Origin of the sequence: Piscinibacter sp. (assembly GCF_047600445.1) — a bacterium.
In the GTDB taxonomy this organism is placed as follows: Bacteria; Pseudomonadota; Gammaproteobacteria; order Burkholderiales; family Burkholderiaceae_C; genus Piscinibacter.
The window spans coordinates 724,694-834,615 of record NZ_JASGKT010000002.1; the positions used below are offsets into that span (position 1 = coordinate 724,694).

Here is a 109,922-nt window from a genome sequence, read left to right on the forward strand (position 1 = left end):
GCCCTCCTCGTAGTTCAGCACGAACTGCAGCGCGATGCGCGCGTTGCCGGGCCAGCGCGCGTGCGGCGGCGTGCGGCCGTAGCCGACCAGGTCTCGGGGGTAGGAGGAAGTCATGGTGCGTAGGGTCTCAGGGCGTCGGAGAGGTCGGGCGTGCGCGGAGCCAGGCGCAGGTTGTGCTCGACGTTGTGCAGGTGCGCGTCCATCAGCTCGACGGCGCGGCGCGCGTCGCGCGCGGCCAGCGCCTCGACGATGGCCACGTGCTCGGCGAACGAATGCTCCGCCGAATGCGAGGACTGGTACATCAGCGCGATCAGCGACGAGCGCGTGACCAGGTCGGCCAGCAGCTCGGCCAGCACCTCGTTGCCCAGCATGCGCGCGATGACGACGTGGAAGTCGGCCAGCAGCCGCGTGCGGCCCGGAACGTCGGTGCGCTGCACCGCGGCCTGCTCGTCGCGCAGGTGCCGGCGCAGTTCGGCGAGCTGCGCGGCGGACAGGGCGCCGGCGGCCTGCCGGATCATCGCCGTCTCGAGCAGCCGGCGCACCTCGAACACCTGGCGCGCCTCGGCGATGCCCGGCTCGGCGACGCGCGCGCCGCGCGCCGGCTCCAGCGTGACGAGCTTGTCGCGGCTGAGCTGGTTGAGCGCCTGGCGCACCAGCGTGCGCGAGACCTGGAAGATGTCGGCGATCTTCTGCTCGGCCAGCTTGGTGCCCGGCATCAGGCGGCGCTCGACGATGGCCGCGGTGATCGACTCGACGATGCGCTGCGTGCTGGTGCCGGCATCGGCGCCGGCACGCGGCCTGCTTGCCTTCGCACGCGGGCGGACGATGGGCAGGGTGGGGCGAGTGCGCGGCATCGCGTGGGGCGTCGGGTTGCTGCTGTGATTTGCCGGTCAAAGTGTATACACTTTTGACGACGCCGCAACCGAACCCTGCCAAGGAAAGGACTTTCATGGGCCAACTCACCACCCACGTGCTCGACACGGCCAACGGCTGCCCCGCGGCCGGCATGGCGGTGCGGCTGTACCGCCTCGGCGCCGACGGCGCGGCCACCGAGCTGAAGCGCGTCACGCTCAACCACGACGGCCGCGCCGACGCGCCGCTGCTGCAGGGCGAGGCCTTCCAGCCCGGGCGCTACCGGCTCGTGTTCGGCGTGGCGGCCTACTTCCGCGCGCGCGGCGCGGCGCTGGCCGAGCCGCCGTTCCTCGACGAGGTGCCGCTCGACTTCGGCCTCGCCACGGCCGGCGCGCACTACCACGTGCCGCTGCTGGCCAGCCCGTGGTCGTATTCCACCTACCGCGGGAGCTGAGCCGGCTCGGGGAAAGCGCGGAGCGCATCGCGTACCGGGCTGTATACAATCGGACCGCGTCGCCGCGGAGCCCGGCCCCTGCCGCCGGTTGCGACACTTCCGCCTCACAGAGCCCGCTGTGGTGAGGCCGCGCACAGGCGCGCTTCTTGCGCGGCCGGTGCCGAAAGGAAGTGGCCGCGCATGGAAGCGTATGTTCTCGACTGGGTCAACCTGCTGCTGCGCTGGGCCCACGTCATCGTCGCGATCGCCTGGATCGGCTCGTCGTTCTACTTCGTCTTCCTCGACAACAGCCTGACCAAACCGACGGCGCCCGACCTGGTCGCCAAGGGTGTCGACGGCGAACTGTGGGCGGTGCACGGCGGCGGCTTCTACCACCCGCAGAAATACATGGTGGCGCCCAAGGCGCTGCCGCCCAACCTGCACTGGTTCTACTGGGAGAGCTACTCCACCTGGCTGACCGGCTTCGCGCTGTTCACGGTGCTGTACCTCTACCAGGCCGGCACCTTCCTGATCGACAGGAACCTGTTCGCGTGGTCGCCGGCCGGCGCGATCGCCGCGGCGCTGGCTTTCCTCGCGGTGTTCTGGCTGGTCTACGACGGCATCTGCCGCGTCTTCGGCCAGCGCGAGGGTGGCGACCGCATCGTCGGCATCGGCGTCACGGTCGCCGTGGTGGTCGCCTCGTGGCTCGCCTGCCAGTTGTTCGCCGGGCGCGCCGCCTTCCTGCTGGTGGGCGCGATGATGGCCACGGCGATGAGCGCCAACGTGTTCTTCTGGATCATTCCGGGGCAGCGCACCGTGATGGCGCAGATGAAGGCCGGCCAGCCGGTCGATCCGGTGCACGGCCAGCGCGCCAAGCAGCGCAGCGTGCACAACACCTACTTCACGCTGCCGGTGCTGATCGCGATGCTCAGCAACCACTACGGCTTCCTCTACGGCGCGAAACACAACTGGCTGGTGCTGGTGGCGATCATGCTGGCCGGCGCGCTGATCCGCCATTCCTTCGTGGCGCGCCACAAGGCGCTGGTGGCGGGCAAGCGCGTGCCCTGGGAGTTCGCCGCGGCCGGCACCGCGCTGATCGTCGCGCTGGCCGCCTGGCTGGCGCCGGCACCCGCCGCGAAGAGCGCCGGCGCGCCGCCGCCGAGCTTCGCGCAGGTGCGCGCGGTGATCGCCGAGCGCTGCGCGATGTGCCACAACGAGCAGGTCAACAGCAAGGGCATCCTGCTCCACACGCCCGAGCTGATCGCGAAGAACGCCCAGGCGCTGTACCAGCAGGCGGTGGTGCTCAAGACCATGCCGCTGAACAACGCCACGCAGATCAGCGACGCGGAACGATCCTTGCTCGGGAGGTGGTTCGAGGCCGGCGCGCCCTCGAACTGAGTCGGCGCCCGGCCCCGGCCCGCACCCCAACCCGAGGAGGAAGATCCCGATGAACCGCTACACGACCCTTCGCCGCGCGCTGCTCGCCGTCGGCGCCGCCGCGGCGCTGCCGCTGGCCGCGCAGGCGCAGTCCAGCGTCACGCTGGCCGGCCTGATCGACATGAGCGCCGGCCAGTCCAAGCCCGTCGGCGCCGCCGACAAGATCTGGGGCGTCGACAACGGCAACATGACGACGAGCTGGTTCGGCTTCGAGGGCAGCGAAGACCTGGGCGGCGGCCTGTCGGCGGTCTTCATGGTGCAGTCGTTCCTGCGCGCCGACACCGGCGCGTCGGGCCGCTTCGGCGGCGACGCCTTCTGGGCGCGCAACGCCTTCGTCGGCCTGGCCAGCAAGAGCCTGGGCAAGGTCACCGTCGGCCGCAACACCACGCCCTTGTTCGTGACCACGCTGCTGTTCAACGCCTTCGGCGATTCGTTCGGCTACTCGCCCAGCATCCGCCACTACTTCACCAGCGGCACGACCACCGGCGACACGGGCTGGAACGACTCGGTGCTCTACACCAGCCCCAGGTTCGGCGGCGCGACGCTGCAGCTCATCGTCGCCGCGGCCGAGACCGGCAGCAACGGCCGCAACCACGGCGCCAACCTGGGCTGGGGCGCCGGCGCGTTCAACGCCGCGCTGTCGTGGCAGGACGTGAAGAAGAACGGCGCCGGCCCGGTGGACGACACCAAGACCTGGCAGGCGGCGGCCTCCTACGACTTCGGCGCCGCCAAGCTGTTCGGCCAGTTCGGCAAGGTCGACAACAAGACCAGCGGCAACGAGTACGACATCGCCGGCCTCGGCGCCAGCGTGCCGGTGGGGCAGGGCAAGATCCTCGCGCAGTGGGGCCGGATCAAGCCCGACAGCGGCCCCAAGCGCAAGACCTTCTCGGCCGGCTACGACTACTTCCTGTCCAAGCGCACCGACCTGTACCTGGTCGGCATGAGCGACAAGGTCGACGGGCTGTCCAGCGGCAGCGCCTTCTCGGTCGGCGTGCGGCACCGCTTCTGAGCGGCCGGGCGCGGGGCGGGTCAAGCTCGCGCCTGGGTACGCTGATCGGCGGCCTGTTCAACACCTTTCCGTACGCCAGCTTCTCGCAGAACGAGGGCCTGGTCGGTGGAAGACCGCGCGGGGCTCAGCGCGGATGCGAACCGCGTGACGCGAAGGCGACCGGCTGCGCGCCGCGCTGTGCCGGCGCCGGCATCGGCTCGATGAGATCCGCCAGCGTGTAGCGGTCCAGGTTCTCCATGAATGCCATCAGGCTGCCGTGCAGCACGCCGGTCAGGCGGCATTGGCCGCTGAGCGTGCAGGCGTTGCCGGTGGCGAAGCACTCCACCATCGCGAAGTCGGGCTCCATCGCGCGCACCACGTCGCCGATGCCGATCTCGGCGGGCGGCCGCGCCAGCCGCATGCCGCCGCCGCGGCCGCGCAGGGTCTCGAGAAAACCCGCCAGCGCGAGCTGGTGCGTGATCTTCATCAAGTGCGCTTCCGAGATGCCGTACACCTGCGCGATCTCGGCGATCGTGCACAGCCGGCCGCCGTGCTGGCCGACGTGCATCAGCAGGCGCAGCGAGTAGTCGGTCATCGCGGTCAGGCGCATCGGGGCTTCGTGCGGAAGGTGGCGGGCTTGCGCATTCTCAAGCCGCGCGGCGGCGCGGCGCGGTTCGCAAAAGATATACTTGATCTGAATCTTAAACGCAGGATCGAGCTCAGGAAAAAGTCGAGAGGCGATGGCCAAGCGCTTCCCCATCCACCCGGCGCACCCCGAGCGCAACTGCTGGGGCTGCGAGCGCTACTGCGCCGCCGACGCGATGCTGTGCGGCAACGGCTCGGAGCGCACGCAGCACCCGGTGGAACTGTTCGGCGACGACTGGACGCTCGAACCCGGCGAGGATCAGCCCTTGGACGGCACCGGCGTGCCGGCCGGCTGAGCGCCGGGCGCGGCCGACGGCGCCACGGCGGGTGCGCGCATCACGCGCGTCCTGCCGCCGGTGGTGACGAGGATCACCGCGTCGCCCGGGTTGAAGGGCTCGCTGCCCTTGGCCTGCACGATGGCGCGGCGTTCGCCGTTGCGCAGTTGCACGAGGATCTCCAGCGCCTCCTCGCGCGTGCCGGCGCGCTCTATCGTGTTGCCGATCACGGCGCCGGCCACCGCGCCGAGCACGCCGATGGCGACCGCCTCGCGGCTGCCGCCCACCGACGAGCCGGCCACGCCGCCGATCACCGCGCCCGAGGTGCCGCCGATGCCGCTCTGGCTGCCGTCGACCACCACCGGGCGCACCGTCAGCACGGTGGCGTCCTGCACCTGCGACAGGCGCTGCGCGTCGGCGCGCTGGATCACGTCGGGGTTGGAGGTGGCGCAGGCCGTCAGCGCGGCCAGGGCGACGAGGGAAAGCAGCTTCTTCATGGTGGGGAACTCCACGGGGAACAGGCGGCGCAACGCCCGCCCGGGGCTGCGCGTTGACCGATGGAGGCGCACTGTACGCGGGTGGTTCCGCGCCGGCGTGTAAAGAAGGGCGTCGGCCCCGGTCAACCGTGAAGGCGGCTCGAACGCGGCACGCTGGCGAGCAGGAACTCCATCTGGTCGGCCAGGATGCGCCGGCCGCGCAGGATCATGTCTTCGTGCAGGCTGGGCACGTAGGGCAGGTACAGCAGGCCCATGCGCGCCTCTTCGGGCAGGCGGTTGCCCTTGCGGCCGTTGCAGGGCCGGCAGGCGGTGATGCAGTTCATCCAGCTATCGTGCCCGCCGCGCGAGGTGGGCACGATGTGCTCGCGCGTCAGTTCGTCGAAGGGCAGGCGGTGGCCGCAGTAGGCGCAGACCTGGCGGTCGCGCGCGAACAGCTTGGGGTTGGACAGCGCCGGCGTCTGCCGCCAGGCCTTGCTCGGCACCGCGCCGCGCACCGCGATGATGGGGTGCACCTCGATGCGGCTTTGCAGCCCGGTGCGGCGCTGCACGCCGCCGCGCAGCACGTAGAAGGTGTCGCCCAGCGTCCAGGCCACGCCGTCGCTGGCGTACAGCACCGCGGCCTCCTTGGCCGAGATCCACGCCTGCGGGCGCCCGGAAACGTCGAGCTGCAACACATCCATGATTCGATGAGCGTATCGCATCCGCCGCATTCCGCTCAAGTCGCGGGCGTGACGCCGTCGTCTAGGGGCCAAAGCCTAGAAATACCGTGGGGCCGTTGGGCGCGCGCGGGTGCTTTTCTGCAAAATAGAACGATCGTTCGTTTCAAATTCCTTCCACCGTCGATGGCCGAACCCCCGACCCCCGTCCGAACGCTGCACAAAGGCCAGCAGACCCGCGCCGCCATCCTGGACGCGGCGCTGGCGCTGGCCTCGCACATGGGTCTGGAAGGGCTGTCGATCGGCGCGCTGGCCGAGATCACGGGCATGAGCAAGTCGGGCGTGTTCGCCCACTTCGGCTCGCGCGACGAGTTGCAGATCGCCGTGGTGCGCGAGTACCACCACAAGTTCGAGGAAGAGGTCTTCTACCCGGCGCTGCGCGAGCCGCGCGGGCTGCCGCGCCTGCGCGCGCTGTTCGACAACTGGGTGCGCCGCGTCGCGGTGGAGATCGATTCGGGCTGCATCTACATCAGCGGCGCGGTCGAGTTCGACGACCGGCCCGGCCCGGTGCGCGACGCGCTGGTCACGATGGTGCAGGCCTGGCAGGACGCGCTGGAGCGCGCCATCCGCATCGCCATCGAGGAGGGCCATCTCGAACCCGACACCGACCCGCGCCAGATGCTGTTCGAGGTGCACGGCCTGATCCTCGCGCTGCACCACGACGCGCGCTTCCTGCGCCGCCCGGGCGCGGTGGAGCGCGCCACGCAGGTCTTCCGCCGCGTGCTCGAGAACCATGCCGTGCCCGGCGCACTCGAAGCCACGTCCCCCCCGGCCCGCAGGCGCGGCGCAAGCGCGCGCGCGGCCCGTTCCTGAATCACCGTTCCCGGAGAGCCGAGCCATGCCCAGCTACACCCCGCCCCTGCGCGACATGCAGTTCGTGATGCACGAGGTGCTCAAGGTCGTCGACGAGCTGAAGATGCTGCCGGCGCACGCCGACATCGACGCCGACACCATCAACGCCGTGCTGGAAGAAGGCGGCAAGTTCGCCGCCGAGGTGATCGCGCCGCTGAACCAGAGCGGCGACGCCGAGGGCTGCACGCTCGACAAGGCCACGCACGCCGTCAGCGCGCCCAAGGGCTTCAGGGAAGCCTATGCGAAGTACGTCGAGGGCGGCTGGCCGGCGCTCTCCTGCGACCCGGCCTACGGCGGCCAGGGCCTGCCGCACGTGGTGAACCAGAGCTTCTACGAGATGCTCAACTCGGCCAACCAGGCCTGGACCATGTACCCCGGCCTGTCGCACGGCGCCTACGAGGCGCTGCACGCGCACGGCTCCGAGGCGCAGAAGGCGCTGTACCTGCCCAAGCTGACCAGCGGCCAGTGGACCGGCACGATGTGCCTGACCGAGCCGCACTGCGGCACCGACCTGGGCCTGCTGCGCACCAAGGCCGAGCCGCAGCCCGACGGCACCTACAAGATCACCGGCCAGAAGATCTTCATCTCGGCCGGCGAGCACGACCTGGCCGAGAACATCGTGCACCTGGTGCTGGCCCGCCTGCCCGACGCGCCGGCCGGCTCCAAGGGCATCTCGCTGTTCGTGGTGCCCAAGTTCCTGCCCCAGGCCGACGGCACGCCGGGCGAGCGCAACGCCATCTTCTGCGCCGCGCTGGAGCACAAGATGGGCATCCACGGCAACGCCACCGCGCAGATCGTGCTCGAGGGCGCCACCGGCACGCTGGTCGGCGAGCCGAACAAGGGCCTGGCCGCGATGTTCGTGATGATGAACGCGGCGCGCCTGGGCGTGGGCATGCAGTCGCTCGGCCTGACCGAAGTGGCCTACCAGAACGCCGTGGCCTACGCCAAGGAGCGCATCCAGATGCGCGCGCTGTCGGGCGCGAAGAACCCCGACAAGCCGGCCGACACCATCATCGTGCACCCCGACGTGCGCAAGATGCTGCTGACCGCGCGCGCCTACGCCGAGGGCGGCCGCGCGCTGGCGATGTGGACCACGCTGATGCTCGACAAGGAACTCGCCAGCGACGACGAGGACGAGCGCAAGGAGTGCGCCGACTTCGTCGCGCTGGTCACGCCCATCGTCAAGGCCTTCTTCACCGACAACGCCTGGATCGCGACCTCGCACTGCCTGCAGGTGTTCGGCGGCCACGGCTACATCCGCGAATGGGGCATGGAGCAGTTCGTGCGCGACGCGCGCATCAACATGATCTACGAGGGCACCAACACCATCCAGTCGCTCGACCTGCTGGGCCGCAAGGTGCTGGGCGACAGCGGCAAGAAGCTGAAGAAGTTCGGCAAGCTGGTGCAGGAGTTCGTCGAGGAGGAAGGCACCAGCGAGGCGATGCAGGAGTTCGTCAACCCGCTGGCCGACCTGGGCGACAAGCTCACCAAGCTGACCACCGAGATCGGCATGAAGGCGATGGGCAACGCCGACGAGGTGGGCGCCGCCGCGGTGGACTACCTGCGCGTGTGCGGCCACCTGGTGTTCGCCTACTTCTGGGCGCGCATGGCCAAGGTGGCGCTGGCGAAGAAGGATTCGGGCGACCCGTTCTACACCGCCAAGCTGGCGACGGCGCGCTTCTACTATGCGAAGCTGCTGCCCGAGACCGCCGGGCTGATCCGAAGCTGCCGCGCCGGCCTGGCCCCGCTGATGGAGATGGACGAGGCGCTGTTCTGAACCTGCCACCCGAGGAGACAACGACGATGAACAAGAAGATCGCCACCGCCCTGGCCGCGCTCGCCGCGGCGCTCGCGCCCGTGGCCGCGCTGGCCCAGGCCGCCACGCCGGTGGGCCTGTGGAAGACCATCGACGACGAGAGCAAGGCCGAGAAGTCGCTGGTGCGCATCAGCGAGGCGGGCGGCGTGCTGACCGGCCGCATCGAGAAGATCCTCGATCCGGCCAGGCAGAACGAGGTGTGCGACAAGTGCACCGACGAGCGCAAGGGCAAGCCGATGCTCGGCCTGGCCATCATCCGCAACGCCCGCCACGACAGCGCCGACGCCAGCGTCTGGACCGGCGGCGACATCACCGACCCCAACAACGGCAAGACCTACCGCCTGCGGCTCAAGCCGCTGGCCGAAGGCAAGCAACTGGAGGTGCGCGGCTACATCGGCCCGTTCTTCCGCAACCAGACCTGGATCCGCGTGGAGTGAACAACATGAATCGTTTCAACGTTCGCAAGGTGGCCGTGCTCGGCGCCGGCGTGATGGGCGCGCAGATCGCCGCCCATCTGGTCAACGTCAAGGTGCCGGTGGTGCTGTTCGACCTGCCGGCCAAGGAAGGGCCGAAGAACGGCATCGTCAGCAAGGCCGTCGAGGGGCTGAAGAAGCTCAAGCCCGCGCCGCTGGGCGTGCCCGAGGACGCCGCCTTCATCGAGCAGGCCAACTACGAAGAGCACCTCGACAAGCTCAAGGAGTGCGACCTGATCATCGAGGCCATCGCCGAGCGCATGGACTGGAAGCTCGACCTGTACAAGCGCATCGCCCCGGCGGTGGCGCCGCACGCGATCGTCGCCTCCAACACCTCGGGGCTGTCGATCACCAAGCTCAGCGAAGCGCTGCCCGAGGAGATCAAGCCGCGCTTCTGCGGCATCCACTTCTTCAACCCGCCGCGCTACATGTACCTGGTGGAGCTGATCCCGACGCCGACGACGCGGCCGGAGATCCTCGACCAGCTCGAGAGCTTCGTCACCAGCAGCGTCGGCAAGGGCGTGGTGCGCGCCAAGGACACGCCGAACTTCATCGCCAACCGCGTCGGCATCGCCGGCATGCTGGCCACGATCAAGGAGGCCGAGGCCTTCGGCCTGAGCTACGACGTCGTCGACGACCTCACCGGCAAGAAGCTCGGCCGCGCCAGCAGCGGCACCTTCCGCACCGCCGACGTGGTGGGCCTGGACACGATGGCGCACGTCATCAAGACGTTGCAGGACAACCTGAAGGACGACCCGTTCTACGACACCTACGGCACGCCGCCGGTGCTGGCCAAGCTGATCGAGCAGGGCGCGCTCGGCCAGAAGAGCGGCGCGGGTTTCTACAAGAAGGTCGGCAAGGACATCCTGCGCCTCGATCCGGCCAAGGGCGACTACGTGCCCGTGGGCGGCAAGGCCGAGCCCATCGTCGAGCGCATGCTGAAGAAGGCGCCGGCCGAGCGGCTCAAGCTGCTGCGCGAATCGACGAATCCGCAGGCGCAGTTCCTGTGGGCCATCCTGCGCGACGGCTTCCACTACGCCGCGGTGCACCTGGCCGACATCGCCGAGAGCGCGCGCGACGTCGACTTCGCGATGCGCTGGGGCTTCGGCGTGCAGCAAGGCCCGTTCGAGCTGTGGCAGCAGGCCGGCTGGAAGCAGGTGGCCGGGTGGATCCAGGCCGACATCGAGGCCGGCAAGGCCTTGAGCAAGGCGCCGCTGCCGGCCTGGGTGTTCGACGGTCGCGACGGCGTGCACACCGCCGAAGGCTCGTGGAGCCCGAGCCAGGGCAGGTACGTGCCGCGCAGCGGCCTGGCCGTCTACCAGCGCCAGCACTTCCCCGAGAACGTGGCGGGCTCCGGCGCGGTGGCGCCGCTGCAGGCCGGCACCGAGGTCTTCAAGAACGAGGAGCTGCGCGCCTGGACGCTGGACGGCGAGGTGCTGATCGCCAGCATCACCGCCAAGCTGCACCTGATCAGCCCGACCGTCACCGAGGGCCTGCACAAGGCGCTCGACCTGGCCGAGGCCGGCTACAAGGGCCTGGTGATCTGGTCGCCCGACGACGTGTTCTCCGCCGGCGCCAACCTCGAGGCGCTGATGCCGGTGTTCATGAAGAGCGGCAGCAAGGGCATCGCCCCCGAGGAGAAGAAGCTGCAGGACCTGATGCTGCGCATCCGCTACGCGCAGGTGCCGGTGGTGTCGGCGATCCGCGGCATCGCGCTGGGCGGCGGCTGCGAGCTGGCGGTGTACTCGGCGCGCCGCGTCGCGGCGATGGAGTCGTACATGGGGCTGGTGGAAGTCGGCGTCGGCCTGGTGCCGGGCGGCGGCGGCCTGACCTACATCGCGCGCCGTGCCGCCGAGATGGCGGCGGCCGGCAACGCCAACGCCGACATCTTCAAGTTCCTCACCGACGGCTTCACCAACGCCGCGATGGCCAAGGTGGGCACCAGCGCGATCGAGTCGCGCAAGCTCGGCTACCTGCTGTGGAGCGACGTGATCGTGCCCAACAAGGACGAGCTGCTCTTCGTGGCGATCCAGCAGGCGCGCGCGATGGCCGACAGCGGCTGGCGCGCGCCGGCCAGGTCGCTGTTCCCGGTGGCAGGCCGCTCGGGCATCGCCACGATCAAGGGCCAGCTCGCCAACATGCGCGACGGCGGCTTCATCAGCGAGCACGACTTCCACATCAGCGCGCTGATCGCCGATGTGGTCTGCGGCGGCGAGGTGGAAGCCGGCTCGCTGGTCAGCGAGGAGTACCTGATGGCGCTCGAGCGCAAGCACTTCTGCGCGCTGCTCGACAACGCCAAGACCCAGGAACGCATCATGGGCATGCTGCAAACCGGCAAGCCGGTGAGGAATTGACCCACCCCCGTAGCGCCTTCGGCGCTCCCCCTCGAGGGGGCGCCGCCGGCGGCCCGGCAAAGCCGGTTCCGCGGCGGCCGCTTGACAAGACACCAGGAGATTCGTGATGAGCAAGCAAGTGCAAGACGCCTACATCGTCGCCGCCACCCGCACGCCGATCGGCAAGTCGGGCCGGGGCTACTTCAAGAACACGCGGCCGGACGACCTGCTGGTCGCCGCGGTGCAAAGCGCCTTGAAGCAGGTGCCGACGCTGGACCCGAAGGCGATCGAGGACGCGGTGATCGGCTGCTCCTTCCCCGAAGCCGAGCAGGGCATCAACATGGCGCGCGTCGCGATGGTGCTGGCCGGGCTGCCCAATACCGTGGGCGGCGTGACCGTCAACCGCTTTTGCGCCTCGGGCCTGACCGCGCTGCAGATGGCGGCCGACCGCATCCGCGTCGGCGAGGCCGACGTGATGATCGCCGGCGGCGCGGAGTCGATGAGCATGGTGCCGATGGGCGGCAACAAGCCCTCGTTCAACCCGGCGATCTTCGCCAAGGACGAGAACGTCGGCATCGCCTACGGCATGGGCCTGACGGCGGAGAAGGTGGCCGAGCAGTGGAAGGTGTCGCGCGAGGCGCAGGACCAGTTCGCGCTGGCCTCGCACCAGAAGGCGCTCAAGGCGATGGCGGCGGGCGAGTTCACGGCCGAGATGACGCCGGTTGAGATCGTCGAGCGCTTCCCCAACCTCGCCACCGGCGAGGTCGGCGTGAAGACGCGCACGGTGAACCTCGACGAAGGCGCGCGCCCCGACACCTCGCTGGAAGGCCTGGCCAAGCTGCGGCCGGTGTTCGCCGCCAAGGGCAGCGTCACCGCCGGCAACAGCTCGCAAACCAGCGACGGCGCGGGCGCACTGATCCTCGCTTCCGAGAAGGCCGTCAAGCAGTTCGGCCTGAAGCCGCTGGCGCGCTTCGTCAGCTTCGCGGCGCGCGGCGTGCCGCCGGAGATCATGGGCATCGGCCCGATCGAGGCGATCCCGGCGGCGCTGCGCGCGGCCGGGCTGAAGCTCGACGACCTCGGCTGGATCGAGCTGAACGAAGCCTTCGCGGCGCAGGCGCTGGCGGTGATCAACACGGTCGGGCTCGACCCCGCCAAGGTCAACCCGATGGGCGGCGCGATCGCGCTCGGCCACCCGCTGGGCGCCACCGGCGCGATCCGCGCGGCGACCGTCGTGCACGCGCTGCACCGCCACAACCTGAAGTACGGCATGGTCACGATGTGCGTCGGCATGGGGCAGGGCGCCGCCGGCATCATCGAACGGGTCTGAACCCCGTATGCATCCCGTTCGGGCTGAGCCCTTCGACAAGCTCAGGGCGAACGGATACCGCCCGCATGAGGAGACACGCATGAGCATCAAGACCGCCACGCTGAACGGCGTGGCCACCATCGAGATCGCGCGGCCCGAGAAGAAGAACGCGCTGACGATCGCGATGTACCAGGCGATGGCCGACGCGCTGAACGCCGCACAGGCCGACGCGGCGGTGCGCGCCGTGCTGATCACCGGTCAGCCGGGCATCTTCACCAGCGGCAACGACATCGAGGACTTCATGAGCCGCCCGCCGGGCAGCGGCAGCGGCCACGCCGACTCGCCGGTGTTCCAGTTCATGCGCGCGCTGCTGGGCGTCGACAAGCCGGTGGTGGCCGCCGTCACCGGCGCGGCGATCGGCATCGGCACGACGCTGCTGCTGCACTGCGACCTGGTCTACGTGTCCGACGAGGCGCGCCTGGCGATGCCTTTCGTCAGCCTCGGCCTGGTGCCGGAGTTCGCTTCCAGCCTGGTCGTGCCGCGCCTGCTCGGCAACGTCAAGGCGGCCGAGAAGCTGCTGCTGGGCGACCCGTTCTCGCCCGCGGAGGCGGTGGAGGCGGGCATCGCCAACGCGGTGCTGCCGGCCGGCGAGGTGGTGAACCACGCGCGCCGCGTGGCCGAGCGCTTCAACGCGCTGCCGCCCGGCGCGGTGCGCGAGACCAAGAAGCTGCTGCGCCGCGCCGGCGCCGACGAGGTGCTGAAGACCATCGCCGTCGAAGGCGAACTGTTCGGCGCGCGGCTGCGCAGCCCCGAGGCGATGGAAGCCTTCCAGGCCTTCTTCCAGAAGCGCAAGCCGGATTTCTCGAAGTTCTCCTGAAGCCCCGACGAAGAGCGCTTCGGGCATGTCGCTGACGCTCAAGCTGGCCCTCGCGCCGCTGCTGGTGGCGCAGGCGGTGGCGACGCGCCGGCGCGCGCCGCGCTTGCCCGAGGCCGAGGGCGCGCGGCAAGGCCAGGTGGGCGAGGGCGAGCGGCTCGCGCTGCTGATCGTCGGCGACTCGTCGGCCGCCGGCGTCGGCGTGGCGACGCAGGACGCGGCGCTGGCCGGCCACCTGACGCGCGCGCTCGCCGCCGAGGCGCGCCGCCGCGTGCACTGGCGGCTCGTCGCGCAAAGCGGCATCACCAGCGCGCGGGCGCTCGAACTGCTGCGCCGCGAACGAGCCGGGCCGGCGCAGATCGCGGTGGCGGTGCTGGGCGTCAACGACGTGATCGACCAGGTGAGCCCGGCGCGCGCCGTGCGCCAGCGCGCCGCGCTGGCCGACTGGCTGCGCCAGTCCGCCGGCGTGCGCCACGTGGTGTTCGCGCCGCTGCCGCCGCTGCACCGCTTTCCGCTGCTGCCGCAGCCGCTGCGGCGCGTGCTGGGCGACGACGCGCGCCGCCACGACGAGGCGCTGGCGCGCTGGGCGGCGACGCGCGAGGATGTCTCGCACGTGCCCATCGAACTCGCGCTCGGCCCCGAGCACATGGCCGACGACGGCTTCCACCCCGGCGAGCCGGTCTATCGCGCCACCGGCGAGGCGCTCGCACACTTCATCGCACGACGATTGATCACGGAGACAGCACCATGAGCCTGAAGGACAAGACCCTCTTCATCACCGGCGCCTCGCGCGGCATCGGCCTGGCGATCGCGCTGCGCGCGGCGCGCGACGGCGCCAACGTCGTCATCGCCGCCAAGACGGCCGAGACCAACCCCAAGCTGCCCGGCACCATCCACAGCGCGGCCGCCGAGATCGAGGCCGCCGGCGGACGCGCGCTGGCTTTGCAGACCGACATCCGCGACGAGGCCAACGTGCTCGCCTCCGTCGAGCAGGCGGTGGCGCGCTTCGGCGGCATCGATATCCTGGTGAACAACGCCAGCGCGATCAGCCTGACGCCGACCGACGCGACGCCCATGAAACGCTTCGACCTGATGTTCGGCGTCAACGTGCGCGGCACCTACCTGTGCACGCAGGCCTGCCTGCCGCAGTTGATCCGCTCGGCGCAGGCCGGGCGCAACCCGCACGTGCTGAACATGTCGCCGCCGCTGTCCATGCGCGAGCACTGGTTCGCGCCGCACGTGGCGTACACGATGGCCAAGTACGGCATGAGCGAATGCACGCTGGGCCACGCCGGCGAATTCCGCAAGCACGGCATCGCCGTCAACAGCCTGTGGCCGCGCACCGCGATCGCCACCGCGGCCTTGCAGATGATCCCGGGCGTCGAGGTCGGCAGATGCCGCAAGCCGGAGATCCTGGCCGACGCGGCCTGGCACGTCCTGACCAGCGACGCCAGGACCACCACCGGCAACTTCTTCATCGACGACATGCTGCTGGCGCAGCACGGCGTGACGGATTTCGAGCGCTACAGCGTGGCGCCGGGCAACCGCGACTTCATCCCGGACTTCTTCGTGGATTGACCCACCGGCGCATACTCGCGCCATGGCGCTCCCGCACGCACGTTCCGGCGAGGTGGTCGATGTCCAGCCGCTGGGCGCTCGTCTGGCCAGCGGGAAGACGGCCGCGCTGTTCAAGTCCGAGGATCTGGAACTGATGCGCCTCGTGCTGCCGGCGGGCAAGGCGCTGCCGCCGCACCGCGTGCCCGGCGAGATCACGATCCAGTGCATCGAGGGTGCGCTGGAGGTCGGCGTGGAAGACGGCTCGCACGTCCTGCGCGCCGGGCAACTGCTGTACCTTCGCGGCGGCGTCACGCACGGCGTGCGCGCGCTGCAGGATTGCTCGGCCCTCGTCACCATCGCGCTGCGCAAGCAGCCGTCGTGAACACGAACGGCCCGATTGCGTGGCAGTATCGGCGGCTGCCAACCCGGAGAGCCTTCGCGTGTTCCGATTTTTCGAGCGTCTCGTCGACCCCCATCCCGATGCCGAGCCCGGCGAGCCGCCCAGCAGCCTGATCGCGTTCATCTGGCACTGCACCGCGGGCATGCGCCCGCACATCGCGCTGATGACGGCCGCCACCGCGGTGATCGGCGTGTTCGAGGCGGCGCTGTTCGGCTTTCTCGGCAAGGTGGTCGACTGGCTGTCGCAGGCCACGCCCGCCACGCTGTTCAGCCAGCACGGCGCTTCGCTCGTGCTGCTGGCCGCGGTGCTGGCGGCCAGCGTGGCGCTGGTGGCCTTGCAGACGCTGATCAAGCACCAGTCGCTGGCGGGCAACTTCCCGATGCGGCTGCGCTGGAACTTCCACCGCCGCATGCTCGGCCAGAGCATGGCCTTCTACCAGGACGAGTTCGCCGGCCGCGTCTCGGCCAAGGTGATGCAGACCGCGCTGGCGGCGCGCGACGTGGTGCTTCTGGTCGCCGACATCCTGGTCTTCGTGGTGATCTATTTCGTCACCATGGTGATCATGGCGGGCAGCTTCGACGCCTGGCTGCTGCTGCCCTTCCTCGGCTGGATGCTGCTGTACGGCATCGCCACCGCCTATTTCGTGCCGCGCCTGGCCAAGGTGGCGCAGGCGCAGGCCGATGCGCGCTCGCTGATGACCGGGCGCATCACCGACGCCTACACCAACATCGCCACCGTCAAGCTGTTCTCGCACGCGCGGCGCGAGGCCGGCTACGCGCGCTCGGCGATGGAGGAGTTCCTCGTCACGGTGCACGGCCAGATGCGCCTGGTCAGCGGCTTCGAGATCGTCAACCATGCGCTGTCGATGGCGCTGGTGGCCGGCACCACCGCGATGGCGCTGTGGCTGTGGACACGCGGCCAGGTCGGCGCCGGCGCGGTGGCGGCGGCCACCGCGATGGCGCTGCGCCTGAACGGCATCTCGCACTGGATCATGTGGGAACTGGCGTCCCTCTTCGAGCACGTCGGCACGGTGCAGGACGGCATCAACACGCTGGCGCGGCCACACCGCGTGGTCGACCGGCTTGGCGCGCAGCCGCTCGCGGTGACGCGCGGCGAGATCCGCTTCGAGGCGGTCGACTTCGACTACGGCCGCGCACGCGACGCGCAGAGCGCCGCACCGCGCGTGATCGAGACGCTCTCGCTCGTGATCCGTCCGGGCGAGAAGATCGGCCTGGTGGGCCGCTCCGGCGCGGGCAAGTCGACCATCGTCAACCTGCTGCTGCGCTTTCACGACATCGAGGCCGGCCGCATCCTGATCGACGGCCAGGACATCGCCGGCGTGACGCAGGATTCGCTGCGCGCGCAGGTCGGCATGGTGACGCAGGACACCTCGCTGCTGCACCGCTCGGTGCGCGACAACATCCTCTACGGCCGGCCCGACGCCGACGACGCGCAGATGATCGCGGCGGCGCGGCGCGCCGAGGCGCACGAGTTCGTGCAGGGCCTGACCGACCCCAAGGGCCGCCAGGGCTACGACGCGCACGTCGGCGAGCGCGGCGTGAAGCTCTCCGGCGGGCAGCGCCAGCGCATCGCGATCGCGCGCGTGATGCTCAAGGACGCGCCCATCCTGCTGCTCGACGAGGCCACCAGCGCGCTCGACAGCGAGGTGGAATCCGCCATCCAGGCGAGCCTGTACCGGCTGATGGAGGGCAAGACGGTGGTGGCGATCGCGCACCGCCTGTCGACCATCGCCGCGATGGACCGGCTGATCGTGCTCGACAAGGGCCGCATCGTCGAGGAGGGCGACCACCGTAGCCTGCTGGCGCGCGGCGGCATCTACGCGCGGCTGTGGGCGCACCAGAGCGGCGGTTTTCTCGGCGAGGACGTGGGCGACGAGGACGAACTGGTGCCGGCTTGAGCCTTCGGGCCAGGGGCTTTCGCGAGGTAGGGATTCGCGCCGGGCGCTTGTTTCGGCACAGTGCGCGCCTCGTCCACAGCCCAGACCGCTTCCCGATGGCCACGATGACCTACCGCTTCGCCCACCGCCTCGCGCCTGGCACGCCCAGCGCGCCCCGGGACGAGCGGCCGCGCATCGCGGTGGCCGGCGCGGCCGGAGCGACCGGCCAGCATGCGGTGCGCCAGGCGCTCGCGCTGGGGCACCGCGTCACCGCGCTGGTGGCCGAGCCGGCGCGCTGGGCGCTGGCGCACGAGGCGCTGGACGTGGTGCGGGCCGATCCGCTCGAACCCGACAGCCTGCACGGCGTGCTGGCCGGCCACGACGCGGTGCTGTGCACCGTCGGCCACCAGCCCGAATCGCCCGGGGCGCGCGGCGCGCGGCGTGCGCCGCCGCAGGCGGCACGGGCCACGCGCCACCTCGTCGCGGCGATGGGCGAGGCCGGCGTGTCGCGCCTCGTGCTGATGGGCGCGGCCGGCGTCGGCAGCTCGGTGGCCGCCGGCAGGCTCGGCCTGGGCCGCTGGCTGCACTGGCTGCTGCCCGAGGTGATGGCCGACAAGGAGCGCCAGGAGGCACTGGTGCGCGGCAGCGCGCTGCGCTGGACGGTGCTGCGTCCCGCGCGGCTGTCGCACGCGCCCTCGGGCACCGACGTGTGCATCGGCGAGAACCTGCGCTGGGGCTGGCGCGCGATCCCGCGCGAAGACCTGGCCGCGCTGATGGTGCGGCTGGCCACCGACGGCGCGTCGGTGGGCAAGGTGCTGACGGTGGCCTGAGCGTCGCGTGACGCGCTTCACGCCCGTCTGGGGGGATGGGTCCCCCTCGTCATCGGGTCGCGCTGTCGGCGCGTTTCCTACACAGTGCATCGAAGCAGGCAGACAGAGGATCGCGGCGGACATCCCTGGCGAGCGCTTCGCGCACTGTCTACCTTGTCGTCGTGTGAACCGCTGTTGCAGGAGACCGCAACGTGAACACTGCCAAGATGCCCCTGACGGCGCTGTGCGGCTACGAGCTGCGCTTCCAGTCGCTGTTCAACGAGGGCCGCGCGCTGGCCTTCCCCTGCGATGCCGAGGGCCATGTCGACCTGGATGCGCTCAGCGAGCGCGCCCGCGGCAACTACCTCTACGCGCGCGCCGTCGTCGGGCGCGAGTACGCGACGCCGGCCGTGCAGCGCTGCCACTGACGCTGCCGCACGCGGCGCTCAGCGCCCGGGTGCCTTGCGCAACTGGGCGAGCAACTGCGCCGTGGCGCGCGACAGCCGCGTGTCTTCCTTCGCGGCGGCCTGCTCGGCGCTCAGCGCCTCCAGCACGGCCAGCGCCTCTTCCTGCCGGCCGGCGCGTGCGCCCAGCAGCGCCAGCGCGAAGCGCAGCAAGGGCCGGCGCTCGGCCACCAACTGCTCCTGCGGATACAGCCATTCCAGCGTCGCCAGCGCATCGGCGGGGCTCAGGAAACTCAGCAACTGCTCGCGCTCGGGCTCGGGCGCCAGCAGCCCCCAGTCGATCAGGCGGCGCCACACCAGGTCGCGCTGCGTGGGGTCGGGCTGTTCGCCGGCGGCGCGCATCTGGTTGAGCACTTCCAGCGCATAACCGTTCAGCTCGGCGCGCAGCGAGGCGATCGCGAACTGCATGCGGCGCAGCCAGGGCCGTTCGCGCGCGCCCTTGGCGGCCGTCTCCAGGTGTTGGCGCGCCGCGGCGTCGAGCGCGCCCGTCTGCCAGACCAGCCAGTGGGCCCACATCGTGTGGGCGTAGACGTTGCCGGCGTCGTCGGCCAGCGCGCGGCGGTACAGCGCCGCGGGGTCGACCGTGGCGCCGCCGTCGCGGCCGCGCAGGAAGTCGGCCCAGCCCAGGTGCGCCTGCAGGTCGGCGCGGCGTTCGCCGCTGGCAAACGCCAGGCCCTGCGTCAGCACGGGCTGGATGGGCGCCACCAGCGCGCCGAAGCTGGCCGTGTCGCCGGCCACGCGCGCCTCGCGCAGCCAGCGCATGCCGCAGTCCTCGCGGGCGACGCGCAGCGCGTCGTCGGCGGGGCGCCTGTCGGCCATCGCCTCGAACTGCTTCCAGGCCACGGCGTGGTTGCCCGCTTCGCACAACTGCACCGCCGCGCCGAGTTCGGCGGCTTCGTGTTCGAGCCGCGCGCGTTCGGCGGCGCGCTGCTGCTCGACGCGCTGCTGCACGATGAAAAGCGCGCCCGCCAGCAGCGCCAGCGTCACCGCGCCGATCAGCCAGCCCCACAGCGGCATGCGGCTGCGCAGGCGCGCCACCGCGGCCACCGTCTCGGCCACCAGGTCGCCCTTGGGGCTCAGCAGCGTTACCGCGCGCAGGTAGGGTGGGATGTCCTCGATCGGCGTGGGCTGCGCCAGCACCGGCAGCACGTGGCCGCCGGGGCGGCGCCAGCGGCGCTGCGCGATGTCCAGCTCGGACAGCGCGTAGCTGCCCGGGCGGATGGCGCGCGGCGTGATCAGGAACACCATCGCGTCGGCCGCCGCGATGGCCTCGCGAAGCATCTCGTGGTAGGGCTCGCCTTCCTTCAGTTCGGCGCGGTCGGTGAAGACGTCGTGGCCTTCGGCTTCGAGCGCCAGGCGCAGGCGCTCGGCCAGGTCTTTCTGGTCGGACGAATAAGAGACGAACAGCTTCACGGGACGCAGCGAAACGGAGGCTCGAAGGGGCGTGCGATTGTGGTGCGCATCGGCGGGTGGCGCAACGCGGCTACGATGCACGCTCGCGGCGCCGCCGCCCATCCCTATCCACGCTGCTCGATCCCCCATGGCCACCAGCCTGCTCGCCCTGCTCGACGACATCGCCAGCGTGCTCGACGACGTGGCCGTGCTGTCCAAGCTGGCGGCCAAGAAGACCGCCGGCGTGCTCGGCGACGATCTCGCGCTGAACGCGCAGCAGGTCAGCGGCGTCAGCGCCGAGCGCGAGCTGCCGGTGGTGTGGGCCGTGGCCAAGGGCTCGCTGGTGAACAAGGCGATCCTGGTGCCGGCGGCGCTGGCCATCAGCGCCTTGCTGCCGGCGCTGATCACGCCGCTGCTGATGGTGGGCGGCGCCTTCCTGTGCTTCGAGGGCTTCGAGAAGATCGCCCACAAGCTGCTGCACGACGCGCACGAGGACGAGGCGCGCAAGACCGAGCTGTCGCGGGCGCTGCTCGACCCCTCGGTCGACCTGATGGCGCTGGAGAAGGACAAGGTCAAGGGCGCGGTGCGCACCGACTTCATCCTCTCGGCCGAGATCATCGCGATCACGCTCGGCACCGTGGCCGGCGAGCCGCTGGCGACGCAGGCCGTGGTGGTGGCCGGCATCGCGCTGCTGATGACGGCGGGCGTCTACGGCGTCGTCGCCGGCATCGTCAAGCTCGACGACCTCGGCCTGTGGCTGACGCGCAGCGCGGCCGGCGCGGCGCGTGCGCTGGGCCGCGCCATCCTGAACGCCGCGCCCTGGCTGATGAAGCTGCTGTCGATCGCCGGCACGGCGGCGATGTTCCTCGTCGGCGGCGGCATCCTGGTGCACGGCATCGCGCCGCTGCACCACGCCATCGAGGCCTGGGCGAATGGTTTCGGCGCGGTGGCCGGGCTGCTGTCGGCGCTCGCCAACGGGCTGCTCGGCGTCGTCGCCGGCGCGCTGGTGCTCGCGGGCGTGAGCTTGTTCCGGCGTTTGACGGGTGCGCGCGGCGTCCGCCCGGAATAATGCGGGACAACGACAACGATTGGAGGAGACACCGTGCAGCGCATTCCGACGAGACAAGGCCTGGCCGCCGTGCTGATCGGCGCCACGATCGCCGTCGCCGCGCAGGCCGCGCCCACCAGCACCAAGTTCGAGCCGAAGCTCGAGGTGCAGGGCAGCACGCTGCAGCTCAACGGCGCGGGCACGCGCTTCAGGGCGATCTTCAAGGTGTACGACATGGGCCTGTACACGACGAAGAAGGTGTCCAGCGCCGCCGAGCTGCTGGCGCTGCCAGGGCCGAAGCGGCTGCAGTTCACCGCGCTGCGCGAGTTGCCCGGCACCGACCTGGGCCGGTTGTTCATCAAGGGCATGAACGACAACTCGCCCAAGGACCGCGTGCAGCGCCACGCGCTGGCGAGCATGCGGCTGATCGAGGTGTTCTCGGGCCGCTCGAAGATGCTGCCGGGCGAATCCTTCGCGATGGAGTTCGCGCCGGGCAAGGGCACGACCTTCTACATCCTCGGCAAGCCGCAGGGCGAACCCGTCGGGGACGACGAGTTCTTCCAGATGGTGCTGAAGATCTGGGTCGGCGAGTCGCCGGCCGACACGCACTTGCGCGACGCGCTGCTCGGCCTGGACAAGGAGTAGGGTGCCGCCGCGCTCAGCGCGCGCCGGCCAGCCACAGCGCCAGCGCCGCCCAGTGCAGCGCCACCGTGACCCAGTAGGCCTTGCGGAACGACGGCTTGGCCGACTTGTGGCGCAGCAGGCGCTGCGCCAGCCAGGCGCCGGGCCAGCCGCCGACCAGGCCGGCGGCGTGCAGCACCACTTCGGGCGTGCGCCGGGCGCCGCGCTGCGCCGCGAACTTGTCGCGCCAGTAGAGGTAGAAGGCCAGCACGCTCAGCAGCGGCACCGACAACGCCAGCGGCACCGGCAGGCGCTGCGTCCAGGCGGCCCAGGCCAGCACGCCCAGGTACAGCGGCACCAGCAGCGCCATCACGCGCATCTCGACGCGCACGTGGGGCGGCGGCGGCGCGCGCCGGCTGCCGTCGCGCCGGCGCGGCAGCTCGGGCGGCAGGCCGCGGCGCGGGTCGACGTAGTCGAGCGGCGCCAGCGCCATCGCGCGCGGCCCCTTGCCGCCGACGTGGATCTCCTCGTAGCGCACCTGCAAGCCTTCGCTCGGCGCGGTGCTGCCGCCGCGGAAGTCGCGGATGTGGAAGAACACGTCCGCTTCGACCGTGGCAGCGGCGGCGGCGCGCACGAAGCCGTAGCCGCGCTCGGCGTCCCAGCGAACGATGGTGCCCTGCTTGTTCATGCGGCGTGGATGCTGCCAGCGTGCGGAGCGATGCCGTGTAGCCCGGCGTAGCCGGTGTAGCCGCGTGTAGCGTTCAGCCGCGCGGCGCCGCGCCGCGCGGCGCGAGCGCGTCGAGGTCGTCGAAGTAGTCCGACGACACCGGTTCGAGCTGCGGCATCGCCGCCGCGAAGGCGTCGCCCTCGCTGATCACCTCCACCATCTCGGGCACCGGCAGCATGCGCTTGCCGTGCGGGCCGAGCGTGTCCTCCTCGGCTTCCGCGCCCTGCTCGCGGAAGAGGGCGCGCACTTCGGCCGGGCTCGGAAGCGCCTCGGCATTCCATTGCAGCACGCGCACGCCGGCGGCCTGCAGCACCTGCGTCATGCGCTCGTGGCGGCGGATGCTGCGCTCGGACTGGCCACCGGTGCGGATGTCGACCACCGCCACCACCCGTGAGCTCTTGTCACACACCAGCAGGTCGACCGTCAGCCGGCCGACGCGCGTCAGCCAGTCGCTGTACGAGTGGCGCGTCGGCACGCTGATGAAACGCGCCAGCGGCACCTGCGCCAGCACCAGCCGGTTCGGCATGGCCCGGCGCATCAGGTCGTAGGCCTGGCGCTCGGGCAGCGTCAGCACACGCACCGCCTGCGGCGTCCATGCCTGCACGGTGTCGAGCGGCGCATCGGCCTGCGCCGCCTTGCCGCTCTTGCCGTTCTTGCGCTTGCCCGACGGCCGGCTGCCGCGGCGGCGCGCCCAGACCCAGGCCAGCAGCAGTGCGGAGACGGTCAGCGCGCCGATGAAATTGATGTCCAGCATGGCCACGGCCGCGTGCGGCGAACGAAGGGTTGGAAACGCGCCCAGCGTAGCCTTGCGCGCCGGCGCCGGGTCGATCGAGAAGCGGCACGATTTCACGCTTGAAAGAGGGATAGGCGCGCACCGGGCGCTGTCGCGGTCCGGCCCCTTCCATGCGCAGTATTTCGTGGAAGCGCACGATCGTGGGCCGCGCCGTCCGCACGGCGGGGCGATCCGTGGCACGCTCGACGCCGTCGCTTCGTTCATCCGATCATGGCCGCCTCCCGCAACACCGCTTCCTCCGCTGCGTCGCGCCCCGCCCATCGGCTGCGCGAATTGCTGCAACGCCCGCTCAAGCTCGAACTGCGCGGCGCGCAACTGCACGTCGTGCTGGCCGACAAGGCCGAACGCCGCCCCGAGGCGCCCGCCGGCGCGTCGGCCGGCGAGATGCTGCGCCGCGGCCACGCCGAACTGGGCGAGCTGCTGCGCCGCCACCCCGAGACGCGCCAGCTGATGCGGCACCTGGCCTTCACCGAGGCGCAGATCGGCCGCTTCGGCAGCCGCGCGCTCAAGCTCGAGATCCCGGTGCCGGTGCTGCGCAAGGCGCTGGAGCAGTTCGACCTGCTCTTGCAGGGCGCGCCCAGCGAGGCCCTGGCCTGCCTGCGCGCGCGCATCGCCGAGACGGTGGAAGTGCGCGGCCGCGCCCTCGAGATCGACGAGGACACCGAGACGCGCCCCGGCAGCCTGGAAGTGATCGAAGCCTCGCACTCGCTGTTCGACGAGATGGAGCGGAGCTGGACCGGCCACGTTCCGCTGGACAACAGCGCGGAATCCCCCGCACGCTGAGACGGCTCCGAACGGAGTAAGGTGAGCGCCTGGCGCGGCCCCGCCGCGCGGGAGACGCTCATGACGCGCTCGCTGCATCGCATCCTCGCCCTCGCCGCCACGTTCTGGCTGGCCGCCTGCGCCGCCCCCGCGCCGCCCGCCGAGGGCCTGTTCGACGACACGCTGTTCGCCCCGCCCGCGCAGCCCGTGGATGCGGGCGCGGTGTTCGCGCTGTCCGATGCGATGCGGCGCTACCTCGACGAAGACCTGGCGCGCGAGGTGCGCCGCAAGGGCGCGCGCGCCGCGCTGATCGACGCGCTGTATGCGCCGGACCGGCTGCGCCTGGACTACGACGCGCAGCGCACCCGCAGCGCCGCCGAGGCCTTCGAGGCGCGCAGCGGCAACTGCCTGTCGCTGGTGATCATGAGCGCCGCGCTGGCGCGCCACCTCGGCCTGCCGGTGCAGTTCCACAGCGTGCACACCGACGCCGGCTGGGGCCGCAGCGGCGACCTGCTGGTCAGCAGCGGCCACGTCAACCTGACGCTGCGCCACCCGGGCGGCGACGAACGCATGCGCTTCGACATCGCCGAGGCGATGCTGATCGACTTCGAGCCGCCGCAGCCCGGCCAGAAGCAGTATTCGCGCGGCATCACCGAGGCCACGCTGCTGGCGATGTACATGAACAACCGCGCCGCCGAGTCGCTGGCCGCCGGCGCGGTGGACGACGCCTACTGGTTCGCGCGCGCGGCCATCGCGGCCGACGCGACCTTCCTGCGCGCGCGCAACACGCTGGCGGTGGTCTACCAGCGGCGCGGCGCGTTCGCGCAGGCCGCCCGCGTGCTGGAGCAACTGCTGGCGCTGGAGCCGGCCAACGTGGCGGTGCTGTCCAACCTCGCCAACGCCTACACGAAGCAGGGCCGCGCGGACGATGCCGCCGCCGTGCAGCGGCGCCTGGCGCGCATCGAGCCCGAACCGCCCTACCACTTCTTCCAGCTCGGCCTCGACGCGATGCAGCGGCGCGACTACGCGCGGGCCAAGGCGATGTTCGAGAAGGAGATCGAACGCGCCGCCTACCACCACGAGTTCCACTTCGGCCTGGCGCTGGCGAGCTACGGGCTGGGCGACGTGAAGGAGGCGCGGCGCCAGCTCGGCCTGGCGATGCAGGCCAGCACGCGCGCGGCCGAGCGCGAGCTCTATGCCGGCAAGCTCGAACGCCTCAAGGCGCTGCGGCTCCAGTAGCCGGGCCGGCGAGCCCCCAGATCGCGAGCATGAAGGTCACGACTTCGGCGCGCTCGGCCAGCGCGTCGTAGCGGCCCGAGGCGCCGCCGTGGCCGGCGTCGAGGTTGACGGACAGCAGCACCGGCTCGTCGTCGGTCTTCAGCGAGCGCAGCTTCGCCGCGTACTTGGCGGCCTCCCAGCACGGCACCTGGCTGTCGTTCAGCCCGGCGCGCAGGTACATCGCCGGGTAGGCTGCCGCGCGCAGGTTGTCGTAGGGCGAGTAGCGGCGCATCACCGCGTAGTCGGCCGGCAGCTTGGGGTTGCCCCATTCGAGGAACTCGCCCACCGTCAGCGGCAGCGTCTCGTCGAGCATGGTGTTGATCACGTCGACGAAGGGCACCTCGGCCACCACGGCGCGGAACAGATCCGGCCGCAGGTTCGCCGCCGCCACCAGCAGCCCGCCGGCGCTGCCGCCTTCGACGATGAGCTGCGCCGGCGTGGTCCAGCCCTGCGCCACCAGCGCCTCGGCGCAGGCGACGAAGTCGCTGAAGCTGTTCGGCTTGGCGGCCAGCTTGCCGTCGTCGTACCAGCGCCGGCCGCGGTCGCCGCCGCCGCGCACGTGGGCGATCGCGAACACGACGCCGCGGTCGAGCAGGCTCAGGCGTGACGACGAGAAGTACGGATCGACGGCAATGCCGTAGGCGCCGTAGCCGTACATCAGCAGCGGCTGGGCTTGGCCCCGGCGCAGATCCCGCAGATCGCGCCGCCACACCAGCGACACCGGCACCTCGGTGCCGTCGGCCGCGTGCGCCAGGATCTGCGTGCTGTCGTACCGCGCCGGGTCGTAGCCGCCGAGCACCGGCTGGCGCTTCTTCAGCGTGCGCCGGCCGCTGCGCAGGTCGACGTCGATGATGGAGTAGGGCGTCACCATCGAGGTGTAGGCGACGCGGTAGACCTCGCTGTCGAACTCCTCGTTGACCTGGCCGCCGGCGCTGTAGACCGTCTCGTCGAAGGGGATGTGCCAGTCGCGCCCGATCCGGTCATCCGCCAGCTCGAAGACGCGCAGCTTGAGCGTGCCCAGCTCGCGTTCCTGCACCACCATCCAGCGCTCGAACAGGTCCACGTCTTCCAGCATCACGTCGTCGCGCTGCGCGATCAGTTCGCGCGCGGTCTGCAGCGATGGCGCGTCGGCATCGGTCTCGACGAGGCGGAAGTTGCGCCCGCTGTCGTTGACGAGAAGGTAGAAGCGCCCGTGCCGGTGGTCGAGCGACATCTCGATGCCGCGCCGGCGCGGCAGCACGATGCGCGGCGCCGCGGCCGGATCGTCGGCGGCGACGACGCGCAGCTCGGTGGTGTCCTTGCTGGCCGACGAGATCACGATGAAGCGCTCGTCGCGCGTCTTGCCCAGGCCGAGCCAGAACAGCTCGTCGGATTCTTCGTACAACAGCTCGTCGGGCGTGCCGGCGCCGAGGCGATGCCGCCAGACGCGGTGCGTGCGCCGGGCCTCGTCCTTGCTGAGGTAGTAGAGCGTGCGGCTGTCGTTGCCCCAGGCGGCGTCTTCGGTCTTCTCGATCGCCACCGGCAGGTCGGCGCCCGTGGCGAGCTCGCGCACGCGCAGCGTGTGGTCGAGCGCGCCGGTCTCGTCGAGCGAGTAGGCGAGCAGCGTGTTGTCGGGGCTGAGCTCCAGCGCGCCGAGTTGCAGAAAGGGCTTGCCCTCGGCGAGCGCGTTCAGGTCGAGCATCACCTCCTCGGCCGCGCCGGCCACATCGCGCCGGCGCAGCCAGGTCTCGTACTGGCGGCCCTTCGCGGTGCGGCTCCAGTGCCACCAGCCGTTCTTGCGCCAGGGCAGCTCGTCGTCGTCTTCCTGGATGCGCGCCAGCATCTCGTCGTAGAGCCGCTGCTTCAAGGCCGCGTGCGGCGCGAACCAGGCCTCGGTGTGGGCGTTCTCGGCCTTCAGGTGGGCGATGACCTCGGGGTCGTCGCGCTCGCGCAGCCAGTGCCAGTCGTCGATGCGCGTCTCGCCGTGGATGGAAACGTCCTTGGGGCGGCGCGCGGGGATCGGTGCGGTGCTCGTCATCGGGCGAGCATACGGTGCGCGGCGGGGCGCATCAGCGCAGGTAGGAGCGCAGCGCGCGCACCACCTGCTCGACATCGTCGGCGCGCTCGCGCGCCGAGGCGTCCGCGCGGCCCAGGTGCTCGCGCACGTGGCCTTCCAGCACCTCGGCCATCAGCCCGTCGACGGCGCCGCGGATCGCGGCGATCTGCTGCAGCACGGCGGCGCAGTCGACCTGCGCATCGAGCGCGCGCTCCAGCGCCTCGGCCTGCCCCTTGATGCGGCGCACGCGCGCCAGCAGCGGCTTGCGGTGGTGAATCGTGTGGGCCATGGCATCTCCTTCGTGTCGCAATATACTGGGGTGCAGTATATGAACACGACACCGATCCACACCGTCGCCGAACCACGGCACAGCCACGACTTCGCCGACGCGGACCCGCTCGCCGAGCGCAACACGCGCCGCGCGGTGCTGCTGGCGGCCGCGATGATGGTGGTCGAGATCGTCTGCGGCATCGCCTTCAACTCGATGGCGCTGCTCGCCGACGGCTGGCACATGAGCTCGCACGTGCTGGCGCTCGGCCTCTCGGCGCTGGCCTACCTGGCGGCGCGGCGCCTCGCGCACGACCGGCGCTTCGCCTTCGGCACCTGGAAGATCGAGGTGCTGGGCGGTTACACCAGCGCGCTGCTGCTCGTCGCGGTGGCCGTGCTGATGCTGTGGCAGTCCATCGAGCGCCTGGTCGAGCCCCTGCCCATCCGCTACGGCGAGGCGATCAGCGTCGCCGTGATCGGGCTGGCCGTCAACCTGGCCTGCGCGTGGCTGCTGAAGGACGGGCACGGCCATGGCCACGGGCACCACCACCACGACGACCTCAACCTGCGCTCCGCCTACCTGCACGTGGTGGCGGACGCGGCGACCTCGGTGCTGGCCATCGTGGCGCTGTTCGGCGGCATGCTGTGGGGCGCCGACTGGCTCGACCCGCTGATGGGCATCGCCGGCGCGATGCTGGTGGCGGTGTGGGCCGGGGGCCTGCTGCGCGAGGCCGGCCGCGTGCTGCTGGACGCCGAGATGGACGCGCCGGTGGTCGAGGAGATCCGCGAGGCGCTCGCGGCGGGCGAGGCCGCGGCCGAGATCGCCGACCTGCACGTCTGGCGCGTCGGCAAGGGGAAGTACGCCTGCATCCTGGCCGTGATGACTTCAGCCGATGTCGGGCCGGAGTACTTCCGCAAGCTGCTCGCGGTGCATGAGGAATTGGTGCACGTGACGGTGGAGGTTCGCCGGCAGGCACCGTAGCCGAGAGGGAGCGGAAGAGACTCATGGACGACGCTTCGAAGAAAAGCGAACTTCCGGTGCTGGCCCAGGCGCGAGAAATCCTCGCCGAATATGGTCAGCCGATGACGAAGTTCAGCACGCTTGCGGGTCTGCTGATCACCTGCGTCTACTTCATCAAGTCGGGCGCCATGCCGTTGGACAGCCTGTCGAGTCTCGGCGCCCTGGCCCTCGTGGTTGCCGTGGTCGCGCTGTTCACCGCTCTGATGTTCCTGGTTCTGTGGGTGACGCCGCCAGCGATCACCCTGTTGTTTCAGCGAGAGGACCCCAGCGGATGCCTTCTGCGCTGGTTTCAGTACCGTTCCGACGGCAAGGTCCTGACGCTCGTGCAGCAGCGGGGTCGATTGCTGCTCTTTGCCGGAGTGACTTGCGCTGCGGTGTGGGTATGGCTGATTGCCTGGAGCCTGCCGGACATCTTTGCTGGCGAAGCGGTGCGATGGGGTTCGAGGCTTGCCACGGCCCTGGCAGTCCTGATCCTGTGCTGGCACTACATGAGGCCTTCGATTCCGGAGGCAGACAACCGGACCGGCAGAAGCAGGTCGTGGCTTCAGTTCTTCTTCGTGCTTGCCTATGGAGCAGTGAGCCTCTACCAGCTATGGCTGTTCATCCTCCTGCTGACGACTTCGGACTTCCGGCACGACGACCGCGCGCCCGTCATGTGGGGGCTGTTGACGGGCGGATTGTTGGTCGTCATCGCCGTGAACAGCATCGGACTGGGTGTGTGTCAGCACTTCAAGGGCTCGCGCGCCATCGGCATGTTGGCCGCGGTGGGGCTCTGTTCGCTGCTCCTGCTTTTGACGTTGCTCGGATCGTCGGCGCGGCTGCTCGACGGCCTGATGAGCTTGTCGACGGTGCGAGTCGGCAACACGACCCTGGCCCTCGACGGCAAGGCCTGCGCCGCGGTGCGGATGCTCCGCGTGGCGGCCAAGCCGGCCGGCGACAACTGCCTGCTGGAAAACGTCACGCTGATATCGCGTGTCGGCGAGCGGTGGGTGGTTGCATGCGATCGCAGCGATACCGTGGTCGAGGAGCCCATGCGCCGACGACGCAGGAACTTCCAACTCGACGCCAAGAGCGTGCAAGCGCAGATCGATGCCAGCGCCGAGGTTCGGGAACGCACCGGCAAATCACCCTTGTGCAGCTAGGCGCGCAAGGACGAGCAGTCGGCGCCGGCAATCCTGGCGGAAGAGGTGGGATTCGAACCCACGAACGGTTGCCCGTTGCCGGTTTTCAAGACCGGTGCAATCGACCACTCTGCCACTCTTCCGCGAAGGCGCGGATTGTCTCACCCCGGCGCCTGCGCCTGCTCGCACGCCACCTGCACCACCTCGCGCCGTCCGCCGTCCACACGCACAGCGGTCAGCGCGCCGCCCCACACGCAGCCGGTGTCCAGCGCCAGCAGGTCGGGCCGGTTGACGAGGCCGAGTGTCGACCAGTGGCCGAAGGCGATCGGCACGCCCTGCGTGCGCCGCCCCGGCGCCTCGAACCACGGCGTGCAGCCCGGCGGCGCGCCGCCGGCGCCTTCCTTGCTCTTCAGCTCGAGCGCGCCGCTTGCATCGACGAAACGGGTGCGCGTCAGCACGTTGATGATGAAGCGCAGCCGGTCGTTGCCGGCGAGCGCCGGGTCCCAGCGGCGCGGCTCGTCGGCGTACATCGTGTGCAGGAACTCGCCCAGCGCGTCGCCGCGCAGCATCGCCTCCACCTCGGCGGCGCAGGCCAGCGTCTGTTCGAGATCCCATTGCGGCACCACGCCGGCGTGCAGGCACAGCCAGCCGGCCTCCATCACCGCCATGCGGCGCTGGCGCAGCCAGTCCAGCCAGGCGTCGCGGTCGGGCGCGGCCAGCACCTCGGCCAGCGTGTCGCTGCGGCGTGTCTTGTGTCCGCCGCAGGCCACGGCGAGCAGGTGCAGGTCGTGGTTGCCGAGCAGGCAGGTGGCGGCGTCGCCCAGCGCGCGCAGGCGGCGCAGCGTGGCCAGCGAGGCCGGCCCGCGGTTGACCAGGTCGCCCAGCACCACCAGCCGGTCGCGCGAGGGCGAGAAGCCGATCGCCGCCAGCAGCCGCTCGAAGGCGTCGCAGCAGCCCTGCACATCACCGATGAGGTAGATCATGCGGGCGATTCTGCTACGCTGGCTGTTCCACCACCGCCGAATGCGCCCGCACATCGCACGCAAACGCCCTGCATGGACGTTGCCCTTCTGATCTTCCTGATCCTGCTCAACGGCCTGTTCGCCATGTCCGAGATGGCGCTGACGGCCGCTCGCAAGGCGCGGCTGCAGGTGATGGTGGAGTCCGGCGATGCCGGCGCGCGGCGCGCGATGGAACTGCACGAGCACCCGACCAAGTTCCTCTCGGTGGTGCAGATCGGAATCACCTCGATCGGCGTGCTCAACGGCATCGTCGGCGACGCGGCCTTCTCGGCGCCGTTCGCCACCTGGCTGCACGAGACCTTCGCCATCCACGACCGCGCCGCCGACATCACCGCGACGGCGATGGTGGTGGTGGTGATCACTTTCCTGACCATCATCTTCGGCGAGCTGGTGCCCAAGCGCCTCGGCCAGATGTACCCCGAGGCGGTGGCGCGGCTGGTGGCGCGGCCCATGGAGTGGCTGTCGATCGCGACGCGGCCCTTCGTCAAGCTGCTGTCGTTCTGCACCGAGGGCACGCTGCGCCTGCTCGGCATCCGCGCCGTGCCCGATCGCTCGGTGACCGAGGAGGAGATCGCCGCCAGCCTGGTCGAGGGCGTCGACGCCGGCGTGATCGAGGCGCAGGAGCACCAGATGGTGCGCAACGTGTTCCGCCTCGACGACCGGCAGGTCGGCTCGATGATGATCCCGCGCGCCGAGATCGTCTGGATCGACGTGAACGCCACGCGCGCGGAACTGCTCGCCGTGCTGGCGCAGGAGGGCCACACGCGCTATCCGGTGTGCCGCGGCGGGCTCGACGAGGTGATAGGCGTGGTCAGCGCGCCGCGGCTGCTGCGCCAGGCGATGGAGGGCCGCGAGCTGTCGCTGGCCGACAGCCTGGAGGCGCCGGTGTTCGTGCCCGAGACGCTCTCCGGCATGGAACTGCTCGAGCACTTCAAGGCCTCGTCGACGCAGATCGTCTTCGTGGTCGACGAGTACGGCGCGGTGCAGGGCATGATCACCGTGCTCGACGTGCTGGAGGCCATCACCGGCGAGTTCACCACCGCCGAGCCGGGCGATGCCTGGGCGGTGCGGCGCGACGACGGAAGCTGGCTGTTCGACGGCCTGATCCCGGTGCCCGAGCTGAAAGACCGCCTCGAACTGAAAGAGCTGCCCGAGGAAGACCGCGGCCGCTACAACACGCTGGCCGGCATGATCATGCTGCTGCTCGGCCGGCTGCCGCACGTGGCCGACAGCGTCGAGTGGGACGGCCTGCGCTTCGAGGTGGTGGACATGGACGGCAAGCGCGTCGACAAGGTGATGGTCAGCGCGCTGCCGGCGCGCGCGCAGGACGAAGGGGGCGGGCATGCAGCGCAGTGACGATTTCGAGCGCGGCGCGGCGAACCGCCGCGCGGTGCTGGGCGACGAGTGGGTCGATCGCTCGCTGGGCGGCACCACGCAGTTCAACGCCGATTTCCAGGACCTGGTGACGCGCCACGCCTGGCTCGACATCTGGGGCCGCCCGGGTCTCGACGTGGTGACGCGACGGCTGCTGGTGCTCGGCATGACGATGGCCGCGGCGCGCTGGGAGGAATTCGAGCTGCACTGCAAGGCCACGGTGCGCGCCGGCGTGCCGCTGGAGAAGATCCGCGAGACGCTGATGCAAGGCGCGATCTACTGCGGCGTGCCGGCCGCCAACACCGCCTTCAAGATCACGACGCAGATTCTGCGCGACGAAGGCAGGCTGCCGCCGGCCGCGCCGCTGACGCCGGGCGTGCGCGCGGCCGTGCACCACACCTTCAGCGCGCCGCAACTGCGCGTGGCGATCCAGGGGCAGGGCGTGCCGGTGCTGCTGGCCCACGCGCTGGGCGCCGACCTGCACCTGTGGGACGAACTCGCCGCGACGCTGGCCGCCGCCGGCTGCGAGGTGCTGCGCTACGACCAGCGCGGCCACGGCGGCTCGGCCGCGCCGGCCGGGCCCTATTCGATGGACGCGCTGGTGGACGACGCCGCGCGCCTGGTCCGCGAATGGGGCCGCGGCCCGGTGGTGTTCGTCGGCATCTCGATGGGCGGCATGGTGGCGCAGGGGCTGGCCGTGCGCCACCCCGGGCTGCTGCGCGGCGCGGTGATCGCGCACAGCAGCGCGCGCTACCCCGACGAGGCGCGCGCGATGTGGGCGCAGCGCATCGCGCTGATCGAACGCGAGGGCCTGGCCGCGATCGCCGAGGTGACGATGGAGCGCTGGTTCACGCCCGCCTTCCGCGCCGCGCGGCCCGAGGTGGTGGAGCGCACGCGGCAGGCGCTGCTGCGCACCAACCCTGCCGGCTACGTCGCCTGCGCGCAGGCGGTGGCCTCGGTCGACTGGCTGGACCGCCTCGCCGCGGTGAAGACGCCCGCGCTGGTGATCGCCGGCGCGCACGATGCCGGCGCGCCGCCGGCGATGTCGGAGGCGATCGCCGCGCGCATCGCCGGCGCCGAGCTGCTCGGCATCGAATCGGCGCACATCGGCGTGCTCGAGCAGCCGCAGGCGTTCGCGCAGGCGGTGCAGGCCTTCATCGCCGGCCGCTGCGGCGGCTGAGCCGGCGGGCGGGCCGGCTCAGGCCCGCGCGCGCGCCACCGCGTCGGCCACCGCCAGCGCCGTCATGTTGACGACGCGGCGCACCGTCGCCGCCGGGTTGAGGATGTGCACCGGCGCCTTCGCACCGAGCAGCACGGGCCCGACCGTCACGCCCTTGCCGCTGGTCACCTTCAGCACGTTGAAGAGGATGTTGGCGGCGTCCAGGTTGGGCAGGATCAGCACGTTGGCCGCGCCGGCCAGCGTGGCGTCGGGCACCATGGCGTTGCGCAGGTCCTCGTTGAACACCGCGTCGCCCTGCAGTTCGCCGTCGGCCGGGATGTCGGGGTGGCGCCGCACGAACAGGTCGCGCGCGGCGCGCATCTTCAGCGCCGAGGGCCGCTGGCTGCTGCCGTACATCGAGTGCGACACGAAGGCCACCTTGGGCGGCACGCCGAAGCGGCGCAGCTCGTCGACGGCCATCGTGGCGATGTCGGCGAGCTGTTCGGCGCTCGGGTCGTCGTTGACGAAGGTGTCGGCGATGAACAGCGTGTGCTTGTCGAGCATCAGCGCGTTCATCGTCGCCCAGCAGCGCGCGCCCGGCGCCGCGCCGATCACGTCCTTCACGTTGGCGAAGTGCGCGTCGAAGCGACCCACCAGGCCGCACAGCATCGCGTCGGCGTCGCCGAGGTGGATCATCAGCGCGGCGATCGTGGTGTTGGAGCGCCGCACCGCGGCCTTGGCCATCGCCGCCGTCACGCCGTTGCGCGCGTTCAGCCGGTGGTAGGCCTCCCAGTACTGGCGGAAGCGCGCGTCGTCCTCGGGGTTGACGACCTCGACGTCGCGCCCCGGCACCAGGCGCAGACCGGCGCGCTCGATGCGCGCGGCGATCACCGCCGGCCGGCCGATCAGGATGGGCTTGACGAGCTTCTCGTCGAGCGCCGTCTGCACGGCGCGCAGCACGCGTTCGTCCTCGCCCTCGGCATAGGCCACGCGCTTCGGTTCGGCGCGCGCCGCGGCAAATACCGGCCGCATGAACATGCCGGTGTGGGTGACGAAGCGCGTCAGCGACTGCCGGTAGGCCTCCAGGTCGGCGATCGGCCGCGTCGCCACGCCCGAATCGGCCGCCGCCTTGGCCACCGCCGGCGCGATGCGCAGGATCAGCCGCGTGTCGAAGGGCGTCGGGATGATGTAGTCGGGCCCGAAGCGCAGCTCGCGGCCCGAATAGGCCGAGGCCACCTCGTCGCTGATCTCGGCCTTGGCCAGCGCGGCGATCTCGCGCACGCAGGCCACCTTCATCTCCTCGGTGATGGTGGTCGCGCCGCTGTCCAGCGCGCCGCGGAAGATGTACGGGAAGCACAGCACGTTGTTGACCTGGTTCGGATAGTCCGAGCGGCCGGTGGCGATGATGCAGTCGGGCCGCGCGGCGCGCGCCAGCTCGGGGCGGATCTCCGGCTCGGGGTTGGCCAGCGCGAGGATGATCGGCCTGTCGGCCATGGTCTCGACCATCTCCGGCGTGATCGCGCCGGCCGCCGAGCAGCCCAGCACCACGTCGGCGCCGGCCATCACGTCGGCCAGCGTGCGCGCGGCGGTCTTCTGGCGGTAGCGCTGCTTCGATTCGTCGAGCCGGTCTTCGCGGCGGTCGTGGATCACGCCGCGCGAGTCGCACACGAAGATGTTCTCGCGCTTCACGCCCAGCGCCACCAGCAGGTCGAGGCAGGCGATCGCCGCCGCGCCGGCGCCCGACACGGCGAGCTTGATGTCCCCGATGCGCTTGCCCACCAGTTCCAGCCCGTTGAGCACCGCGGCGGCCGAGATGATCGCGGTGCCGTGCTGGTCGTCGTGGAAGACCGGGATCTTCATGCGTTCGCGCAGCTTGCGCTCGACCAGGAAGCACTCGGGCGCCTTGATGTCCTCGAGGTTGACGCCGCCCAGCGTGGGTTCGAGCGCGGCGATGATCTCGACCAGCTTGTCGGGGTCGCGCTCGGCCAGTTCGATGTCGAACACGTCGATGCCGGCGAACTTCTGGAACAGGCAGCCCTTGCCCTCCATCACCGGCTTGCCGGCCAGCGGGCCGATGTCGCCCAGGCCCAGCACCGCGGTGCCGTTGGTGACCACGCCGACCAGGTTGCCGCGCGAGGTGTAGTCGGCCGCGAGCGCCGGGTTCTCCTCGATGGCCAGGCACGCGTAGGCCACGCCGGGCGAGTAGGCGAGCGAAAGGTCGCGCTGGTTGGACAACGGCTTGGTCGGCGTGACGGCGATCTTGCCGCGCACCGGCGCGCGGTGGTATTCGAGCGCGGCGTCGCGCAGCGCCTGCTCGGCGCTCGACAAGGGCTTGCTGTTCCTTTCCATGAGAGGTCTCCTGAGGCACGGGGCGACGCGATGGTGCGCCTTCGCGCCGGGCGCGGCATCGGCGTTTCCCACGAGGCGCGCGGGGCCGCCGGCGCTTCAGCCCAGCCAGGTTTCCAGTTGCGCGTAGACCTCGGCGCTGGAGAGCAGCTCGAGGTGGCCTGTGCCGTAGGCCGTCCACTGCCGGTCCGGCGCGAAGGCCAGCGTGAGCGCGGCTTCGGCGTGCCGGCCGAGCGCGCTGTCCAGCGGCACCAGGCCGTCGCCGAGCAGCTTCTCCTTCAGCGCCCGGCCGGGCGCGCCCAGGCAGGCCGCTGCGGCGCAGCAGCGCACGCCCTCGGGCAGCGGCAGCCCTGACAGGCCGTGGCGCAGGTCGGTGATGCCGGCGCTGCGCACGCGGCCGAGGCGCGCGAACGGCGTGGCATAGGGCGTGGCGCCGAGCACGGTCTCGACCCAGTGGCCGGCGCGCTCCAGCGGCGCGCCGTGGTGTGGCGTGCCGAGGAAGACCAGGTCGTCGAGCCGCTTCGGCCAGGCCATGCCGGCGCGCATCGCCGCATCGACCGCGCTGCGCGCCACCAGCCCGCCCATGCTGTGGCCGATGATCGCCAGCCGTTGCAGCGGCACCGGCCACTCCGCGAGCAGGGTTTCGAGCCGCTGTGCGAACGCCAGGCCGTTGGCCGCGATCGGAAGGCCGCTGTTGTAGCGCAGGTAGATCGGCGTCCAGCCCAGGTCGCGCGCCAGCGCGGCGCCGTGGTCGTGGCCGTTGCGCAGCCACTGGCGGTCGTTCATGCACAGCCCGTGCAGCAGCACCAGCGCCCGCGGCCCGGGCACGGCGGCGCAGCGCAGTTGCATGGCCTGCACCAGCGGGTTGCCGCTGGCCGCCAGGTAGTCGCCCAGCACGCCGTTGAGCGCCGCGACGATCGCGTCGCGCTCGGCGCCGTCGCCGTAGCGGCCCAGCGCCGGCGCGATCACGCCGAGCAGCGCGTCGACGCTGCCGCCGGCCACGCGCGTGACGCCGCGGATCGTCTTGTAGACCAGGCCGGTGATGCCGCCGGTGCGGCCGTCGAGCGCGGCGCCCGAGCCGGGCAGGCGCGCGATGCGCTCGTGCATCGCCTCGACCAGGTCGGCCAGCCCGGCGGTGGCGTCTGCGGCGAGGCGGGCGGCGCCGCGCAGGTCGGCGCCGGGGGAGGGCGTGTCAGGCATGCGCCGCAGTATCGTCGACGAACAGCGCCGCCAGCAGCGCGCCGCGCCGCGCACCGTCCATCCACACGAAGCGCCCCGGCGGCGCCTCGCTCGCGTCGGCCCGCGCCTCGGCCAGCGCGGTGTCGGCGTCGCTCAGCACCACCACGCGCGCGAGGCGCGGCGCGCGCGCCAGAACGCCCAGTTCGTGACGGCAGCCGCGGTTGTGCGCCTTGAAGCTGCGCAGGTCCATCAGCACCACGTCGCTCACGGCGACCAGCGCGGCCAGCGCGGGCTGCCAGGTGCTGTCGTGGCAGTAGATCTCGTTGACGCGGTGCCGCCCCTCGGCATCGGGCGCCAGTTCGAAGGCGGCGATGCGCGCGCCCACGTCGGCGGGCCGGCGCACGAAGCGCTCGCCCAGCCGGCCGTCGAGGAAGGCGAAGATGTCGCCGGCATCCAGCGTGCGCTCGACCAGGTCGGTGCCGGCGATCAGGACGGTGTTGCCGCTCGCGCGCCAGCGCTCGATGACGTGGTCGAACAGCGCCTGCACCTGCGCATCGCGCTGGAACACGCGCAGCACCAGCAGCGTCGGCGGCCGGCCGCCGCTGCCGCGTGGCCGGCCCGCGAGCACGAGCACGACGGGAATCCAGGCCAGCGGCAGCAGCATCAGCAGCGCGGCCGCGCCCAGGGCGCTCCAGGCGCCCAGCGCGGTCAGCAGCAGCACGATGCCCCACACGGCGGTGAACAGCACCATCAGTTCGGACAGCCAGCGCCGCGTGTACGCGGCGGCCAGCGCGCGCCCCAGCCACCGGGCGGGCCACCAGGCGACGAGCCAGGGCGCGAGCACGAAGAACAGCAGCACCGGCTCGGCGCCGATCGCCTCGGGCAGCGCCGCCAGCCACTGCGGCCGGTTCGCGACGATCCAGGCCAGCGCATCGGCGCCGGCCACCGAACCGGCCACCAGCAGCACGAACAGCGGCAGCAGCCAGGGCGCGATGGCGCGCGTGGCGCCGCCCAGGCACAGGGCGCCGATCAGCAGCATCGGCGCGCCGATCTCGGCGACCAGATAGCCGAGCACCAGGGGAAGCGGCTGCGACTCGACGGCGCGCCAGAAGAGCAGCGCAACGGCGCCGGCGAACCACAGCGCGAGCGCCGCGGCGACGCGCCAACGCGACCAGCGCCACAGCAGCCCGAGCGCCGGGATCACCGGCCAGAGGTTCAAGGCCGTGAGCGTGGCCAGCCGCGCTGGCGCCAGCAGGTTCTCCCGCGCCATCACGACACCGAGGAACAGCCATGATCCCGTCAGCGAGATCAGCGCCGACATCAGCATCAGCAGCGCGGCGATGCGCCACATGGTGCGGCGGTTGTCGTCCAGCGTGACGGGCGCCGGCGGCGCCCGCGCCGTGAGCGCAGCGGGGCCGGTGTCGGTGGCTGCGTCGGCGCCGCCGCTTGGCAGGCTCATCAGCCGCTTCATCGCGGCGCGGTAGCTGCGCGCCATCAGCCAGGCCGCGATGACCGACAGCAGTGCCACGGCCAGCACGATGAAGAGCAGCTTGCCGCTGGTGTTGTCGTCCATGGGCCGGAGCCTCAGGCGGGCAGCTCCCCCGCCACGCTGCGCTCCAGGTTCTGCAGCCAGGCGCGGTCGTCGGCGTGGCGCGGCTTGCTCAGCCAGGCGTCGACGCCGGCGGGCAGTGGCTCGGGCGCTTCGTCGCCGGACAGCACGAAGATGCGCATCGCGCGGCCGCCCTGGCCTTCGCGGCGCCGCTGCATCACGTCGGCCACCAGTTCGGTGCCCGAGGCGCCCGGGCCCATGTTGAAGTCGGTCACCAGCACGTCGAACTCGCGCTGCGCGAGCAGCGCGCGCGCCGCGTCGGCGCCGTGCGCCGTCTCGACGCTGAAGCCGCGCGCGCGCAACTGCTCGGCGAACACCAGCAGGTTGACCGCGTCGTCGTCCACCAGCAGCAGGCCGGGCGCCGCGCGGCCGGCCGCGGCCGAGGGCAGGGCGCGCGCCTCGCGGGTGCGGATCACGACGACGAACTCGCTGCCCTGGCCCGGATCGCTGCGCACGCTGATGCGGCCGTCGGCGCGCTCGACGAGCTGCTGCGCGATCGCCAGCCCGAGCCCGCTGCCGCCGTTGCGGCGCTCGACGCCGGGGGCCTGCACGAAGCGGCCGAACAGGCTCTCGCGCACCGCCGCGCTCATGCCCGGGCCGGTGTCGCGCACCGACAGCGTCAGCTCCCAGAGTGCCTCGCCCAGCGCGCGGCCGTGCAGCGTGACCTCGACCTCGCCGTGTTCGGTGAACTTGACGGCGTTGGCCACCAGGTTGTTGACCACCTGCTGCGTGCGCTGCGGGTCGAGCATCAGCAGCGGCAGCGGCGGGTCGACGTGCACATGCAGCGCCACGCCCTTGGCGGCGGCCAGCGGCTCGAAGGCGCTGGCGATGCCGGTGATCAGCCGGGCGGCATCGGCCGGCTCGGGAACGATCTCGAGCCTGCCGGCCTCCAGCCGCGCCATGTCGAGCAGCGTGTTGAGCAGCTCGACGAGGCGATGCGCCGAGGCCAGCAGCGGGTCCAGCACGCGGCGCGCGGCGGCCGGCAGCGTCGGCTGCCGGTCGAGCAGGCGCAGCCCGGCGGTCAGCGCCACCAGCGGCGTGCGCACCTCGTGGCTCATGTCGGCGACGAAGTCGGCGCGGGCGCGCGCCTCGGCGTTGGCGCGGTCGCGCTCCTCGCGCAGCGCGTTCTGCGAGGCGCGCAGGCGGCGCGCCGACCAGGCCGAGCTCAGCCACAACACCGTCAGCCCGACCAGCAGCGGCACCACCACCAGCGCCACCGGCCGCCAGTCGACGCCGACGTGGATGTTGGTGCGCAGCAGCGAGTTGGCGAGCATGCGGCGCTCGTTCTCGGGGATGCGCGCGAAGCCGGCATCCAGCGCGGCGGCCAGCTCGCGGCGCCCGGGGGCGACCATGAAGTACAGCTCGCTGGGGTTGTTCTCGACGAAGCCGGAGACCTGCAACTGCCCGACATAGCGCGTCGCCACCAGCCCGGCGGCGACCTCGACGTTGGTGATGCCCGCATCGGCCTGCCCGGCCGCGACGGCGGCGAGCACGGCGGTGGCGGTCGGCACGACGTTCAGCCGCACCGCCGGCGCCTCGCGGACGATCGCCGGGATCAGGTAGTGCTCCTCGTCGATCGCCAGCGTGCGCCCGGCCAGCGAGCTGAGCGTCGGCCAGCCGCCGTCGAGCCGGCTGATGATGGCCGACGGCGTGCTGTAGTAGGGGCCGACGAACAGCCCGTCGCGCAGCCGCTCGGGCGTGCGCACCGCGGCCACCACCACGTCGGCCTCGCCGCTGCGCAGCGCCTGGATCGCCGCGGCGAAGCTCGGCTTCGCGGCGAAGCGGTAGGGCAAGCCGGCCGCCGCGGCGCTGCGCCGGAACACCTCGATGGCCAGCCCGTCCGCGCCGCCGTCGGCCTTGGTGTGGGTGATCGGCGCGAAGCTGGCGTCGTAGGTCACGCGCAGTTCGCCGACGGCCGGCGGCGGCCCGGCCGAGGCGATGGCCGGCGCCGCCGGTGCCAGCGCCAGGTAGGCCGGCTGCCAGCGCCGCTGCATCTCGGCGATGCGCGCCGGGCCGAGCGCGCGCAGCGCGCCGTCGAGCGCCTCGGCCAGTTGCGCGTCGCCCGCGGCGAAGGCGAGGTCGGCGTCCTCCAGGCGCGGCGTGCCGAGCACGCGCAGGTTGGCGAGCTGCTCGCGTTCGATCACGTAGTGCGCCGGCGCGAGCGTGCCGCGGTAGACGTCGGCGCGGCCGTCGGCGACGGCGCGCAGCGCCTCGGCGGTGCTGTCGACCTCGAGCCGCCGCACCGCCGGGAAGCGCTCGCGCAGCATGCCCTGCGCCGGGTAGCCGCGCTCGACCGCGACGGTGCGGCCGCCGAAGTCGTTGGCCTCGGAGAAATCCGTCGTGTCGCGGCGCGTGATGTAGGCCACCGGCAGGCGCAGCACGGTCTGCGTGAAGTGCAGCGCCGCCTCGCGCTGCGGCGTGCGCGAGACCGAGCTGAGCAGGTCGACCTCGCCGGCGCGCGCCGCGGCGACGGCGTGGTCGTAGTCGTCGAAGGGCACCGCCTCGATGCCGCGGCCGAGCGAGGCCGCGGCGGCGGCGAGGATGTCGGCCGAGGCGCCGGTGTGGCGGCCGCGCGCGTCGATGCCGTCGATGGGCAGCCACTCGCGCACCACGCCGACGCGCCAGGGGCGCGCCGCGGCGGCGTCGGGCGCGGCGACCACCGGCGCGCCGGCCGGCAGAAGGCACAGCACGGCCAGCCACGCGCCCGCCACTCGGCTCGACCAGCTCATCGGGTCACTCCATTTCCATCCGGAGAGGTCGGGCAATGGTAGCCGGCCGCGTGCCGCGCCCGGAAAGCAGGAGGCCCGCACAAGGCGGGCCTCCGAGAAATGGTGCCGGTGAAGAGAGTCGAACTCCCGACCTTCGCATTACGAATGCGCTGCTCTACCAACTGAGCTACACCGGCGAAAACGCAAGATTATAGCGATGCTCAGCTGTAGGTCACCCAGTCGGCGTGTGCGCTGGCCTGCAGGTGCGGCAGCGCGTTGAAGCTCAGCAGCGAATGCCGCTTCGGCGTGAAGACGAATTCGGTGAGCGCGCTGTTGCGGATGCGCATGTTCAGCTCGATGGCGGTTTCGTTCGACGCGCCCAGCACCTGCGCCACCGCGGTGGCGATCGGGCCGCCGCTGGAGACGATCAGCACCGCGCCCTCATAGTGCGCGCGGACGTGGTCGAGCGCGTCGCGCACGCCGGCGACGAACTCGGCGTGGCTGGGCATGCCCTGCGGCCGCGTGCGGCCTTCCATCCACGCGAGCAGGCCCTCGCGCAGCAGGCGGAAGTGCTGGCGCGCGCCCTCGGCGCTGGTCAGCGGGGGCGGCGGCGGGCGGTTCAGCGCCGCCACCAGCGCGTCGCCGTCGTATTCGTTCAGCCCGGGCCACGACAGCGCCTCGGGCGCCATCTGCATGCCCTGGGCGATGCAGCCCAGCGAGTCGATCTGGCGCTTGAGCGTGCCGGTCAGCGCGGCCTCGAAGACCAGGCCCGATTCGCGGAAGAACTCGCCCAGCCGCACGCACTGGCGGCGGCCGAGATCGCTCAGGCGGTCGTAGTCGTCGCTGCCGAACGAGGCCTGGCCGTGGCGGACGAGGTAGAGCTGGCCCACGGCGGCGCTCAGGCCGCGTCGCGGTGGTAGGCCGTGACGCGCTCGACCTCGCTCTTCGAGCCGAGCACGACGCTGACGCGCTCGTGCAGCTTGCCCGGCACGACGTCGAGGATGCGCTGCGTGCCGTTGGTGGCCATGCCGCCGGCCTGCTCGACCAGGAAGCTCATCGGGTTGGCCTCGTACAGCAGGCGCAGCTTGCCGGGCTTGTCGGGCTCGCGCTTGTCCCAGGGGTACATGAAGACGCCGCCGCGCGTCAGGATGCGGTGCACGTCGGCCACCATGCTGGCCACCCAGCGCATGTTGAAGTCCTTGCCGCGCGGGCCTTCCTTGCCGGCCAGGCATTCGTCGATGTAGCGCTTCACCGGCGGCGCCCAGTGGCGCATGTTGCTCATGTTGATCGCGAATTCCCTGGTCTCGGCCGGCACCTGCACCTGGTCCTCGGTCAGCACCCAGGAGCCCATCTCGCGGTCGAGCGTGAACATCGCGACGCCGTCGCCCACGGTCAGCACCAGCGTGGTCTGCGGGCCGTAGACGCAGTAGCCGGCGGCGGCCTGCTGCTTGCCGGGCTGCAGGAAGTCGTCCTCGCTGACGCCGCGGTTGTTGTTGACCTTGCGCAGCACCGAGAAGATGGTGCCGATCGACACGTTGACGTCGATGTTCGAGCTGCCGTCCAGCGGGTCGAACAGCAGCAGGAACTCGCCCTGCGGGTAGCGGTCGGGCACCACCGAGATGGTGTCCATCTCCTCGCTGGCCATCGCGGCGAGGTGGCCGCCCCAGACGTTGGCCTCGATCAGCACCTCGTTGGCGATGACGTCGAGCTTCTTCTGCACCTCGCCCTGCACGTTCTCGGTGTGGGCGCTGCCGAGCACGTCGCCGAGCGCGCCCTTGTTGACGGAGATGGCGATGCGCTTGCAGGCGCGCGCGACGACCTCGATCAGCAGCCGCAGCGGCGGCGTGATGCGGCCGTGCTCGCGCTGCTGTTCGACGAGGTATTGGGTCAGGCTGATCTTGCGGGACACGGTTCAGGACTCCAGGGCACGGGTGACGACTTCGCGCACGTCGTCGGACAGGTCGGTGCGCGCGGCGACGCGCGCGATCGCCTCGCGCGCGGCGCTCTTGCAGGGTTCGGCGAGCGTGGCCCAGCGGTCCAGCGCGCGCGCGATGCGCGAGGCGAGCTGCGGGTTGATCGCGTCGAGTTCGACCACGCGCTCGGCCCAGAACACGTAGCCGGCGGCGTCGGCGCGGTGGAAGGCGGCCGGGTTGTCGCTGCACAGCGTGCGCACCAGGCTGCGCGCGCGGTTCGGGTTGGCGAGCGTGAAGTCGGGGTGGGCCAGCAGCGCCTTGACGCGCGCGAACACGCGGCCGTCGCGCTCGGGCGTGGCGGCCTGCAGCGCGAACCACTTGTCGATCACCAGCGCGTCGCCGCGGAACTGGTCGTGGAAGCGCCGCAGCGCCAGGTCGGCCATTTCGGAATGCGAGGCCAGCAGCGCCCACAGCGCGCCCTGGCGGTCGGTCATGTTGCCGGCGTCCTTGAAGCGCTGGTAGGCGCGGCCCTGCCAGAGCACGTCGCCGCGCGCGGTGGCGTCCAGGCACAGCATCGCCAGCGCCAGGTTGGCCAGCGCGCGCCGGCCGGCCTGCTGCGGCTGCGGCGAGTAGGCCTCGCGCATCGGGTGCACTTGGTAGGTTTCCCAGGCCCATTCCCAGTCGGCCCTCAGCGCCTGCGCGAGCTGCAGCAGCATCGCCTCGCGCGCCGCGTGGATGCGCTGCGGGTCGACGTGGTCGAGCTGCTCGGCCACGTAGATCTCGGTGGGCGGCGTCAGCACCAGTTCCTTGAAGGCCGGGTCCAGCGTGTCGTGGCGCAGAACGCCGCGCATCGCCTCGATGAACGCGGCGTCGAGCTGCAGCGCGTGGCCGTCCCGGGCGGCGGCGGTCAGGCGCTGCAGCGCCAGGCGCTGGCCGGCCTCCCAGCGGTTGAAGGGGTCGGCGTCGTGCGCCAGCAGCACCAGCAGCTCGGCGTCGGCCAGGCCGTCGAACAGGCGCACCGGCGCCGAGAAGTGGCGCAGCAGCGAAGGCACCGGCTCGCGCTCGACGCCGACGAAGGTGTAGAAGGCGCGCGCCTCGTCGAGCACCAGCACGCGCTCCGGCGCGGCCTTTTCCGCCGGCTCGTCCTCCAGGCGCAGCGGGATCGGCGCGCCGTCGTGGTCGAGCAGGCCCATCGCCACCGGGATCACGAAGGGCTGCTTGTCCGCCTGGCCGGGCGTCGGCGGGCTGTGCTGCTCGAGCGCCAGCGTGTAGCTGCGCGTCGGCGCGTCCCAGCGGCCGCGCGCCGTCAGCTGCGGCGTGCCCGACTGGCTGTACCAGCGCTTGAACTGCGGCAGCGTGCGCGCCAGCTCGCTGTGCGGGTTGGCGTCGGCGATGGCCTGGGCGAAGTCGTCGCAGGTCACGGCCTGGCCGTCGTGGCGCTCGAAGTACAGCGTCATGCCGCGCGCGAAGCCCTCGCGGCCGACCAGCGTCTGCATCATGCGCACCACTTCCGCGCCCTTCTCGTAGACGGTGGCGGTGTAGAAGTTGTCGATCGCGACGTAGGCGTCCGGCCGCACCGGGTGCGCCATCGTGCCGGCGTCCTCGGGGAACTGGCGCTCGCGCAGCGAGCGCACGTCGGTGATGCGCTTGACCGCGCGCGCCGAGGCGCCGCCGGCCATGTCCATCGAGAACTCCTGGTCGCGGAAGACCGTCAGCCCTTCCTTCAGGCTGAGCTGGAACCAGTCGCGGCAGGTGATGCGGTTGCCGGTCCAGTTGTGGAAGTACTCGTGGCCGACCACGCTCTCGATGTCGGCGAAGTCGTTGTCGGTGGCGGTGGAAGGATTGGCCAGGACGTACTTCGTGTTGAAGACGTTCAGGCCCTTGTTCTCCATCGCGCCCATGTTGAAGTCGCCGACCGCGACGATCATGAAGCGCTCCAGGTCGAGCGGCAGCCCGAAGCGCGCCTCGTCCCACGCCACCGAGGCGACCAGCGAGTTCATCGCGTGCTCGGTCTTGTCGAGGTCGCCGCGGCGCACCCACACCTGCAGCAGGTGCTCCTTGCCCGCGCGGGTGCGGATGTGCTGCTCGCGCGCGACGAGGTCGGCGGCCACCAGCGCGAACAGGTAGCTCGGCTTGGGGAAGGGGTCGTGCCACTTGGCGTAGTGGCGGCCGTTGTCCAGGTCGCCCTGCTCGACGAGGTTGCCGTTGCTCAGCAGCACCGGGTAGCGCTTCTTGTCGGCGCGCAGCGTGACGGTGTAGACCGCCATCACGTCGGGGCGGTCGAGGAAGTAGGTGATGCGCCGGAAGCCCTCGGCCTCGCACTGCGTGAAGAAGCCGCCGCCCGAGGTGTACAGGCCCGAGAGCTGGGTGTTCTTCTCGGGCGCGACGGTGTTGCGGATCTCCAGCGTGAAGGCCCCGGCCTGCGGCGGGTTGTCGATCACCAGCTCGTCGCCCTCGACGCGGAACGACACGCTCTGCCCGTCGGCCAGCACGCGCAGCGGCTCGATGCCCTCGCCGTGCAGGCGCAGCGCGCCGCCGGACGCGGCCGCGTTGCGCTCGACGCGCAGGCGGCTGGCGACGATGGTGCGCGCCGGGTCGAGGTCGAAGCTGAGTTCCGCGCTGCGGATCCAGTAGGCCGGCGCGGCGTAGTCGGCGCGCTGGACGGCCTGGGCGATGCCTTCACGCATGGTGGTCTCCCTCGTTCAAACTCAAACGCCTTGCTTCAGGCTCGCTTCGATGAAGGCGTCGAGGTCGCCGTCGAGCACCTTCTGCGTGTTGCTGATCTCGACGTTGGTGCGCAGGTCCTTGATGCGGCTCTGGTCGAGCACGTAGCTGCGGATCTGGTGGCCCCAGCCGACGTCGGTCTTGCTGTCCTCGAGCTTCTGCTGCGCCTCCATCTGCTTGCGCATCTCGTGCTCGTACAGGCGCGAGCGCAGCATCTGCCAGGCCTCGTCGCGGTTGCGGTGCTGGCTGCGGTCGTTCTGGCACTGCACGACGATGCCGGTCGGGATGTGCGTCAGCCGCACCGCCGAGTCGGTCTTGTTGATGTGCTGGCCGCCCGCGCCGCTGGCGCGGAAGGTGTCGGTGCGCACGTCGGCCGGGTTGATCTCGACCTCGATCGAGTCGTCGACCTCGGGGTACACGAACAGCGAGGCGAACGAGGTGTGCCGCCCGCCCGACGAGTCGAACGGGCTCTTGCGCACCAGGCGGTGCACGCCGGTCTCGGTGCGCAGCAGCCCGAAGGCGTACTCGCCCTCGACCTTGATCGTGGCGCTGCGGATGCCCGCCACGTCGCCCTCGGTCTCTTCCATCACCTCGGCCTTGAAGCCCTTGCGCTCGCAGTACTTGAGGTACTGGCGCAGCAGCATCTGCGCCCAGTCGCAGGCCTCGGTGCCGCCGGCGCCGGCCTGGATGTCGATGAAGCAGTTCGACGGGTCGGCCGGGTTGTTGAACATGCGGCGGAACTCGAGCTGCTCGACCGTCTCGCGCAGCTTGTCGGCCTCGGCCTCGATCGCGGCCAGGCCGTCGAAGTCGGCGTCGGCCTTCGACATCTCGTACAGCTCGGTGTTGTCGGCGAGGTTGCCCGCCAGGTGGTCGATGGTGCCGACCACGGTGTCCAGCGATTTTTTCTCGCGGCCCAGCTCCTGGGCGCGCTTCGGGTCGTTCCAGACGTTCGGGTTCTCGAGCGCCGCGTTGACCTCGTTCAGCCGCAATGCCTTGCGGTCGTAGTCAAAGATACCTCCGCAGCGCTTCGGTGCGCGTGCTCAGGTCGGCCAGCGTGTTGCCGATCTGGTTGATGCGTTCGATGTCCATGGCGGTTTTCCGGCAAAGGGTCGCATTTTGGCATGCGGCGTCCCCCTGGGGCGTTCCCTGGGGCGAAGGGGGCGTGAAGTGGGCAACAATGCCGGCGCCGCACGACGCCGCCTTCGATGAACGATCCGTCGCACCGCTCGCCCGCCGCCGATGCCCGCCACTGGCGCCGCAACCGGCGCGCCGCGCTGTGGCTGGGCGCGTGCTGGCTGGCGATCTCGTTCGCGCCGCTGCTGCTCTCGCGCCAGCTCGAGCTGCCGCTGTTCGGCGCGCCGCTGGTGTTCTGGATCTGCGCGCAGGTCGTGCCGCTGGGCTTCCTGCTGCTGGTGTGGCGCTACGAGCGCATCCTGGACCGGCTCGACCGCGAGCGCGCGCAGGGGCGGGTCGACGGATGAAGTTCTCCGCCCCGGGCACGGCAGGCGCCGACCCGCTCGAGTGGCGGCGCCGCATCGACCGGCGCTACGTGGCCGCCGCCGCGGCCTTCGTCGTGTTCCTCGGCGTGATGTACGCGCTGGAGCTGGCCGGCCTGTCGCGGCGCTGGATCGCGGCGGTGCTGCTGCTCGGGCCGGTGGTCGTCTACGCCGGCATCGGCCTGGCGGCGCGCACCATGCAGCCGGCCGAGTACTTCGTCGCCGGACGGCGCGTGCCGGCGGTCTACAACGGCATGGCGATCGGCGCCGACTGGATGAGCGTGGCCTCGTTCATGAGCCTGACCGGCATCCTCTACATCACCGGCTTCGGCGGCCTGGCCTACGTGCTGGGCTGGACCGGCGGCTTCTGCCTGATCGCCTTCGGCCTGGCGCCCTACCTGCGCAAGTTCGGCCAGTACACGATTCCCGACTTCCTCGGCGAGCGCTACGGCGGCTGGTTCGTGCGCGTGGTCGGGCTGGTGGTGTGCGCGCTGATCTGCTTCGTCTACGTCGTGGCGCAGATCTATGGCGTCGGCCTGATCACCTCGCGGCTGACCGGCTTCGCCTTCGAGCTGGGCGTGCTGGTCGGGCTGGGCGGCATCCTGGTGTGCTCCTTCCTCGGCGGCATGCGCGCGGTCACCTGGACGCAGGTGGCGCAGTACGGCGTGATGCTGCTGGCCTTCCTGCTGCCGGTGACGTGGCTGTCGATCAAGCAGACCGGCCTTCCGCTGCCGCAGGCGGCCGTCGGCATCCAGTTGACCAAGCTCGCCGAGCGCGAACGCGAGTTGCGCGACGACCCGGCCGAGCGGCAGGTGATGGCGCTGCACGCCGCCGAGGCGGCGCGCTACGAGCGGCTGCTCGGCGACGTCGAGGGCTCGCTGGTGCGCGAGCGCGCCTCGCTGCAGCGGCAGATCGCCGAGGCCATCGCGGCGCGCACGCCGGTGCGCGAGATCCACGCGCTCGAGCGCCAACTGCACGCCATGCCGCAGGACGCCGCGGCCGCGCGCGACACCTGGGAGCGCGCGCGGGCCCAGGCGGCGCTGCGCGCCACGCAGCTCGGCGGCATGCCGGTGCACGTGCAGCCCTTCGAGGGCGACCCCGAGGGCGCGCCGGACCAGCGCCGCGCCTTCGGCGACTCGCGCGCCAACTTCATCGCGCTGGTGTTCTGCCTGATGGCCGGCACCGCCGGCATGCCGCACATCCTGGCGCGCTTCTACACCACGCCCGGCGTGCGCGAGGCGCGCCAGTCGGTGAGCTGGGCACTGCTGTTCATCGTGCTGATCTACGTCAGCGCGCCGGTGCTGGCGGTGCTGCTCAAGGTGGAGGTGTTCAGCGGCGTGGTCGGGCTGCGCTTCGACCGGCTGCCGGCCTGGATCGTCGAGTGGTCCCGGGTCGATCCGTCGCTGCTGTCGGCGGTGGACATCAACCACGACGGCATCCTGCAGCTCGGCGAGCTGCGCATCAACGGCGACATCCTCGTGCTGGCCGCGCCCGACATCGGCGGCATGCCCTTCGTCGTGAGCTGCCTGGTCGCGGCCGGCGCGCTGGCCGCGGCGCTGTCCACCGCCGACGGCCTGCTGCTGACCACCGCCAACGCGCTGACGCACGACCTGTACTTCCGCATGGCCGACCCCGAGGCCTCGCCGACGCGGCGCGTGGCGATCTCCAAGGTGGTGCTGATGGTCGTGGCGCTGCTGGCCGCCTACACCGCCACGCGCAAGGCGGCGACCATCCTGCACCTGGTGACGCCGGTGTTCTCGATCGCCGCGGCCACGCTGTTCCCCGCGCTGCTGCTGGGGGTGTTCTGGAAGCGCACCAACCGCTGGGGCGCCTGCGCCGGCATGCTGGCCGGCCTGGCGGTCACGCTGTACTACCTGGCCACGCGCCATCCGGTGCTCGGCCCCTGGTTCGTCGACGGCCCGGCGCAGCCGCTGTGGTGGGGCATACAGGCCAACGCCGCGGGGGTGTTCGGCGTGCCCGCGGCCTTCGCCGTGGCCGTCGCCGTGAGCCTGGCGACACGCGCGCCGGTGGCCGCCGGCCCCTTCGTCGACGCCATCCGGCGGCCCGACGAGGCGGCGTGAGGCGGTACTTGTGCTCAACTCCGGCGTGGCATGCAGGCCGCATCACCCAATGACGCGCGTTTCTGGACGATAGTCCGTGCTGTGTCAAGTTCGTGTCAGGTACACGGGCCTGGCGCGCGTCAACCCGAGGAGTCAAGGTGTCGAGTGTTCTCGCGAAGACCGCAGCCGGCATGGCGGAGATCCGCGACCGGTCGCATGCGCTGCCGCGCCACGCGCGCACGCTGCTCGTGCTCGCCGACGGCACGCGCAGCGCCGATCAGTTGCTCTCGATGGTGCAGGGCGCGTCGGCCGCCGACCTGACGCTGCTGGTCGAAGGCGGCCTGCTGGCCGAGGCCGGCCGCTCGCGCGCGGCCGCCGCGCCGCCGCCGGCCGCCGAGGCTCCGGCCGCGCCGGCCGCCGCAGGCGAGGGGCTGGGCTACCGCGAGCTGTACGACAGCCTGAACGCGCTGTCGAAGGAGCAGCTCGGCCTGTTCAAGGGCTACCGCTTCGCGCTCGAGATCGAGAAGGCCAGCGGCGTCGAGGAACTGCGCCAGGTGGCGCAGCACCTCGTCGAGGAGGTCGAGCGCGTGAAGGGCGAATCGGCGGCGCAGATGGTGCGCCGCGCGCTGGGGCTGAAGCGCTGAGGCCTCTTGCGCCGCGAAGGCGCTTCGTCCGTCAGAAGCGGTATTCGGCCGTCAGCATCGCATTGCACGGTGCGCCGAAGGCGTTGCCGCCCGTGCCCCAACCGACGTTGGCGTAGTAGTACTTGTCGAACAGGTTGTTGACTACCAGTCTCAGATCGATCTTCTCGGTTGGTCGATAGCCTACCTGCAAGCCAAAGATGGCATAAGCCTTCTGCTTGGACAGGTCGTTGCCCCATGAGCCGCTGACGCGGTTCTGCGCATACACGTTGCCGCCGATGCGCCAACGCTGCAAAGCACCGGGCAGTTTGTACATCGTGGACAGCCTGAACTGGTTGCGCGGAAGCTCGGGGCGGTACAGCGTGCCGATGCGGGCCGGGTCCGCGTCCTTGGTGTATTTGGCCGTGGCGTGCGTGAATCCGGCCGTGATCTCCCAATGAGGCGTCAGCGCTCCGCTGACCTCCAGTTCCACACCCTTGCTTTCGATCTCGCCCGAGGCGCGCTGGCAGTAGCCCCAGCCCGTGCCGGGGCAGGGATTCGGGCCTTCCAGATCGTCCACCGCGAGGTTTTGCTGCCTGATCTGGAACAAGGCGATGCTGGCGTTGAGGCGCTTGTCGAAGTATTCGCCCTTCACCCCGGCTTCGTAATTCACACCGGTGATCGGCTTCAGGTAGTCGCCGTTGCGGTCCACGCTGCTCTGCGGCTGGAAGATCTCCGTCCAGCTCGCGTAAGCCGTGTGCCGCGCGTCGATGTCGTAGAGCACGCCGGCGTAGGGCGTGATCTCGTTGCTGACCTTGTAGGCGACGTCATCGCGGCGGTTCTCGAAGTCGTAGCTGTGCGAGCGCGCGCCGAGGATCAGCTTGAGCGGCTCGGCCAGATGCCAGCGGCTGACCGCATAGAAGCTGTGCTGCTTCGTGACGAGGCGCTGCGTCCACAGATCCATGGGAATGACGGGGCGAGGTACGACGTTCGGGTTCCAGTGGTACGGATCGACCACCGGCCCATCGGTGGTCCAGGCGTAGTCGGCCCAGCCGCCGTTGGCTTTGAGGTTGTGTTCACGCGCACTGGCGCCGAACGCCAGTTCGTGGCGGCGCTGGAACAACTCGAAGGAGCCTTTCAGCGACAGGTCGTAGCTTGCCTGCTTGCTTTCGAGCACATAACGCTGGGTGTCCTGGTACAGGGTGCCGTCGTCGTCCGAAGCTCCGATGCCGGAGTACAGCAGATCCTGCTCCGGTCGCTTCCAGGTGGCGGCGAGCTTGACGCTCCAATCGTCGCCAAGCTGCTGGGTGACTTCGGCAAAGGCGGTCTTGTCGGTTTGCTTCCAGTAGTCGAAGGCGTTGCCGAAGCTGCTGCGGCGGGAAAGGCCGGGATAGAAACTCCCGTCCTCCCGCGCCGGCAGGCTGGCGACGCTGCCGTCGTTGTCGACCCGCCGGTAGTGCAAGCCGGCTGCAACCAGGGTCGTGGGTGTCACATCCGCCTCCACGACGCCGTAGAACTGGTGGTTGCGGTCATGGGCGACAGCGTAGAACTGCTCGGTGTCCTGTGCGGTGACCACGGCGCGGGCGCGCACGCTGCCGCTGGCGTTGAGCGGCGTACCGGCATCCACGCCCAGGCGCCGGTTGCTCCAACTGCCTACCGATGCCGTGATCTGCGCCTGCGGCGTGTCCGTGGGGCGCTTGCGCACCAGATTGATCGAAGCAGACGGAGTGCCTGCGCCGGTCATCAGGCCGGTGGCGCCGCGCACGACTTCGATGCGGTCGTAGATGTCCAGCGCATCGTTGTCCGGGTTGAACGTGCCGTTGGCGCCGGTGCTGATCGGCAGCCCGTCGAGCATCAGGTTGGAGATCTCGAAGCCTCGCGCATTGAAGCTGCCGGAATCGCCCACGTAGTCGCCTTTCCTGACGACCATGCCGGTGACGCTGCGAAGCGCGTCGTCGAGCGTGCTCATCGCCTGGTCGTCGATGCGTTCGCGCGTCAGCACGCTGACCGACTGCGGCGTCTCGCGCAGCGTCAGCGACAGGCCCGTGGCGCTGGTTCCGGGGCCGGTGGCGGTGTAGGAGCCCGTACCTTCCGTAGCCCCGCCGCGCTCGGCCCGGGCCGTCACCTTGACCGTCGGCAGCAAGGCCTCACGCGGCGGGTCAGCGGCCGGCGCCGCCGGCACCGTGACGGCCGGCGCGGCCCGCGCCGCCTTGCTCAAGGAATACCCGCCGCCCGCCTGCGCCACGGCTTCGATGCCCGTGCCGGCCAGCAGCAGCGAGAGGGCGGCCGCGACGCGGTGGTCGCCGGCGAGCCCCTTGGTCGTCAGCCCGGCGACCAGCGCTGCGTCGTACGAGAGGTTGACGCCGGCGGTGCGTGCAAACCGATCCAGCGCCGCATCGAGCGGCCCGGCGGGCACGTTGAAGGTCTTGACGGCCTCGCCCGCCGGCAGCGCCGTCGCGGCGGCCTGCGCGCGCGCCGGCTGCGGCAGCGCGGCCGCGGCGATGGCCAGGCCGAGCAGCGCGCCGTGCAGGGCGGCCGCCAGCACGGTCGGTCGAGGGGCGACGCGGCTCGCGGGCCGGCTAGTGCGCGGGTGCTTGAAGGTCATGTCGGTCTCTCGGCAAGGCAGGTGTTGAAGTGCTCCTGCCTGGTAGGCCGATCGAGCTCCGGAATCCCCTCACTCTTTTGAAGTGCTACGATGTACTGATCGTGTAACACACAAGGCAACGCGATGAGCGAGGCAACTTTTACCTTCCGGGTCGACGAGGTTTTGAAGCATGAGTTCGCCCAGGCTGCGAAGGCCCGCGACCGCACGGGCGCGCAGCTCCTGCGCGATTTCATGCGCGAGTTCGTGCAACAGCAGCAGGAGGCGGCCGAGCACGATGCTTGGTTCCGCGGCCAGGTGCAAGCCGGCCTGAACTCCGCCAACGCTGGCCGCCTGGTGCCTGCCGCCGAGGTCGAAGCCAGCTTCGCAGCCCGTCGCGCCGCCACTCGACGCAGGCTTGAAGCACCCGAGTGATGAAGCTGCTCTGGACGCTCGAAGCCATCCAGGACCGCGAAGCGATCTACGACTACATCGAGGCCGACAACCCGGTCGCCGCCTTGGCTCTCGATGAGCTGTTCGAAGAGAAGGCCGGCCGACTCCTCGACCATCCCGGCCTCGGCCGGCGTGGCCGTGTCGCCGGCACTCGCGAATTGGTGGCGCACCAGAACTACATCCTGGCCTACGACGTGGTCGGTGAACTGGTGCGTGTGCTTCGTGTGCTGCACGCGACCAGGCAGTGGCCACCGGAAAAGTGACGAATGCCCGTCAGCGGTCCCTGACCGGGCAGGTGACTCGCCTGCCCTACCGTCCCGGCCCCACCGTGACCCACCAGCGCGTCCGGTAGCTCACGCTCACCGGCTGCGTCTGCACGAGGAACTGCAGCGTCCGGTCGGTGTCGCGCACCTGGAACAGGCCCGACACGCGCAGGTCGGCCACGCGCTCGTCGCAGACGATGCGGCCGTTGCGGTAGCGCGCGAGTTCGGCCAGCAGGTCGGCCAGGCGGATGTTCTTGCCGGCGATCACGCCGTCGGCCCAAGCGTCGGGCTCGAAGCCTTGCGCTTCGATCGGCTCGCTGCCGCCGTCGTGCAGCCAGCGGCTCTGGCCGGCTCGCAGCACGTGCGCGGCGCCGCCGCCGGCCGGGTGCAACTCCACCGTGCCGTCCTGCACGCTGATGCGTGCGCGCCGATCGTCGAGCCGCACGGTGAAGCGCGTGCCCAGCGCGCGCAGCGCGCCGAACGGCGTGTGCACCCAGAATGGGCGTTTGGCGGTCTCCCCGCCGTCGGCGCCGGTGGTGACCAGCATCTCGCCGCGGCGCAGCATCACGAGGCGGTGCTCGTGGCCCAGCTCGGTGCTGACGGCGCTGTCGGTGTTGAGCACGATCACGCTGCCGTCGGACAGGTGCAGTGTTTTCTGCTCGCCGGTGGTGGTGCTCGCATCGGCCAGCAGGCGCTGCCACGGCGCGTGCTCGCGCACCGCCCAGCCGGCCCCCAGCGTCACGCCCGCCAGCGCGAGCAGCTTGCTCACCTGGCGCCGGCCGGGCGGCGAGCGTTGCTCGCGCTTCGTTTCGGCGGTGGCCAGCGTGGCACGCAGCAGCGCGGGCGGCACCACGGCGAACGGCTGCTGTAGCGAATCGACACGCTGCCAGGCGAGCGCGTGCCGCGGGTCGGCGCCCAGCCAGCGCTCGAAGGCACCGCGCGCCTCGGGCGTCGGCTCGTTGTAGCCGAGCTGCACCGCCCAGGCGATGGCCGCTTCGACGATGTCCCGAGGCAGCGCCGGCACGGCGCCCGCCGAGGTCGTGCCGCTCATCGCCGCTCGAAGCGCAGCGCGTAGCAAGTGCGCAACGCCTTGGCGATGTAGCGCTCGGCGGTGGCCAGTGACACACCCAGCCGCTCGGCGATGCGCGGGCAGGTCAGCCCGTCGAGCTGGGCGAGCAGGAAGGCGCTGCGCACGGCGGGCTTGAGCGAATCGAGTACGCGGTCGATCTCGATCAGCGCTTCGAGCAGGATCAGCCGGCTCTCGGGCGAGGGCGTCTCGGGCTCGGGCAGCGCGGCGAGCGTCTCGAGCCAGGCGCGCTCCAGCTCGCGGCGGCGCCAGTGCTCGACCACCAGGCCATGCGCGATCGTCGAGAGGAACGCGCGCGGCTCGCGTGCCTGCACCGGCTGGCGGCGCAGCAGCAGGCGCATGAAGACGTCTTGCGCGAGGTCGGCCGCGTCGAAGCTGTCGCCGAGCCGGCGCCGAAGCCACGCCTGTAGCCAACCGTGATGGTCGTTGAACAGCGCATGGACTTCGTGGTGCAGGGCAAGCTCGGTGGCCGACACGGCGCACTCTCCGGGATGGTCGCGCACGCGGCGGATCGTTGCGCAAGAATGAGAATTGATCTCATTCTATTACGAGCCACGCCAGCACACCACAAGAACGGGAATGCCGGCCGGCCCGCCTCAGCCCAGGAACGTCTCCAGCCGCTGCGCCAGCGCCTCCGGCTGGTCGTGGTGCAGCATGTGCCCGGCCGGCGCGAGCAACTGGCGCTGCACCTTCGCCACCACCGCCAGGCGCTGCTCGAACTCGCTGCGCGGGTAGCGGTGGCCCCACCATTTCGCGACGTCGGTGCGGTCGCCTTCCACCCACAGCAGCGGGGCTTCGATCCGCTTCCAGCACGCCAGCACCTCGTCGACGCGGTAGAGCTGCGGGTTGGAGCGCTTGTGCGCCGTGTCGCCGAGGATGCGCCAGCGCCCGTCGCCGTCCTGGCGCGCCCAGTGCGGCGCCAGCCACGCCGCCTTGTCCTCGCCGAGCAGCGGGTTGGTCTTGCGCAGCCGCGCGGCCACTTCGGCCAGGCTGTCGTAGCGGCGCAGTTGCATCGGCGTCTTCAGCTCGTCGAGCCAGCGCGCGTAACGCCCGGGCGCCTCGTCGGGCACGGTGGCGGGCATGCCGAAGCCTTCCAGGTTGACCAGCCGCCGGATGCGCCCGGGCCGGACGCCGGCGTACAGCATCACGACGTTGCCGCCCATGCTGTGGCCGAGCAGGTCGACCGCGCGGCCGGCCAGCCCCAGTTCGGGGTGGTCGAGCAGCGCGTCGAGGTCGCCGAGGTAGTCGGTGAACCAGTAGCCGTCCTGGCCCGAGGCGTCGGTCAGGCCGAAGCCGCGCCAGTCGGCGGCGACGACGTAACGATCGGCCGACAGCGCATCGACCATGAACTGGAACGAGGCCGCCACGTCCATCCAGCCGTGCAGCAGCACCAGCGGCGGGCGCTCGGGCGTGGCCAGCGAGGCGTCGCCCCAGGCGAGCAGGTGGTAGCGCAGGCCGCGCACGGTGACGAAGACGCTGCGCGCCGTGCGGCGCGCTTGGTAGACGGGAGCGGGGTTCATGCCACGCACTCTAGGGCCAATCGCGGCGCGGCGCTGGGCGCCGCTGCGCGCTTCGGGGCTTGACCCGATGCGGCCCGCTTGCGCGCCACCTTAGGCTCGCCGGCATGAACCCGGTCGACAACCACGCCGCGCTGCACGCCGGCTTCCGCTGGCACGTGCCGGCGCACTTCAACATCGCCGAGGCCTGCGCCGCGCGCTGGGCGCGCCGGACGCCGCAGGCGGTGGCGGTGCGCTACGAGCACGAGGACGGCCGGCGCGCCGCCTTCAGCTACGCCGACCTGCAGGCCAACGCGAACCGGCTGTCGAACGCGCTGGCGCGCCTGGGCGTGCGCCGCGGCGACCGCGTCGCGGTGGCGATGCCGCAGCGCTTCGAGACCGCGGTGGCCGACATGGCGGTGCTGCAGCTCGGCGCGGTGGTGGTGCCGCTGTCGATGCTGTTCGGGCCCGATGCGCTCGAGTACCGGCTGCGGCACAGCGAGGCGGTGGCGGCCATCGTCGACGAAAGCTCGGCCGCCAACCTGCGCGCGGCGCGGCCCCACTGCCCGGCGCTGCGCCACGTGATCGCGGCCGGCGAAGCCGCCGGCCAGGGCGATGGCGACTGGGACGCGCTGCTGGCCGCCGAGCGCCCCGAATTCGACGCCGCGCCGACGCGGGCCGGCGAGGGCGCCTTGCTGATCTACACCAGTGGCACCACCGGCCCGCCCAAGGGCGCGCTGATCCCGCACGGCGCGCTGCTGGGCAACCTGCCCGGCTTCGTGTGCAGCCAGAACTGGTTTCCGCAGGACGATGCGGTGTTCTGGTCGCCGGCCGACTGGGCTTGGACCGGCGGCCTGATGGACGCCTTGCTGCCCACGCTGTTCTTCGGCCGCGAGATCGTCGCTTTCCACGGCCGCTTCGGCCCCGAGCGCGCCTTCGAGCTGATGCAGCGCCACGGCGTCACGCACACCTTCCTGTTCCCGACCGCGCTGAAGGCGATGATGAAGGCCGTGCCGCGCCCGCGCGAACGCTACACGCTCGCGCTGCGCGCCGTGATGAGCGCCGGCGAGGCGGTCGGCGACGCGGTGTTCGCCTGGTGCCGCGAGCACCTGGGCGTGGCGGCCAACGAGATGTTCGGCCAGACCGAGATCAACTACGTCGTCGGCAACTGCGGCCGCTTCGTCGATGCCGCCGGCCGCGCGCACGCCGGCTGGCCGGCGCGCCCGGGCAGCATGGGCCGCGCCTACCCCGGCCACCGCGTCGCGGTGCTCGACGACGACGGCCGCGAATGCCCACCCGGCACGCCGGGCGACGTGGCGGTGCACCGGCGCGACCGGCACGGCCACCCCGACCCGGTGTTCTTCCTCGGCTACTGGAGGAACGAGGCCGCCACGCGCGCCAAGTTCAGCGGCGACCCGGCCGATTCGTGGTGTCGCACCGGCGACACCGCGGTGATGGATGAAGACGGCTACCTCTGGTACCAGGGCCGCAGCGACGACGTGTTCAAGGCGGCCGGCTACCGCATCGGGCCGAGCGAGGTGGAGAACTGCCTGGTGAAGCACCCGGCCGTGGCCAACGCCGCGGTGGTGCCCAAGCCCGACCGCGAGCGTGGCGCGCTGGTGAAGGCCTACGTGGTGCTCGCGCCCGGCTTCGAGGCCGGCGACGCGCTGGTCGACGAACTGCAGCGCCACGTGCGCGGCAAGCTCGCGCCCTACGAATACCCGAAGGAGATCGAGTTCATCGACGCGCTGCCGATGACCACCACCGGCAAAGTGCAGCGCAAGGTCTTGCGCCAGCAGGAAGAGGCGCGCGCCGCGCAGCGGGCACACTGAGGGCATGGAACAGACCCTGCCCCCCACGCCCGCCGCGCTGGCCCCCACCGCGCTGATCGACAGCGACCACCCCGAGGTGGTCGCCTTCGCGCGGCGCCACGCCGTCGGCGGCGACGACCGCGAACGCGCCGTCGCGCTCGCCTACGCGGTGCGCGACGGCTTCCGCTACGACCCCTACCGCATCGACCTGAGCGTCGCGGGCATGCGCGCCAGCAGCGTGATCGCGCAAGGCCACGGCTGGTGCGTGCCCAAGGCGGCGCTGCTGGCCGCCGTGGCGCGCGCCTCCGGCATCCCGGCGCGCGTGGGTTATGCCGACGTGCGCAACCACCTGAGCACCGAGCGGCTGCGCCGCACGCTGCAGACCGACCTGTTCGTCTGGCACGGCTACACCGACCTGTGGCTCGAAGGCCGCTGGGTCAAGGCCACGCCCGCCTTCAACATCGAGCTGTGCGAGCGCTTCGGGCTGCTGCCGCTGGACTTCGACGGCCGCAGCGACTCGATCTACCACCCCTTCGACAAGGCCGGCAACCGCCACATGGAGTACGTCACCCAGCATGGCGCCTTCGACGACATGCCGCTGGAGCGCATCACCGCCGCCTTCGAGGCCACCTACCCGATGTGGCGGCGCGAAAACGCGGCGATGCACGAAGCGAGCTTCGACGCCGACGTGGCGCGTGAGGTGGACCGCCCGGCCTGATCGTCACGCCGCCGCTGCCGCGCGCCGCCGCCGCAGCCCCCACAGCAGCAGCACGATGCCGAGGTTCAGCAGGTTCCAGGCGATGCCGTTGACGAAGGCGGCGTCGTACGAGCCGGTCAGGTCGAACACCTTGCCCGACATCCAGCCGCCCAGCGCCATGCCGAACAGCGTGCACATCAGCACCGTGCCGACGCGCGCGCCGGCCTCGGCGGCGGGGAAGTGCTCGCGCACGATGATCGCGTAGCTCGGCACGATGCCGCCCTGGAACAGGCCGAACAGCGCCGACACCACGTACAGCGACACCAGCCCGTCGAAGGGCAGGAACAGCAGCAGCGCCGTGCCCTGCAGCACCGAGCCGAGCAGCAGCGTGCGGATGCCGCCGATGCGGTCGCAGATCAGGCCCGACACCAGCCGGCTGACGATGCCCGCGGCGAGCATCAGCGAGAGCATGCGCGCGCCCTGCGCGGCGCCGAAGCCGAGGTCGGTGCAGTAGGCGACGATGTGCACCTGCGGCATCGACATCGCCACGCAGCAGGCCACGCCGGCCACGCACAGCAGCGCCTGCGCCTGGTTCATCGAGAAGCCGAACGGCCGCGTCGAGGGCTGCGCCGCCGCGCCGCCGCGCGTGAGCCCGGCGACGGCCGCCGGCGGGCGCGCCTTGAGCGCCAGCGCGAGCAGCGGCATCGCCACGGCGCTGACGACCGCCAGCACGTTGTAGGCGCCGCGCCAGCCGATGGTGTCGACCAGGTGCTGCACGATCGGCGGCCAGACCGCGCCGGCCACGTAGTTGCCGCTGGCGCACACCGCCACCGCGATGCCGCGCCGGCGCACGAACCACAGCGAGGTGTCGGCCACCAGCGGCGCGAAGGTGGCCGAACTGCCGAGCAGGCCCAGCAGCAGCCCGGAGACGACCGCGAAGCCGAGGATGCTGCCGCTGGCCGCCGCGAGCGCGAAGCCGGTCGCCAGGCCCACCGAGCCGACCAGCACCGGCACCATCACGCCGAAGCGGTCGGCCAGCTTGCCCATCAGCACGCCGCCCAGGCCGAAGCCGACCATCAGCAGCGTGTAGGGCAGCGACGCATCGGCGCGCGCGACGCCGAACTCGGCCTGCACCGCCGGCAGCACCACCGCGACCACGTACATCGCCGCCGAGCCGATGGTCATCAGCCCGAGCGTCGCGGCCAGGCGTGCCCAGGCGTAGCGTGAATCGGCGGCGTGCATGCGAGGCATTGTGAACCGCGGCGGCAGGGGCGCATCGGTACAGACGCGGTGGTGCCGCGCCAGTACAGCGCGCGCCGCGCGCTGGCGGCGGCACTGGTCGCCCAACCCGGCGAGGCCGGGCTCGCGCCGAGGCACGTATGGCGCGGCGCGTGGCCTCGCTGTCGAGCAGCGGCGGCGCAAGCCTGGCGTGACCGAGTAGTACTCGACCTCGTGAAGCAGTTCTGCCTCTGCCTGCGGCAGAACCTGGACCGCGATCACTTCGCGATGGCCCGCGCCTTGGCGAAGACTTCTTCGGCGGAGAGCGCCTGCGCCTCGCCGCGGTCGTATGCCGCCAGGCGACGCTCGATCTCCGCTGCCCAAGCCGCGTCGAGTTCGGTGGATGCCGGCTCGTTCAGCGACTCGAGCAGCTCATCGACAAGGCGCTCACGCTCCCCGCGTGGCAGTTGCTTGCCTCGAAACGCAAGCTCGGCGGCGGTACCGGGCATGGTGAGCACTCCGAAGGGTGCGGTGAGCCACTCCTGGGTCGATTCGAGTAGCGGATCACCCGCCGTCGCGCGGAAGGGCGTCGAGACTCGCCATCGTCTGGAGACACGCCTGCGCGGCCTCCGTTCCCTTCTTGACGAAGTGCTCGCGGAAGAACCGCTGGTGGTCCGCGTGCTCGTGGAAGTCTCGCGGTGTCAGCACCGCGGACAGGACCGGCGTGTCGGTTTCCATTTGAACCCGCATCAACGCGTCGATGACGGCCGAGGCGACGAACTCGTGGCGGTAGATGCCGCCGTTGACCACGAGGCCGCAGGCGATGATGGCGTCGTAGCGTCCGCAGCGGGCCAGACGCTTCGCGTGCAGCGGTATCTCGAACGCGCCCGGCACCTCGAACAGATCAATCCGGTCCGGCGCCACGTGATTCCGTTCGAGTTCGGCGCGCATCGCGGCCGTGCCCGTGGCGACGATGTCGCGATGCCACGCCGACGCGACGATGGCCACCCGGCGCGGCCGTGAATGCGGCGCTGCGGGTTGCGGCGCTGCTGCGGGAGAGTGGGAAAGCTGATTCATGGGGTTCTCACCAGAGTGGCTACCAGAATCAGGGCATGCACGCATACGCGGCGCCGTGCGCATGCGCGCCGACGCCGAGGCTACGCGCTCTCTTTCATCCGGACTGTGACCGTCGGCTCTGGCGTCGCACCAGATCTGCTGACCCCGGCACCGCAAGGGCGGATACCAGGCGCTCGCGGGCTCCCGCGGTTGCCCGCAGATACCGCCGGTGGGGAATTCCGCCCCGCCCTGAGAACGCTGCCGGCCCGCGAAGGCTGGCGGGGGGATTGTAGAAGGGCAGGTGCGCGGCCGATCCTTCAGCCATCACCCCGCCGAGTTTTTCACCGCAACACCTCCAATCCCCCACTCGCCCGCAAATCCGCCAACACCTTCTCCGCGAAGTCCCCTGTGTAGAAATTCTCGAACGTCTCCTGCGTGCGCGGATAGCGGTAGCTGCGCTGGAACTCGCCTCGGGCAACCACGCTGACCATCCCGGGCGCAGCCTCGGCGGCAGCGCCTTCCTTCGGCACCGCGCGGAACAGCGTGACGTCGAAGCGGAAGAACCTGCCCGCCGCATCCTCGTCGACCTTGTGCGCCACCTGCAGCACGCGGCTGCAGCGCTGCGCGGCGACGCTCTCGAACACCATCTGCTCGGCCGTGCCGGTGATCCCCTCGGGCACCAGCAGCTTGACGACGCGATAGCGCTGCGCCACCAGCCGGTCGTGCAGCTCGGTGGTCACCGCCGCGTTGATGCGCGTCCACATCGCGCTGACCTTGGCGTCGGCGAAGCGGCTGCCGATCGCGCCGCCGGCGACGATCGCGCAGCCTTCGTTGGCGAGCAGGTAGGCCGGCACGCCCGGCTCGGCGCTGGGCACCGCCGGCGACGCGCGTTTCACCGAAGGTGTCGCCGCCGCGGGTGAAGGCGATGCGGGCGGCGTCGAGCAGGCCGCGAGCGCGGCGGCCGCGCAGAGGCAGGCGAGGGTGCGGGCGAGTGTCATCAAGGTGTGGGCGGCGAGTGGCGGATGTCGCGCAAGCATAGAGCACGCGCGCGCCGTAGACTCGCCGCCATGACCTCCGCAGCACTCCCCCTTCGCACCCTCGGCCGCAGCGATCTGGCGGTCACGCCCGTCTGCCTCGGCACGATGACCTTCGGCGAGCAGGTCGCCGAGCGCGACGCGCACGCCATCCTCGACCACGCGGTCGAGCGCGGCATCAACTTCATCGACACCGCCGAGATGTACTCGGTGCCGGCGCGGCGCGAGACCTACGGCGCCACCGAGACCATCATCGGCAACTGGTTCGCCGCGCGCCCCGGCGTGCGGAAGAAGGTGGTGCTGGCCACCAAGGTGGCCGGGCCGTCGCGCGGCATGGACTGGATCCGCAACGGCAGCGCCAACCTGACGCGCGCCGACATCCTGGCCGCCTGCGACGCCAGCCTGAAGCGCCTGCGCACCGACGTGATCGACCTCTACCAGATCCACTGGCCGGCGCGCAACGTGCCGAGCTTCGGCGCGCTGTATTTCGACCCGACCAAGGAGCGCGAGGTCAGCGGCATCCACGAGCAACTCGACGCGCTGGGCGCGCTGGTGAAGGCCGGCAAGGTGCGCCACGTCGGCGTGTCGAACGAGTCGTCCTACGGCGTGGCCGAGTTCGTCAAGCTCGCCGAGATACACGGCCTGCCGCGCATCGCCAGCGTGCAGAACCCCTACGCGCTGACCAGCCGCGCGCTCGACAACGGGCTCGACGAGGTGATGCACCGGCTCGGCGTGTCGCTGCTCGCCTACTCGCCGCTGGCCTTCGGCGCGCTGACCGGCAAGTACGACGAGAGCGGGCTGAACGGCAGCGTGCAGCCCGGCCGGCTGGCGATGTTCGACAGCATGAAGAAGCAGCGCTGGGCGCGCCCCGAGGCGCTGGAAGCCGCCAGGCGCTACAACGCGCTGGCCCGCCGGCACGGCCTCGCGCCGGCGCACCTGGCGCTGGCCTTCTGCTACACCAACTGGCGCGTGGCCAGCACCATCATCGGCGTGACCACGAAGGCGCAGCTCGACGACGACCTCGCCGCCTGGGGCCTGGCGCTGTCGCCGCAGGTGCTGGCGGAGATCGACGCGATCCGCTGGGCGCAGCGCGATCCGGCGCAGTAGGCGTGGACCTTCTCGCCGGCGCGCCCGCCGCGACGCTGATCCTCGCCGTCATCGTCGTCGTCAGCCTGCTCGGGCTGAACGGCATGCCGCAGCTCGTCGAGCGCAACCTGTTGCGGCCCTTCCACCTCGTGCCGCAGCGGCAGTGGCACACGCTGGTCACCAGCGGCTTCATCCATGCCGACGTGGCGCACCTGCTGTTCAACGGCTTCAGCTTCTGGGCCTTCGGCTTCGACCTGGAGCGCGCGCTCGGCACGCCGGCCTTCGTGGCGCTGTATGCGTTCGGGCTGCTGGCCAGCAGCATCGCCACCTGGCTGATCCATCGCCGCCAGCCGGGCTATTCCAGCCTCGGCGCCTCGGGGGCGATCCTGGCGGTGGTGTTCGCGGCGATCGTGGTCAACCCGGGTTCGTCGCTGTACATCCTGCCGATCCCGTTCCCGATCCCGGCGCCGCTGTTCGCCGTCGGCTACCTCGCCTACAGCGTGCTGGCCGGGCGCAGCGGCGTCGGGCGCATCAACCACGACGCGCATGCCGCCGGCGCACTGGCGGGGCTGCTGTTCATGGCGCTGGCGGCGCCGGGCTCGCTGGGCCGCGCGCTGTCCACCTGGCTCGGTTGAATCCGCATGGCGAAGAAGGACAAGCACGTCAGCGAGACGCCCGCCACCGCCTGGCTGCGCGAGCGCGGCATCGCCTTCACCGAACACGTCTACGACTACGTGGAGCACGGCGGCACGGCCGAGTCGGCGCGCCAGCTCGGCGTGGACGAGCACGCGGTGGTCAAGACGCTGGTGATGCAGGACGACAAGCGCGAGCCGCTGGTCGTGCTGATGCACGGCGACAGGCAGGTGAGCACCAAGAACCTCGCGCGCGCCATCGGCGCGAAGTCGGTCGAGCCCTGCGCGCCCGAGGTGGCGCAGCGCCACAGCGGCTACCAGGTGGGCGGCACCTCGCCCTTCGGCACGCGCAAGGCGATGCCGGTGTATGTGGAGGCATCGGTGCTCGCGCTGCCGCGCATCTGCATCAACGGCGGGCGGCGCGGGTACCTGGTGGAGATCGAGCCGGCGGTGCTCACGCAGCACCTGGGGGCGAAGGCGGTGAATTGCGCGATCTGACTAGGGCCGCTTCTTCCCCGTCAACATCCCCGCCACCAGGTTCTCGCCCTCCAGCGCGCTCATCACCAGCACGCCGCACAGGTGGCCGGCCACCAGCGCGGCGAGCAGCCAGGCCAGCGCGGCGTGCAGCGCTTCCAGCCAGGCGTAGCCCCACAGCCAGTCGGTGGTGTAGAGAAAGCCGGTGAGGCTGGTCAGCGCCACGCAGCCCAGCAGCGCCACGATCATCCAGCCGCCCAGCGGGTTGTGGCCGAGGTGGCGCGGCGCCCGTCCGCGCAGCAGCGCCCGCGCGTAGCGCCAGGTGGCGCGCGGGCCGCGCACGAAGTCGGCGAAGCGCGCGTGCCGACTGCCCCACACGCCCCAGGGGATGCGCGCGGCGACGATCGCCGCCGCGCCGTAGCCCAGCGCGTGGTGCAGCGGATGAAACCAGTGCCCGGTGACCCACGCCGCGCCGACCGTGACGGCCAGCAGCCAGTGCAGGCTGCGCACCAGCGCATCCCACACCGGCACCGCGGCGGGTTTCACTTCGCCGCGGGCGCCGAGGCTGCCGAGCCGCGCGGCTCGATGCGCTCGAAGGTCTTCGGGTTGAAGAAGGCCTCCACCCGCTCGCCCTTGGCGTCGAAGCCGTAGACCTCGTAGCAGGTGCCGAAGGTCTTCACCTGGCGCACGCGCCAGCCGGCGTCGACCAGCTTGCGCTGCAGCGCCATCTGCGGCTGCCACTGCTCCTTGGGCTCGTTCGGGCAGTCCACGTCGCCGTGGGCGAGGGCCGCGCCGCCGGCGGCGGCGAGCAGCAGGGCCAGGGTCGATCGAACGATGGTCTTCATGTCGGGACTCCGGTGCGCGGCCATGGCCTCAGAAGCGCATGCCCAGCGTGAGCTTGATGTTGCGCGCTTCGCCCGGCGTGTAGAAGCCCGGGTAGAGCTGGTCGCCGTAGACCTTGTTGGTCAGGTTGCTCACGTTGACCTGCGCGTAGATGTCCTCGTTGAAGGTGTACTCGGCCATCGTGTCGTAGACCACGTAGCGCGGCACGCTGGCCGTCAGCGAGGCCGCCGCCGTGCCGCCTTGCAGCGGGCGGTTGGTCGACGCGGCGCGCGCGCCGGCGGCGATGCGCAGTTGCGGCATCAACTGGTAGCTGAACCAGGCCGCGCCGGTGTGCTTGGGGCTGAGGCCGACGTCGTCGGTGGTCAGGTTGACGGCGGTGCCGACCTTGTCGATCTTGGCCTCCTGGATGTACGAGTACGACATGTACACCTCCAGCGCGGGCGTCACGCGCCCCACCACGTCGAGTTCCAGGCCCTGCGAATGGCGCTTGCCCGACAGCACCGGGAAGTTGCCGGCGAAGTCGGAGTCGGTGGTGCGCTCGTTGTACTTCTCGGTGCGGAACAGCGCCGCGCGCGTCGAGAGCTGGCCGTTCAGCCAGTCGAGCTTGGCGCCCACCTCGATGTTGCGGCTCTTCTCGGCGCCGACGCTGGCGGTCTGCTGGTTGGTGTACTGGTAGGTGTCGGCCGAGGTGTTGAACGAGGTGCCGTAGGAGACGTGGTACGACTGGAACGGCGTCGGCTGGAACAGCACGCCGAAGCGGCGGCTCCACAGGCCCGGGTACTTCAGCCGCGACTCGGTGACCGCGCTGGGCACCGTCGGCGTGGCGGCGTTGGCGTAGGCCAGGCTGTGCATGGTGGCCTCGACCTTGTCGTAGCGCAGGCCGCCGAGCAGCTTCCAGTGCTCGGTCAGCGAGACCAGGTCCTGCACGTAGGCGCCCAGCGCGCGGCCGGCGTAGTCGCTGCCCTTGCGGTAGGTGGGCACGGCGGCGGTCACGCGGCCGTCGTCGGGCGTGGCGACGCTGGTGCCGCCCTTGTTGTAGTTGGTGCCGACGGCGCCGTAGGCGGTGAAGCGGTCGGCCGATTCGCGCGAGGCGTCGATGCCGGCCAGCACGTCGTGGCGCATGCCGAACCAGGCGAAGCGGTTGCTGTAGTCGATTTGCAGGTAGGTGCCGTCTATGTCGTCCTTGCGCGGCGACAGGCCGCTGCGCGTCAGCGCGGTGTCGCGGCTGAAGGTCGCGCGGGTCACCGCCGGCGTGCCGGCCGGGCAGGTGCCGGCGGGCGTGAGCGCCACGCCGCAGTAGCCGGCCGTGGTGCCCCAGGTGGCGCGGCGGTAGTTGCCGGTGCGGAACTGCGTGCGCAGCTCGCCGTTGCCGTCGCCGAAGCGGTGCGTCCAGATGCCGGTGGCGTAGGCCGCCCTGCCGAGCAGGTAGTCGCTGTCGGTGCCGTAGAAGTTCTTCGCCGGGATGCCGGTGGCCACGCTGCCTTGCAGGTAGCGCAGGTTGGACATCGGCACGTTGTTCACGTTCAGGTAGAAGCCGCCGAGCGTGACTTCGTCGCTGCTGCCCGCACCCCAGGTGATGGTCGGCGCGATGCCCTGCTTGTCGATCTTCGCGCCGTGGTTGTCGGCCGACTGCACGACGGCGTTGAGGCGGAATGCGGTTTCTTCGCCGAGGCGCTTGTTGAAGTCGCCGGTGAAGCGCAGGTTCTCGCCGCTGCCGATGGTGGTGATGACCTCGTTGAGATCGGCCAGCACCGGCTTCTTGGTCACCTGGTTGATCACGCCGCCGGTGGAGCCGCGGCCGAACAGCATCGAGGCCGCGCCGCGCATCACCTCGATGCGGTCGTAGTTGAAGCTGTCGCGGTCGTACTGCGAGGGGTCCTTCATGCCGTCGATCAGCAGGTCGCCCGTCGTCGCGACCGGGAAGCCGCGCATGCGGATGTCCTGGTCGGTGCCGTTCTCGGTGGCCGCGAAGGTGATGCCGGCGGTGTAGTGCAGCGCCTGGCGCAGCGTGTCGAGCTTGACGTCGTCGAGCAGCTTCTCGGTCATCACGGTGACCGACTGCGGGATGTCGCGGATCTCCTGCCGGCCCTTGCCGATGCTCGTCTTGTTGACTTGCAGCGTCTCCTTGGCGGATTCCTCGACCGAGGCCTTCACCTTCACCTCGGGCAGCGTCGCTTCGGCCGGGGCCGAGGCGGCGGACGCCGGCGGCGTCGCGGCCTGCTGCGCCAGCGCGCTGCCGCCGGCCAGCATCATGCCGAATCCGGCGGCCAGCGCGCCGAGCGGCAGCATCTGGGGTGGGGCGTCACGCAGGCAGTCGGTCTTCTTGCTCATGGCTTCTCCAATGGGATTTCTTCGTTGAAACGCTGGCTTGCCGGCACCGCATGGCGGGCCGGCTGGCTGTGGGGGAAAGAGGTGCGCGCGCCGTCCTCAGCGCGGCTCCGGCTCGCTGACGAAGCCGATCTTGGCGAGGCCGGCGTTCGACGCGTCGCCCAGCACCTGGGCGACGAAGCGGTAGGGCGTGTCCTGGTCGGCGCGCAGGTGCACCTCGGGCTGCGGCACGCGCCGGCTCTCCAGCGCGAAGCGGCGCCGCGCCTCGGCGCGGTCGACCGGCTCGCCGTTCCAGAACCACTGGCCCGAGGGCGTGATCGCGAACTCGATCTTCTCCGCCCGCGCGATGTTGGGCGTCGAGTCCACCTTGGGCAGTTCCAGCTTGACCGCGTTGGTCAGCAGCGGCGCGGTGACGATGAAGATCACCAGCAGCACCAGCATCACGTCGATCAGCGGCACCATGTTGATCTCGGAGGTGGGCGCGCTGCCGCGCTGGGCGTCGAAGCTCGCGAAGGCCATCGCCGTCTCCTCAGGCGCGCGCCGTCTTCAGCGCCAGCGGCGCGGCCGCGGGCGCATCGGAGGCGGCCAGCGGCTGGCCCATCGCCACGAAGGTGTGCATCTCGTAGGCGAAGGCGTCCAGGCGCGACAGCACGACGCGGTTGGTGCGCGTCAGCCAGTTGTAGCCCATCACCGCGGGAATCGCGACCGCCAGGCCGACGCCGGTCATGATCAGCGCCTCGCCCACCGGGCCGGCCACCTTGTCGAGCGTGCCCGAGCCGCTCATGCCGATGGCCACCAGCGCGTGGTACACGCCCCAGACCGTGCCGAACAGGCCGACGAAAGGCGCGGTGGCGCCGACGGTGGCCAGCGCCGCGAGGCCGTTCTCCAGGCGCGTGGTCTCCTCGTCGAGCACCTTCTTGATGGTGCGCGTGACGAAGTCGCCCGCGCTGCCGGCCTCTTCGAGCTTGGCGGCGCCGTAGCGCGCGTGGTGCTGGCGCGCGTGCATCGCGTGGCTGGCCAGGTGCGAGAACGGGTCGCGCGCGCCGTGCGTGCTGATCTCGTTGGCGACCGCCTCCAGCGAGCTGGCGTTCCAGAAGAAGTTCAGGAAGCGCTCGCTGCGGCGCTTGCTGACCAGCAGCGCGATGCCGCGCACGACGATGATCGACCACGAGGCCACCGACATGATCAGCAGGATCGCGAGCAGCGTCTTGCCCACCACGTCGCTCTGCGCGATGAAGTGGCCGAAGCCGAGGTTGGCGGTGTCGTTCAAGTTCAGTTCTCCAGATCGAAGCTCAGGGGGATGGCGGCCCAGCCGGCGGTGGGCACGCCGTTCTCGGTATAGGGTTTGAAGTGCGCCTTGCGCACGGCGGCCAGCGCGGCCTCGTCGAGCGCGGCGAAGCCGCTGGAGCGGCTGACCTGCGTCTGCCGCGGCAGGCCGGCCTCGTCGATGTAGACGCGCACCAGCACGCGGCCGCTCTCGCGCGCCCGGCGCGAGGCGCGCGGGTACTCGAGCTGCGGCGGCACCAGGTACTGCACCGGCGAGGCGGGAATGATCTTGGGCGGCGCCGGCGGCGCGACCGGGGCGGGCGGCTCCGGCGGTGCCGGCGGCGCCTCCACCGCCACCGGCGGCAGCGGCGGCTCGGGTTCGGCGACGAAGCTCGGCTCGGCCGCCACCGGCGCGGGCGCCGCGGCGATCAGCGGAACCTTGGGCGGCGGCGTGCGTGGCGCCGGCGCGGGCGGCGGCGGCACCGGCGGCTGCTCGGGCGGTGCCGGCGGCGCGACGATGTCGACGAACATCGGCGCCGCGTCGACCACGGCCTGGCGCACCGCGTCGATCTGCAGCAGGCCCCAGCCGGCCACGAGGTGGGCGGCGATCATGCCGGCGACGACGCCGCGCCGCTGCGTCGGCGAGAGCGCGGCTTCGCGGTGCGGGCGGGGCAGGGCGGTGACGCTGTTCATGCCGAACGCCTGCCGGCCGCCGCGCACTGCGGGCACAGGCCGTGCAGGATCACGGTGTGGCCGCTGAGCTGGAAGTTCGACGCCTGCGCCACGCGGCGCAACTGCGCGTCGAGCGCGCGGTTGTGCATGCCGCGTGCGTGCCCGCAGCGGTTGCACACCTCCAGCGCGCTCCACGGCGGGCCGCGCCGCAGGCAGTACAGCGCCGGCCCGGCGCCGAGGCGGAAGCGGTCGATGATGCCGCTGTCGGCCAGCAGCGACAGCACGTTGTAGACCTGCGGCACCGAGGCCTTGTCGCCGCGCTGGTAGATCGCCCGGCAGACCTCGTCGGGCGTCAGGCAGCCGTCGTCCGGCGCGCCGTCGCGCAGCGCCTTCAGCACGAACAGGCGGATCGGCGTCGGCTTGAGGCCGCGCGCGAGCAGCAGGGCCGTCAGCGTGCCGTCGTCATCGGGCTCGGCGGATCGGATCAGGGCGAAGGGCACGGGTGCGCTCTGGAAGGGGTGTTTCCCTCCTTGCCGCACCAGATCCCGAAAAGGGAACCGCCGCGCGAAAAAATTTTCCGGCCGGGCTTCAGTACAGCAACTGCACCCCGAGCCGCAGCGCCCGCGGCGCGCCCGGCGTGATGTTGGTATTGCTGTGCGCGAAGGCGTGGTAGCGGGTGTCGAACAGGTTCTCGACGTTGAGCTGCACGCGCAGGTGGCGCGACGGCGCGTAGAACAGCGCGCCGTCCCAGCGCGCGTAGCCGGGCAGGCGCACGCTGTTGTCGGTGCTGGCGTACAGGCCGCTGCGCGCCGTCAGCCCCAGCGCGGCCGACCAGCGCGCGTCGAGCGCCCAGCGGTTCCACAGCGACAGGCCGTGGCGCGGCACGTGCGGCATCGCCGCGCCGGCCGGCGCGAGCGCGCTCAGCGAGCGGCGGATGCGGCTGTCCTGCAGCGTGTAGGCCGCCATCACCTGCCAGCCCGGCCGCGGGCTGCCGCCCAGGCCCAGTTCGAGGCCGCGCGTGCGCTGGCCGTCGACCAGCAGCAGGGCCTGCGTCGGCGCGGCCGGGTCGGCCACGGCCACGTTGCGGCGCTCGAACCGGTAGACCGCCGCGCTCGCGTCCAGCCCCGGCCGCGGGCTCCAGCGCAGGCCCAGTTCGCGGTTGGAGAAGCGCTCCGGCGCCAGCGACTGGTTGGCCGGCGTCAGCAGGTTGAGCTGCTCGCCGGCGCGCAGCGCGTAGCCGAGGCTGAGGTTGCCGTAGGCCGACCAGGCCGGATCGGGCTGCCACAGCAGCCCGGCGCGCGGCGACCACAGGCGGTCGCGGCTGGCCAGCCGCCGGCCGAGCTGGCGGTCGTCGACGTCGAGGCGGATGCGGTCGTGGCGCAGCGCCAGCGTCGCCTGCCAGTGCGGCGCGAGGCGCATCTGGTCTTGCAGGTGCAGCGCCGCGACGTGGACCTCGCTGCTGTTGTCGGGGTCGCTGTCGCGCTGCCGGAAGTCGATGGGCAGGTGCGACACCGGCTGCGACAGCGGCACCCACAGCGTGGTGGCGGCCGGGTCGGTGGCGAAGAAGCCGGTCTCGCGCCGGTTGTCGCCCTGCTGGCGGCCGAGTTCGATGCCGGCCAGCCACTGGTGCGTGACGGCGCCGGAGGCCGTGCGCCAGCTCAGCTCGGCCTGGTGCAGCAGGTTGCGGCGCCGCATGCGGCTGTTGTGCGCCAGCAGTGCCACCTCCAGGCCGTCGGCGCCCTGCCGCACCGTGCCGGGAAAGGCGTTCTGGAAGAACTTGTCGTAGTCGGCCAGGCGGCTGCGCGCCTGCAGCAGCAGGCCGTCGCCGAGGTCGAGGTCGAGCTGCGCGTTCAGCGCGTTCAGGCGGATCCAGGTGGTGCTCGCCTGCGGGTTGCCGAAGAAGGCCGCCGGGTCGGTGGCCAGCGGGCGGCCGAGCCACGAGGGCACGCCGCGGTCGGCGGTGCGGTGGTCTTCGAAGTGCTCGAAGCCGGCGCTCAGCAGCGCCTTGCCCGGCACGCGCCAGGCCAGCACCGGGTTGATGCCGTGGCGGCGCAGGTGGAAGAAGTCGCGGTAGCCGCCGGAGTCTTCCAGCATCAGGTTCAGGCGCGCGCTCAGCGTGTCGTCGATCGGCTCGTTCAGGTCGAGCGTGACGCGGCCGAGCGCGTCGCTGCCGGTCTCCATCGCGAGGCGGCGGAAGGCCGTCGCCTCGGGCTGCTTGGCGATGCGGTTGATCAGCCCGCCGACCGCGCCATGGCCCACCGTCGCCGCGTTCGGGCCGCGCAGCGCCTCGACGCGCTCGATGTTGTAGAGGTCGCGGTAGTACTGCACGTCGTCGCGCAGGCCGTCGAGCAGGAAGTCGGAGGTCGACAGGCTGCCGCGGAACACCGGCGTGTCGCGGTTGCCCTCGCCCTGCGCCGCGCCCAGCCCGGGCACGTAGCGCAGCAGCTCGGCCAGGCTGCGCGGCGCCTGGTCGCGGATGAAGTCGGCCGACAGCACCGTGGCCGACTGCGGCAGCTCCTGCAGCGGCGTCTCGCTGCGGGTGGCCTGCACGCTGGGGTAGCGGTAGCGCACCGGCGCGTCGTCGGCCGCGGCGTGCACGCGGATCTCGGCCAGCAGCGTGTCGCGCCCGCCCGGCGCGGCCGCCTCGGCCGGCGCGGCGCGGCGCAGCGTGAAGGCCGGCCCGTCGCCGGCCAGCGCCAGGCCGCTGCCCGCCAGCAGGCGCTCGAAGGCCTCGCGCAGCGTGAAGCGCCCGCTCAGCGGCGCATGGCGCACGCCGGCCACCAGACGCTCGTCGACGGAGAACGGCACGCCGGCCTGGGCCGCCAGCCGGCTCGCGCCGGCGGCCAGCGTTCCGGCCGGCAGGTCGACGTCGAACACGCGCTCGTCCGCCACGGCGGCCTGCATCACCAGGCTCAGCAGGCCGGCCCGCAGCGCGGTGCCGATCCAGCGCCGGGTCTGCTTCACGCCGCGACGACGCGGACCCAGCCCGGCAGCGGGCGTTCGACCCGCACCGGCAGCGTGCGCTCCAGCAGCCGGTAGACCTGGTCGAGATCGTCGAGCGGGAAGGCGCCGACGATGCGCAGCGCCGCCGCGTCGTCCGCGCAGCTCAGCCAGCCGCGCTGGTAGCGTGCCAGCTCGGCGCAGAAGGCGGCCAGCGGCCAGCCGTCGGCCACCAGCATGCCGCGTGTCCAGGCGTCGGCCTCGGGCGTCGCGGGCTGCGCGTCGCCGAGGCTCGAGCGGTCGAAGCGCAACTGCCGGCCGGCCGGCACGCGCCGCGGCGCGGCGCCCGCGGCGTGGGCCACGTCGACTGCGCCCTCGAACACGCACAGCGAGCCGTCGTCGCCGTTGCGCCGCGCGCTGAAGCGCGTGCCGACGGGGCTCAGGCCGCAGGCGGCCAGGTCGAGCCGCCAGGGGCGCGACGGCACGGCCGTGTCCTCGGCGGTGGCCACCAGCAGCTCGCCGCGCAGCAACTGCACGGCGCGCTCCTGCGCGGTGTAGCGGATGCGCAGCGCCGTGTCGGTGTTGAGCCACAGCCGCGTGCCGTCGGCCAGGCGCATCTCGCGGCGCTCGCCGACGGCCGTGCGCGCATCGGCGTTCCAGTCCTGCTGCGCCACCAGCCAGCCGGCCGCGCCGGCGAAGCCCACGCCGGCCAGCGTGCCCAGCGCGCGGCGCCGGCTGGTGTTCACGCGGCGCGCCCGTGTCAGCGCCTGCACCGCGGCATGGCGGTCGATGCCGGGCGGCAGGTCCTCGAAACCTTGGTTGAGGGCTTCGACGCGCTGCCAGGCGCGCGCGTGGCGCGGGTCGGCCTGCAGCCAGCGGCGCCAGGCCTCGCGCTCCCGCTCGCCGGGCGCCCCGCCGAGCACCGCGAACCACTCGGCCGCCTGCCGCAGGATCTGCTCGCTCGGCGCGCCGGCCGCCTCGGGCTCAGTCATCCTGGAGCAGCAGCCGGTGCATGACCTGCGCCATGTACTTCTTGACCATGCGTTCGGACACGCCCAGCTCGGCGGCGATCTCCGGATAGCTCAGCCCTTCGAGCCGGGCCATCAGGAAGGCGCGGCAGGCGTTCGGCGGCAGGCCGCGCAGCCGCGCGTCGACCTGCGCCAGCGCCTCCAGCGCGAGCGCCTTGTCCTCGGGCGAGCGGGCCCATGCGGGCGGCGTCGCCTGCAAGGCGTCGAGGTAGGCGCGCTCCAGATCCTGGCGGCGCCAGTGCGACACCACCAGTGCGTTGGCCACCGTGGTCAGCAGCGCGCGCGGCTCGCGGATCGCCGCGGCCAGCTCCGACGACAGCAGCTTGACGAAGGTGTCCTGCGCCAGGTCCTCGGCCTTGTGGCGGCAGCCGAGCTTCTTGTTCAGCAGCCCGCGCAGCCAGCCGTGGTGGTCGGCGTAGAGCGTGCCGAGGGAGGGATGCACCGGGTTGGCAGACATGGTGTGGGCGGGAGGAGAGCGAAATTTGACGAATGATAACGATTTCGATTCGTTCAGGCACCGATGCGGTACCGATGCGGCATTGACGCGGCCTTGACGCCGCAGCGACGCCGCGCTGACGCCGCGCCGCCTACGCTGCCCGCACGATGTCGACGCAACCCGCTTCCGCCGGCGGCAGCCTGCCGCGCCTCGGCCGCCCGCTGGCCCTGCTGGCGATCACCGCCTTGCTCAATCCCTACACGCTGTTCCTGCGCGACGCGGGGCTGGTGCACTGGGTCGCGGCCTTCCTGATTCCCTGCGGCGGCTCGCTGGCCGCCGAGGCGTGCCTGCGCTGGCTGCGGCGCGGCGCGGCGCGCGCCGGGGACCTGGCGGCCGCGCTCAGCGCGAAGGCGTTCGCGCTGCAGGCGGTGCTTCTGTGCTTCCAGTGGGCCGACGTGTAGCGCCGCGCCGCGAGCGCGCGATCATCCACGCCAGGAAGCCGCACATGCCCGTGCCGGCGACCACCAGCCCGGCGGTGGCCGCCGCCCACATGCCCGCGGCGCCCTTGAGCGCCGGCGGCGTCAGCCCGGTCAGGTCGAAGGCCACCGTGTAGCCGCCGGCCAGCCCGACGCCCCAGATCGCCAGCGCGTAGATCACCAGCGGTGCCACCGCGATGCGCCAGGCGCGCAGCACGAAGCCGGCGATGGCCTGCGCGGCGTCGGCGACGTGGAACAGCGCCACCCAGGCCAGCAGCGGCAGCGCCGCGGCGGCGACCACCGCGTCGCGCGTGTACAGGCCGACGATGCCGGCGCGGAACAGGTAGACGAAGCTGCCCATCGCCGCGGCGATGGCCACGCCGATCTCCACGCCGTGCCAGCCGATGCGGTGCGCGTCGGGCAGGTCGCCGGCGCCGATGCGCTGCGCCACCAGCGTGCTGGAGGCGTTGGCGATGGCCAGCGGCATCATGAACATCAGCGCCACCAGGTTGGCCGCGATCTGGTGCCCCGCCACCGGCGTGGCGCCCAGGCGCGAGATGAAGAAGGCCATGAAGGTGAAGCCGGTCACCTCGATCATGATCGAGCCGCCCATCGGCACGCCCAGGCGCAGCAGCGCGAGCAGGCTGGCGCGGTGCGGCCGCGCGAAGCGGCCGGCGACGCGAAAGCGCGCGTAGAACGGGTCGCGCTGCAGGATCAGCCAGGCCGCCGCGAGCTGCGCGAGCATGCACAGCGCCGTGGCCGTGCCGCAGCCGGGCGCGCCCAGCGCCGGCAGCGGCCCGGCGCCGAACACGAACAGCGCCGTCAGCGGCACCTTGAACAGCAGCGCGCCGAGCTGCAGCAGCATCACGATCTTCGGCCGCGACACCGCGGTGTTGAAGCCGCGGAAGGCGGTGAACAGCAGCGCCGGCGGCAGCGCGACGGCCAGCGCCGCGAGGTGGCCGCGCACCTTGGCCGCCACCTCGGGCGGCGCGCGCGCGAGGTCGAGGAAGGGCTGCGGCCACAGCAGCAGCGCGCAGCCCGGCACGGCCAGCGCGAGCGCCAGCCACATCGCCTGGTGCAGTTGCGCGCCGCAGGCCTCGTGGTGCTGTGCGCCGTAGAGCTGGCCGGCGATCGGGCTGACCGCCAGCACGATGCCCATCAGCCCGATGAAGACGGTGATGTAGGCGGCGCCGCCGATCGCCAGCGCGGCGAGGTCGGTGGCGCCGGCGCGCGCGGCCATCACCGTGTCGACGGTGGAGAAGGCCAGCACCGCCACCTGGCCGACGAACACCGGCCAGGCCAGCGGGGCGATGCGCCGCGCGCTGCCCGCCAGCGCCGCGAGGCGGCTCACGAGGCCGCCTCGCGATCCTCGTCGGCGCCGCGCTCGGCGCGCTCGGCGTAGCGGTTGAAGCGCCAGGCCGTGCCTTCCATCGTGATGCGCCGCCAGGTGGCGCGTTTTTCCACCGGGCTCATCTCGGTCCAGCGCTGCACCTCGTCGAACGTGCGGCCGCAGCCCTTGCAGACGTCGTCGCCCTGGCTGGTCGAGCAGATCGCGATGCAGGGCGTGTCGGGCGTGCTGCGGTACCAGTCCATCCACGCGGCGCGCGCGCCGCCGGACAGCGCGGCCTCGTCGACCTGCAAGTCGTGCTGCCAGACCATGCTGCCGTAGACCTCGGCGAGCGCGCGCACCTCGGCGCAGGCGGTGATGCCGTCGAGCGAGGGCGAGCGCGCGCGCCACCAGTTGATGGCGGCCTCGATGTCGGTGATGTGGATGCCGGCCATGACGCTCGTCGCGCGCGAAGGGGCGGAAGAATAGCAGCGCGCGCACCTTCCTGCCGGGTCCGGGCGCGGTGTCACAATCGCCGCGCAGCGAGGTCCGCCGTGCTCGACATCGAAGCCCCTTCCATCGACTCCGCGCGCATGCGCCGCGCGGGGCGCGAGCTGCTCTCGCTGGCGCTGATGGATTCGCGCAACCACACGCTGCGCTGGATCGCCGCCTTCGAGCGCGCGCTCGCGTCGAGCGAGCTGACGGTGCCGCAGCAGCACGACCTGAGCCCGCCGCTGTGGGAGCTGGGCCACCTCGGCTGGTTCCAGGAGCGCTGGATCGCGCGCAACGTGCAGCGCCAGCGCGGCGCGCGCTGCGACCCGTCGCGCCCGCGCCTGCCGTCCATCCTCAGCGACGCCGACCGCTGCTTCGACCCCGCCGAGGTGTCGCACGCGATGCGCTGGCGCGTCGAGCTGCCCGAGCTGCAGGCGACGCGGCAGTACCTCGTCGACACGCTGGAGACCACGCTCGAGCTGCTCGACGCCACGCCCGAGGACGACGACGACGCGCTGTACTTCTACCGCCTCGCGCTGTTCCACGAAGACCTGCGCGGCGAGATGTTCGCGCAGATGAGCCAGACGCTGGGCTTCGACGCCGGCCTGCTGGCCGCGCCGGCGGCGCTGAACCCGCGCGAGGCGCTGCTGTTCCCGGCCACGCGCTGGCCGCTGGGCTGCGAGCCCGGCGGCTTCGTGTTCGACAACGAGAAGTGGGTGCACGAGGTCGCGCTGCCCGAGTTCGAGATCGACGCGCAGCCGGTGAGCTGGCAGCAGTACGCCGAGTTCGTCGAGGACGGCGGCTACGACGCGCCGGAGTTCTGGCATCCGCAGGGCTGGCAGTGGCTGCAGCGCGAGGGGCGGCGCACGCCGCGCCACGTCGACCAGATGCGCCACGGCGTGCTGGCGCAGCGTTTCGGCAAGCTGATGCGCGTGCCGATGGCGCAGCCGGCGATGCACCTGGCCTGGTACGAGGCCGACGCCTGGTGCCGCTGGGCCGGCCGGCGCCTGCCCAGCGAGGTGGAGTGGGAAGCCGCCGCGCACCAGGGCGCCAGCCGCGGCTGGCGCTGGGGCGACGTGTGGGAGTGGACGGCCAGCACCTTCCGCCCCTACCCGGGCTTCGCGCCGGGGCCGCTGCGCGACTACTCGCAGGGCGCCTTCGGTACGCACAAAGTGCTGCGCGGCGCCTCGTTCGCGACGCGCTCGCGCATGCGCGAGCCCAAGTTCCGCCAGTTCGCGCTGCCCGAGCGCGACGAGATGTTCTGCGGCTTCAGGAGCTGCGCGGCGTAGCGCCGCGCCCGGGCTCGTCGAGCGCCGCCGCGAAGGCCTGTTCCAGCGCGTGGCACAGCGCCTCGATCTGCGGCGCCAGCCGCGCCTGCGCGCGCCGCTCGGCGGCCAGCAGCCGCGCGCCGGCCGGCGACAGCCGCGCGGGCTGGCCCTTGACCCAGACGACCAGCTCGCGGCCCAGTTCGGCCTCCCAGCGCCTCAGCTCGCCCCACACGTGGCGGTAGGACAGCCCGAGCGTGCGCGCCGCCGCGCGGATCGAGCCGGTGTCGTGCAGCGCGTCGAGCAGCGCGATCAGCGGGTGGTGCAGCCCGCGCCGCAGCTCGGGCTCGACGCTCAGCGCATAGCTCAGGTGGACGTGGTGCATGGGGCGCGTCGGGGGCAGCGGGGAGGCGGTGTTATGAACAAAAGATCATAAGGGAACCCCTGCGCTTTGCAGGGTCGGGCACGGCTCGAAGAATGCTTCGCAGACCGCCGCGCGGCGCGGCGGCACGCCACCCGAGGAGACACCACCGTGAGCGTTCCCATTTCCCTGACCGTCAACGGCAAGGCCGTGTCGGTGAACGTCGATCCGCGCACGCTGCTCGTGCAGTTGATCCGCGAGCACCTGCAACTCACCGGCACGCACGTCGGCTGCGACACCGCGCAGTGCGGCGCCTGCACGGTGCACCTGAACGGCCGCGCGGTGAAGTCGTGCTCGATGCTGGCGGTGCAGGCGCAGGGCGGGCAGGTGACGACGATCGAGGGCCTGTCGGCCGCCAACGGCGAACTGCATCCGATGCAGGCCGCGTTCCGCGAGTGCCACGGACTGCAGTGCGGCTTCTGCACGACGGGCATGGTGATGTCGGCCGTCAAGCTGCTGGAGGACTGTCCGAACGCCAACGAACAGCAGATTCGCGAAGGGCTGGACGGCAACATCTGCCGCTGTACGGGTTATCACAACATCGTCAAGGCGATCCAGCACTGCCAGAGCGGCAAGGCCGGGCAGCCGGTGGCGGCGGCCTGAGCGGGGAGGGCACGACCATGACGGACATGTCCAACTCCCCCATCGGCAAGCCGCTGCTGCGCCGCGAGGACGCCCGCTTCCTCACCGGCGCCGGCCAGTACACCGACGACGTGGTGCTGCCGGGCCAGACCTACGGCGTGTTCCTGCGCTCGCCGTTCGCGCACGCGCGCATCAGGTCCATCGACACCGCCAAGGCGGCGCAGGCGGCCGGCGTCGTCGCGATCTTCACCGGCGCCGACCTCGCCGAGGCCAAGGTCGGCGGGCTGCCCTGCGGCTGGCTGATCCACAGCAAGGACGGCTCGCCGATGAAGGAGCCGCCGCACCCGGTGCTGGCGCAGGGCAAGGTGCGCCACGTCGGCGACCAGGTGGCGCTGGTGGTGGCCGAGACGCTGCTGCAGGCCAAGGACGCCGCCGAGCTGATCGAGGTCGACTACGAGGAACTGCCGCCGGTGATCGACATCACCCGGGCCGACACCTGCGGCAGCGCGGTGCACGACGAGGTGCCCGACAACGTCTGCTACGACTGGGGCCACGGCAACAAGGACGCGGTGGACGCCGCCTTCGGGCAGGCCGCCAAGGTGAGCACGCTGGCGTTCGTCAACAACCGGCTGATCCCCAACGCGATGGAGCCGCGCGCCGCCAACGCGCAGTACACCCGGCACGACGACAGCTACACGCTGTGGGTGGCGAACCAGAACCCGCACGTCGAGCGCCTGCTGATGAGCGCCTTCGTGCTCGGTCTGCCGGAATCGAAGGTGCGCGTGATCGCGCCCGACGTCGGCGGCGGCTTCGGCTCGAAGATCTTCCTCTACGCCGAGGAGACGGCGCTGGTGTGGGCGAGCAAGCGCGTGGGGCGGCCGATCAAGTGGACCGCCGAGCGCAGCGAATCCTTCCTCACCGACGCGCACGGCCGCGACCACCACACCAAGGTCGAGCTGGCGATGGACGCCAAGGGCAACTTCCTCGCCATGCGCGTGGACACCATCGCCAACCTGGGCGCCTACCTGTCGACCTTCGCGTCCAGCGTGCCGACCATCCTGTACGCCACGCTGCTGGCCGGGCAGTACAAGACGCCGGCGATCTACTGCAACGTCAAGGCGGTGTTCACCACCACCGCGCCGGTGGACGCCTACCGCGGCGCCGGCCGGCCGGAGGCCACCTACGTGGTCGAGCGCATCGTCGAGCAGGCGGCGCGCGACATGAAGATGGACCCGGCGGCGATCCGGCGCCAGAACTTCATCACCGAGTTCCCGTACGCGACGCCGGTCGGCCTGACCTACGACACCGGCAACTACGCGGCGCACCTCGACAAGGCGATCCAGATCGCCGACGTGGCCGGCTTCGCGGCGCGCAAGGCGGCTTCCGCCGCCAAGGGCAGGAAGCGCGGCCTGGGGTACAGCTGCTACATCGAGGCCTGCGGGCTCGCGCCGTCTAACATCGCCGGCGCCCTGGGCGCGCGCGCCGGGCTGTTCGAGGCCGGCGAGGTGCGTGTGCACCCCACCGGCACGGTGACGGTGTTCACCGGCTCGCACAGCCACGGCCAGGGCCACGAGACCACCTTCGCGCAGGTGGTGGCGGCCAAGCTGGGCATCCCGGTCGAGAGCGTCGAGATCGTGCACGGCGACACCGGCCGCGTGCCCTTCGGCATGGGCACCTACGGCAGCCGTTCGCTGTCGGTGGGCGGCACGGCGATCGTCAAGGCGGTCGACAAGATCATCGCCAAGGGCAAGAAGATCGCCGCGCACCTGCTCGAAGCCTCGGACACCGACATCGAGTTCGAGGGCGGCGAGTTCAAGGTCAAGGGCACCGACAAGAAGCTGCCGTTCGGCTCGGTGGCGCTGACCGCCTACGTGCCGCACAACTACCCGCTCGACAAGCTCGAGCCCGGCCTGAACGAGAACGCCTTCTACGACCCGACCAACTTCACCTACCCGTCCGGCAGCTACGTCTGCGAGGTCGAGGTCGACCCCGAGACCGGCCGCGTGACGGTGGAGCGCTTCACCGCGGTGGACGACTTCGGCAACATCATCAACCCGATGATCGTCGAGGGCCAGGTGCACGGCGGCCTCGCGCAGGGCCTGGGCCAGGCGATGCTGGAAGGCTGCGTCTACGACAGCGAATCCGGCCAGTTGCTGACCGGCTCGTACATGGACTACACCATGCCGCGCGCCGACGACCTGCCGAGCTTCAGCGTCGACCACACCGTCACGCCCTGCACGCACAACCCGCTGGGCGTGAAGGGCTGCGGCGAGGCCGGCGCGATCGGCTCGCCGCCGGCCTTCGTCAATGCGCTGACCGACGCGCTGGGCGTGAAGGACATGCCGATGCCGGCCACCGCCGAGCGCGTCTGGCGCGCCGCCAACCACATCCCCGCCTGAGGAGAGACGACCATGTATGCATTCGACTACCAGCGCCCGGGCAGCGTCGCGGCGGCGGCCGCGGCCTTCCAGGGCGATGCGCGCTTCCTCGCCGGCGGGCAGAGCCTCGTGCAGGCGATGCGGCTGCGGCTGTCGTCCAGCGAGCGCCTCGTCGACCTGGGCGGCATCGCCGAGCTGAAGGGCATCACGGTCGGCGGCGGCAGCGTCGTGATCGGCGCGATGACCACGCACGCCGCAGTGGCCGCCTCGCCCGAGGTGAAGAAGGCCCTTCCGGCGCTGGCCGGGCTGGCCGGCGGCATCGGCGACGCGATGGTGCGCAACATGGGCACCATCGGCGGCTCGATCGCCAACGCCGACCCGGCGGCCGACTACCCGGCCGGCGTCGTCGGCCTGAACGCGACGGTGAAGACCAGCCGGCGCAGCATCGCGGCCGACGACTTCTTCAAGGGCCTGTACGAAACCGCGCTCGAACCCGGCGAGCTGATCACCGCGGTGAGCTTCCCTGTGCCGCAGCGCGCCGCTTACGTGAAGTACAGGCAGCCGGCCTCGCGCTTCGCGCTGGTGGGCGTGTTCGTCGCGCAGACGGCCGACGGCGTGCGCGTGGCCGTCACCGGCGCGGCCGGCAGCGTGTTCCGCTGCAAGCCGATCGAGGACGCGCTGGCGAAGAGCTTCACGCCCGAAGCCGCCAAGGCGGTGAAGGTGAGCGCCGACGGCCTGAACGCCGACCTGCACGGCTCGGCCGCCTACCGCGCCGCGATGATCAGCGTGATGGCCTCGCGCGCGGTGGCCGCGGCGCTGGCGTCTTGAGGGACGGCATGAGCCGGGCCGAGCGCCGGGCCGCTCCCAAGCCGGCCCGGATCCCCTCGGGGGATCGGCCGATGTACTCATCGGACGAGGGGCGGTCATGAGCGGTGCATCGAACTTGCCGGCCACGGTCGACGAGACGATCGCGCTGCTCGCCGCGCACGACTACCTGAGCGACCGGCGGCTCGCGACCGCGCTGTTCCTCGCGCTGACGCTGCGCCGGCCGCTGTTCCTCGAAGGCGAGCCCGGCGTCGGCAAGACCGAACTCGCCAAGACGCTGGCCGGCGCGCTGGGCGCCACGCTGCTGCGCGTGCAGTGCTACGAGGGCCTGGACGTGGCGCATACCGCCTACGAGTGGAACGTGGCGCGCCAGATGGTCGAGATCCGCCTGGCCGAAGCGGCGCACGCGATCCACGACAGCGCGGACCGCGACCGCCTCGCGCACTCGCTCTACTCGCGCGCGATGCTGATCGAGCGCCCGCTGCTGCAGGCGCTGACGCAGCCGCGTTCGCCGGTGCTGCTGATCGACGAACTCGACCGTGCCGACGAGCCCTTCGACGCCTTCCTGCTCGAAGTGCTGGCCGAGAACCAGATCACCATCCCCGAGCTGGGCGCGGTGAAGGCGAGCGCGCCGCCGATCACCATCATCACCAGCAACCGCACGCGCGAGATCCACGATGCGCTCAAGCGCCGCTGCCTGTACCACTGGGTGGAGTTCCCCGATGTCGAGCGCGAGCTGGACATCGTGCGCCGCAAGGCGCCGGGCGCCTCCGAGCGGCTGTACCGGCAGGTGGTGGAGTTCGTGCAGCGCATGCGCACGCTCGACCTGTTCAAGGCGCCGGGCGTGGCCGAGACCATCGACTGGAGCAACGCGCTGGTGGCGCTCAACGCGATGCGCCTGGACCCCGCCACGGTGAGCGACACGCTGGGTGTGCTGCTGAAGTACCAGGACGACATCGCGCGCATGGGCGGCGGCGACACGGCGAAGATCCTCGACGAGCTGAAGGCGCGCGCGCTGCTGGACTGAACGGGCATGCTGGCCGAGAACCTCGTGCACTTCTCGCGCATCCTGCGCGACGCGGGCCTGGCCGTGGGGCCGGACCGCGTGCTGGCGGCCGTCGCGGCGGTGGAGGCGGTCGGCCTCGACCGGCGCGAGGACGTGCGCGCCGCGCTGTCCGCCGTGATGCTCGAACGCCACGAGCAGCAGACCCTGTTCGACGCCGCCTTCGACGCCTTCTTCCGCGACCCCAAGCTGCTCGAGCAGATGATGTACCTGCTGCTGCCCAAGGTGCAGGGCCGCGGCGAGAAGCACACGCCGCCGCGCGCCAACCGCCTGGCCGAAGCGCTGGCCGCGGCGCCGCCGAAGCGCGAGCCGCCGCCCGGGAACCGGGCCGCGCAGGACGAGATCCGCTTCGAGACCGAGTTCAGCTTCTCCGCGCGCGAGCGCCTGGCGCAGGCCGACTTCGAGAGCATGACGACGGCCGAGTACGAGATGGCCAAGAAGCTCGCCGAACGCTCGCCGCTGCCGGTGCGGCCGGTGCGGCGGCGCCGCCACGAGGCGAGCCCGCGCGGCGGCGCGCTCGACCTGCGCCGCACGCTGCACGGCATGGCGCGCGCGCCGCACACGCTCACGCCGGCCTTCACCCGGCCGCGCAGCGAGCTGCCGCCGCTGGTGGTGCTGATCGACATCTCGGGCTCGATGGAGCGCTACTCGCGCCTGTTCCTGCACTACGTGCACGGGCTGACGCGCCGGCACCTGAAGGTGCACACCTTCGTGTTCGGCACGCGGCTGACCCCCATCACGCGCTGCCTGCGCCAGCGCGACCCCGACGTGGCGCTGAATATGGCCGATCAACTCGTGCACGACTGGAAGGGCGGCACCCGCATCGCCGCCAGCCTGGACGAATTCAACCGCCGCTGGGCGCGCCGCGTGCTCGGCGGCAACGCGGCGCTGCTGCTCGTCAGCGACGGGCTCGAACGCGACGACGACGGCGCGCTGGAACGCAGCGCCGCGCAACTGCGGCGCCTGGCGCACCAGGTGGTGTGGCTCAACCCGCTGCTGCGCTTCGCCGGTTTCGAGCCGCGCGCCGCCGGCATCCGCACGCTGCTCGCGCACGTCGACCGCTTCCTGCCGGTGCACAACCTCGCCAGCCTGGCCGATCTGGCGCAGGCCTTGCGCCGGCCGGCGCTGAACCCTTCCACCCTGCTGCACTGAACACCACTGCCATGGAACTCACAGGCGAACGACTCATTGCCGCCCCGATCGCCACCGTCTGGGCCGGCCTCAACGACCCCGAGGTGCTGAAAGCCTGCATCAACGGCTGCGAATCGCTGGAGCGAACCGGCGACGACGCCTTCGCCGCGCTGGTGGCGGTGCGCGTCGGGCCGGTGTCGGCGAAGTTCAAGGGCACGCTGAAGACGAGCGACGTGAAGCCGCCGACCAGCTACACCATCGCCTTCGACGGCCAGGGCGGCGTGGCCGGCTTCGGCAAGGGTTCGGCCGACGTGCGGCTCGCCCCCGAGGGCGGCGGCACCCGGCTCAGCTACCAGGCGCGCGCCCAGGTGGGCGGCAAGATGGCGCAGGTGGGCTCGCGCCTGATCGACGCGGCGGCGGCCAAGATCGCCGAGGACTTCTTCTCCGCCTTCGAGGCCAGGCTGGCGCCGCCGCCGCCGGCGGCCGAGCCGTCCGCGGCGGCGCCGCAAGCGGCTCCTGCGCCCGCCGCCGGCGGCGGCAACACGCTGTGGTGGATCGCCGGCGCGCTGGTGCTGGCGGTGCTGGCCTGGCTGCTGATGCGATAACGGAGCGGATCATGGACAGCCTCGACCTCCAGGTGCTGCAACAGGCGCGCGACTGGCGCGCGCAGGGCCGCGCGGCGTGGCTGGTCACCGTGATCGAGACCTGGGGTTCGGCGCCGCGCCCGCCCGGCGCGCTGCTGGCGATGCGCGACGACGGCCTCGTCGTCGGCTCGGTGTCCGGCGGCTGCGTCGAGGACGACCTGATCGAGCGCGTGCGCGGCGGCGAGCGCGTCGCCAGGCCCTCGCTGATCACCTACGGCGTCACCAAGGAGGAAGCCGCGCGCTTCGGCCTGCCCTGCGGCGGCAACCTGCGGCTGGTGCAGGAGCCGCTGCTCGACACCGCCTGGGTCGACCAGATCCTCGAGCGCACCGCGCGCCACGAACTGGTGGCGCGCCGGCTCGACCTCGACAGCGGCGAGGTCGGCATCGAGCCGGCCGCGCGCGGCGAGGCCTTCCGGTTCGACGGCCGGCAACTGCGCGCGCTGTTCGGCCCGCGCTGGCGGCTGCTGATCGTCGGCGCCGGCCAGCTCTCGCGCGCCGTCGCGCAGATGGCGCTGATGCTCGACTTTGAGGTGATCTGCTGCGATCCGCGCGAGGAGTACCACCTGAGCTGGGACATCCCGGACACCCGCTTCAGCAAGGCGATGCCCGACGACCTGGTGCTCGAACTGCAGCTCGACCCGCACAGCGCCGTGGTGGCGGTGACGCACGACCCCAAGCTCGACGACATGGTGCTGCTGGAGGCGCTCAAGTCGCCGGCCTTCTACGTCGGCGCGCTCGGCTCGCGCGGCAACACCGCCAGGCGCATGGAGCGCCTCGCGCTGTTCGACCTCAGCCCGGCCGAGATCGGGCGGCTGCACGGCCCGGTCGGGCTCGACCTCGGCGGCAAGTCGCCGGCCGAGATCGCCGTGGCCATCGTCGCCGAGATCGTCGCGGTGAAGAACGGCGTGGCGCTGGTGCAGAAGAAGGAGGGCTCGGCGGTGGCGCAGGCGCCCGGCGTGTGCGCGCGGCCTTGAATCCGCGCGGCGCGCCGATGCTTCAGCGCATGCCGATGCCCGCCGCCAGCTCGGCGATCACCGCCTGGATCGCCGGGTGATGGCGCTCGCCGCTGCGATGGGCCATCGAGATCCGGCGGCGCACCTGCGGGCGCAGTTCGATCATCGCCACGCCGCGCGGCGCCTGGCGCCGCCGCATCGCCGGGATCACCGACACCGAGCAGCCGGCGGCGACGCAGGCGGCAACCATCTCGAAGCCGCGGCAACGCGCGTTGACGCGCGGCTCGAATCCCGCCCGGCGGCACAGCCCGAGGATGAACTCGGCATAGGCGCTGGAGCTCGAGTCCATGGCCCAGGCGTCCGCCGCGAGGTCGTCCACCGTGACCGATTCGCGCCGCGCCAGCGCGTGGCGCCGCGACACCAGCGCCACCAGCGTGTCGTCGGTCAAGGCGGTCTGCACGATGCCGGCCGGCGCGCCGGAGGCGAGCGACAGGTCGTCGACGAGCGCGACGTCCGCCTGCCACGACGCGAGCGCGGCCAGCCCTTCGGCCGGCTCGAGCTCGATCAGCACCGGCTCGAGCCGGGGATGCGATTTGCGCAGCGCATTGATCGCGCGCGGAAGCAGCGCCGCGGCGGCGGAAGGAAAGGCCGCGATGCGGACTTCGCCGGCAACCTCCCCGCGGATCTCCGCGAGCGAGGCGCGCGCCGAATCGAGCACGGCCATCGCCTGCTCGGCGTGCTGCGCCAGCACCTGCCCGGCGTGCGTGAGCCGGATGCTGCGCCCGTGGCGTTCGGTGAGCGCCAGGCCGGCCTCCCGTTCCAGTTGGGCGATCTGCTGCGAGATCGCCGACGGCGTCACGTGCAAGGCCTGCGCCACGGCGTTCATCGTTCCGCGCATCGAGAGTTCGCGCAGGGCGCGCAGCCGGGCGAGATCCATCGGCGACTCCGGGGCCGCCTGCACGACGGCTGCCAATACAAAACGCATGCTAATCCATAACTTAAGAAAAGATCAGTATTTCTGATGTGATATCGACCCTAGCATTCCGGCGTCCAGCACCCCCGACACACCCGACCATGCAACAAGCCTCCCTCCTGCCTCCCGGCTACTTCAGCGCCGGCGTCGATCGGACCGACCCGCTGGTCGCGCAGGCGATCGAGCGCGAGAAGGCGCGCACGCGCGACGTGATCGAGCTGATCGCCTCGGAGAACATCGTCAGCCGCGCCGTGCTCGACGTGCAGGGTTCCATCCTGACCAACAAGACGGTGGAAGGCCTGCCCGGCAAGCGCTACCACGCCGGCGCCGTGAACGTCGATGCGGTGGAGAGCGCCGCCATCGAGCGCGCCTGCGCGCTGTTCGGCTGCCGCTTCGCGAACGTGCAGCCCCATTCGGGCAGCCAGGCCAACCACGCGGTGCTGCACGCGCTCGCCGAGCCGGGCGACACCATCCTGTCGATGGATCTCAATGCCGGCGGCCACCTCAGCCACGGCGCGGCGGCGAACCTCAGCGGCGCGTGGTTCGACGTGGTCAGCTACGGCGTGCGCGGCGGCGACGGCCTGATCGACTACGACGAGGTGAGCGCGCTCGCGCGCCGGCACCGCCCCAAGGTCCTCATCGCCGGCGGCTCGGCCTATCCGCGGGCGCTGGACTTCGCGGCTTTCCGCCGCGCCGCGGACGCCGGCGGCGCGAAGCTGCTCGTCGACATGGCGCACTTCGCCGGGCTCGTCGCCGGCGGCGCGCACGGGCATCCCTTCCCGCACGCCGACGTCGTCACGACGACGACCTACAAGTCGCTGCGCGGGCCGCGCGGCGCCATCGTCCTGTGGAACGACGAGGGCTTGAGGAAGCGCATCAACAATGCCGTGTTTCCCGGGCTGCAGGGCACGCCGTCGCTGCACATCGTCGCGGCCAAGGCGGTGGCGCTCGGCGAGGCGCTGCGGCCCGAGTTCGCCGACTACGCGCACGCCGTGCTGGCCAATGCGCGGGTGCTCGCACAGCGGCTGCGGCGGCACGGTTTCGATCTGGTGGGCGGCGGCACCGACACGCCGCTGATGCTCGTCGACCTGCGCGGCAAGGGCCTGACGGGCGCGCCCGCGGCGCGCAGCCTGGAGCGCGCCGGCATCATCGCGAACATGAACCCCATCCCCTCGGACGCCGCCGACCTGAAGGTGATGTCGGGGCTGCGCTTCGGCGTCTCGGGCGCGACCACGCGCGGCCTCGGCCAGGCCGAGTTCGACGCCGTCGGTGACTGGATCGCCGAGGTGCTCGAAGGCTTGCGTGCGAGCCCCGACGACAACGCGGCCGTCGAAGCGCGCGTGGCGGCGGCGGTCCGCGAGATGGCCGCGCGCTTTCCGACGTACCGCTGAGTCCGAGTGCACGGCCCGCGAGCCCGATTGATCCGTCCTGGCACACCTGTCCCGGGTTCGCCCTGACTGGAGCAGCGTGGCGCATCCGGCCAGCATCGCGGCCATGCTGCGTTTCTTCGCCCTCCTGATCCTGCTGTGCACCAGCGCCGTCGCCGCCCGCGCGCAGGACAGCGGCGGCGATCCCTTCGGCTCGCTTCAATGGCCCGACCTGCGGCGCGAGTTCTTCGGCAATGCGCCGGTGGTGTTCGACGAGCGCGTGCAGGTGCGCGGCCCGGCCTTCGCCGAAGACCCGATGAACGTGCCGATCAGCGTGTCGGCGCTCGGGCTGCGCGAGGTCGAGACCATCGTCGTGATCGTCGACCGCAACCCGATCCGCAAGGTGCTGGAGTACCAGCCTCTGGCCGCGCTGAGCAGCCTGGGCTTTCGCTTCAAGCTCGAACAGGCGAGCCCGGTGCGCGCTGCGGCGCGCACGAAAGACGGCGTCTGGCACGTCGGCGGCACGCTGGTCGATTCGGCCGGCGGCGGCTGCACGGTCTCGGGCGCCACGCGCAAGGACGGGAGCTGGTCGCAGACGCTCGGGCAGGCGCGCGGCCGGCTGTTCGCGAGCAGCCCGGCGGCCGGCGCGGGCGCCTCGCGCGTGCGCGTGATGGTGATGCACCCGATGGACACCGGCCTGGTCGGCGGCATCCCGGCCTTCTACGTCAACCGGCTCTCGGTGCGCGACGGGCGCGACCGCGAACTGGCGCGCCTGGCCACCTTCGAGCCCATCAGCGAGAACCCGGTGTTCAGCTTCGACTTCCCCGGCAGCCCCGGCGCCGGGCTGCGCCTGGTCGGCGCCGACAACAACGGCAACCGCATCGACGGCCGCATCGAATGAAGACGCCGAAGACCGCGCTCGCCTCGCTGCTGCCGGCGGCGCTCGCCGTGGCGCTGGCGCAGGCCGCGCCGCGCGTCGACGTCGACCGGCTCGACTACGGGCTTTCCGCGCGCGCCCTCGCGCCCGGCGTGTGGGTGGTGGAGGGCGCCAACGCCGACTTCTCGCCGGCCAACGGCTGCAACATCATCAACACCGGCTTCATCGCCACCGGCAAGGGCGTGCTGGTGATCAACACCGGGCCGTCCAGGCGCTACGGCGAGCAGTTGCGCGCGCTGATCGCGAAGACGACGAGCGAGCCGGTCGCGCAGGTGATCCACCTGAACCTGCACCCCGACTACTTCCTCGGCAACCAGGCCTTCGCCGACGTGCCGCGCCTGGCCACCGACACCACGCGCGCCGGCATGGCGCGCGAGGCCAAGTCCTACGAGGACAACCTCTACCGCCTGTGCGGCGACTGGATGCGCGGCACCGAGGCGCTGCTGCCCAGCGCCACGGCCGCGCCCGGCACGCTGCGCCTGGGCGAGCGCGAACTGGAACTGCGCGAGTACCGCGGCCACACCGACAGCGACCTGGTGCTGATCGACAAGGCCAGCGGCGTGGTGTTCGCCGGCGGCCTGGTGTTCGCGCAGCGCGTGCCGACCACGCCGCACGCGCAGCCCGCCGTGTGGCTGCAAAGCCTGCGCGAGTTCGGCGGCCTGCCGCTGAAGACGCTGGTGCCCAGCCACGGCCCGGTGCGCGCCGACGCCAGCGCGGTGGCCGAGACGCAGCGCTACCTGCAATGGCTGGACAGCAGCTTCCGCACGCTGGCCGAGCAGGGCGCCGAGATGAACGAGGTGCTGCGCGCCGAGGCGCCGGCCGAGTTCCGCGGCTGGGCCGCCTTCGGCACCGAGTACACGCGCAACGTGGCGCACCTCTATCCACGCTACGAGCAGGCGGTGCTGAAGGCGGCGAAGCCCTAGCCGGGCGGACGGGCGCGTCAGTCGTCGAACTCGACCTTGCTCGCTTCGATCGAACTGCCATCGGCGGCCAGCCGGCCCTCGACCTCGACACGCACGCCCACCGCCAGGCCGGCCGCGCCGCCGCCTTCGAAGCGCGCCGCGCCCCAGGCCACGCGCATGCCACGCACGACGAAGGTCTGCGCCGCGCTGTCGAGCGCTTCGATGCGGCCCTCGATCTCCAGGCCCTCGTCGTCGTCGCGGTCGTCCTCGATCTCCACTTCGCGCGCATGCAGGACGCCGTTGGCGAGCACGCCTTCGACCTCGACACGCCGGCCCAGCGCCAGGCCGGCCGGCACGCGCGTGGCGGCCGAGGCGTCGATCGTCACGCCGTCGACGCTGAACGCCGCCGCGCTGGTGAACGCGGTGATCAGCCCTTCGAGTTCGGCGCGCAGCCCGCTGGCCGTGGCCGGCGCGACGGCGGCGAGGGTGATCTCGGTGGCTTGCCACACGCCTTGCGCGTCGGGCCTGGTGCGCAGCTCCACGCGCACCTGCTGGCCGTCGGCCAGCGTCGCCGGCAGGCGCGTCGCACTGGTGTACGAGATCGGCAGGCCGCCGATGGTCAGGCGGCGCGCCGCGGTGTCCAGGCCGCTGATGGTGCCGCGCAGCTTGTAGTCGTCCTCGTCGGCGTCTTCGCGTTCGATGCGCGTGGCCAGCACGTTGCCGTCGGCGGCGCGGAAGCCGTAGACCTCGACGATGTCGCCGACGCGCAGCGCGGCCAGGCCGCCGGCGCCAAGGCTCAGCACGGTGTTGGCGTCGACCGTCACGCGCTGGCCCAGCGCCGTCAGCGTGCCGGCCGCCGCGTCGACGGCCGACACCGGCCCTTCGATCTCGCTGCGCACCGCGACCGCGCTGGCCGGCGCCGGCGCGGAGGCCGACGCGGCGGCCGCCTGCACGCTGACCACCATGCCGAGCTGCACGGCCTCGCGCGCCAACGGCCGGCCGTCGTCGCCGCTCACCGCGGCGGCGCTGTCGTCGAAGCTGGCGCCGTTGACCGCGAGGGTGCCCACGCCGTGCACCACGCCGCTGGTGAAGACGCCCTGGCCGGCGGGCGCGGCGTTGTCGTTCGCGCTGCCTCCGCCGCCGCCGCAGGCGGCGAGGCAGGCGGCCAGCGTCAACCCGGCGGCGATGCGCACGCCGCGCCGGCGCGGCCAAAGGGCGCAAGGAGAAGGGAGTGTCATGGCATGTGCTCCTGGGGAAAGGCAGGCGTCGCTGCCGATTCCGGGGCATTCTTCGGATCGACCCTAAACCGGCGCTGAACCGCGCGTTCATCGGACGTTTAGGCTGCACCGCTAACATTCCGACACGATGCCGATCCGCCTGGTTCGCCTGGCCGCCCTGTGGTGCGCCGCCTGTCTCGCGCTCGCGTCCGCGCCGGCCGCGCTCGGCGCCGATCAGGACGCGGTGCGCCGCGGCGTGCAGTCCGGCAAGCTCAAACCGCTGGCGGAGATCCTGGCGCGCATCCAGAAGACGCATCCCGGGCGCGTGCTCGACGTCGAACTCGAGGCGCGCCCCGACGGCCAGCTCTGGTACGAGATCACGCTGCTGCACAAGGACGGCCACCGCGTCGAGCTGTTCATCGACGCCGCCACCGGCGCCGAGGTCGGCCGGCAGGCCCTGGTGCAGCCCAGCCTGATGTCGATGGCCGAGGTGCTGCGCCTCGTGTTCGCGCGCGAGACCGGCACCGTGCGCGAGGCGGAGCTGAAGCGGCCGCGCCAGCAGCCGCCGGTGTACGACCTGTCGATCGTGCGCCCCGACGGCAGCGAGCAGCGCTTCCTGATCGACGCCACCAGCGGCCAGGTGCTGGAGCAGGGTCGCCGTCCCGAGACGCTGCCGGCGGCGCCGCGGCAACTGCCCGCGCTGATCGAGGCGATCGAGCGCCGCTACGGCGGGCGCGCCGTCGAGGTCGAGGTCAAGCACGACGCCAACCGCGCGCCCTACTACGAGATCGAACTGCAGTTGCCGAACGGTCGCGGCATCGAGGTCGACATCGATCCGGCCACCGGTCGCGTGCTGCGCGAGGGCTCCTGAGGCGATGCGCGTGCTGGTGGTCGAGGACGATGCCGAACTCGGCGACAGCCTGCGCCGGGCGCTCGCCGACGCCGGCATGCTGGTCGACCTGTGCGGCGACGGCACCGAGGCCGAGTTCCTCGGCGTCACCGAGACCTACGACGCCGCGGTGCTCGACCTCGGCCTGCCCGGGATCGACGGCGTGACGCTGCTGCGCCACTGGCGCGAGCAGGGCGCGGCGTACCCGGTGTTGGTGCTGACCGCGCGCACGCGCTGGGGCGACAAGCGCGCCGCCTTCGAGGCCGGCGCCGACGACTACCTGACCAAGCCCTTCCTGCACGACGAGGTGGTGATGCGCCTGCGCGTGCTGCAACGGCGCGCCTATGGCCGCGCCGAGCCGGTGATCGCCGTCGGCGGCCTGCGCCTGGACACCGCCGGCCAGCGTTTCACGCTGGGCGGCCGGCCGCTGGCCCTGACGGCGCAGGAACACCGCATCCTGGAGTACCTGATGCACCGGAAGGGCCAGCCGGTGTCGCGCGCCGAGCTGGCCGAGCACGTCTATGCGCGCGACCTCGACCCCGACTCGAACACGCTGGACGTGCTGATCGGCCGCATCCGGCGCAAGCTCGGCACGCCGCTGATCCACACCGAGCGCGGCCGCGGCTGGCGCCTGGCCGCGCCCGACGATGGCGACGATCCGGCCGCTTGAGCGCGCGGGCCTCGCGGCCCGGCTGATCCTGCTGGGCCTGCTGTCGGCGCTGCTGGTCTCGGCCGGGGCCGCGTGGCTGCTGCGCGAGAGCCTGCACGGCGTGGTGCTGCGCAGCTTCGCGCAGGGCCTGGCCCAGCGCGCCGACCGCCTGGAGGTCGAACTGCTGGCGGCCCGGCAGCGCGGCGTGCCGCTGGGCGAAGCCGCCGCCGGCTCCGAGTTCGACACCATCTTCTCCGGCTGGTACTGGCAGATCGGCGAGGGCGCCGACGCGCCGCGGTCGCGCTCGTTGTGGGACGCCAGCCTCGACCTCGGCGCGGCCACGCCCGACGAGCGCACCGAGCCGCCGCTGCGGCGCGCCGTCGGCCCGCGCGGCGAGCCGCTGCTGGGCGCGGCGCGGCCGCTGGCGCTGCCGTCGGGCATGCACACGCTGCATGTCTACGGCGCGGCGCAGGAGACCGACTCCGAGATCGAGCGCATCGACCGCGTGCTGCTGACCGTGCCGCTGGCGCTGAGCGCCGCGCTGGTCCTGCTCAGCGTGCTCCAGGCGCGCATCGGGCTGGCGCCGGTGCGGCGCCTGCAGGAGGCGCTGGGCCGCGTGCGCGGCGGGCAGGCCGAGCGCATCGGCGATGCCTTCGGCCCCGACCTCGCGCCGCTGGCGCAGGAGATCGACGAGGTGCTGCTGCGCAACGCCCGCGTCGTCGAGCGCGCGCGCCACCACGCCGCCGACCTCGGCCACGCGCTGAAGAAGCCGCTGGCGCTGCTGGCCGCGCAGGCGCACCAGGCGACGGTGCCCAGCGAGGCGGTGCAGCGCCAGGTGACGGCGATGAACGGCTTGATCGAGCGCCACCTCGCGCGTGCCGCCAGCGGCGCCGGCCAGACGCGCCGGGTCGGCGTCGGCGAGGCGCTGGACGGCGTGCTGGCGCTGGTGCGCCACCTGCACGGCGCGCGCGGCCTGGCCTGGCGCGTCGAGGTCGAACCCGGCCTGCGCTGGCAAGGCCATGCCGCCGACCTGGAGGAGGTGGCCGGCAACCTGCTCGACAACGCGGGCAAGTGGGCGCGCAGCGCGGTGCGCCTGACCGCGCGGCGCGACGGCGACCGCGTGCTGCTGGAAGTCGAGGACGACGGTCCGGGCCTCAGCGCCGAGCAGATCGGCGAGGCCGCGCGCCGCGGCCGGCGCTTCGACGAGAGCGTAGCCGGCAGCGGACTGGGCCTGGCGATCGTCGACGACATCGTGCGCACCTACGGCGGGCAACTGGCGCTGGACGCCGCCGGCACGCTGGGCGGCCTGCGCTGCCGCGTCACGCTGTGATGGCCACTGCCGGGCCATCCCGACTCCGCAGCGCCATCGCCGCCTGTTCCAGTGCGACGCGAGACTGTCACGCAATGGCGCAGTCCGCGTGAAAACCCTCGGCGTCGCGCGCCGCCGGGTGCGAATCGCGCCGGCTTTCTCAGCGCTTCGGCAGGTCCGGCAGCGTGCGTGGCGGAGGCAGCGGGCGCGTCTCGGTGTAGCTGCGGATCGCCCAGATGGTCTCGGGCGGCAGCACCGTCTTCCACGCCGGCATGTGCATCTGGCCGGCGCGCAGCTTGCCCTCGCGTACCGAGAAGAGGAAGTAGGTGTCGACGTCGGCCAGGCAGTGTGTCTTCAGCGCCGTGTCGGTGAGCCGGTTGCAGAAGGTGTTGAGGCGGCGCAGGTCGGGGCCTTCGGCCACCGGCCGGCTGGAGCGTTCGCCGTGGCATTCGGCGCAGTAGCGCTCGTAAGCCACGCCGCCGGCCTCCAGCACGGCGTCGCTGCCGCGATAGGGGTTGCCCTTGGGCGGGTTCGCCGCGTCGAGCGCCGGCAGCCCGGCGGGCACCGGTTCGAGCGCGAACGCGGGCCCGGCGGCGGCCAGGGCGAACAGCAGGCTGGCTGCAATGCGTGTCATGGCGGGGTTCATCGCCTTCGTCACCAGTCGGTCGGGCAGCCGCGGCAGCCGCCCATCTCCGAGTCGGGAAAGATCGTGTAGCGCAGCAGGTTGTCGTCGAACACCGCTTCGCGCAGGTTGGCCGCGACGAACTTCGCCTCCTGCAGGTTGGCGCCGATGATGCGCGCGCCGACGAACTGCGTGAAGTTCAGCCGCGCCGCTTCGAAGCTCGCGCCGGTGCAGTCGGTCCCGCTCAGGTCGGCGCGGAACAGCCGGGCCTGCACGAGGCGCGCCTGTACGAGCCGCGCGCCGCGCATCGACACGCCCGGCGCGTTCAGCGCGTAGCCTTCGACGCCGGTCAGGTTGGCGCCGTCCAGGCGTGCACCGGCCATGTTGGCGGCGCGCAGGTGCGCGCCGGCCAGGTTCGCGCCGGTGAAGTCCACGCCGCGCAGGTCGAGGCCGACCAGGTCGGCATCACGCAGGTCGGCGCCGGGGCACTGCGCATACGGCCACAGGTGGCAGCCGTTGATCACACGCACCACCGGCGCCTGCTGCGCCTGCGCTTGGGCTTGCGCCGCCGTGGTGGCCGTGGCGGCGAATGCCACCACGGCCGCGGCGAGAAGCGCGCTCGGCTTCACCGCGACGGCAGGCGGAAGGCCCAGAAGCTGCCGCCTTGCGTGACCTGGCGGGTCAGCTCGGCCATGTCGCCGCCCCACAGCGGCACCGCGCCGCCGTAGCCGGAGGACAGGCCGAGGTACTGCACGCCGTCCTGCTCCCAGGTGATGGGCACGCTGACCACGCCGGAGCCGGTCTGGAAGTGCCACAGCTCCTCGCCGGTCTTGGCGTCGAAGGCCTTCACGTAGCCGTCGCTGGTGCCGGTGAACAGCAGCCCGCCGGCGGTGGTGAGGGTGCCGGCCCACAGCGGGAACTTCTCCTTGTGCTGCCAGGCGATCTTGCCGGTCTTCGGGTCGATCGCGCGCAGGATGCCGACGTGGTCCTCGTACAGCCGCTTGATGCGGAAGCCCTGGCCCAGGTAGGCGCTGCCGGCCTTGTAGGTCAGGTGCTCGGTCCAGTAGTCCATCGCCCAGTGGTTGCCGGGGATGTAGAACAGGCCCGTGTCGGGCGAGTAGGACATCGGCATCCAGTTCGTGCCGCCGAGGAACGGCGGCGAGACGAAGATCGACTTGCCCTTGTCGCTGCCGGCCTCGGGCAGCGGCGGGTGCTGGCCCTTGACGACGTCGGGCTTGCCGGTCTTCAGGTCGAAGCCCTTCGACCAGGTGATGCCCTCGACGAAGGGCCAGGCGCCGATCAGGCCGGTGGGCTTGCCGCCGATGCCGGCGCCGTTGGCGAGCTTCTCGCGGTCGGTCACGAAGAAGAAGCCGTTGCGGTCGGCGTGCGCGCTCGCCTTGACGAGCTTGCCGTCCTTGTTCTTGTATTCGAACAGCAGCACCGAGTTGTTGCCGCTGAAGTCCCAGGCGTCGTTCGGCGTGTGCTGGAAGAAGCCCTTCAGGTCGCCGGTGCCGGCGTCGACGTAGGCCTGGCCGCTGGTGAACAGGCTGTCCCAGTTGCGCGGATCGTCGCCTTCCTTGGTGCGCTTCCAGGTGTTCCACGGCGCCGGGTTGCCGGTGCCGATCACCACCGTGTTGGTCTCGGCGTCGAAGCTCGCGGTCTGCCACGGCGCGCCGCCGCCGTGATGCCAGGCCTCGACGAGGTTGCCGTCCTTGTCGCGCGGCCAGCTCGGCGCCTTCGCGTCGCCGCTGACGGTGCTGTCCTTGCCGTTCAGGCGGCCCATGTGGCCTTCGACCATCGGCCGTGCCCACACCTCGGCGCCGGTGTCGGGGTCGCGGGCGTACAGCCAGCCGACCACGCCGAACTCGTCGCCCGAGCTGCCGTGCACCAGCAGCACCTTGCCGCTCTTGGCGTCCTTCACGACGAAGGGCGCGCCGGTCATCGTGTAGCCCACCTTGTGGTCGCCGAACTTCTCGTTCCAGACGACCTTGCCGGTGTTCTTGTCGAGCGCGACGATGCGCGCGTCGAGCGTGCCGAAGTAGACCTTGTCGCCGTAGATCGCCGGGCCGCGGTTGATCACGTCGCAGCACGGGCGGATGTCGTCGGGCAGGCGGTGCTCGTACATCCACAGTTGCTTGCCGGTCTTGGCGTCGAGCGCGAAGAAGCGCGAGTAGCTGGCGGTCACGTAGATCACGCCGTCTTGCACCAGCGCCTGCGCTTCCTGGCCGCGCTGCTTCTCGCCGCCGTAGCTGAAGCTCCAGGCCGGCAGCAGGTTCTTCACGTTCTTCGTGTTGATCTGCTTGGCCGGGCTGTGGCGCTGCGCCTTCAGGCCCAGGCCGTAGGTGAGCACGTCGCCGGTGGTGCGGTGGTCGTTGGCGATGTCGTCCCAGGTGACGTTCTTGCCGGCGGCCTGCGCGCTGGTGGCCAGGGCCATGCTGCAAGCCAATGCCAGGAGGGTCTGTCTCATCTCTCGGTCTCCTCGTTGTGATGAAAGGGCTCTGCGGCGGCAGTCTAGGAATCGGCCCGTCGCGCGCCCCGGGAGACGGTCCTCGCGGCGGCGGGACTTCTTCCTGCGGCGCGGGCCGTGCGGCAGGCATGCGGATTGCGTTTTGGTGGGGGTGCTTCGGCGTGGCACAAATGGCCTCGCAAAGCGCGCGTAAACCCTGAATCAACGAACCGCGAGATGAACAACAAGCTGCTGTCCGACTGCATCAAGGTGCTGCTGCTCGACGACCACGCAGTGGTGCGCCATGGCTACCGCAGATGGATCGACGGCGAGGACGACATGTGCGTCGTCGCCGAGGCCGCCACCTCGGCGCAGGCCTGCGAATGCCTGCGCCAGGCCGAGATCGACATCGCCGTGATCGACCTCAGCCTGAAGAACGACAGCGGCCTGGAGGCGATGCGGCGGCTGCGCGAGCGCCAGCCGCGCCTGAAGATGCTGGCCTTCACGATGCACGACCACGCCGGCTTCGCGTTGCAGGCGCTGCGCCTGGGCGCGATGGGCTACGTCACCAAGGACAGCGAGCCGCAGCAGCTCCTCGACGCGCTGCGCCAGGTGGCCGAGGGCCGGCGCGTGTTCTCCGGCGAGGTGGCGCAGTTCTGCCTGGCGCAGGCCCAGGCCGGGGAATCGGCCTTCGATCCGTTTGCGCAGCTCACGCCGCGCGAGTTCGAGGTGTTGCGGCTGACCACCTCCGGGCAGGACGCCGCCGTCATCGCGCAGGCGCTGCACGTCAGCCAGAAGACCGTGCTCAACACCATGTCGCAGGTACGCCAGAAGCTCGACGTGCGCAACGACTTCCGGCTGATGCGCCTGGCCGAGCAGCACGGCCTGGCCGGCCTCGGCGCCGCGGCGAGCGCGTTGCCGTGCTGAGCATGGAACGATCCGGCGGCGGGGCTTGAGCGGGCCGTGAGCCGTGAGCGAAGCGCGCCGCCCGCTCGACCTGCCGCGCCGCGTGATGCGGCGCGCGCTGGCCGCGGCGCTGGTGACGCTGCTGGCGGCGCTCGGCTTCGGCCTGGCGCGCACCGATGCCGGCGTCGACGGCGGGGTTCGCGCCGCGATGGCGCTGGCCGCCACGATGGCCGGGCTGGCGCTGTTGCTGTTGCTGTTGCTGTTGCGCTCGCTCGGCGCCGCGCTGGCCGCGGCGCAGGCCGAGCGCCGCCGGCTCGGCCACAAGGTGCAGTCGCTGCAGGAGCAGGAGCGCATGCGGCTGTCGCGCGAGCTGCACGACGAGTTCGGCCAGCGCCTGACCGCGATCCGCGTCGATGCCGCCTGGCTGGCGCACAAGCTGAAGGACCACGCCGAGGTACAGCCGGTGCTGCAAGGCATGCTCGAGCAGTGCGCCGCGGTGCAGGGTGACGTGCGCGGCCTGCTGGCGCGGCTGCAGCCGCTGGCCGGCGTCGACGACGAGGGCGGCGCGGTCAGCGTGGCCACGCTGGCCGAGCTGCTGCAAGGGCTGGCCGACGGCTGGCGCAGGAGCGGCAGCGGCGCGCTGCGCGTCGCGCTGGAGATCGACGCGCGGCGCGGGCGCGGCATGCCGCGCGACCTGGCGCTGGCGCTGTACCGCATCAGCCAGGAGGCGCTGACCAACGTGGCCCGCCACGCGCAGGCCGGGGACGTGAAGCTCGCGCTGCGCTGGCCCGACGACAGCGACGCGGTGGAATGGTCGCTGGCCGACGACGGCATCGGCCTGGCCGACGCGGGCGGCTCGCCGCGCCGCGGCAACGGCCTGGCCGGCATCAAGGAGCGTGTCTGGGCGTTCGGCGGCGATCTCGCGCTGCGTCCCGCGCGGCCGGGCCACGAACGGCCGGGGCTGGTGCTGGCGGCGACGCTGAGGGCGGCGCCGCCGGCGGACTAACGCTGCATCGGTACGGGTTCGATCGGCGCCAGCCGGCCGACTTCGTCGTCGGTCCACAGGCGCATCTGCGCCGTGAAGTGCTGGCCCGAGCCGTCTTCCAGCCCGAAGCTGCCGCTGTCGCCGGGGGCCACGTCGAGTGTCATCGCCAGGCCGGCGAGGTACTCGCACTGCGCCTCGCTGGCGTAGACCGGCACGCCGTCGCTCGCGCCGTCGAGGCGGCCGAGCAGGCGGTCGCCGGGGCCGAGCGCCAGCTCGGCCTCGGCGAAGCACATCGGCGCGCTGCCCGCGCAGCAGCCGTGCGACTGGTAGAACAGGATCGCACCGTGCCGCGCGCGCAACTGCTCGACCAGCGCGCGCGCCGCGGCAGTGGTTCGCACGCGCGGCAGCGGTTCCATCGTCCGGCTCCTCAGAAGAAGCCCAGCGAAGGGCCACGAGTGCGCTGGGTCTTCTTCATCGCTTCGCTCAGAAGAAGCCCAGCGAAGGGCCACGAGTGCGCCGAGTCTTCTTCATCGCTTCGCTCAGAAGAAGCCCAGCGCGTTGGGCGAGTAGCTCACCAGCAGGTTCTTGGTCTGCTGGTAGTGGTCGAGCATGGCCTTGTGCGTTTCACGGCCGATGCCCGATTCCTTGTAGCCGCCGAAGGCCGCGTGCGCCGGGTAGGCGTGGTAGCAGTTCGTCCACACCCGGCCGGCCTGGATGGCGCGGCCCATGCGGTAGGCGCGGCTGCCGTCGCGGCTCCACACGCCGGCGCCCAGGCCGTAGGGCGTGTCGTTGGCGATCTGCAGCGCCTCGGCTTCGTCCTTGAAGGTCGTCACCGCCAGCACCGGCCCGAAGATCTCCTCCCGGAAGATGCGCATCTTGTTGTTGCCCTTGAACAGCGTGGGCTGGATGTAGTAGCCGCCGCCCAGGTCGCCGCCGAGCTGCGCCTTGCCGCCGCCGATCAGCACCTGCGCGCCTTCCTGCTTGCCCAGCTCGAGGTAGGACATGATCTTGTCCATCTGCATCGCCGAGGCCTGCGCGCCCATCATCGTGTCGGTGTCCAGCGGGTTGCCCTGCTTGATCTTCTTGACGCGCTCCAGCGCGCGCGACATGAACTTGTCGTAGATCGATTCCTGGATCAGCGCGCGGCTCGGGCAGGTGCAGACCTCGCCCTGGTTGAACGCGAACAGCACCAGGCCTTCGATCGCCTTGTCGAAGAGGGCGTCGTCGGCCGAGGCGATGTCCTCGAAGAAGATGTTCGGGCTCTTGCCGCCGAGTTCCAGCGTCGCCGGGATCAGGTTGCTCGCGGCGGCCTGCGCGATCACGCGGCCGGTGGCGGTGCTGCCGGTGAAGGCGATCTTGGCGATGCGCTTGCTCTGCGCCAGCGGCATGCCGGCTTCGCGGCCGAAGCCGTTGACGATGTTCAGCACGCCCGGGGGCACCAGGTCGGCGATCAGCTCGGCCAGCACCAGGATGCTGATCGGGGTCGATTCGGCCGGCTTGAGCACCACGCAGTTGCCCGCGCCCAGCGCCGGCGCGAGCTTCCACGCGGCCATCAGGATCGGGAAGTTCCAGGGGATGATCTGGCCGACCACGCCGAGCGGCTCGTGGAAGTGGTAGGCGATGGTGCTGCCGTCGATCTCGCTGAGCGCGCCTTCCTGGGCGCGCACGCAGCCGGCGAAGTAGCGGAAGTGGTCGACCGCCAGCGGGATGTCGGCGTTCAGCGTCTCGCGCATCGGCTTGCCGTTGTCCACCGACTCGGCGTAGGCCAGGCGCTCGATGTTCTGCTCGATGCGGTCGGCGATCTTCAGCAGGAGGTTGGCGCGCTCGGCCGGCGGGGTGGCGCCCCACTTGGCGGCGGCGGCGTGGGCGGCGTCCAGCGCCAGGTTGACGTCGCGTTCGTTCGAGCGCGCCGCCTGCGTGAAGACCTTGCCGTTGATCGGCGTGATGACGTCGAAGTACTGGCCGTCGGCCGGCTTGACGAACTTGCCGCCGATGAAGTTGTCGTAGGTGCGCTTGAATTCGACGGGCGCGCCGGCACTGTTGGGCTGGGCGTAGATCATGGCTTGTCTCCGTGCGGATGGGTGGATGGAGGGCCGCGCGACCCGGATGCCGGCGCGGTACCGCACGATGCACTGCACACCGCATGCCAACGTGCCTGGCGCCCACATCGCGGTATTCCGCGGCATTCGGCGCTCGGAAGCGAGGGTTTGCCCCGATCACCACGCCCGCGCCGGTGCTGCCGCGTGGCACGCCGTTGTCACGAAGCGGAGCAACGCCGCGGTCGTAGACTCGCCGCGTGCCGCGCCCGCCTTCGCATTCCACGCCGCCCGATCCGGCCTGCCACGTCCTCGTCGTCGAGGACGAGCAGACCATCGCGCGCAACGTCGTCGAGTACCTCGAGGCGAACGGCTTTCTCGTCGACATCGCCTACGACGGCCATGCCGCGCTGCTCGAACTCGGCCGCCGCACCTTCGACGTGCTGGTGCTCGACCTCGGGCTGCCGCGCCTGGACGGCCAGCAGGTGCTGGAGCAGCTTCGCCACCGCCTCGGGCTGACGCTGCCGGTGCTGGTGCTGACGGCGCGCGATGCGATCTCCAGCAAGCAGGCCTGCTTCGACGCCGGCGCCGACGACTACCTCGTCAAGCCCTTCTCGCTGGTCGAGCTGGCGATGCGCGTGCGCTCGCTGCACCGCCGCGCCACCAAGGCGGTGGCCGAGGTGGCGCTGGTGGCCGGCGCGCTGCGGCTGGACCGGCGCGAGCGCCAGGTCTTCGTCGGCGAGCGAGCGGTGCACCTGCCGCCGCGCGGCCTGCAGATCCTCGAACTGCTGCTGCGCGACCCCGGCCGCGTGGTGTCGCGCGCCGAGCTGGAGGCCGCGCTGTGGCCGCAGGGCTCGCCCGACAGCGACGCGCTGCGCAGCCAGATCCACCTGCTGCGGCGCGCGCTCGGCCAGGCCGGGTTCGACGGCCTGGAGACACGCCCCGGCCTGGGCTGGCGGCTGCGTCCGGAGGCGGACGCATGACGCTGCGGCGCCGCGTGCGCGTGGCGATGGTGGCGCTGACGGCGCTGTTCACCATCGTGCAGGGCACACTCGCCGTGCTGGCGATGCACGAGCAGGAGGACGACCTCGTCGACGACCTGGTGCTGGCCGCCAGCCGCCACCTGGCGCGCGGGCTGGAGCGCAGCGGCGCCGAGGTGCTGGGCGAAGGGCGCGAGCGCGTGCTGCTGCCCGAGGGTTACGAGGCCTGGTGGACCGCCGCCGACGGGCGCACGCTGCCCGACGAACTGCCGCCGTCGATGCGCGCGCTGGCCGACGGCCCGCACCTCGACAGCGCGGCGGGCGGCGAGTACCACATCATGGTCGCGCCGGCGGCGGGCGGGCGCCTGTTCGTGCGCTACAACGCCGCGCGCAACGAGGCGAAGGTGCGCGCCTTCGCCGCCCAGGTGTTCGCGCTCGGCGTGTTCTTCATCGCGATGGCGGCGTGGATCTCGCGCTACGTGTCGGGCCTGCTGGTGGCGCCGCTGGAGAAGGTGGCGCGCCTGCTCGACCACTGGGCGCCGGCCTCGGAGCCGGGCGCGGCGCTGCCCGTCGACGAGGAGCGCCGCGTGCTCGACGCCTTCGCCCGCGTGCAGGTGCGCTGGGAGCAGGGCCTGGCGCGCGAGAGCGAACGCTTCGCCGACATGCACCACGAGATCCGCACGCCGCTGGCCGCGCTGCGCACCGACCTCGAGATGCTCGAAGGCGCCTTGCGCCGCCAGGCCGAGGGCGGCGCCGCCGCCGCGCCGCAGGCCGAGCGGCTGCGCCGCGCGCTCGCCGCGGTGGACGCCATCACCGGCGCGCTCGAGGCCGAGCGCGCGCTGCACGGCGGCCGCGCCGGCGCGCCGCAGCGCGTGCCGCTGCTCGACTGCGTCGACGACGCCTGGGCCAGCCTCGGCGAGCTGCCCGAGGCGCGCGGCCTGAGCCTGCGCAACGAGGTCGATGCGCAGGCGCACGCGCTGGTCGACCGGCAGGCCCTGATGGCGATCCTGCGCAACCTGTTCCGCAACGCCGCCGAGCACGCCGCGCCGGCGCAGTTGCGCGTCGGTTATGCCGACGGCCGCCTGAGCGTCGCCGACGACGGCGCCGGCATCGCGGCGGAAGACCGTGCCTTCGTGTTCGAGCGCTACTACCGCGGCCGGCTGGCCGATTCACCCGATTCCGCCGAAGCACCCGATGCGCAGCGCGCCGCCGCGCCGGGCGCCGGCGACGACTACCAGCGCGGCCTGGGCCTGGCCATCGCGCGCCGCGTGGCCGAGGCCAACGGCTGGAGCCTGACGGTCGAGGCCGGGCAGCCTCGGGGCACGCGCTTCGTGATCGCGCTGCACGACGCGGCCGACACCGCGGCGCCGCCCGCCACGATGTCTTGACGCGCCTTTGACGCGGCGTCGACGCGCCGCTGACGTGCCCCTGCCTACGCTGGCGGCATGCTTTTGTCGAGCCGCCAGCGCTTCTTCCTCCAGGTCGGCCTGCTGCTGCCGCTGGCGCTGATCGCGCTGGCCGTGGCCGTGCCGCGCACCGGCCTCGACGCCGGCCTGAGCGCGGCGTTCTACGACGCCCACGCCCAGCGCTTCCTGGTCAGCGGCAGCGGCTGGCTCGACCTGCTCGGGCACCGCCTGGGCAAGTCGCTGGTGCTGGCGCTGTGGCTGCTGATCGGCGCCGCCGCGGTGGCGTCGCACTGGGTGCCGCGGCTGGCCGCGCACCGGCGGCTGCTGTGGACGCTGGTGGTGGCGATGGGCGCCGGCCCCATCCTCGTGACGCTGCTCAAGGACATCAACACGCACGCCTGCCCGTGGAGCCTCAAGGCCTTCGGCGGCAGCGCCGACTACAGCGCCGAGTGGTTCGTGTCGCGCTTGAACGCCGGCCGCTGCTTCCCGAGCGGGCATGCGGCGGGCGGCTTCTCGCTGGTGGCGCTGGCCTTCGCCGGCGAGGTGATGAACCAGCCCAGGCTGCGCCGCCTCGGGCTGTGGCTGGGGCTGCTCACCGGCGCCGCCTTCAGCCTGCTGCGCATCGCGCAGGGCGCGCACTTCCTGAGCCACAACCTGTGGTCGGCCGCGATCGACCTCGCCACCGCGGCGCTGGCCTTCGCGCTGCTGGCGCCGGATCGCGCGGCGCAGGCCGAGGCCGCGCCGTGATGAACCGCGACGAACGGGGCTGGTCGGTCGAGGTGCTGGTGCTGGCCACCATGGCGCTGCTGATCGCGCTGGCCAACATCCCGTTCTGGCGCGAGGCGCTGGCCGGGCGCAGCGCGGCCGACCTCGGCACCTGGCGCTTCGTCGCCGGCACCACCGTGCTGCTGGCGGCGGCGCAGGCCGTGGTGGTGCTGCTGCTGGCCACGCGCGCCACGGTGCGGCCGCTGCTCGGGCTGTTGATCGTCGCCAGCCTCGTCGCGCAGCACCTGATGCAGCGCTACGGCGTGGTGCTCGATCCGTCGATGATGCGCAACGCGCTGCGCACCGAGGTGCGCGAAGCCTCGGAGCTGGTGTCGCCGTGGCTGCTCGTCAACGCCGGCATCGGCGCGGTGGCCTTCGCCGCGCTGTGCCGCGTGCCGATCCGGCGCCGCACGGCGCTGGCGCCGGCGCTGGGGCGGCGGCTGGCCTTCGTGGCCGGCACCGCGGTGGTCGGCGTGGCCGCGCTGCTGCTGGTGTTCCAGGACTTCTCGTCGACGATGCGCAACCAGCGCGAGCTGCGCTACCGCATCACGCCGGCCAACCTGCTGTACTCCACCGGCCGCGCGCTCGCCGCCGACATGCGCGACGCCCGGCGCGCGCGCGAGCCGCTGCTGCCGGTGCACGCCGCGTCCCCGGCGCACGGACGCAAGCCGCGGCTGCTGGTGATGGTGGTCGGCGAGACCGCGCGCGCGATGAACTTCTCGCTCAACGGCTACGCGCGCGACACCAACCCCGAACTGGCCGCGCTGCCGGTCGTCAACTTTACCGACGTGACGGCCTGCGGCACCTCCACCGAGGTGTCGGTGCCCTGCCTGTTCTCCTCGTTCGGCCGCGCCCGCTACGACGAGGCGCGCATCCGCGCCAGCGAGTCGCTGCCGCAACTGCTGGCGCGCGCCGGCCTGCACGTGGTGTGGCTGGACAACCAGGCCGGCTGCAAGAAGGTGTGCGCGGGGCTGGAGTTCGTCGACGTCTCCAGCGGCACCGACCCGCGGCTGTGCCCCGGCGGCGAATGCCTGGACGGCGTGCTGCTCGACGGCCTGCGCCGCGTGGTGGAGGCGCAGGGCGAGGCGCCGGCGCGCGACACCGTGGTCGTGCTGCACCAGCTCGGCAACCACGGGCCGGCGTATTCGAAGCGGTATCCGCGCGAGTTCGCGCACTTCCAGCCCGAGTGCACGAAGCGCGAGCTGCGCGAGTGCTCGCGCGAGGAGATCGTCAACTCCTACGACAACGCGATCCGCTACACCGACCACCTGCTCGCGCAGGCGGTGGGCATGCTGCAGGGCTGGCAGCAGCGTTTCGACGTGGGGCTGATGTACTTCTCCGACCACGGCGAATCGCTGGGCGAGAAGGGCCTGTACCTGCACGGCATGCCCTACGCGATCGCGCCGCGCGAGCAGCTCGCGGTGCCGATGCTGTGGTGGTTCGGCGGCGCCGGCGCGCGCGGCTGGGACGGCGTCGACGCGGCCTGCCTGCGCGAGCGCGCCCGCCGCCCGGCGCGGCACGACGACATCTACCACTCGGTGCTCGGCCTGATGCAGATCGAGACGCCCAGCTACGACGCCGGCAGCGACCTGGTCGGCCCGTGCCGCCGCGGCGGGGCGGACGGATGAGCGAGGCGACGACGAACCCGCACAAGGGGCGCACCGGGTTGGTCCGCCTGTCGTGGGCGCTGCGCCATTCGCTGGCCGGTGTCGAGGCCGCACTGCGCGGCGAGAGCGCGTTCCGGCAGGAGGCGCTGCTGGCCGCGCTGCTGCTGCCGGCGGCCTTCTTCATCGCGCGCGGCTGGGTGGAACTGGCGCTGCTGCTCGGCTCGGTGCTGCTGGTGCTGATCACCGAACTGCTGAACTCCGCCGTGGAGGCGGCCATCGACCGCATCTCCTACGAGCAGCACGAGCTGTCCAGGCGCGCCAAGGACATGGGCAGCGCGGCGGTGCTGCTGTCGCTGCTGCTGTGCGTGCTGGTGTGGGGGATGGCGGTGTGGGGGCGGTGGGGCTGAGCGCGCACGCGGCCTGATCCGCGGCGTCAGGAACCCGATGCCGGCCTGGGCCGCGGCAGGTGCAGCGGCACGACCATGGTCACGTCGGCGGGTTTGCCGTCGATCAGCTTGGGCGCGAACTTCGCGGCGCGCATCGAGTGCATCGCCGCCTCGTCGTGCCCCGGGCTGCCGCAGCTTTCGAGCAGCACGACGCGCCGCACCTCGCCGGCCGCGTCGACATGCACGCGCAGCACGACCGGGCGGCGTACCTCGCCCCTGGGGCGCATCGTCGGCACCGAGATGCGCATCGGCGCCAGCATGCGCATGTCCTCGATGCGGACGACCGGTTCGGGCCATTCGTACTGTGCCTGCGCGGCGAAGGCGAGCGAGGCCAGCAGGGGCAGCAAAACGCGAGAGGGTGCTTGCACGTCGGGCTCCGGGCGTTGAATCCAAGGGGACGCCCGTGCGTGGCTGCGGGCTGCGTGGCGAGCGTTCGGGGAGCGAGTCTAGGCGCGCGTCGCGGGCCGGCGTCACGGCGCCGGCGCGGTATCGCGCAGGAATACCGGCAGGTCCATCACCGGCGGCTTCAGCCCGGCCTGGTAGAGCAGATCGGCCACGTAGCCGCGGTGGTAGGTCTTGTGATTGACGGTGTGCAGCAGCATGTCGGCGCGCGACATCGCGCCGGCGCCGCCGTCGACGAAGCGGAAATGCACGATTTCGTCGTGCGCCGCGTCCGACAGCGTATCGGCGTAGTCCACGAACCATTGGTCCACGTCCGCCTGCGCGCGCCGCAGTTCGTGCAGCGGCGGCCCGGTCGCGGTGTTGCGGCTCGTGAAGCCGTGCGGCTGGCCCTGCAGGTGCGCGCGCCAGATCAGGTCGACCACGTGCGCGTGGCTCAGCGTGTTGACGATGGTGCCGAAGCCGGTGGGGCGCGGCGCCGTGAGCACCTCGTCCGGCAGCGTGCCCAGCAGCGCGAACAGGCGCTGGTTGGCCCAGGCGTTGTAGCGCGTGAGCATGCGGACGTGGCGGGTGAGGCTCATGGGCAAGCGCCTAGAACACCAACGCCCGCCAGCGCGCATCCGCCGCGCGCGCCATGAACTGCACCGCGCCGCCGCGGCCGTGGCATTCGGCGATCAGCGTGTCCGGGGCGATGCCTTGCGCGTCCAGCGCGTCGCCGCAGGCATAGAGCCTGGCGCCGTGCGCCACCGCCTCGCGCATCGCGTCGAGCACGGTCTTGGCGTGGCGGTCGCTGGCGCGCAGCGCGGCGGCCACGCCGGGGGCGAGCAGGTGCACGCTGCGCGCGCTGAAGTAGATCTCCACCGGGATGTCCATCGCCGCCGCCGCGGCGGCGTGGAAGAAGGGCGTGGCCAGAAGCTGCGGCCGCTCGGGGTCGGCGGCCCACAGCAGGATGGCCAGGCCGGCCACCGGCTCGTCGACGAAGCTCATGGGTTCTCGCCTTCGTTCCCGATGCGCGACAGCCACGCATGATGCGCCATCGCCGCGGCGACCGGCTCGCCGTGCAGCAGCGCGGCGCGGTCGGCCTCGAAGTCGGCCGGGCGCACGCGCGCCAGCCAGCCTTCGCCGTAGGGGTCGCGGTGCACCAGCTCGGGCGTCGCGGCCAGCCGTTCGTTGACGGCCAGCACCGTGCCGCGCAGCGGCGATTTCACCGAGACGATGGCCTTGGCCAGTTCCACCACCGCGATCGAGCGTCCCTGCTCGACCTCGCTGCCCACCGTCTTCGGCCGGCACATGTAGATCTCGCCGGCCTGCGCGATGCCCAGCGCGGTGATGCCCACCGTCGCCGTGCCGTCGGCCTCCAGCCGCACCCACACCTGGTGCTCGACCAGGTAGTGCAGATCGTCGGGAAACTCGAACCCCGCAGCGTTCACGACGACGCTCCACAACGGCATGCCGCCACTGGACCCAAGCAAACGCCGCGGAACCGGCTTCGCCGGGCCGCCGGCGTTGCCCCCTGGGGGGAGGCGCCGCAGGCGCTTCCGGGGGGGGCGTCATCTCGGCGGAGGGGAACGGGAGTCGAACCCGCCCGGCAGCGCATGGCGCCACCCACCGGGTTTGAAGCCCGGCCGATCCACCAGGATCGTTTCCCCTCCGTGTTCATGCTCGTCACGTCGACACCGCCTCGGCGATGAACAGCGTCGAGTCGGCGCGCAGCTTGTGCATGTCGCCGACGCGGCGCAGCAGGCCGATGCGGTCGAAATACTCCAGGACCTGGATCGCGCGCTTGCGGCCGAGGCCGGTGGCGTCGCGGAACCGCGCGGCGCTGACCTCGCCCGACCCCTGCTCGGCGGCGACCCGCCGCGCGATGCTAGCGAGACTGGCGATGGTCGCCATCGGGTAATACAGGTCCTTGACGACCTGGTGCAGTTCGCCGCGCTGCGCCAGCCGCGCGAGCGTGGTGCGCATCAACGCCTCGGATTCGCCGCCGTCGCGCGCCAGGTCGCGCGCCCAGGCGCCTTCGAAGCCGGCTTGCGCGAGCGGCACCGCCACCTTCTGCGCGATGCGTTCCTCGCTGGCCGACAGGCGCACGCCGTGCTCGGGCAGGTGCACGAAGGCGCCGCGCAGCGCCAGCGCGCCCTCGGCGCGCAGCGCGTCGAGCAAGGCATGCCACAGCGGCTCGGCCAGGCGCGGCAGGGCGAGGCGGCGCAGCCGCGCGGCGTCGGGGCCGATCTCGTCGGGCTGGCGCGCGTGGTAGGCCGCCAGCGCGGCCAGCACCGCGCCGCGCGCCGCCGCGGCGTGCGCGGCGCCTAGCGCCCAGTCGCCGTGCGCATCGGCGTGATGCAGCGCGCCGGGCGCGTCGAGTGTGTCGAGTGTGGCGGCGCGGCCCTGCGCGGCGGCGAAGCGGCGCAGGTCGACGCCGTTCGGCGCGTGCGCGAGCACGGCGGCCAGGCGCGCGACTGGCGTGGGCAGCGCCAGCGCGTCGAGTTCGGCCAGGCGCTGCGGCGTGCGCCGGTAGCGCTGCGGCGCGAAGGGGTCGAGCACGCTGCCGCCGGCCAGCGTGCGGCTGGCCGAGGCGTCGCGCAGCACGACACGCTCGCCGTGCCAGGCGCCGACGCTCTGGCGCAGCACCAGTTGCACACGCGCCGTCGCGCCCGGCGCGAGGCTGTCGCCGTCGAGCACCGCCACCGTGCCGGGCAGGCCGGCCGCGCCCAGGTGCACGTGCACCGGCGTGCCGGAGCGCAGCGGCCTGGTTTCTTCGTGCCACAGCGTCAGCACGGCGTCGAGCCGGTCGGTGGCGATCGCGGCGGCCGGCGCCGCCAGCCATTGCCCGCGCGTGATCTCGTCCTTGGCCACGCCCACCAGCGCCACGGCGCAGCGCTGCCCGGCGTGCGCGGACGGCACCGGCTGGTTCTGCGCATGCAGGCTGCGCACGCGCGCCTCGCGCTCGCCGGGCACGAGGCGCAGCGTGTCGCCCACCGTCACCGTGCCGGCGTGCACCGTGCCCGTCACCACCGTGCCGACGCCGTCGAGCGTGAAGGCGCGGTCGATGGCCAGGCGGAAGGCCGCGTCGGCCTCGGCGCGCGGCGGCAGGCGGCGCGCGGCGTCGAACAGCAGCGCCTTGAGCTCGGCCAGCCCGGCGCCGCTGGTCGCCGACAGCGCCAGCACCGGCGCGCCCTGCAGCGGCGTGCCGTGCAGCAGCGCGGCGGCTTCGTCCTTCACCGCCTGCAGGCGCGCCGCGTCCACGCGGTCGGCCTTGGTCACCGCCACCGCGCCGCGCGCGAGGCCGAGCAGCGACAGCACCGCGAGGTGCTCGCGCGTCTGCGGCATCACGCCGTCGTCGGCGGCCACCAGCAGCAGCGCGAAGTCGATGCCGGTGGCGCCGGCGAGCATGGTGTGCACCAGGCGCTCGTGGCCGGGCACGTCGACGAAGCCGATCCGCTCGCTCGACTCGGGCACGTCGGCAAACGCATAACCCAGCTCGATGCTGATGCCGCGCTTCTTCTCCTCCGGCAGACGGTCGGTGTCGACGCCGGTGAGCGCGCGCACCAGCGTGGTCTTGCCGTGGTCGATGTGGCCTGCGGTGCCGACGATCATGAAGGGTTCAGGCGAGTTCCTTGGCGCTGATGGCGTAGCGGAAGCCGTCCGGCGCGAGTTCGTCGAAGGGGCCGGCGTCGTTCTCGCCGTTCGGGTACATCAGGAAGGGCAGCATACCCTTGCGTTCGCTGCCCGGCAGCGTCACGTCGTGTGCGGTGTTCCAGCCGACCCAGTTGCCCTCCCAGCGCCCGAACAGGCCGCGATTCACCGGCGCGGCCAGCGGGTGCGCGGTGTCCTTGATCCACTCGGGCGTCTCCTGGCGCATCACCTTCAGCACGTCGGCCGGGTCCATCGCCACCCAGCCGTGCCCGCGCAGGAACACCTCGGCGCGGCAGTGCTGCGCGCCTTTCAGGTTGGCGGGGTTGGCGCCCAGTTCCCTGTAGCCGAAGGCCGAGGGCGCCAGGCGCAGGCCGTAGACGTCGCGCGCCGGCACGCCGGCCGAGCGGCACAGGCCGACGAAGACCGCGTTCAGGTCGGCGCACTTGCCGCCCAGGTTGCCGCTTTCCAGCATCGCCTCGATGTCGCCGTTGCCGCAGCCGCGCACCGTGGGCTCGCGGTGCGCGTTGCTCACCACCCACTGGTAGATCGCGCGCGCCTTGTCGATGTCGGTCTTGGCGCCCCGGGTGGCTT

At 71.9% G+C, this 109,922-nt stretch carries 109 protein-coding genes, 3 tRNA genes and 1 riboswitch (2 of these 113 running past the window's edge); of the genes, 56 read left to right on the forward strand and 56 right to left on the reverse strand.

Annotated elements, in window-relative coordinates:
* Both puuE and QM792_RS07440 read right to left on the reverse strand, forming a co-directional pair.
* Window positions 1-114 carry the beginning of an allantoinase PuuE gene (gene puuE, locus QM792_RS07435; protein ID WP_415148859.1) on the reverse strand. It extends 816 nt beyond the left edge of the window, so 114 of the gene's 930 nt are visible here — the first part of the coding sequence; the start codon lies at window positions 112-114; the stop codon falls past the left edge of the window.
* The gene (locus QM792_RS07440; protein ID WP_415148861.1) at window positions 111-854 is read right to left on the reverse strand and encodes a GntR family transcriptional regulator; all 744 of its coding nucleotides are present in this window, start codon (window positions 852-854) and stop codon (window positions 111-113) included. The genes puuE and QM792_RS07440 overlap by 4 nt, the downstream gene beginning before the upstream one ends.
* Window positions 855-949: 95 nt before the next feature.
* Here QM792_RS07440 and uraH point away from each other — a divergent pair, with 95 nt between their 5' ends.
* The 3 genes from uraH (at window position 950) to QM792_RS07455 (ending at window position 3,731) form a co-directional block, all read left to right on the forward strand.
* Window positions 950-1,306, forward strand: coding sequence for a hydroxyisourate hydrolase (gene uraH, locus QM792_RS07445; RefSeq protein WP_415148863.1), 357 nt, complete (start codon window positions 950-952; stop codon window positions 1,304-1,306).
* Window positions 1,307-1,486: 180 nt separating this feature from the next.
* Window positions 1,487-2,683, forward strand: a complete 1,197-nt coding sequence (locus tag QM792_RS07450) for a urate hydroxylase PuuD (protein ID WP_415148864.1) — start codon at window positions 1,487-1,489, stop codon at window positions 2,681-2,683.
* Between the two features lie 49 nt (window positions 2,684-2,732).
* Window positions 2,733-3,731, forward strand: a complete 999-nt coding sequence (locus QM792_RS07455; RefSeq protein ID WP_415148865.1) for a porin — start codon at window positions 2,733-2,735, stop codon at window positions 3,729-3,731.
* Between the two features lie 124 nt (window positions 3,732-3,855).
* Here the strand turns inward: QM792_RS07455 and QM792_RS07460 are convergent, their stop codons facing one another.
* On the reverse strand, window positions 3,856-4,320 hold the full coding sequence (locus QM792_RS07460) for an RrF2 family transcriptional regulator (RefSeq protein WP_415148867.1): 465 nt from the start codon (window positions 4,318-4,320) through the stop codon (window positions 3,856-3,858).
* A gap of 130 nt (window positions 4,321-4,450) precedes the next feature.
* Between QM792_RS07460 and QM792_RS07465 the strand changes: the two genes are divergently transcribed.
* Complete coding sequence (locus QM792_RS07465) at window positions 4,451-4,651, forward strand: DUF3079 domain-containing protein (protein WP_415148869.1); 201 nt, start codon at window positions 4,451-4,453, stop codon at window positions 4,649-4,651.
* Here QM792_RS07465 and QM792_RS07470 read toward each other — a convergent pair.
* Window positions 4,615-5,127, reverse strand: coding sequence for a glycine zipper 2TM domain-containing protein (locus QM792_RS07470; protein WP_415148871.1), 513 nt, complete (start codon window positions 5,125-5,127; stop codon window positions 4,615-4,617). The two genes, QM792_RS07465 and QM792_RS07470, sit on opposite strands and share 37 nt — an antisense overlap.
* 122 nt (window positions 5,128-5,249) lie before the next feature.
* Window positions 5,250-5,807, reverse strand: coding sequence for an HNH endonuclease (locus QM792_RS07475; protein ID WP_415148872.1), 558 nt, complete (start codon window positions 5,805-5,807; stop codon window positions 5,250-5,252).
* Between the two features lie 162 nt (window positions 5,808-5,969).
* Here QM792_RS07475 and QM792_RS07480 point away from each other — a divergent pair, with 162 nt between their 5' ends.
* The 12 genes from QM792_RS07480 to QM792_RS07535 all read left to right on the forward strand — a co-directional run bounded on the left by QM792_RS07480 (window position 5,970) and on the right by QM792_RS07535 (window position 18,588).
* A complete protein-coding gene (locus QM792_RS07480) occupies window positions 5,970-6,656 on the forward strand; it encodes a TetR/AcrR family transcriptional regulator (protein ID WP_415148873.1) in 687 nt (228 codons plus the stop codon).
* Window positions 6,657-6,681: 25 nt separating this feature from the next.
* Complete coding sequence (locus QM792_RS07485) at window positions 6,682-8,472, forward strand: acyl-CoA dehydrogenase C-terminal domain-containing protein (RefSeq protein ID WP_415148874.1); 1,791 nt, start codon at window positions 6,682-6,684, stop codon at window positions 8,470-8,472.
* 26 nt (window positions 8,473-8,498) lie between these two features.
* Window positions 8,499-8,948 carry a DUF2147 domain-containing protein gene (locus QM792_RS07490; protein ID WP_415148875.1) on the forward strand — a complete coding sequence of 150 codons (450 nt, stop codon included), beginning with the start codon at window positions 8,499-8,501 and terminating at the stop codon, window positions 8,946-8,948.
* A 5-nt stretch (window positions 8,949-8,953) separates the two neighbouring features.
* A complete protein-coding gene (locus QM792_RS07495) occupies window positions 8,954-11,338 on the forward strand; it encodes a 3-hydroxyacyl-CoA dehydrogenase/enoyl-CoA hydratase family protein (RefSeq protein ID WP_415148876.1) in 2,385 nt (794 codons plus the stop codon).
* Window positions 11,339-11,444: 106 nt separating this feature from the next.
* Window positions 11,445-12,644, forward strand: coding sequence for an acetyl-CoA C-acyltransferase (locus QM792_RS07500; protein ID WP_415148877.1), 1,200 nt, complete (start codon window positions 11,445-11,447; stop codon window positions 12,642-12,644).
* Window positions 12,645-12,723: 79 nt separating this feature from the next.
* The gene (locus QM792_RS07505) at window positions 12,724-13,500 is read left to right on the forward strand and encodes an enoyl-CoA hydratase (protein WP_415148879.1); all 777 of its coding nucleotides are present in this window, start codon (window positions 12,724-12,726) and stop codon (window positions 13,498-13,500) included.
* A 25-nt stretch (window positions 13,501-13,525) separates the two neighbouring features.
* On the forward strand, window positions 13,526-14,248 hold the full coding sequence (locus tag QM792_RS07510) for an SGNH/GDSL hydrolase family protein (protein ID WP_415148880.1): 723 nt from the start codon (window positions 13,526-13,528) through the stop codon (window positions 14,246-14,248).
* Window positions 14,245-15,075, forward strand: a complete 831-nt coding sequence (locus QM792_RS07515; protein ID WP_415148882.1) for an SDR family oxidoreductase — start codon at window positions 14,245-14,247, stop codon at window positions 15,073-15,075. The genes QM792_RS07510 and QM792_RS07515 overlap by 4 nt, the downstream gene beginning before the upstream one ends.
* Before the next feature lie 22 nt (window positions 15,076-15,097).
* The gene (locus QM792_RS07520) at window positions 15,098-15,436 is read left to right on the forward strand and encodes a cupin domain-containing protein (RefSeq protein WP_415148883.1); all 339 of its coding nucleotides are present in this window, start codon (window positions 15,098-15,100) and stop codon (window positions 15,434-15,436) included.
* A 58-nt stretch (window positions 15,437-15,494) separates the two neighbouring features.
* Window positions 15,495-17,372, forward strand: coding sequence for an ABC transporter ATP-binding protein (locus QM792_RS07525; protein WP_415148885.1), 1,878 nt, complete (start codon window positions 15,495-15,497; stop codon window positions 17,370-17,372).
* Window positions 17,373-17,467: 95 nt separating this feature from the next.
* Window positions 17,468-18,181 (forward strand): NAD(P)-dependent oxidoreductase, encoded by a 714-nt coding sequence (locus tag QM792_RS07530; RefSeq protein WP_415148887.1) that lies wholly within the window; start codon window positions 17,468-17,470, stop codon window positions 18,179-18,181.
* Between the two features lie 206 nt (window positions 18,182-18,387).
* Window positions 18,388-18,588, forward strand: coding sequence for a hypothetical protein (locus QM792_RS07535; protein ID WP_415151599.1), 201 nt, complete (start codon window positions 18,388-18,390; stop codon window positions 18,586-18,588).
* Between the two features lie 18 nt (window positions 18,589-18,606).
* On the opposite strand, the gene QM792_RS07540 is transcribed toward QM792_RS07535, so the two are convergent.
* On the reverse strand, window positions 18,607-20,037 hold the full coding sequence (locus QM792_RS07540) for a toll/interleukin-1 receptor domain-containing protein (protein ID WP_415148889.1): 1,431 nt from the start codon (window positions 20,035-20,037) through the stop codon (window positions 18,607-18,609).
* Between the two features lie 127 nt (window positions 20,038-20,164).
* On the opposite strand from QM792_RS07540, the gene QM792_RS07545 reads away from it, so the two are divergent.
* Both QM792_RS07545 and QM792_RS07550 read left to right on the forward strand, forming a co-directional pair.
* On the forward strand, window positions 20,165-21,085 hold the full coding sequence (locus tag QM792_RS07545) for a DUF808 domain-containing protein (protein WP_415148890.1): 921 nt from the start codon (window positions 20,165-20,167) through the stop codon (window positions 21,083-21,085).
* Between the two features lie 33 nt (window positions 21,086-21,118).
* Window positions 21,119-21,709: a chalcone isomerase family protein gene (locus tag QM792_RS07550; protein WP_415148892.1), complete on the forward strand. Its 591-nt coding sequence runs from the start codon at window positions 21,119-21,121 to the stop codon at window positions 21,707-21,709.
* A 13-nt stretch (window positions 21,710-21,722) separates the two neighbouring features.
* Here QM792_RS07550 and QM792_RS07555 read toward each other — a convergent pair whose 3' ends face one another.
* Together QM792_RS07555 and QM792_RS07560 are read right to left on the reverse strand one after the other, a co-directional pair.
* On the reverse strand, window positions 21,723-22,373 hold the full coding sequence (locus QM792_RS07555; RefSeq protein ID WP_415148893.1) for a DUF1294 domain-containing protein: 651 nt from the start codon (window positions 22,371-22,373) through the stop codon (window positions 21,723-21,725).
* Window positions 22,374-22,446: 73 nt separating this feature from the next.
* Window positions 22,447-23,166 (reverse strand): DUF2726 domain-containing protein, encoded by a 720-nt coding sequence (locus QM792_RS07560; RefSeq protein ID WP_415148894.1) that lies wholly within the window; start codon window positions 23,164-23,166, stop codon window positions 22,447-22,449.
* Window positions 23,167-23,415: 249 nt separating this feature from the next.
* On the opposite strand from QM792_RS07560, the gene QM792_RS07565 reads away from it, so the two are divergent.
* Both QM792_RS07565 and QM792_RS07570 read left to right on the forward strand, forming a co-directional pair.
* Window positions 23,416-23,988 (forward strand): hypothetical protein, encoded by a 573-nt coding sequence (locus tag QM792_RS07565; RefSeq protein WP_415148895.1) that lies wholly within the window; start codon window positions 23,416-23,418, stop codon window positions 23,986-23,988.
* Window positions 23,989-24,048: 60 nt separating this feature from the next.
* Window positions 24,049-25,206, forward strand: coding sequence for a tetratricopeptide repeat protein (locus QM792_RS07570; RefSeq protein ID WP_415148897.1), 1,158 nt, complete (start codon window positions 24,049-24,051; stop codon window positions 25,204-25,206).
* On the opposite strand, the gene QM792_RS07575 is transcribed toward QM792_RS07570, so the two are convergent.
* Window positions 25,184-27,262 carry a S9 family peptidase gene (locus QM792_RS07575; RefSeq protein WP_415148898.1) on the reverse strand — a complete coding sequence of 693 codons (2,079 nt, stop codon included), beginning with the start codon at window positions 27,260-27,262 and terminating at the stop codon, window positions 25,184-25,186. The two genes, QM792_RS07570 and QM792_RS07575, sit on opposite strands and share 23 nt — an antisense overlap.
* Window positions 27,263-27,293: 31 nt before the next feature.
* Window positions 27,294-27,569, reverse strand: a complete 276-nt coding sequence (locus tag QM792_RS07580; RefSeq protein ID WP_415148900.1) for a metal/formaldehyde-sensitive transcriptional repressor — start codon at window positions 27,567-27,569, stop codon at window positions 27,294-27,296.
* Window positions 27,570-27,608: 39 nt separating this feature from the next.
* Between QM792_RS07580 and dmeF the strand changes: the two genes are divergently transcribed.
* Both dmeF and QM792_RS07590 read left to right on the forward strand, forming a co-directional pair.
* On the forward strand, window positions 27,609-28,529 hold the full coding sequence (gene dmeF / locus QM792_RS07585; RefSeq protein WP_415148901.1) for a CDF family Co(II)/Ni(II) efflux transporter DmeF: 921 nt from the start codon (window positions 27,609-27,611) through the stop codon (window positions 28,527-28,529).
* 23 nt (window positions 28,530-28,552) lie between these two features.
* Window positions 28,553-29,710 (forward strand): hypothetical protein, encoded by a 1,158-nt coding sequence (locus QM792_RS07590; protein ID WP_415148902.1) that lies wholly within the window; start codon window positions 28,553-28,555, stop codon window positions 29,708-29,710.
* A 34-nt stretch (window positions 29,711-29,744) separates the two neighbouring features.
* Here QM792_RS07590 and QM792_RS07595 read toward each other — a convergent pair.
* Together QM792_RS07595 and QM792_RS07600 are read right to left on the reverse strand one after the other, a co-directional pair.
* Window positions 29,745-29,832, reverse strand: a tRNA-Ser gene (locus QM792_RS07595).
* A gap of 18 nt (window positions 29,833-29,850) precedes the next feature.
* Window positions 29,851-30,672, reverse strand: a complete 822-nt coding sequence (locus tag QM792_RS07600) for a symmetrical bis(5'-nucleosyl)-tetraphosphatase (RefSeq protein WP_415148904.1) — start codon at window positions 30,670-30,672, stop codon at window positions 29,851-29,853.
* 72 nt (window positions 30,673-30,744) lie between these two features.
* Between QM792_RS07600 and QM792_RS07605 the strand changes: the two genes are divergently transcribed.
* Both QM792_RS07605 and QM792_RS07610 read left to right on the forward strand, forming a co-directional pair.
* The gene (locus QM792_RS07605; RefSeq protein WP_415148905.1) at window positions 30,745-32,067 is read left to right on the forward strand and encodes a hemolysin family protein; all 1,323 of its coding nucleotides are present in this window, start codon (window positions 30,745-30,747) and stop codon (window positions 32,065-32,067) included.
* Entirely contained in the window at window positions 32,054-33,265 is a 1,212-nt protein-coding gene (locus QM792_RS07610; protein WP_415148906.1) for an alpha/beta fold hydrolase, read from the forward strand. Before QM792_RS07605 ends, QM792_RS07610 begins: the two co-directional genes overlap by 14 nt.
* Before the next feature lie 18 nt (window positions 33,266-33,283).
* Here the strand turns inward: QM792_RS07610 and QM792_RS07615 are convergent, their stop codons facing one another.
* From QM792_RS07615 to prfB, 9 genes are all read right to left on the reverse strand, one after another.
* Window positions 33,284-35,593 carry an NADP-dependent malic enzyme gene (locus tag QM792_RS07615; protein ID WP_415148908.1) on the reverse strand — a complete coding sequence of 770 codons (2,310 nt, stop codon included), beginning with the start codon at window positions 35,591-35,593 and terminating at the stop codon, window positions 33,284-33,286.
* 96 nt (window positions 35,594-35,689) lie between these two features.
* Window positions 35,690-36,790, reverse strand: coding sequence for an esterase/lipase family protein (locus QM792_RS07620; RefSeq protein WP_415148909.1), 1,101 nt, complete (start codon window positions 36,788-36,790; stop codon window positions 35,690-35,692).
* Window positions 36,783-38,342, reverse strand: a complete 1,560-nt coding sequence (locus QM792_RS07625) for a hypothetical protein (protein WP_415148911.1) — start codon at window positions 38,340-38,342, stop codon at window positions 36,783-36,785. The genes QM792_RS07620 and QM792_RS07625 overlap by 8 nt, the downstream gene beginning before the upstream one ends.
* Window positions 38,343-38,353: 11 nt before the next feature.
* On the reverse strand, window positions 38,354-41,107 hold the full coding sequence (locus QM792_RS07630; RefSeq protein WP_415148912.1) for a transporter substrate-binding domain-containing protein: 2,754 nt from the start codon (window positions 41,105-41,107) through the stop codon (window positions 38,354-38,356).
* A gap of 100 nt (window positions 41,108-41,207) precedes the next feature.
* Window positions 41,208-41,283 (reverse strand) — tRNA-Thr (locus QM792_RS07635).
* 24 nt (window positions 41,284-41,307) lie between these two features.
* Window positions 41,308-41,976, reverse strand: a complete 669-nt coding sequence (locus QM792_RS07640; protein ID WP_415148914.1) for a histidine phosphatase family protein — start codon at window positions 41,974-41,976, stop codon at window positions 41,308-41,310.
* Between the two features lie 8 nt (window positions 41,977-41,984).
* On the reverse strand, window positions 41,985-42,995 hold the full coding sequence (locus QM792_RS07645) for a class 1 fructose-bisphosphatase (protein ID WP_415148916.1): 1,011 nt from the start codon (window positions 42,993-42,995) through the stop codon (window positions 41,985-41,987).
* 3 nt (window positions 42,996-42,998) lie between these two features.
* Window positions 42,999-45,686 (reverse strand): aminopeptidase N, encoded by a 2,688-nt coding sequence (pepN, locus tag QM792_RS07650; protein ID WP_415148917.1) that lies wholly within the window; start codon window positions 45,684-45,686, stop codon window positions 42,999-43,001.
* Between the two features lie 21 nt (window positions 45,687-45,707).
* A protein-coding gene (gene prfB, locus QM792_RS07655; protein WP_415148918.1) for a peptide chain release factor 2 occupies window positions 45,708-46,812 on the reverse strand; the annotation gives its coding sequence in 2 pieces (ribosomal slippage) (window positions 45,708-46,730 and window positions 46,732-46,812; 1,104 coding nt in all).
* A gap of 116 nt (window positions 46,813-46,928) precedes the next feature.
* Between prfB and QM792_RS07660 the strand changes: the two genes are divergently transcribed.
* The 3 genes from QM792_RS07660 (at window position 46,929) to QM792_RS07670 (ending at window position 49,923) form a co-directional block, all read left to right on the forward strand.
* Window positions 46,929-47,204 carry a DUF4212 domain-containing protein gene (locus tag QM792_RS07660; RefSeq protein WP_415148919.1) on the forward strand — a complete coding sequence of 92 codons (276 nt, stop codon included), beginning with the start codon at window positions 46,929-46,931 and terminating at the stop codon, window positions 47,202-47,204.
* Entirely contained in the window at window positions 47,201-49,300 is a 2,100-nt protein-coding gene (locus QM792_RS07665; protein ID WP_415148921.1) for a VC_2705 family sodium/solute symporter, read from the forward strand. The genes QM792_RS07660 and QM792_RS07665 overlap by 4 nt, the downstream gene beginning before the upstream one ends.
* 170 nt (window positions 49,301-49,470) lie before the next feature.
* A complete protein-coding gene (locus QM792_RS07670; RefSeq protein WP_415148923.1) occupies window positions 49,471-49,923 on the forward strand; it encodes a hypothetical protein in 453 nt (150 codons plus the stop codon).
* A 31-nt stretch (window positions 49,924-49,954) separates the two neighbouring features.
* Here QM792_RS07670 and QM792_RS07675 read toward each other — a convergent pair whose 3' ends face one another.
* Window positions 49,955-52,504: a TonB-dependent siderophore receptor gene (locus QM792_RS07675; RefSeq protein WP_415148924.1), complete on the reverse strand. Its 2,550-nt coding sequence runs from the start codon at window positions 52,502-52,504 to the stop codon at window positions 49,955-49,957.
* A 123-nt stretch (window positions 52,505-52,627) separates the two neighbouring features.
* On the opposite strand from QM792_RS07675, the gene QM792_RS07680 reads away from it, so the two are divergent.
* Both QM792_RS07680 and QM792_RS07685 read left to right on the forward strand, forming a co-directional pair.
* On the forward strand, window positions 52,628-52,915 hold the full coding sequence (locus tag QM792_RS07680; RefSeq protein WP_415148926.1) for a CopG family ribbon-helix-helix protein: 288 nt from the start codon (window positions 52,628-52,630) through the stop codon (window positions 52,913-52,915).
* Window positions 52,915-53,196 carry a type II toxin-antitoxin system RelE/ParE family toxin gene (locus QM792_RS07685; protein ID WP_415148928.1) on the forward strand — a complete coding sequence of 94 codons (282 nt, stop codon included), beginning with the start codon at window positions 52,915-52,917 and terminating at the stop codon, window positions 53,194-53,196. The genes QM792_RS07680 and QM792_RS07685 overlap by 1 nt, the downstream gene beginning before the upstream one ends.
* A 46-nt stretch (window positions 53,197-53,242) precedes the next feature.
* On the opposite strand, the gene QM792_RS07690 is transcribed toward QM792_RS07685, so the two are convergent.
* The 3 genes from QM792_RS07690 to QM792_RS07700 form a co-directional block, all read right to left on the reverse strand.
* The gene (locus QM792_RS07690) at window positions 53,243-54,247 is read right to left on the reverse strand and encodes a FecR domain-containing protein (protein WP_415148929.1); all 1,005 of its coding nucleotides are present in this window, start codon (window positions 54,245-54,247) and stop codon (window positions 53,243-53,245) included.
* The gene (locus QM792_RS07695; protein ID WP_415148931.1) at window positions 54,244-54,759 is read right to left on the reverse strand and encodes a sigma-70 family RNA polymerase sigma factor; all 516 of its coding nucleotides are present in this window, start codon (window positions 54,757-54,759) and stop codon (window positions 54,244-54,246) included. Before QM792_RS07695 ends, QM792_RS07690 begins: the two co-directional genes overlap by 4 nt.
* A 120-nt stretch (window positions 54,760-54,879) precedes the next feature.
* On the reverse strand, window positions 54,880-55,803 hold the full coding sequence (locus QM792_RS07700; RefSeq protein WP_415148932.1) for an alpha/beta fold hydrolase: 924 nt from the start codon (window positions 55,801-55,803) through the stop codon (window positions 54,880-54,882).
* A 104-nt stretch (window positions 55,804-55,907) separates the two neighbouring features.
* Between QM792_RS07700 and QM792_RS07705 the strand changes: the two genes are divergently transcribed.
* Together QM792_RS07705 and QM792_RS07710 are read left to right on the forward strand one after the other, a co-directional pair.
* Window positions 55,908-57,611: an acyl-CoA synthetase gene (locus QM792_RS07705; protein ID WP_415148933.1), complete on the forward strand. Its 1,704-nt coding sequence runs from the start codon at window positions 55,908-55,910 to the stop codon at window positions 57,609-57,611.
* A 4-nt stretch (window positions 57,612-57,615) separates the two neighbouring features.
* Window positions 57,616-58,308: a transglutaminase domain-containing protein gene (locus tag QM792_RS07710; RefSeq protein ID WP_415148935.1), complete on the forward strand. Its 693-nt coding sequence runs from the start codon at window positions 57,616-57,618 to the stop codon at window positions 58,306-58,308.
* Between the two features lie 3 nt (window positions 58,309-58,311).
* On the opposite strand, the gene QM792_RS07715 is transcribed toward QM792_RS07710, so the two are convergent.
* The 4 genes from QM792_RS07715 to QM792_RS07730 all read right to left on the reverse strand — a co-directional run bounded on the left by QM792_RS07715 (window position 58,312) and on the right by QM792_RS07730 (window position 61,742).
* Entirely contained in the window at window positions 58,312-59,529 is a 1,218-nt protein-coding gene (locus QM792_RS07715) for an MFS transporter (RefSeq protein WP_415148937.1), read from the reverse strand.
* A gap of 254 nt (window positions 59,530-59,783) precedes the next feature.
* Entirely contained in the window at window positions 59,784-60,014 is a 231-nt protein-coding gene (locus QM792_RS07720; RefSeq protein ID WP_415148938.1) for an addiction module protein, read from the reverse strand.
* Between the two features lie 55 nt (window positions 60,015-60,069).
* Window positions 60,070-60,582 (reverse strand): 6,7-dimethyl-8-ribityllumazine synthase, encoded by a 513-nt coding sequence (locus tag QM792_RS07725; protein ID WP_415148940.1) that lies wholly within the window; start codon window positions 60,580-60,582, stop codon window positions 60,070-60,072.
* A gap of 82 nt (window positions 60,583-60,664) precedes the next feature.
* Window positions 60,665-60,822, reverse strand: a riboswitch (FMN riboswitch).
* Window positions 60,823-60,902: 80 nt separating this feature from the next.
* On the reverse strand, window positions 60,903-61,742 hold the full coding sequence (locus QM792_RS07730) for a hypothetical protein (RefSeq protein ID WP_415148942.1): 840 nt from the start codon (window positions 61,740-61,742) through the stop codon (window positions 60,903-60,905).
* Between QM792_RS07730 and QM792_RS07735 the strand changes: the two genes are divergently transcribed.
* From QM792_RS07735 to ybaK, 3 genes are read left to right on the forward strand one after another with little or no spacing between them, the layout of a single operon-like run.
* Window positions 61,704-62,702: an aldo/keto reductase gene (locus tag QM792_RS07735; protein ID WP_415148943.1), complete on the forward strand. Its 999-nt coding sequence runs from the start codon at window positions 61,704-61,706 to the stop codon at window positions 62,700-62,702. The genes QM792_RS07730 and QM792_RS07735 overlap by 39 nt on opposite strands.
* Window positions 62,703-62,704: 2 nt before the next feature.
* The gene (locus tag QM792_RS07740) at window positions 62,705-63,316 is read left to right on the forward strand and encodes a rhomboid family intramembrane serine protease (RefSeq protein WP_415148945.1); all 612 of its coding nucleotides are present in this window, start codon (window positions 62,705-62,707) and stop codon (window positions 63,314-63,316) included.
* A gap of 6 nt (window positions 63,317-63,322) precedes the next feature.
* Complete coding sequence (gene ybaK / locus QM792_RS07745; protein WP_415148946.1) at window positions 63,323-63,811, forward strand: Cys-tRNA(Pro) deacylase; 489 nt, start codon at window positions 63,323-63,325, stop codon at window positions 63,809-63,811.
* Here the strand turns inward: ybaK and QM792_RS07750 are convergent, their stop codons facing one another.
* The 10 genes from QM792_RS07750 to QM792_RS07795 form a co-directional block, all read right to left on the reverse strand.
* Window positions 63,812-64,333, reverse strand: coding sequence for a cytochrome b/b6 domain-containing protein (locus QM792_RS07750; RefSeq protein ID WP_415148947.1), 522 nt, complete (start codon window positions 64,331-64,333; stop codon window positions 63,812-63,814). It abuts the gene before it with no gap.
* Complete coding sequence (locus QM792_RS07755) at window positions 64,330-64,632, reverse strand: PepSY domain-containing protein (RefSeq protein ID WP_415148949.1); 303 nt, start codon at window positions 64,630-64,632, stop codon at window positions 64,330-64,332. Before QM792_RS07755 ends, QM792_RS07750 begins: the two co-directional genes overlap by 4 nt.
* Before the next feature lie 28 nt (window positions 64,633-64,660).
* Window positions 64,661-66,961 (reverse strand): TonB-dependent receptor, encoded by a 2,301-nt coding sequence (locus QM792_RS07760; RefSeq protein WP_415148951.1) that lies wholly within the window; start codon window positions 66,959-66,961, stop codon window positions 64,661-64,663.
* A gap of 96 nt (window positions 66,962-67,057) precedes the next feature.
* Window positions 67,058-67,477, reverse strand: coding sequence for an ExbD/TolR family protein (locus QM792_RS07765; protein ID WP_415148953.1), 420 nt, complete (start codon window positions 67,475-67,477; stop codon window positions 67,058-67,060).
* A gap of 10 nt (window positions 67,478-67,487) precedes the next feature.
* On the reverse strand, window positions 67,488-68,228 hold the full coding sequence (locus QM792_RS07770; protein WP_415148954.1) for a MotA/TolQ/ExbB proton channel family protein: 741 nt from the start codon (window positions 68,226-68,228) through the stop codon (window positions 67,488-67,490).
* 2 nt (window positions 68,229-68,230) lie between these two features.
* Window positions 68,231-68,917 carry an energy transducer TonB gene (locus QM792_RS07775; RefSeq protein ID WP_415148956.1) on the reverse strand — a complete coding sequence of 229 codons (687 nt, stop codon included), beginning with the start codon at window positions 68,915-68,917 and terminating at the stop codon, window positions 68,231-68,233.
* On the reverse strand, window positions 68,914-69,396 hold the full coding sequence (locus QM792_RS07780; RefSeq protein ID WP_415148957.1) for a Fur family transcriptional regulator: 483 nt from the start codon (window positions 69,394-69,396) through the stop codon (window positions 68,914-68,916). Before QM792_RS07780 ends, QM792_RS07775 begins: the two co-directional genes overlap by 4 nt.
* Before the next feature lie 88 nt (window positions 69,397-69,484).
* Window positions 69,485-71,860: a TonB-dependent siderophore receptor gene (locus QM792_RS07785; RefSeq protein ID WP_415148959.1), complete on the reverse strand. Its 2,376-nt coding sequence runs from the start codon at window positions 71,858-71,860 to the stop codon at window positions 69,485-69,487.
* Window positions 71,857-72,828 (reverse strand): FecR domain-containing protein, encoded by a 972-nt coding sequence (locus tag QM792_RS07790; protein ID WP_415148961.1) that lies wholly within the window; start codon window positions 72,826-72,828, stop codon window positions 71,857-71,859. The genes QM792_RS07785 and QM792_RS07790 overlap by 4 nt, the downstream gene beginning before the upstream one ends.
* Window positions 72,821-73,321, reverse strand: a complete 501-nt coding sequence (locus tag QM792_RS07795) for a sigma-70 family RNA polymerase sigma factor (protein WP_415148963.1) — start codon at window positions 73,319-73,321, stop codon at window positions 72,821-72,823. The genes QM792_RS07790 and QM792_RS07795 overlap by 8 nt, the downstream gene beginning before the upstream one ends.
* Before the next feature lie 146 nt (window positions 73,322-73,467).
* Between QM792_RS07795 and QM792_RS07800 the strand changes: the two genes are divergently transcribed.
* Window positions 73,468-73,761, forward strand: coding sequence for a hypothetical protein (locus QM792_RS07800; protein WP_415148965.1), 294 nt, complete (start codon window positions 73,468-73,470; stop codon window positions 73,759-73,761).
* Here QM792_RS07800 and QM792_RS07805 read toward each other — a convergent pair.
* Both QM792_RS07805 and QM792_RS07810 read right to left on the reverse strand, forming a co-directional pair.
* Complete coding sequence (locus QM792_RS07805; protein ID WP_415148966.1) at window positions 73,700-75,127, reverse strand: MATE family efflux transporter; 1,428 nt, start codon at window positions 75,125-75,127, stop codon at window positions 73,700-73,702. The two genes, QM792_RS07800 and QM792_RS07805, sit on opposite strands and share 62 nt — an antisense overlap.
* On the reverse strand, window positions 75,124-75,558 hold the full coding sequence (locus QM792_RS07810) for a DUF3717 domain-containing protein (protein ID WP_415148968.1): 435 nt from the start codon (window positions 75,556-75,558) through the stop codon (window positions 75,124-75,126). The genes QM792_RS07805 and QM792_RS07810 overlap by 4 nt, the downstream gene beginning before the upstream one ends.
* A 99-nt stretch (window positions 75,559-75,657) precedes the next feature.
* On the opposite strand from QM792_RS07810, the gene senA reads away from it, so the two are divergent.
* A complete protein-coding gene (gene senA, locus QM792_RS07815) occupies window positions 75,658-76,884 on the forward strand; it encodes a selenoneine synthase SenA (protein WP_415148969.1) in 1,227 nt (408 codons plus the stop codon).
* Here senA and QM792_RS07820 read toward each other — a convergent pair.
* A complete protein-coding gene (locus QM792_RS07820) occupies window positions 76,865-77,245 on the reverse strand; it encodes a winged helix-turn-helix domain-containing protein (RefSeq protein ID WP_415148971.1) in 381 nt (126 codons plus the stop codon). The two genes, senA and QM792_RS07820, sit on opposite strands and share 20 nt — an antisense overlap.
* Window positions 77,246-77,392: 147 nt before the next feature.
* Here QM792_RS07820 and QM792_RS07825 point away from each other — a divergent pair, with 147 nt between their 5' ends.
* From QM792_RS07825 to QM792_RS07855, 7 genes are all read left to right on the forward strand, one after another.
* Window positions 77,393-77,884, forward strand: coding sequence for a (2Fe-2S)-binding protein (locus QM792_RS07825; RefSeq protein ID WP_415148973.1), 492 nt, complete (start codon window positions 77,393-77,395; stop codon window positions 77,882-77,884).
* 26 nt (window positions 77,885-77,910) lie between these two features.
* Window positions 77,911-80,262, forward strand: a complete 2,352-nt coding sequence (locus QM792_RS07830; protein ID WP_415148974.1) for a xanthine dehydrogenase family protein molybdopterin-binding subunit — start codon at window positions 77,911-77,913, stop codon at window positions 80,260-80,262.
* A 12-nt stretch (window positions 80,263-80,274) separates the two neighbouring features.
* Window positions 80,275-81,069, forward strand: a complete 795-nt coding sequence (locus tag QM792_RS07835; protein ID WP_415148975.1) for an FAD binding domain-containing protein — start codon at window positions 80,275-80,277, stop codon at window positions 81,067-81,069.
* Window positions 81,070-81,166: 97 nt separating this feature from the next.
* The gene (locus QM792_RS07840; protein ID WP_415148976.1) at window positions 81,167-82,093 is read left to right on the forward strand and encodes an AAA family ATPase; all 927 of its coding nucleotides are present in this window, start codon (window positions 81,167-81,169) and stop codon (window positions 82,091-82,093) included.
* A 6-nt stretch (window positions 82,094-82,099) separates the two neighbouring features.
* Complete coding sequence (locus tag QM792_RS07845) at window positions 82,100-83,281, forward strand: vWA domain-containing protein (protein WP_415148978.1); 1,182 nt, start codon at window positions 82,100-82,102, stop codon at window positions 83,279-83,281.
* Between the two features lie 11 nt (window positions 83,282-83,292).
* Entirely contained in the window at window positions 83,293-83,865 is a 573-nt protein-coding gene (locus QM792_RS07850) for an SRPBCC family protein (RefSeq protein ID WP_415148980.1), read from the forward strand.
* Between the two features lie 11 nt (window positions 83,866-83,876).
* Entirely contained in the window at window positions 83,877-84,878 is a 1,002-nt protein-coding gene (locus QM792_RS07855) for an XdhC family protein (RefSeq protein WP_415148981.1), read from the forward strand.
* Window positions 84,879-84,900: 22 nt separating this feature from the next.
* Here the strand turns inward: QM792_RS07855 and QM792_RS07860 are convergent, their stop codons facing one another.
* Complete coding sequence (locus QM792_RS07860) at window positions 84,901-85,794, reverse strand: LysR family transcriptional regulator (RefSeq protein WP_415148983.1); 894 nt, start codon at window positions 85,792-85,794, stop codon at window positions 84,901-84,903.
* A gap of 137 nt (window positions 85,795-85,931) precedes the next feature.
* Between QM792_RS07860 and glyA the strand changes: the two genes are divergently transcribed.
* From glyA to QM792_RS07875, 3 genes are all read left to right on the forward strand, one after another.
* Window positions 85,932-87,221: a serine hydroxymethyltransferase gene (gene glyA, locus QM792_RS07865; RefSeq protein ID WP_415148984.1), complete on the forward strand. Its 1,290-nt coding sequence runs from the start codon at window positions 85,932-85,934 to the stop codon at window positions 87,219-87,221.
* Between the two features lie 103 nt (window positions 87,222-87,324).
* Window positions 87,325-88,098, forward strand: coding sequence for a quinoprotein dehydrogenase-associated SoxYZ-like carrier (locus QM792_RS07870; RefSeq protein WP_415148986.1), 774 nt, complete (start codon window positions 87,325-87,327; stop codon window positions 88,096-88,098).
* Window positions 88,095-89,057, forward strand: coding sequence for a quinoprotein relay system zinc metallohydrolase 1 (locus tag QM792_RS07875; RefSeq protein WP_415148988.1), 963 nt, complete (start codon window positions 88,095-88,097; stop codon window positions 89,055-89,057). The genes QM792_RS07870 and QM792_RS07875 overlap by 4 nt, the downstream gene beginning before the upstream one ends.
* Window positions 89,058-89,074: 17 nt before the next feature.
* Here the strand turns inward: QM792_RS07875 and QM792_RS07880 are convergent, their stop codons facing one another.
* Window positions 89,075-90,274, reverse strand: coding sequence for a DUF5666 domain-containing protein (locus QM792_RS07880; RefSeq protein ID WP_415148989.1), 1,200 nt, complete (start codon window positions 90,272-90,274; stop codon window positions 89,075-89,077).
* Between the two features lie 127 nt (window positions 90,275-90,401).
* Here QM792_RS07880 and QM792_RS07885 point away from each other — a divergent pair, with 127 nt between their 5' ends.
* Genes QM792_RS07885 through QM792_RS07895 form a run of 3 tightly spaced genes read left to right on the forward strand, consistent with a single transcriptional unit; the run spans window position 90,402 to window position 93,121 of the window.
* Window positions 90,402-91,124, forward strand: coding sequence for a PepSY domain-containing protein (locus QM792_RS07885; protein WP_415148991.1), 723 nt, complete (start codon window positions 90,402-90,404; stop codon window positions 91,122-91,124).
* Window positions 91,125-91,128: 4 nt separating this feature from the next.
* The gene (locus tag QM792_RS07890) at window positions 91,129-91,812 is read left to right on the forward strand and encodes a response regulator transcription factor (RefSeq protein WP_415148993.1); all 684 of its coding nucleotides are present in this window, start codon (window positions 91,129-91,131) and stop codon (window positions 91,810-91,812) included.
* Window positions 91,790-93,121 (forward strand): ATP-binding protein, encoded by a 1,332-nt coding sequence (locus QM792_RS07895; RefSeq protein WP_415148995.1) that lies wholly within the window; start codon window positions 91,790-91,792, stop codon window positions 93,119-93,121. Before QM792_RS07890 ends, QM792_RS07895 begins: the two co-directional genes overlap by 23 nt.
* Before the next feature lie 139 nt (window positions 93,122-93,260).
* On the opposite strand, the gene QM792_RS07900 is transcribed toward QM792_RS07895, so the two are convergent.
* Genes QM792_RS07900 through QM792_RS07910 form a run of 3 tightly spaced genes read right to left on the reverse strand, consistent with a single transcriptional unit; the run spans window position 93,261 to window position 96,189 of the window.
* Window positions 93,261-93,734: a c-type cytochrome gene (locus tag QM792_RS07900; protein ID WP_415148997.1), complete on the reverse strand. Its 474-nt coding sequence runs from the start codon at window positions 93,732-93,734 to the stop codon at window positions 93,261-93,263.
* 20 nt (window positions 93,735-93,754) lie between these two features.
* A complete protein-coding gene (locus QM792_RS07905; RefSeq protein WP_415148998.1) occupies window positions 93,755-94,351 on the reverse strand; it encodes a pentapeptide repeat-containing protein in 597 nt (198 codons plus the stop codon).
* Window positions 94,348-96,189 carry a methanol/ethanol family PQQ-dependent dehydrogenase gene (locus tag QM792_RS07910; RefSeq protein WP_415149000.1) on the reverse strand — a complete coding sequence of 614 codons (1,842 nt, stop codon included), beginning with the start codon at window positions 96,187-96,189 and terminating at the stop codon, window positions 94,348-94,350. Before QM792_RS07910 ends, QM792_RS07905 begins: the two co-directional genes overlap by 4 nt.
* A 216-nt stretch (window positions 96,190-96,405) precedes the next feature.
* On the opposite strand from QM792_RS07910, the gene QM792_RS07915 reads away from it, so the two are divergent.
* Together QM792_RS07915 and QM792_RS07920 are read left to right on the forward strand one after the other, a co-directional pair.
* Window positions 96,406-97,095: a response regulator gene (locus tag QM792_RS07915; RefSeq protein ID WP_415149002.1), complete on the forward strand. Its 690-nt coding sequence runs from the start codon at window positions 96,406-96,408 to the stop codon at window positions 97,093-97,095.
* Window positions 97,096-97,138: 43 nt separating this feature from the next.
* The gene (locus QM792_RS07920; RefSeq protein WP_415149003.1) at window positions 97,139-98,080 is read left to right on the forward strand and encodes a sensor histidine kinase; all 942 of its coding nucleotides are present in this window, start codon (window positions 97,139-97,141) and stop codon (window positions 98,078-98,080) included.
* Here QM792_RS07920 and QM792_RS07925 read toward each other — a convergent pair.
* Window positions 98,077-98,475, reverse strand: coding sequence for a DUF779 domain-containing protein (locus tag QM792_RS07925; protein ID WP_415149004.1), 399 nt, complete (start codon window positions 98,473-98,475; stop codon window positions 98,077-98,079). The genes QM792_RS07920 and QM792_RS07925 overlap by 4 nt on opposite strands.
* 123 nt (window positions 98,476-98,598) lie before the next feature.
* Window positions 98,599-100,119: an aldehyde dehydrogenase family protein gene (locus tag QM792_RS07930; protein ID WP_415149006.1), complete on the reverse strand. Its 1,521-nt coding sequence runs from the start codon at window positions 100,117-100,119 to the stop codon at window positions 98,599-98,601.
* Window positions 100,120-100,355: 236 nt separating this feature from the next.
* Here QM792_RS07930 and QM792_RS07935 point away from each other — a divergent pair, with 236 nt between their 5' ends.
* The 5 genes from QM792_RS07935 to QM792_RS07955 are packed head-to-tail and all read left to right on the forward strand — an operon-like array spanning window position 100,356 to window position 105,260.
* Complete coding sequence (locus tag QM792_RS07935; RefSeq protein WP_415149008.1) at window positions 100,356-101,078, forward strand: response regulator transcription factor; 723 nt, start codon at window positions 100,356-100,358, stop codon at window positions 101,076-101,078.
* On the forward strand, window positions 101,075-102,463 hold the full coding sequence (locus QM792_RS07940) for a sensor histidine kinase (protein WP_415149009.1): 1,389 nt from the start codon (window positions 101,075-101,077) through the stop codon (window positions 102,461-102,463). The genes QM792_RS07935 and QM792_RS07940 overlap by 4 nt, the downstream gene beginning before the upstream one ends.
* A 57-nt stretch (window positions 102,464-102,520) precedes the next feature.
* Entirely contained in the window at window positions 102,521-103,228 is a 708-nt protein-coding gene (locus tag QM792_RS07945; RefSeq protein WP_415149010.1) for a phosphatase PAP2 family protein, read from the forward strand.
* Window positions 103,228-104,874 carry a phosphoethanolamine transferase gene (locus tag QM792_RS07950; protein ID WP_415149011.1) on the forward strand — a complete coding sequence of 549 codons (1,647 nt, stop codon included), beginning with the start codon at window positions 103,228-103,230 and terminating at the stop codon, window positions 104,872-104,874. Before QM792_RS07945 ends, QM792_RS07950 begins: the two co-directional genes overlap by 1 nt.
* Window positions 104,871-105,260 (forward strand): diacylglycerol kinase, encoded by a 390-nt coding sequence (locus QM792_RS07955; protein WP_415149012.1) that lies wholly within the window; start codon window positions 104,871-104,873, stop codon window positions 105,258-105,260. Before QM792_RS07950 ends, QM792_RS07955 begins: the two co-directional genes overlap by 4 nt.
* Window positions 105,261-105,286: 26 nt before the next feature.
* Here QM792_RS07955 and QM792_RS07960 read toward each other — a convergent pair whose 3' ends face one another.
* The 7 genes from QM792_RS07960 to QM792_RS07990 all read right to left on the reverse strand — a co-directional run.
* A complete protein-coding gene (locus QM792_RS07960) occupies window positions 105,287-105,667 on the reverse strand; it encodes an energy transducer TonB family protein (RefSeq protein ID WP_415149013.1) in 381 nt (126 codons plus the stop codon).
* Window positions 105,668-105,769: 102 nt separating this feature from the next.
* Window positions 105,770-106,279: a DinB family protein gene (locus QM792_RS07965; RefSeq protein WP_415149015.1), complete on the reverse strand. Its 510-nt coding sequence runs from the start codon at window positions 106,277-106,279 to the stop codon at window positions 105,770-105,772.
* 10 nt (window positions 106,280-106,289) lie between these two features.
* Window positions 106,290-106,685, reverse strand: a complete 396-nt coding sequence (locus QM792_RS07970) for a DsrE family protein (RefSeq protein WP_415149017.1) — start codon at window positions 106,683-106,685, stop codon at window positions 106,290-106,292.
* A complete protein-coding gene (locus tag QM792_RS07975; protein ID WP_415149019.1) occupies window positions 106,682-107,128 on the reverse strand; it encodes a glycine cleavage system protein H in 447 nt (148 codons plus the stop codon). The genes QM792_RS07970 and QM792_RS07975 overlap by 4 nt, the downstream gene beginning before the upstream one ends.
* Window positions 107,129-107,257: 129 nt before the next feature.
* A tRNA-Sec gene (locus QM792_RS07980) sits at window positions 107,258-107,350 on the reverse strand.
* A 13-nt stretch (window positions 107,351-107,363) separates the two neighbouring features.
* The gene (selB, locus tag QM792_RS07985; protein WP_415149021.1) at window positions 107,364-109,292 is read right to left on the reverse strand and encodes a selenocysteine-specific translation elongation factor; all 1,929 of its coding nucleotides are present in this window, start codon (window positions 109,290-109,292) and stop codon (window positions 107,364-107,366) included.
* A 7-nt stretch (window positions 109,293-109,299) separates the two neighbouring features.
* Window positions 109,300-109,922, reverse strand: the 3' portion of a protein-coding gene (locus QM792_RS07990) for a transglutaminase-like domain-containing protein (protein ID WP_415149022.1). 478 nt of this gene lie beyond the right edge of the window; only the last 623 of its 1,101 coding nucleotides appear in the window; its start codon lies beyond the right edge, outside the window; it ends in the stop codon at window positions 109,300-109,302.

Excerpts from the sequence above, each read along its gene's own strand:
- QM792_RS07710 (WP_415148935.1), top strand. The coding sequence starts at position 57,616 with ATGGAACAGACCCTGCCCCCCACGCCCGCCGCGCTGGCCCCCACCGCG.
- QM792_RS07480 (WP_415148873.1), top strand. The coding sequence starts at position 5,970 with ATGGCCGAACCCCCGACCCCCGTCCGAACGCTGCACAAAGGCCAGCAG.
- QM792_RS07460 (WP_415148867.1), bottom strand. The coding sequence starts at position 4,320 with ATGCGCCTGACCGCGATGACCGACTACTCGCTGCGCCTGCTGATGCAC.
- QM792_RS07610 (WP_415148906.1), top strand. The coding sequence starts at position 32,054 with ATGCAGCGCAGTGACGATTTCGAGCGCGGCGCGGCGAACCGCCGCGCG.
- pepN (WP_415148917.1), bottom strand. The coding sequence starts at position 45,686 with ATGCGTGAAGGCATCGCCCAGGCCGTCCAGCGCGCCGACTACGCCGCG.
- QM792_RS07945 (WP_415149010.1), top strand. The coding sequence starts at position 102,521 with ATGCTTTTGTCGAGCCGCCAGCGCTTCTTCCTCCAGGTCGGCCTGCTG.
- QM792_RS07970 (WP_415149017.1), bottom strand. The coding sequence starts at position 106,685 with ATGAGCTTCGTCGACGAGCCGGTGGCCGGCCTGGCCATCCTGCTGTGG.
- QM792_RS07660 (WP_415148919.1), top strand. The coding sequence starts at position 46,929 with ATGAACGATCCGTCGCACCGCTCGCCCGCCGCCGATGCCCGCCACTGG.
- dmeF (WP_415148901.1), top strand. The coding sequence starts at position 27,609 with ATGAACACGACACCGATCCACACCGTCGCCGAACCACGGCACAGCCAC.
- QM792_RS07680 (WP_415148926.1), top strand. The coding sequence starts at position 52,628 with ATGAGCGAGGCAACTTTTACCTTCCGGGTCGACGAGGTTTTGAAGCAT.
- QM792_RS07535 (WP_415151599.1), top strand. The coding sequence starts at position 18,388 with ATGCCCCTGACGGCGCTGTGCGGCTACGAGCTGCGCTTCCAGTCGCTG.
- QM792_RS07930 (WP_415149006.1), bottom strand. The coding sequence starts at position 100,119 with ATGATCTACGCCCAGCCCAACAGTGCCGGCGCGCCCGTCGAATTCAAG.
- QM792_RS07925 (WP_415149004.1), bottom strand. The coding sequence starts at position 98,475 with ATGGAACCGCTGCCGCGCGTGCGAACCACTGCCGCGGCGCGCGCGCTG.
- QM792_RS07615 (WP_415148908.1), bottom strand. The coding sequence starts at position 35,593 with ATGGAAAGGAACAGCAAGCCCTTGTCGAGCGCCGAGCAGGCGCTGCGC.
- QM792_RS07885 (WP_415148991.1), top strand. The coding sequence starts at position 90,402 with ATGCCGATCCGCCTGGTTCGCCTGGCCGCCCTGTGGTGCGCCGCCTGT.
- QM792_RS07715 (WP_415148937.1), bottom strand. The coding sequence starts at position 59,529 with ATGCACGCCGCCGATTCACGCTACGCCTGGGCACGCCTGGCCGCGACG.
- QM792_RS07760 (WP_415148951.1), bottom strand. The coding sequence starts at position 66,961 with ATGAGCAAGAAGACCGACTGCCTGCGTGACGCCCCACCCCAGATGCTG.
- QM792_RS07455 (WP_415148865.1), top strand. The coding sequence starts at position 2,733 with ATGAACCGCTACACGACCCTTCGCCGCGCGCTGCTCGCCGTCGGCGCC.
- QM792_RS07830 (WP_415148974.1), top strand. The coding sequence starts at position 77,911 with ATGTCCAACTCCCCCATCGGCAAGCCGCTGCTGCGCCGCGAGGACGCC.
- glyA (WP_415148984.1), top strand. The coding sequence starts at position 85,932 with ATGCAACAAGCCTCCCTCCTGCCTCCCGGCTACTTCAGCGCCGGCGTC.
- QM792_RS07855 (WP_415148981.1), top strand. The coding sequence starts at position 83,877 with ATGGACAGCCTCGACCTCCAGGTGCTGCAACAGGCGCGCGACTGGCGC.
- QM792_RS07670 (WP_415148923.1), top strand. The coding sequence starts at position 49,471 with ATGGCGGAGATCCGCGACCGGTCGCATGCGCTGCCGCGCCACGCGCGC.
- QM792_RS07515 (WP_415148882.1), top strand. The coding sequence starts at position 14,245 with ATGAGCCTGAAGGACAAGACCCTCTTCATCACCGGCGCCTCGCGCGGC.
- QM792_RS07940 (WP_415149009.1), top strand. The coding sequence starts at position 101,075 with ATGACGCTGCGGCGCCGCGTGCGCGTGGCGATGGTGGCGCTGACGGCG.
- QM792_RS07440 (WP_415148861.1), bottom strand. The coding sequence starts at position 854 with ATGCCGCGCACTCGCCCCACCCTGCCCATCGTCCGCCCGCGTGCGAAG.
- QM792_RS07910 (WP_415149000.1), bottom strand. The coding sequence starts at position 96,189 with ATGAGACAGACCCTCCTGGCATTGGCTTGCAGCATGGCCCTGGCCACC.
- QM792_RS07790 (WP_415148961.1), bottom strand. The coding sequence starts at position 72,828 with ATGACTGAGCCCGAGGCGGCCGGCGCGCCGAGCGAGCAGATCCTGCGG.
- QM792_RS07890 (WP_415148993.1), top strand. The coding sequence starts at position 91,129 with ATGCGCGTGCTGGTGGTCGAGGACGATGCCGAACTCGGCGACAGCCTG.
- QM792_RS07600 (WP_415148904.1), bottom strand. The coding sequence starts at position 30,672 with ATGATCTACCTCATCGGTGATGTGCAGGGCTGCTGCGACGCCTTCGAG.
- QM792_RS07620 (WP_415148909.1), bottom strand. The coding sequence starts at position 36,790 with ATGCCTGACACGCCCTCCCCCGGCGCCGACCTGCGCGGCGCCGCCCGC.
- QM792_RS07795 (WP_415148963.1), bottom strand. The coding sequence starts at position 73,321 with ATGTCTGCCAACCCGGTGCATCCCTCCCTCGGCACGCTCTACGCCGAC.
- QM792_RS07810 (WP_415148968.1), bottom strand. The coding sequence starts at position 75,558 with ATGGCCGGCATCCACATCACCGACATCGAGGCCGCCATCAACTGGTGG.
- QM792_RS07725 (WP_415148940.1), bottom strand. The coding sequence starts at position 60,582 with ATGAATCAGCTTTCCCACTCTCCCGCAGCAGCGCCGCAACCCGCAGCG.
- QM792_RS07900 (WP_415148997.1), bottom strand. The coding sequence starts at position 93,734 with ATGACACGCATTGCAGCCAGCCTGCTGTTCGCCCTGGCCGCCGCCGGG.
- QM792_RS07755 (WP_415148949.1), bottom strand. The coding sequence starts at position 64,632 with ATGAAGACCATCGTTCGATCGACCCTGGCCCTGCTGCTCGCCGCCGCC.
- QM792_RS07700 (WP_415148932.1), bottom strand. The coding sequence starts at position 55,803 with ATGAACCCCGCTCCCGTCTACCAAGCGCGCCGCACGGCGCGCAGCGTC.
- QM792_RS07575 (WP_415148898.1), bottom strand. The coding sequence starts at position 27,262 with ATGACGAGCACCGCACCGATCCCCGCGCGCCGCCCCAAGGACGTTTCC.
- QM792_RS07505 (WP_415148879.1), top strand. The coding sequence starts at position 12,724 with ATGAGCATCAAGACCGCCACGCTGAACGGCGTGGCCACCATCGAGATC.
- QM792_RS07835 (WP_415148975.1), top strand. The coding sequence starts at position 80,275 with ATGTATGCATTCGACTACCAGCGCCCGGGCAGCGTCGCGGCGGCGGCC.
- QM792_RS07465 (WP_415148869.1), top strand. The coding sequence starts at position 4,451 with ATGGCCAAGCGCTTCCCCATCCACCCGGCGCACCCCGAGCGCAACTGC.
- QM792_RS07555 (WP_415148893.1), bottom strand. The coding sequence starts at position 22,373 with ATGAACAAGCAGGGCACCATCGTTCGCTGGGACGCCGAGCGCGGCTAC.
- QM792_RS07720 (WP_415148938.1), bottom strand. The coding sequence starts at position 60,014 with ATGCCCGGTACCGCCGCCGAGCTTGCGTTTCGAGGCAAGCAACTGCCA.
- QM792_RS07705 (WP_415148933.1), top strand. The coding sequence starts at position 55,908 with ATGAACCCGGTCGACAACCACGCCGCGCTGCACGCCGGCTTCCGCTGG.
- QM792_RS07950 (WP_415149011.1), top strand. The coding sequence starts at position 103,228 with ATGAACCGCGACGAACGGGGCTGGTCGGTCGAGGTGCTGGTGCTGGCC.
- QM792_RS07630 (WP_415148912.1), bottom strand. The coding sequence starts at position 41,107 with ATGAGCTGGTCGAGCCGAGTGGCGGGCGCGTGGCTGGCCGTGCTGTGC.
- QM792_RS07690 (WP_415148929.1), bottom strand. The coding sequence starts at position 54,247 with ATGAGCGGCACGACCTCGGCGGGCGCCGTGCCGGCGCTGCCTCGGGAC.
- QM792_RS07965 (WP_415149015.1), bottom strand. The coding sequence starts at position 106,279 with ATGAGCCTCACCCGCCACGTCCGCATGCTCACGCGCTACAACGCCTGG.
- QM792_RS07450 (WP_415148864.1), top strand. The coding sequence starts at position 1,487 with ATGGAAGCGTATGTTCTCGACTGGGTCAACCTGCTGCTGCGCTGGGCC.
- uraH (WP_415148863.1), top strand. The coding sequence starts at position 950 with ATGGGCCAACTCACCACCCACGTGCTCGACACGGCCAACGGCTGCCCC.
- QM792_RS07845 (WP_415148978.1), top strand. The coding sequence starts at position 82,100 with ATGCTGGCCGAGAACCTCGTGCACTTCTCGCGCATCCTGCGCGACGCG.
- QM792_RS07580 (WP_415148900.1), bottom strand. The coding sequence starts at position 27,569 with ATGGCCCACACGATTCACCACCGCAAGCCGCTGCTGGCGCGCGTGCGC.
- QM792_RS07735 (WP_415148943.1), top strand. The coding sequence starts at position 61,704 with ATGACCTTCGGCGAGCAGGTCGCCGAGCGCGACGCGCACGCCATCCTC.
- QM792_RS07955 (WP_415149012.1), top strand. The coding sequence starts at position 104,871 with ATGAGCGAGGCGACGACGAACCCGCACAAGGGGCGCACCGGGTTGGTC.
- QM792_RS07665 (WP_415148921.1), top strand. The coding sequence starts at position 47,201 with ATGAAGTTCTCCGCCCCGGGCACGGCAGGCGCCGACCCGCTCGAGTGG.
- QM792_RS07915 (WP_415149002.1), top strand. The coding sequence starts at position 96,406 with ATGAACAACAAGCTGCTGTCCGACTGCATCAAGGTGCTGCTGCTCGAC.
- QM792_RS07880 (WP_415148989.1), bottom strand. The coding sequence starts at position 90,274 with ATGACACTCCCTTCTCCTTGCGCCCTTTGGCCGCGCCGGCGCGGCGTG.
- QM792_RS07470 (WP_415148871.1), bottom strand. The coding sequence starts at position 5,127 with ATGAAGAAGCTGCTTTCCCTCGTCGCCCTGGCCGCGCTGACGGCCTGC.
- QM792_RS07685 (WP_415148928.1), top strand. The coding sequence starts at position 52,915 with ATGAAGCTGCTCTGGACGCTCGAAGCCATCCAGGACCGCGAAGCGATC.
- QM792_RS07850 (WP_415148980.1), top strand. The coding sequence starts at position 83,293 with ATGGAACTCACAGGCGAACGACTCATTGCCGCCCCGATCGCCACCGTC.
- selB (WP_415149021.1), bottom strand. The coding sequence starts at position 109,292 with ATGATCGTCGGCACCGCAGGCCACATCGACCACGGCAAGACCACGCTG.
- QM792_RS07590 (WP_415148902.1), top strand. The coding sequence starts at position 28,553 with ATGGACGACGCTTCGAAGAAAAGCGAACTTCCGGTGCTGGCCCAGGCG.
- QM792_RS07560 (WP_415148894.1), bottom strand. The coding sequence starts at position 23,166 with ATGCTGGACATCAATTTCATCGGCGCGCTGACCGTCTCCGCACTGCTG.
- QM792_RS07895 (WP_415148995.1), top strand. The coding sequence starts at position 91,790 with ATGGCGACGATCCGGCCGCTTGAGCGCGCGGGCCTCGCGGCCCGGCTG.
- QM792_RS07870 (WP_415148986.1), top strand. The coding sequence starts at position 87,325 with ATGCTGCGTTTCTTCGCCCTCCTGATCCTGCTGTGCACCAGCGCCGTC.
- QM792_RS07765 (WP_415148953.1), bottom strand. The coding sequence starts at position 67,477 with ATGGCCTTCGCGAGCTTCGACGCCCAGCGCGGCAGCGCGCCCACCTCC.
- QM792_RS07565 (WP_415148895.1), top strand. The coding sequence starts at position 23,416 with ATGGCCGCCTCCCGCAACACCGCTTCCTCCGCTGCGTCGCGCCCCGCC.
- QM792_RS07820 (WP_415148971.1), bottom strand. The coding sequence starts at position 77,245 with ATGCACCACGTCCACCTGAGCTATGCGCTGAGCGTCGAGCCCGAGCTG.
- QM792_RS07490 (WP_415148875.1), top strand. The coding sequence starts at position 8,499 with ATGAACAAGAAGATCGCCACCGCCCTGGCCGCGCTCGCCGCGGCGCTC.
- QM792_RS07605 (WP_415148905.1), top strand. The coding sequence starts at position 30,745 with ATGGACGTTGCCCTTCTGATCTTCCTGATCCTGCTCAACGGCCTGTTC.
- QM792_RS07500 (WP_415148877.1), top strand. The coding sequence starts at position 11,445 with ATGAGCAAGCAAGTGCAAGACGCCTACATCGTCGCCGCCACCCGCACG.
- QM792_RS07520 (WP_415148883.1), top strand. The coding sequence starts at position 15,098 with ATGGCGCTCCCGCACGCACGTTCCGGCGAGGTGGTCGATGTCCAGCCG.
- QM792_RS07775 (WP_415148956.1), bottom strand. The coding sequence starts at position 68,917 with ATGAACAGCGTCACCGCCCTGCCCCGCCCGCACCGCGAAGCCGCGCTC.
- QM792_RS07570 (WP_415148897.1), top strand. The coding sequence starts at position 24,049 with ATGACGCGCTCGCTGCATCGCATCCTCGCCCTCGCCGCCACGTTCTGG.
- QM792_RS07860 (WP_415148983.1), bottom strand. The coding sequence starts at position 85,794 with ATGGATCTCGCCCGGCTGCGCGCCCTGCGCGAACTCTCGATGCGCGGA.
- QM792_RS07800 (WP_415148965.1), top strand. The coding sequence starts at position 73,468 with ATGTCGACGCAACCCGCTTCCGCCGGCGGCAGCCTGCCGCGCCTCGGC.
- QM792_RS07475 (WP_415148872.1), bottom strand. The coding sequence starts at position 5,807 with ATGGATGTGTTGCAGCTCGACGTTTCCGGGCGCCCGCAGGCGTGGATC.
- QM792_RS07545 (WP_415148890.1), top strand. The coding sequence starts at position 20,165 with ATGGCCACCAGCCTGCTCGCCCTGCTCGACGACATCGCCAGCGTGCTC.
- QM792_RS07675 (WP_415148924.1), bottom strand. The coding sequence starts at position 52,504 with ATGACCTTCAAGCACCCGCGCACTAGCCGGCCCGCGAGCCGCGTCGCC.
- QM792_RS07840 (WP_415148976.1), top strand. The coding sequence starts at position 81,167 with ATGAGCGGTGCATCGAACTTGCCGGCCACGGTCGACGAGACGATCGCG.
- QM792_RS07625 (WP_415148911.1), bottom strand. The coding sequence starts at position 38,342 with ATGGACGACAACACCAGCGGCAAGCTGCTCTTCATCGTGCTGGCCGTG.
- QM792_RS07510 (WP_415148880.1), top strand. The coding sequence starts at position 13,526 with ATGTCGCTGACGCTCAAGCTGGCCCTCGCGCCGCTGCTGGTGGCGCAG.
- QM792_RS07485 (WP_415148874.1), top strand. The coding sequence starts at position 6,682 with ATGCCCAGCTACACCCCGCCCCTGCGCGACATGCAGTTCGTGATGCAC.
- QM792_RS07495 (WP_415148876.1), top strand. The coding sequence starts at position 8,954 with ATGAATCGTTTCAACGTTCGCAAGGTGGCCGTGCTCGGCGCCGGCGTG.
- QM792_RS07875 (WP_415148988.1), top strand. The coding sequence starts at position 88,095 with ATGAAGACGCCGAAGACCGCGCTCGCCTCGCTGCTGCCGGCGGCGCTC.
- ybaK (WP_415148946.1), top strand. The coding sequence starts at position 63,323 with ATGGCGAAGAAGGACAAGCACGTCAGCGAGACGCCCGCCACCGCCTGG.
- QM792_RS07530 (WP_415148887.1), top strand. The coding sequence starts at position 17,468 with ATGGCCACGATGACCTACCGCTTCGCCCACCGCCTCGCGCCTGGCACG.